General features: G+C 64.1%; 109 protein-coding genes, 2 tRNA genes and 2 pseudogenes (1 of these 113 running past the window's edge). 57 read left to right on the forward strand and 56 right to left on the reverse strand.

The window, feature by feature from the left end; translation table 11 throughout:
• From recQ to carB, 6 genes are all read right to left on the reverse strand, one after another.
• Positions 1 to 187, reverse strand: the 5' portion of a protein-coding gene (gene recQ, locus JJT62_RS10190) for a DNA helicase RecQ (RefSeq protein ID WP_202072647.1). It extends 1,613 nt beyond the left edge of the window; 187 of the gene's 1,800 nt are visible here — the first part of the coding sequence; the start codon lies at positions 185 to 187; its stop codon lies beyond the left edge, outside the window.
• A 619-nt stretch (positions 188 to 806) separates the two neighbouring features.
• The gene (locus JJT62_RS10195; RefSeq protein WP_202072648.1) at positions 807 to 1,046 is read right to left on the reverse strand and encodes a CDGSH iron-sulfur domain-containing protein; all 240 of its coding nucleotides are present in this window, start codon (positions 1,044 to 1,046) and stop codon (positions 807 to 809) included.
• Positions 1,047 to 1,062: 16 nt separating this feature from the next.
• Positions 1,063 to 2,028: a thioredoxin-disulfide reductase gene (trxB, locus tag JJT62_RS10200; RefSeq protein WP_202072649.1), complete on the reverse strand. Its 966-nt coding sequence runs from the start codon at positions 2,026 to 2,028 to the stop codon at positions 1,063 to 1,065.
• 65 nt (positions 2,029 to 2,093) lie between these two features.
• Complete coding sequence (locus tag JJT62_RS10205) at positions 2,094 to 3,110, reverse strand: mitochondrial fission ELM1 family protein (RefSeq protein WP_202072650.1); 1,017 nt, start codon at positions 3,108 to 3,110, stop codon at positions 2,094 to 2,096.
• 29 nt (positions 3,111 to 3,139) lie between these two features.
• Positions 3,140 to 3,619 carry a transcription elongation factor GreA gene (greA, locus tag JJT62_RS10210; RefSeq protein WP_202072651.1) on the reverse strand — a complete coding sequence of 160 codons (480 nt, stop codon included), beginning with the start codon at positions 3,617 to 3,619 and terminating at the stop codon, positions 3,140 to 3,142.
• 217 nt (positions 3,620 to 3,836) lie between these two features.
• Entirely contained in the window at positions 3,837 to 7,172 is a 3,336-nt protein-coding gene (carB, locus tag JJT62_RS10215; RefSeq protein WP_202072652.1) for a carbamoyl-phosphate synthase large subunit, read from the reverse strand.
• Positions 7,173 to 7,751: 579 nt separating this feature from the next.
• Here carB and JJT62_RS10220 point away from each other — a divergent pair.
• On the forward strand, positions 7,752 to 8,054 hold the full coding sequence (locus JJT62_RS10220; protein WP_202072653.1) for a cytochrome c: 303 nt from the start codon (positions 7,752 to 7,754) through the stop codon (positions 8,052 to 8,054).
• A complete protein-coding gene (locus JJT62_RS10225) occupies positions 8,054 to 8,428 on the forward strand; it encodes a GtrA family protein (protein ID WP_202072654.1) in 375 nt (124 codons plus the stop codon). The genes JJT62_RS10220 and JJT62_RS10225 overlap by 1 nt, the downstream gene beginning before the upstream one ends.
• Before the next feature lie 98 nt (positions 8,429 to 8,526).
• Here JJT62_RS10225 and hemF read toward each other — a convergent pair whose 3' ends face one another.
• From hemF to JJT62_RS10240, 3 genes are all read right to left on the reverse strand, one after another.
• On the reverse strand, positions 8,527 to 9,438 hold the full coding sequence (gene hemF, locus JJT62_RS10230; RefSeq protein ID WP_202072655.1) for an oxygen-dependent coproporphyrinogen oxidase: 912 nt from the start codon (positions 9,436 to 9,438) through the stop codon (positions 8,527 to 8,529).
• Positions 9,439 to 9,497: 59 nt separating this feature from the next.
• Positions 9,498 to 10,190 (reverse strand): hypothetical protein, encoded by a 693-nt coding sequence (locus tag JJT62_RS10235; RefSeq protein WP_202072656.1) that lies wholly within the window; start codon positions 10,188 to 10,190, stop codon positions 9,498 to 9,500.
• A 105-nt stretch (positions 10,191 to 10,295) separates the two neighbouring features.
• The gene (locus JJT62_RS10240) at positions 10,296 to 10,781 is read right to left on the reverse strand and encodes a tRNA (cytidine(34)-2'-O)-methyltransferase (RefSeq protein WP_202072657.1); all 486 of its coding nucleotides are present in this window, start codon (positions 10,779 to 10,781) and stop codon (positions 10,296 to 10,298) included.
• 280 nt (positions 10,782 to 11,061) lie between these two features.
• Here JJT62_RS10240 and petA point away from each other — a divergent pair, with 280 nt between their 5' ends.
• The 3 genes from petA to JJT62_RS10255 all read left to right on the forward strand — a co-directional run bounded on the left by petA (position 11,062) and on the right by JJT62_RS10255 (position 13,783).
• Positions 11,062 to 11,595, forward strand: a complete 534-nt coding sequence (petA, locus tag JJT62_RS10245; protein WP_202072658.1) for a ubiquinol-cytochrome c reductase iron-sulfur subunit — start codon at positions 11,062 to 11,064, stop codon at positions 11,593 to 11,595.
• A 63-nt stretch (positions 11,596 to 11,658) separates the two neighbouring features.
• Positions 11,659 to 12,897: a cytochrome b N-terminal domain-containing protein gene (locus tag JJT62_RS10250; protein ID WP_202072659.1), complete on the forward strand. Its 1,239-nt coding sequence runs from the start codon at positions 11,659 to 11,661 to the stop codon at positions 12,895 to 12,897.
• Positions 12,890 to 13,783, forward strand: a complete 894-nt coding sequence (locus tag JJT62_RS10255) for a cytochrome c1 (protein ID WP_246744818.1) — start codon at positions 12,890 to 12,892, stop codon at positions 13,781 to 13,783. Before JJT62_RS10250 ends, JJT62_RS10255 begins: the two co-directional genes overlap by 8 nt.
• A 117-nt stretch (positions 13,784 to 13,900) precedes the next feature.
• Here JJT62_RS10255 and JJT62_RS10260 read toward each other — a convergent pair whose 3' ends face one another.
• The gene (locus JJT62_RS10260) at positions 13,901 to 14,533 is read right to left on the reverse strand and encodes a MarC family protein (protein ID WP_202072660.1); all 633 of its coding nucleotides are present in this window, start codon (positions 14,531 to 14,533) and stop codon (positions 13,901 to 13,903) included.
• 154 nt (positions 14,534 to 14,687) lie between these two features.
• Here JJT62_RS10260 and JJT62_RS10265 point away from each other — a divergent pair, with 154 nt between their 5' ends.
• Both JJT62_RS10265 and JJT62_RS10270 read left to right on the forward strand, forming a co-directional pair.
• Entirely contained in the window at positions 14,688 to 15,986 is a 1,299-nt protein-coding gene (locus JJT62_RS10265; RefSeq protein ID WP_202072661.1) for a homoserine dehydrogenase, read from the forward strand.
• A gap of 20 nt (positions 15,987 to 16,006) precedes the next feature.
• Positions 16,007 to 16,999, forward strand: a complete 993-nt coding sequence (locus JJT62_RS10270; protein ID WP_202072662.1) for a fructose-bisphosphatase class II family protein — start codon at positions 16,007 to 16,009, stop codon at positions 16,997 to 16,999.
• Here the strand turns inward: JJT62_RS10270 and JJT62_RS10275 are convergent.
• Positions 16,996 to 17,157, reverse strand: a complete 162-nt coding sequence (locus JJT62_RS10275) for a hypothetical protein (protein ID WP_202072663.1) — start codon at positions 17,155 to 17,157, stop codon at positions 16,996 to 16,998. The two genes, JJT62_RS10270 and JJT62_RS10275, sit on opposite strands and share 4 nt — an antisense overlap.
• Positions 17,158 to 17,351: 194 nt before the next feature.
• On the opposite strand from JJT62_RS10275, the gene JJT62_RS10280 reads away from it, so the two are divergent.
• The 4 genes and pseudogenes from JJT62_RS10280 (at position 17,352) to JJT62_RS10295 (ending at position 22,425) form a co-directional block, all read left to right on the forward strand.
• Positions 17,352 to 18,641, forward strand: coding sequence for an RsmB/NOP family class I SAM-dependent RNA methyltransferase (locus JJT62_RS10280; RefSeq protein WP_202072664.1), 1,290 nt, complete (start codon positions 17,352 to 17,354; stop codon positions 18,639 to 18,641).
• 139 nt (positions 18,642 to 18,780) lie between these two features.
• A complete protein-coding gene (locus JJT62_RS10285; protein WP_202072665.1) occupies positions 18,781 to 19,206 on the forward strand; it encodes an endonuclease domain-containing protein in 426 nt (141 codons plus the stop codon).
• Between the two features lie 65 nt (positions 19,207 to 19,271).
• The gene (guaA, locus tag JJT62_RS10290) at positions 19,272 to 20,876 is read left to right on the forward strand and encodes a glutamine-hydrolyzing GMP synthase (protein ID WP_202072666.1); all 1,605 of its coding nucleotides are present in this window, start codon (positions 19,272 to 19,274) and stop codon (positions 20,874 to 20,876) included.
• Between the two features lie 290 nt (positions 20,877 to 21,166).
• Positions 21,167 to 22,425, forward strand: a pseudogene (locus JJT62_RS10295) (tyrosine-type recombinase/integrase).
• Here the strand turns inward: JJT62_RS10295 and JJT62_RS10300 are convergent.
• The 23 genes and pseudogenes from JJT62_RS10300 to tsaB all read right to left on the reverse strand — a co-directional run bounded on the left by JJT62_RS10300 (position 22,391) and on the right by tsaB (position 42,977).
• The gene (locus JJT62_RS10300) at positions 22,391 to 22,675 is read right to left on the reverse strand and encodes an AlpA family transcriptional regulator (RefSeq protein ID WP_202072667.1); all 285 of its coding nucleotides are present in this window, start codon (positions 22,673 to 22,675) and stop codon (positions 22,391 to 22,393) included. The pseudogene JJT62_RS10295 and the gene JJT62_RS10300 sit on opposite strands and share 35 nt — an antisense overlap.
• Positions 22,676 to 22,808: 133 nt before the next feature.
• Positions 22,809 to 23,018, reverse strand: a complete 210-nt coding sequence (locus JJT62_RS10305; protein ID WP_202072668.1) for a DUF2274 domain-containing protein — start codon at positions 23,016 to 23,018, stop codon at positions 22,809 to 22,811.
• Positions 23,015 to 24,229 (reverse strand): TrbI/VirB10 family protein, encoded by a 1,215-nt coding sequence (locus JJT62_RS10310; RefSeq protein ID WP_202072669.1) that lies wholly within the window; start codon positions 24,227 to 24,229, stop codon positions 23,015 to 23,017. Before JJT62_RS10310 ends, JJT62_RS10305 begins: the two co-directional genes overlap by 4 nt.
• Positions 24,226 to 25,220: pseudogene (trbG, locus tag JJT62_RS10315) on the reverse strand (P-type conjugative transfer protein TrbG). Before trbG ends, JJT62_RS10310 begins: the two are co-directional and overlap by 4 nt.
• A 131-nt stretch (positions 25,221 to 25,351) precedes the next feature.
• Positions 25,352 to 26,845 carry a bifunctional UDP-sugar hydrolase/5'-nucleotidase gene (locus tag JJT62_RS10325; RefSeq protein ID WP_246744819.1) on the reverse strand — a complete coding sequence of 498 codons (1,494 nt, stop codon included), beginning with the start codon at positions 26,843 to 26,845 and terminating at the stop codon, positions 25,352 to 25,354.
• 340 nt (positions 26,846 to 27,185) lie between these two features.
• Positions 27,186 to 28,658, reverse strand: coding sequence for an ammonium transporter (locus JJT62_RS10330; RefSeq protein WP_202072671.1), 1,473 nt, complete (start codon positions 28,656 to 28,658; stop codon positions 27,186 to 27,188).
• A gap of 34 nt (positions 28,659 to 28,692) precedes the next feature.
• A complete protein-coding gene (locus JJT62_RS10335; protein WP_202072672.1) occupies positions 28,693 to 29,031 on the reverse strand; it encodes a P-II family nitrogen regulator in 339 nt (112 codons plus the stop codon).
• A gap of 306 nt (positions 29,032 to 29,337) precedes the next feature.
• Positions 29,338 to 30,201, reverse strand: coding sequence for an acyl-CoA thioesterase II (locus tag JJT62_RS10340; RefSeq protein ID WP_202072673.1), 864 nt, complete (start codon positions 30,199 to 30,201; stop codon positions 29,338 to 29,340).
• A 15-nt stretch (positions 30,202 to 30,216) separates the two neighbouring features.
• Positions 30,217 to 30,444 carry a Trm112 family protein gene (locus tag JJT62_RS10345; RefSeq protein WP_202072674.1) on the reverse strand — a complete coding sequence of 76 codons (228 nt, stop codon included), beginning with the start codon at positions 30,442 to 30,444 and terminating at the stop codon, positions 30,217 to 30,219.
• A 31-nt stretch (positions 30,445 to 30,475) separates the two neighbouring features.
• The gene (locus tag JJT62_RS10350) at positions 30,476 to 31,144 is read right to left on the reverse strand and encodes an LON peptidase substrate-binding domain-containing protein (RefSeq protein WP_202072675.1); all 669 of its coding nucleotides are present in this window, start codon (positions 31,142 to 31,144) and stop codon (positions 30,476 to 30,478) included.
• Positions 31,145 to 31,183: 39 nt separating this feature from the next.
• Positions 31,184 to 32,077: a thioredoxin gene (trxA, locus tag JJT62_RS10355; protein WP_202072676.1), complete on the reverse strand. Its 894-nt coding sequence runs from the start codon at positions 32,075 to 32,077 to the stop codon at positions 31,184 to 31,186.
• A 23-nt stretch (positions 32,078 to 32,100) separates the two neighbouring features.
• A complete protein-coding gene (gene trmB / locus JJT62_RS10360) occupies positions 32,101 to 32,775 on the reverse strand; it encodes a tRNA (guanosine(46)-N7)-methyltransferase TrmB (protein ID WP_202072677.1) in 675 nt (224 codons plus the stop codon).
• A 102-nt stretch (positions 32,776 to 32,877) separates the two neighbouring features.
• Complete coding sequence (locus JJT62_RS10365; protein ID WP_202072844.1) at positions 32,878 to 33,120, reverse strand: hypothetical protein; 243 nt, start codon at positions 33,118 to 33,120, stop codon at positions 32,878 to 32,880.
• 91 nt (positions 33,121 to 33,211) lie between these two features.
• The gene (gene metK, locus JJT62_RS10370) at positions 33,212 to 34,402 is read right to left on the reverse strand and encodes a methionine adenosyltransferase (protein WP_202072678.1); all 1,191 of its coding nucleotides are present in this window, start codon (positions 34,400 to 34,402) and stop codon (positions 33,212 to 33,214) included.
• Between the two features lie 142 nt (positions 34,403 to 34,544).
• Positions 34,545 to 34,961 (reverse strand): helix-turn-helix domain-containing protein, encoded by a 417-nt coding sequence (locus JJT62_RS10375; protein ID WP_202072679.1) that lies wholly within the window; start codon positions 34,959 to 34,961, stop codon positions 34,545 to 34,547.
• A gap of 200 nt (positions 34,962 to 35,161) precedes the next feature.
• Entirely contained in the window at positions 35,162 to 36,796 is a 1,635-nt protein-coding gene (lnt, locus tag JJT62_RS10380) for an apolipoprotein N-acyltransferase (RefSeq protein WP_202072680.1), read from the reverse strand.
• Between the two features lie 383 nt (positions 36,797 to 37,179).
• A complete protein-coding gene (locus JJT62_RS10385; RefSeq protein WP_202072681.1) occupies positions 37,180 to 38,109 on the reverse strand; it encodes a hemolysin family protein in 930 nt (309 codons plus the stop codon).
• Positions 38,093 to 38,620 carry an rRNA maturation RNase YbeY gene (ybeY, locus tag JJT62_RS10390; protein ID WP_202072682.1) on the reverse strand — a complete coding sequence of 176 codons (528 nt, stop codon included), beginning with the start codon at positions 38,618 to 38,620 and terminating at the stop codon, positions 38,093 to 38,095. Before ybeY ends, JJT62_RS10385 begins: the two co-directional genes overlap by 17 nt.
• Positions 38,617 to 39,651, reverse strand: coding sequence for a PhoH family protein (locus JJT62_RS10395; protein ID WP_202072683.1), 1,035 nt, complete (start codon positions 39,649 to 39,651; stop codon positions 38,617 to 38,619). Before JJT62_RS10395 ends, ybeY begins: the two co-directional genes overlap by 4 nt.
• Positions 39,648 to 41,123, reverse strand: a complete 1,476-nt coding sequence (miaB, locus tag JJT62_RS10400) for a tRNA (N6-isopentenyl adenosine(37)-C2)-methylthiotransferase MiaB (RefSeq protein WP_202072684.1) — start codon at positions 41,121 to 41,123, stop codon at positions 39,648 to 39,650. The genes JJT62_RS10395 and miaB overlap by 4 nt, the downstream gene beginning before the upstream one ends.
• 62 nt (positions 41,124 to 41,185) lie before the next feature.
• Positions 41,186 to 41,431 (reverse strand): type II toxin-antitoxin system Phd/YefM family antitoxin, encoded by a 246-nt coding sequence (locus JJT62_RS10405; RefSeq protein ID WP_202072685.1) that lies wholly within the window; start codon positions 41,429 to 41,431, stop codon positions 41,186 to 41,188.
• A 232-nt stretch (positions 41,432 to 41,663) separates the two neighbouring features.
• A complete protein-coding gene (locus JJT62_RS10410) occupies positions 41,664 to 42,152 on the reverse strand; it encodes a GNAT family N-acetyltransferase (RefSeq protein ID WP_202072686.1) in 489 nt (162 codons plus the stop codon).
• Between the two features lie 9 nt (positions 42,153 to 42,161).
• The gene (tsaB, locus tag JJT62_RS10415; RefSeq protein WP_246744820.1) at positions 42,162 to 42,977 is read right to left on the reverse strand and encodes a tRNA (adenosine(37)-N6)-threonylcarbamoyltransferase complex dimerization subunit type 1 TsaB; all 816 of its coding nucleotides are present in this window, start codon (positions 42,975 to 42,977) and stop codon (positions 42,162 to 42,164) included.
• A gap of 127 nt (positions 42,978 to 43,104) precedes the next feature.
• On the opposite strand from tsaB, the gene JJT62_RS10420 reads away from it, so the two are divergent.
• Entirely contained in the window at positions 43,105 to 43,527 is a 423-nt protein-coding gene (locus tag JJT62_RS10420; RefSeq protein WP_202072687.1) for a putative toxin-antitoxin system toxin component, PIN family, read from the forward strand.
• Complete coding sequence (locus JJT62_RS10425) at positions 43,524 to 43,805, forward strand: YlcI/YnfO family protein (protein ID WP_202072688.1); 282 nt, start codon at positions 43,524 to 43,526, stop codon at positions 43,803 to 43,805. Before JJT62_RS10420 ends, JJT62_RS10425 begins: the two co-directional genes overlap by 4 nt.
• Here JJT62_RS10425 and JJT62_RS10430 read toward each other — a convergent pair.
• On the reverse strand, positions 43,802 to 44,362 hold the full coding sequence (locus tag JJT62_RS10430; protein WP_202072689.1) for a NifU family protein: 561 nt from the start codon (positions 44,360 to 44,362) through the stop codon (positions 43,802 to 43,804). The two genes, JJT62_RS10425 and JJT62_RS10430, sit on opposite strands and share 4 nt — an antisense overlap.
• Positions 44,363 to 44,458: 96 nt before the next feature.
• Positions 44,459 to 44,692, reverse strand: coding sequence for a hypothetical protein (locus JJT62_RS10435; protein ID WP_202072690.1), 234 nt, complete (start codon positions 44,690 to 44,692; stop codon positions 44,459 to 44,461).
• A gap of 79 nt (positions 44,693 to 44,771) precedes the next feature.
• Between JJT62_RS10435 and JJT62_RS10440 the strand changes: the two genes are divergently transcribed.
• On the forward strand, positions 44,772 to 45,170 hold the full coding sequence (locus JJT62_RS10440) for a nuclear transport factor 2 family protein (RefSeq protein WP_202072691.1): 399 nt from the start codon (positions 44,772 to 44,774) through the stop codon (positions 45,168 to 45,170).
• 144 nt (positions 45,171 to 45,314) lie between these two features.
• Here the strand turns inward: JJT62_RS10440 and JJT62_RS10445 are convergent, their stop codons facing one another.
• Both JJT62_RS10445 and JJT62_RS10450 read right to left on the reverse strand, forming a co-directional pair.
• Positions 45,315 to 46,154 (reverse strand): RNA methyltransferase, encoded by an 840-nt coding sequence (locus JJT62_RS10445; RefSeq protein WP_202072692.1) that lies wholly within the window; start codon positions 46,152 to 46,154, stop codon positions 45,315 to 45,317.
• Positions 46,155 to 46,249: 95 nt separating this feature from the next.
• Complete coding sequence (locus JJT62_RS10450; protein ID WP_202072693.1) at positions 46,250 to 47,581, reverse strand: pilus assembly protein TadG-related protein; 1,332 nt, start codon at positions 47,579 to 47,581, stop codon at positions 46,250 to 46,252.
• A gap of 283 nt (positions 47,582 to 47,864) precedes the next feature.
• On the opposite strand from JJT62_RS10450, the gene JJT62_RS10455 reads away from it, so the two are divergent.
• Positions 47,865 to 49,076 carry an NADP-dependent isocitrate dehydrogenase gene (locus JJT62_RS10455; protein WP_202072694.1) on the forward strand — a complete coding sequence of 404 codons (1,212 nt, stop codon included), beginning with the start codon at positions 47,865 to 47,867 and terminating at the stop codon, positions 49,074 to 49,076.
• Between the two features lie 125 nt (positions 49,077 to 49,201).
• Complete coding sequence (dksA, locus tag JJT62_RS10460) at positions 49,202 to 49,618, forward strand: RNA polymerase-binding protein DksA (protein ID WP_202072695.1); 417 nt, start codon at positions 49,202 to 49,204, stop codon at positions 49,616 to 49,618.
• 208 nt (positions 49,619 to 49,826) lie between these two features.
• Here the strand turns inward: dksA and JJT62_RS10465 are convergent, their stop codons facing one another.
• Positions 49,827 to 50,702: a hypothetical protein gene (locus JJT62_RS10465; RefSeq protein ID WP_202072696.1), complete on the reverse strand. Its 876-nt coding sequence runs from the start codon at positions 50,700 to 50,702 to the stop codon at positions 49,827 to 49,829.
• Between the two features lie 297 nt (positions 50,703 to 50,999).
• Between JJT62_RS10465 and cckA the strand changes: the two genes are divergently transcribed.
• On the forward strand, positions 51,000 to 53,519 hold the full coding sequence (gene cckA, locus JJT62_RS10470; protein WP_202072697.1) for a cell cycle histidine kinase CckA: 2,520 nt from the start codon (positions 51,000 to 51,002) through the stop codon (positions 53,517 to 53,519).
• A 119-nt stretch (positions 53,520 to 53,638) separates the two neighbouring features.
• Positions 53,639 to 54,256 carry a GyrI-like domain-containing protein gene (locus JJT62_RS10475; RefSeq protein ID WP_202072698.1) on the forward strand — a complete coding sequence of 206 codons (618 nt, stop codon included), beginning with the start codon at positions 53,639 to 53,641 and terminating at the stop codon, positions 54,254 to 54,256.
• 252 nt (positions 54,257 to 54,508) lie between these two features.
• Here the strand turns inward: JJT62_RS10475 and JJT62_RS10480 are convergent, their stop codons facing one another.
• Complete coding sequence (locus tag JJT62_RS10480; protein WP_202072699.1) at positions 54,509 to 55,636, reverse strand: DUF2865 domain-containing protein; 1,128 nt, start codon at positions 55,634 to 55,636, stop codon at positions 54,509 to 54,511.
• 348 nt (positions 55,637 to 55,984) lie between these two features.
• Between JJT62_RS10480 and JJT62_RS10485 the strand changes: the two genes are divergently transcribed.
• Positions 55,985 to 56,518 carry a CreA family protein gene (locus JJT62_RS10485; protein ID WP_202072700.1) on the forward strand — a complete coding sequence of 178 codons (534 nt, stop codon included), beginning with the start codon at positions 55,985 to 55,987 and terminating at the stop codon, positions 56,516 to 56,518.
• 3 nt (positions 56,519 to 56,521) lie between these two features.
• On the opposite strand, the gene JJT62_RS10490 is transcribed toward JJT62_RS10485, so the two are convergent.
• Entirely contained in the window at positions 56,522 to 56,845 is a 324-nt protein-coding gene (locus JJT62_RS10490; RefSeq protein ID WP_202072701.1) for a hypothetical protein, read from the reverse strand.
• A 341-nt stretch (positions 56,846 to 57,186) separates the two neighbouring features.
• On the opposite strand from JJT62_RS10490, the gene cysS reads away from it, so the two are divergent.
• The 5 genes from cysS (at position 57,187) to cimA (ending at position 61,706) form a co-directional block, all read left to right on the forward strand.
• The gene (gene cysS / locus JJT62_RS10495) at positions 57,187 to 58,623 is read left to right on the forward strand and encodes a cysteine--tRNA ligase (protein ID WP_202072702.1); all 1,437 of its coding nucleotides are present in this window, start codon (positions 57,187 to 57,189) and stop codon (positions 58,621 to 58,623) included.
• Between the two features lie 221 nt (positions 58,624 to 58,844).
• Positions 58,845 to 59,198, forward strand: coding sequence for an endonuclease domain-containing protein (locus JJT62_RS10500; protein WP_202072703.1), 354 nt, complete (start codon positions 58,845 to 58,847; stop codon positions 59,196 to 59,198).
• A 281-nt stretch (positions 59,199 to 59,479) separates the two neighbouring features.
• Positions 59,480 to 59,614: a hypothetical protein gene (locus JJT62_RS19375; RefSeq protein ID WP_255537244.1), complete on the forward strand. Its 135-nt coding sequence runs from the start codon at positions 59,480 to 59,482 to the stop codon at positions 59,612 to 59,614.
• Entirely contained in the window at positions 59,614 to 60,114 is a 501-nt protein-coding gene (locus JJT62_RS10505; RefSeq protein WP_202072704.1) for a GNAT family N-acetyltransferase, read from the forward strand. The genes JJT62_RS19375 and JJT62_RS10505 overlap by 1 nt, the downstream gene beginning before the upstream one ends.
• Complete coding sequence (gene cimA / locus JJT62_RS10510; protein WP_202072705.1) at positions 60,114 to 61,706, forward strand: citramalate synthase; 1,593 nt, start codon at positions 60,114 to 60,116, stop codon at positions 61,704 to 61,706. Before JJT62_RS10505 ends, cimA begins: the two co-directional genes overlap by 1 nt.
• Positions 61,707 to 61,779: 73 nt before the next feature.
• Here cimA and JJT62_RS10515 read toward each other — a convergent pair whose 3' ends face one another.
• Positions 61,780 to 61,959, reverse strand: coding sequence for a YdcH family protein (locus JJT62_RS10515; protein WP_202072706.1), 180 nt, complete (start codon positions 61,957 to 61,959; stop codon positions 61,780 to 61,782).
• A gap of 286 nt (positions 61,960 to 62,245) precedes the next feature.
• Here JJT62_RS10515 and JJT62_RS10520 point away from each other — a divergent pair.
• Positions 62,246 to 62,320: transfer RNA gene (locus JJT62_RS10520), tRNA-Val, on the forward strand.
• A 71-nt stretch (positions 62,321 to 62,391) separates the two neighbouring features.
• On the opposite strand, the gene JJT62_RS10525 is transcribed toward JJT62_RS10520, so the two are convergent.
• Positions 62,392 to 62,883 (reverse strand): copper chaperone PCu(A)C, encoded by a 492-nt coding sequence (locus tag JJT62_RS10525; RefSeq protein ID WP_202072707.1) that lies wholly within the window; start codon positions 62,881 to 62,883, stop codon positions 62,392 to 62,394.
• Between the two features lie 445 nt (positions 62,884 to 63,328).
• On the opposite strand from JJT62_RS10525, the gene JJT62_RS10530 reads away from it, so the two are divergent.
• The 17 genes from JJT62_RS10530 to JJT62_RS10610 all read left to right on the forward strand — a co-directional run bounded on the left by JJT62_RS10530 (position 63,329) and on the right by JJT62_RS10610 (position 84,102).
• The gene (locus tag JJT62_RS10530) at positions 63,329 to 64,702 is read left to right on the forward strand and encodes an SCO family protein (RefSeq protein WP_202072708.1); all 1,374 of its coding nucleotides are present in this window, start codon (positions 63,329 to 63,331) and stop codon (positions 64,700 to 64,702) included.
• A gap of 47 nt (positions 64,703 to 64,749) precedes the next feature.
• The gene (locus tag JJT62_RS10535; protein ID WP_202072709.1) at positions 64,750 to 65,130 is read left to right on the forward strand and encodes a hypothetical protein; all 381 of its coding nucleotides are present in this window, start codon (positions 64,750 to 64,752) and stop codon (positions 65,128 to 65,130) included.
• 117 nt (positions 65,131 to 65,247) lie between these two features.
• The gene (locus JJT62_RS10540) at positions 65,248 to 65,805 is read left to right on the forward strand and encodes a DUF1097 domain-containing protein (protein ID WP_202072710.1); all 558 of its coding nucleotides are present in this window, start codon (positions 65,248 to 65,250) and stop codon (positions 65,803 to 65,805) included.
• 129 nt (positions 65,806 to 65,934) lie between these two features.
• Entirely contained in the window at positions 65,935 to 68,046 is a 2,112-nt protein-coding gene (locus JJT62_RS10545; RefSeq protein WP_246744821.1) for a sigma-54-dependent Fis family transcriptional regulator, read from the forward strand.
• 4 nt (positions 68,047 to 68,050) lie between these two features.
• Positions 68,051 to 68,386, forward strand: coding sequence for a hypothetical protein (locus JJT62_RS10550; RefSeq protein WP_202072712.1), 336 nt, complete (start codon positions 68,051 to 68,053; stop codon positions 68,384 to 68,386).
• Between the two features lie 48 nt (positions 68,387 to 68,434).
• Positions 68,435 to 70,117 (forward strand): molecular chaperone GroEL, encoded by a 1,683-nt coding sequence (locus JJT62_RS10555; RefSeq protein WP_202072713.1) that lies wholly within the window; start codon positions 68,435 to 68,437, stop codon positions 70,115 to 70,117.
• A gap of 489 nt (positions 70,118 to 70,606) precedes the next feature.
• Positions 70,607 to 72,190: an aromatic/alkene monooxygenase hydroxylase subunit alpha gene (gene mmoX / locus JJT62_RS10560; RefSeq protein ID WP_202072714.1), complete on the forward strand. Its 1,584-nt coding sequence runs from the start codon at positions 70,607 to 70,609 to the stop codon at positions 72,188 to 72,190.
• 133 nt (positions 72,191 to 72,323) lie between these two features.
• Positions 72,324 to 73,511, forward strand: coding sequence for an aromatic/alkene monooxygenase hydroxylase subunit beta (gene mmoY / locus JJT62_RS10565; RefSeq protein WP_202072715.1), 1,188 nt, complete (start codon positions 72,324 to 72,326; stop codon positions 73,509 to 73,511).
• Between the two features lie 13 nt (positions 73,512 to 73,524).
• Positions 73,525 to 73,941, forward strand: a complete 417-nt coding sequence (mmoB, locus tag JJT62_RS10570; RefSeq protein WP_202072716.1) for a methane monooxygenase regulator MmoB — start codon at positions 73,525 to 73,527, stop codon at positions 73,939 to 73,941.
• A 26-nt stretch (positions 73,942 to 73,967) separates the two neighbouring features.
• Positions 73,968 to 74,477 (forward strand): aromatic/alkene monooxygenase hydroxylase subunit gamma, encoded by a 510-nt coding sequence (gene mmoZ, locus JJT62_RS10575; protein ID WP_202072717.1) that lies wholly within the window; start codon positions 73,968 to 73,970, stop codon positions 74,475 to 74,477.
• Positions 74,478 to 74,556: 79 nt separating this feature from the next.
• On the forward strand, positions 74,557 to 74,892 hold the full coding sequence (mmoD, locus tag JJT62_RS10580; protein WP_202072718.1) for a soluble methane monooxygenase-binding protein MmoD: 336 nt from the start codon (positions 74,557 to 74,559) through the stop codon (positions 74,890 to 74,892).
• Positions 74,893 to 74,909: 17 nt separating this feature from the next.
• Positions 74,910 to 75,941, forward strand: coding sequence for an aromatic/alkene monooxygenase hydroxylase FAD-binding subunit MmoC (gene mmoC, locus JJT62_RS10585; protein WP_202072719.1), 1,032 nt, complete (start codon positions 74,910 to 74,912; stop codon positions 75,939 to 75,941).
• A 421-nt stretch (positions 75,942 to 76,362) separates the two neighbouring features.
• Positions 76,363 to 76,728: an STAS domain-containing protein gene (locus JJT62_RS10590; protein ID WP_246744822.1), complete on the forward strand. Its 366-nt coding sequence runs from the start codon at positions 76,363 to 76,365 to the stop codon at positions 76,726 to 76,728.
• A gap of 10 nt (positions 76,729 to 76,738) precedes the next feature.
• Complete coding sequence (locus JJT62_RS10595) at positions 76,739 to 77,164, forward strand: ATP-binding protein (protein WP_202072720.1); 426 nt, start codon at positions 76,739 to 76,741, stop codon at positions 77,162 to 77,164.
• Between the two features lie 42 nt (positions 77,165 to 77,206).
• A complete protein-coding gene (locus JJT62_RS10600; RefSeq protein ID WP_202072721.1) occupies positions 77,207 to 80,494 on the forward strand; it encodes an NAD-glutamate dehydrogenase domain-containing protein in 3,288 nt (1,095 codons plus the stop codon).
• Between the two features lie 18 nt (positions 80,495 to 80,512).
• Complete coding sequence (locus tag JJT62_RS10605) at positions 80,513 to 83,095, forward strand: PAS domain S-box protein (RefSeq protein ID WP_202072722.1); 2,583 nt, start codon at positions 80,513 to 80,515, stop codon at positions 83,093 to 83,095.
• 56 nt (positions 83,096 to 83,151) lie between these two features.
• Entirely contained in the window at positions 83,152 to 84,102 is a 951-nt protein-coding gene (locus JJT62_RS10610) for a patatin-like phospholipase family protein (protein WP_202072723.1), read from the forward strand.
• Between the two features lie 4 nt (positions 84,103 to 84,106).
• On the opposite strand, the gene JJT62_RS10615 is transcribed toward JJT62_RS10610, so the two are convergent.
• The 7 genes from JJT62_RS10615 to JJT62_RS10645 all read right to left on the reverse strand — a co-directional run bounded on the left by JJT62_RS10615 (position 84,107) and on the right by JJT62_RS10645 (position 87,756).
• Positions 84,107 to 84,412, reverse strand: a complete 306-nt coding sequence (locus JJT62_RS10615) for a hypothetical protein (protein WP_202072724.1) — start codon at positions 84,410 to 84,412, stop codon at positions 84,107 to 84,109.
• A 215-nt stretch (positions 84,413 to 84,627) separates the two neighbouring features.
• Positions 84,628 to 84,846, reverse strand: coding sequence for a hypothetical protein (locus JJT62_RS10620; RefSeq protein ID WP_202072725.1), 219 nt, complete (start codon positions 84,844 to 84,846; stop codon positions 84,628 to 84,630).
• Positions 84,847 to 85,034: 188 nt separating this feature from the next.
• Positions 85,035 to 85,727, reverse strand: a complete 693-nt coding sequence (locus JJT62_RS10625) for a Fic family protein (protein ID WP_202072726.1) — start codon at positions 85,725 to 85,727, stop codon at positions 85,035 to 85,037.
• Positions 85,711 to 85,899: a hypothetical protein gene (locus JJT62_RS10630; protein ID WP_202072727.1), complete on the reverse strand. Its 189-nt coding sequence runs from the start codon at positions 85,897 to 85,899 to the stop codon at positions 85,711 to 85,713. The genes JJT62_RS10625 and JJT62_RS10630 overlap by 17 nt, the downstream gene beginning before the upstream one ends.
• Before the next feature lie 327 nt (positions 85,900 to 86,226).
• Positions 86,227 to 86,302, reverse strand: a tRNA-Asn gene (locus JJT62_RS10635).
• Between the two features lie 75 nt (positions 86,303 to 86,377).
• On the reverse strand, positions 86,378 to 87,289 hold the full coding sequence (locus JJT62_RS10640; protein ID WP_202072728.1) for a sugar kinase: 912 nt from the start codon (positions 87,287 to 87,289) through the stop codon (positions 86,378 to 86,380).
• Between the two features lie 125 nt (positions 87,290 to 87,414).
• On the reverse strand, positions 87,415 to 87,756 hold the full coding sequence (locus JJT62_RS10645) for an iron-sulfur cluster assembly accessory protein (protein ID WP_202072729.1): 342 nt from the start codon (positions 87,754 to 87,756) through the stop codon (positions 87,415 to 87,417).
• A gap of 25 nt (positions 87,757 to 87,781) precedes the next feature.
• Here JJT62_RS10645 and JJT62_RS10650 point away from each other — a divergent pair, with 25 nt between their 5' ends.
• The 5 genes from JJT62_RS10650 to nagZ all read left to right on the forward strand — a co-directional run bounded on the left by JJT62_RS10650 (position 87,782) and on the right by nagZ (position 95,828).
• Positions 87,782 to 89,020 (forward strand): deoxyguanosinetriphosphate triphosphohydrolase, encoded by a 1,239-nt coding sequence (locus tag JJT62_RS10650; RefSeq protein WP_202072730.1) that lies wholly within the window; start codon positions 87,782 to 87,784, stop codon positions 89,018 to 89,020.
• 144 nt (positions 89,021 to 89,164) lie between these two features.
• On the forward strand, positions 89,165 to 91,402 hold the full coding sequence (locus tag JJT62_RS10655) for a multicopper oxidase family protein (protein WP_202072731.1): 2,238 nt from the start codon (positions 89,165 to 89,167) through the stop codon (positions 91,400 to 91,402).
• A gap of 85 nt (positions 91,403 to 91,487) precedes the next feature.
• On the forward strand, positions 91,488 to 93,269 hold the full coding sequence (gene argS / locus JJT62_RS10660; protein WP_202072732.1) for an arginine--tRNA ligase: 1,782 nt from the start codon (positions 91,488 to 91,490) through the stop codon (positions 93,267 to 93,269).
• Positions 93,270 to 93,344: 75 nt separating this feature from the next.
• Entirely contained in the window at positions 93,345 to 94,709 is a 1,365-nt protein-coding gene (locus JJT62_RS10665; RefSeq protein ID WP_202072733.1) for an SPOR domain-containing protein, read from the forward strand.
• 108 nt (positions 94,710 to 94,817) lie between these two features.
• Positions 94,818 to 95,828: a beta-N-acetylhexosaminidase gene (nagZ, locus tag JJT62_RS10670; protein ID WP_202072734.1), complete on the forward strand. Its 1,011-nt coding sequence runs from the start codon at positions 94,818 to 94,820 to the stop codon at positions 95,826 to 95,828.
• 105 nt (positions 95,829 to 95,933) lie between these two features.
• On the opposite strand, the gene JJT62_RS10675 is transcribed toward nagZ, so the two are convergent.
• The gene (locus JJT62_RS10675; RefSeq protein ID WP_202072735.1) at positions 95,934 to 96,176 is read right to left on the reverse strand and encodes a hypothetical protein; all 243 of its coding nucleotides are present in this window, start codon (positions 96,174 to 96,176) and stop codon (positions 95,934 to 95,936) included.
• Between the two features lie 469 nt (positions 96,177 to 96,645).
• Here JJT62_RS10675 and JJT62_RS10680 point away from each other — a divergent pair, with 469 nt between their 5' ends.
• Positions 96,646 to 97,173 carry a Uma2 family endonuclease gene (locus JJT62_RS10680; protein WP_246744823.1) on the forward strand — a complete coding sequence of 176 codons (528 nt, stop codon included), beginning with the start codon at positions 96,646 to 96,648 and terminating at the stop codon, positions 97,171 to 97,173.
• Positions 97,174 to 97,262: 89 nt separating this feature from the next.
• On the opposite strand, the gene JJT62_RS10685 is transcribed toward JJT62_RS10680, so the two are convergent.
• Positions 97,263 to 98,894 carry an alkaline phosphatase PhoX gene (locus JJT62_RS10685; RefSeq protein ID WP_202072737.1) on the reverse strand — a complete coding sequence of 544 codons (1,632 nt, stop codon included), beginning with the start codon at positions 98,892 to 98,894 and terminating at the stop codon, positions 97,263 to 97,265.
• Between the two features lie 244 nt (positions 98,895 to 99,138).
• On the opposite strand from JJT62_RS10685, the gene JJT62_RS10690 reads away from it, so the two are divergent.
• The 6 genes from JJT62_RS10690 to serS all read left to right on the forward strand — a co-directional run bounded on the left by JJT62_RS10690 (position 99,139) and on the right by serS (position 104,142).
• Positions 99,139 to 99,954, forward strand: coding sequence for a ScpA family protein (locus tag JJT62_RS10690; RefSeq protein ID WP_202072738.1), 816 nt, complete (start codon positions 99,139 to 99,141; stop codon positions 99,952 to 99,954).
• A 72-nt stretch (positions 99,955 to 100,026) separates the two neighbouring features.
• Positions 100,027 to 100,776, forward strand: coding sequence for an SMC-Scp complex subunit ScpB (gene scpB, locus JJT62_RS10695; RefSeq protein ID WP_202072739.1), 750 nt, complete (start codon positions 100,027 to 100,029; stop codon positions 100,774 to 100,776).
• A 147-nt stretch (positions 100,777 to 100,923) separates the two neighbouring features.
• Positions 100,924 to 101,154 carry a twin-arginine translocase TatA/TatE family subunit gene (locus JJT62_RS10700; RefSeq protein WP_202072740.1) on the forward strand — a complete coding sequence of 77 codons (231 nt, stop codon included), beginning with the start codon at positions 100,924 to 100,926 and terminating at the stop codon, positions 101,152 to 101,154.
• A gap of 162 nt (positions 101,155 to 101,316) precedes the next feature.
• A complete protein-coding gene (locus JJT62_RS10705) occupies positions 101,317 to 101,730 on the forward strand; it encodes a preprotein translocase subunit TatA (protein WP_246744824.1) in 414 nt (137 codons plus the stop codon).
• Complete coding sequence (gene tatC / locus JJT62_RS10710) at positions 101,727 to 102,515, forward strand: twin-arginine translocase subunit TatC (protein WP_202072741.1); 789 nt, start codon at positions 101,727 to 101,729, stop codon at positions 102,513 to 102,515. The genes JJT62_RS10705 and tatC overlap by 4 nt, the downstream gene beginning before the upstream one ends.
• A 211-nt stretch (positions 102,516 to 102,726) precedes the next feature.
• Positions 102,727 to 104,142, forward strand: a complete 1,416-nt coding sequence (serS, locus tag JJT62_RS10715; protein WP_202072742.1) for a serine--tRNA ligase — start codon at positions 102,727 to 102,729, stop codon at positions 104,140 to 104,142.
• Between the two features lie 174 nt (positions 104,143 to 104,316).
• Here the strand turns inward: serS and JJT62_RS10720 are convergent, their stop codons facing one another.
• Together JJT62_RS10720 and JJT62_RS10725 are read right to left on the reverse strand one after the other, a co-directional pair.
• Positions 104,317 to 104,694: a hypothetical protein gene (locus JJT62_RS10720; RefSeq protein WP_202072743.1), complete on the reverse strand. Its 378-nt coding sequence runs from the start codon at positions 104,692 to 104,694 to the stop codon at positions 104,317 to 104,319.
• Between the two features lie 177 nt (positions 104,695 to 104,871).
• Positions 104,872 to 105,282, reverse strand: a complete 411-nt coding sequence (locus JJT62_RS10725; RefSeq protein ID WP_202072744.1) for an SH3 domain-containing protein — start codon at positions 105,280 to 105,282, stop codon at positions 104,872 to 104,874.
• 113 nt (positions 105,283 to 105,395) lie between these two features.
• Here JJT62_RS10725 and surE point away from each other — a divergent pair, with 113 nt between their 5' ends.
• The 3 genes from surE (at position 105,396) to JJT62_RS10740 (ending at position 108,613) form a co-directional block, all read left to right on the forward strand.
• A complete protein-coding gene (gene surE / locus JJT62_RS10730) occupies positions 105,396 to 106,181 on the forward strand; it encodes a 5'/3'-nucleotidase SurE (protein ID WP_202072745.1) in 786 nt (261 codons plus the stop codon).
• Positions 106,178 to 106,855, forward strand: a complete 678-nt coding sequence (locus JJT62_RS10735) for a protein-L-isoaspartate O-methyltransferase (RefSeq protein WP_202072746.1) — start codon at positions 106,178 to 106,180, stop codon at positions 106,853 to 106,855. The genes surE and JJT62_RS10735 overlap by 4 nt, the downstream gene beginning before the upstream one ends.
• A 126-nt stretch (positions 106,856 to 106,981) precedes the next feature.
• Entirely contained in the window at positions 106,982 to 108,613 is a 1,632-nt protein-coding gene (locus JJT62_RS10740) for a peptidoglycan DD-metalloendopeptidase family protein (protein ID WP_246744825.1), read from the forward strand.
• A gap of 95 nt (positions 108,614 to 108,708) precedes the next feature.
• Here the strand turns inward: JJT62_RS10740 and JJT62_RS10745 are convergent, their stop codons facing one another.
• A complete protein-coding gene (locus JJT62_RS10745) occupies positions 108,709 to 109,020 on the reverse strand; it encodes a YkgJ family cysteine cluster protein (RefSeq protein WP_202072747.1) in 312 nt (103 codons plus the stop codon).
• A 191-nt stretch (positions 109,021 to 109,211) separates the two neighbouring features.
• Positions 109,212 to 111,005: a bifunctional diguanylate cyclase/phosphodiesterase gene (locus JJT62_RS10750; protein WP_202072748.1), complete on the reverse strand. Its 1,794-nt coding sequence runs from the start codon at positions 111,003 to 111,005 to the stop codon at positions 109,212 to 109,214.
• Positions 111,006 to 111,270: the final 265 nt, after the last annotated feature.

The following is a 111,270-nucleotide window of genomic DNA, read 5'->3' on the forward strand; positions in this document are numbered from 1 at the left end:
TGAGCGCCTCCTCCATGATCGCCGGGAGCTGATAGCACATGGACTTCCCGCTGCCGGTCGGCATGACCGCGAGCACCGGAGCGCCGTCGAGCACAGCCGCAATGATCTCCGCCTGACCGGGACGGAAATCGTCATAGCCAAAGACGGATTTGAGCAGCGCGCGGGCTTGCGGGGGGAGGGAAGGCATGCCGAGGGCATAGCATGGGCGAGGCGGCCGGGGCTAATGGGGCGGGTTCGACAGCATTGTCGACCGCGATTTCGAAGCGGGAGGTTTCGATGACGCAGCGGCGCCGCCGGACGCGATCTCCAGCGTTTACTCCCGATCAAGCTATCATACGAGATCCGCTTGATTGGGTCGGCGTCATTCCCGACGCTCGCGCCGTTTGGACACAGAGGGACTCACCGCGTCATTGCGAGGAGGCGGAGCCGACGAAGCAATCCAGGGCCGCATCGCCGCGCTGGATTGCTTCGCTTCGCTCGCAATGACCGGCACTGAGCAGAACCAGCGCTTTTGTGGCTCTGGACTCCCGGTCGGGCTTTCAGCCCGCCGGGAATGACAAGGCCCAACGCGAGCTGTTCAAACCGAAATGTAATCAAACGGCTGAGCAAAATCAGCGCATCATGTGCCGTAGCGCTTCATAGAAAGCGACGTCCGCGGCAACCAGCATGAGACCGATCACCGCCGCCTGTGCGATATATTTGAAGTCGCGCCCGATCCGCATATCGCGCTCCCGCCGGTTGCGGCCGGAGGTAGCGGACGAATGGATGACGGCAAGCCGGTTTGGGCTCGCGTGCGCGATTTATGCTTACAACTCTTTATGTGTTCCGTCGCAAAGCGGTTCTTTCTTCGTGGCCTTGCAGCCGCAGAAGAAAGCCTTGCCGGTCGCTTCGGCCTTGTAGGCGAGGGGTTCGATCCCCGTGCCCTTATGAGCGCCGTCGCAGAACGGCTGCTTGGCGCTCCGTCCGCAGGCGCACCAATAATAGGTCTTGCCGGCCTCGACCTCGACCGGCATGGCTTTCTTCTGGAAGACGACGCGTTCGGTCATGTCTCTCTCTTGATCTCTACACGGCTTCGGTCGTGAGCGCGGGAGCGTCGAGCAGGAATTTCTCCGTCTCCAGCGCCGCCATGCAGCCGAGCCCCGCGGCGGTCACCGCCTGCCGATAGACTTCATCGGCCACGTCGCCAGCCGCGAAGACCCCGGGGATATTCGTGCGGGTGGAGCCCGGCTCGACGGCGATATAGCCGGACGACTTCAATTCGAGCTGGCCCTTGAAGAGCTCCGAGGCGGGCGCATGGCCGATGGCGATGAAGACGCCGTCGGCGTCGATTAGCTGCGTCTCGCCGGTTTTGGAGTGTTTCACGCGCGCGCCGGTGACGGAAAGCGGGCCTTCCGTGCCGACCACCTCGTCGATCACATGATCGAAGAGCACGGTGACATTCGCCTGCCTGTGGAGCCGCTCCTGCAGCACGCGCTCGGAGCGCAGCGTGTCGCGCCGATGCACGAGGGTCACATGCGAGGCGAGGTTGGAGAGGTAAAGCGCCTCTTCGACGGCCGTATTGCCGCCGCCGACGACGATCACCTTCTTGCCGCGGAAGAAAAAGCCATCGCAGGTCGCGCAGGCCGAGACGCCGAAGCCCTTGAATTTCTCTTCGCTGGGGATGCCCAGCCATTTCGCCTTGGCGCCCGTCGAAATGATCAGCGCGTCGCAGGTGTAGGTCGCGCCGCTGTCGCCGACGAGCGTGAAGGGCCGCTTGTCGAGGCGGGCTTCGACGATATGGTCGGAGACGAGCTTCGTTCCGACATGCTCGGCCTGCAGGCGCATCTGCTCCATCAGCCAGGGGCCCTGGATGGGCTCGGCGAAGCCGGGGTAGTTCTCGACCTCCGTCGTGATCATGAGCTGGCCGCCCTGCTCGAAACCGGCGATGAGCATGGGCTCCAACATGGCGCGCGCCGTGTAGATCGCCGCCGTATAGCCGGCCGGCCCTGAGCCGATGATGATGACGCGCGCATGGTTGGGGGCGGACATGGGGGACTCTCGGGTTGCGATGCAATTCACTCTTTCCGCCAGCGGAAAGAGGGGAGGGCGGCAATCTAGCGATTATGCGACGCGCCGCAACTGCGCTGCTTCGCGAGGAAAGCGGCGTAGTCTTTCTCGATCCGCCGCGCGACCATCGGCGTCGAATTGATTGGCTTATATGTCCAATCCTCGAAAGGCCCCCGCCAGATACGGATGGCGCCAGCGCCTTCGAGCGCGGCGAGATAGGCCTTGATTTTTCGCCGGATCACGAAGGGTTCGAGGACATGGACCGGAACGCCTGTCGCCGCCGCCTCTCCAACCATATTGACGCTGTCGCCCGTCACGACGATCCGGTCGGCGTTCGCCAGCATGGAAAAATAGGGATTGGCGCCTTCGCGGTCCCAGAACCAGCCCCCCGGCGCGGAGAGAGCCTGGCGTAGCGCGGCGGCGATTTCTGGCGGCGTGCGCCGGGAAGCGGTCGCCATCACGCCGTAACCGGCGTCGAGAAGCGTGCTTGCGATGAAATCGAGATCGTAAAGAAGCCCCTCGGCGCTGCCGACGAGCATGGCGACGCGCGGGCGGGGCAAAGCGGCGATACGCGGGTCGGGCGCCGCGCGCGCCGCGGCGAGCCGCTCGGGGGTGATACGGTTCGGCGGCGTGATCGGCGCAATGACTTTCGGACCTGTGAGCCTATCGTGGCGCGGGGCGACGATGAGGTCCGCGGTCTTCAGGCCAGTGGCCGGGGCATTGAGATAGACGGTGAAGGTCCGCCCGCCCGAGCAGCGCTTGAGGCGCCGCAGAGCGGGAATGGTCCGCCGGCCGGCGGCGATGGCGATGTCGGGGTAGGGCGGCGCGAAGGCTTGCGCGTCCAAAGGATCGGGCGGCCCAAAAGGCGCAACAAGCTCATAGAGCCGGCGGAGAGCGACGCGGCGGATGTCGGGCGTCAGGCCGAGCGCTTCGGCGACGCCGAGCGTCTGCGCTTCATGACCGGCGCGGCCGTCCGAGAGGATGCGGAGCGTCGGCTGCGCCGACGCTGCTTCGAGTTTTCCGATTGCGGCGAGAGGGTGTGGGCGAGAGCCGGAGCCGGCCACGAATTCTCCTGGTCCCGCCACTATGCCCTTTACGAAACGAAAGCGACCTTCAAAATCTCATAGCTCTTGCCGCCGCCGGGGGTCTTCACTTCCACGGTGTCGCCGACGGTCTTGCCGATCAGCGCGCGGGCGATCGGGCTCGAGATGGAGACGCGGCCGCTCTTCACGTCGGCTTCGGTTTCGCCGACGATCTGATAGGCTTTCTCCTCTTCGGTGTCCTCGTCGACCACCGTGACGGTCGCGCCGAATTTGATCGTCGTGGAGCCCGTGAGCTTGGAGATGTCGATGACCTCGGCGCGGGAAAGCTTATCCTCGAGCTCCGCGATGCGGCCTTCGTTCAGCGACTGCGACTCTTTGGCCGCATGATATTCCGCGTTCTCCGACAAATCACCGTGGGCGCGGGCCTCGGCGATCTGCTGGATGATGCGCGGGCGGTCTTCCTGCTGACGACGGCGCAATTCCTCTCCGAGCGCCGCATAGCCAGCGGCTGTCATGGGCACCTTCTCCATTGGTCTCGCTCTTCGCCTTTCCGATCAATTGTCGGGGAATGTCGTCCTCGCCCCCGCGGGCCAAATGCGCCGGCGCGGGAAACCCCGAATCATATGTCCGATAGTCTTGCCGCGAAAGCGGCGCAGCGCCATGCCTTCCGAGCGCTTTTGGCGCGATATTCCGCCGCGCCAACGCCCGAAGGCGGCTTGGGAAGCGCGCCTTCTCTCTTCCTTATCTTCAGCCGGCTGCGGGCCGGAAATAATCCTGCAGCGCCCGCGCCTCTAGATCTCCCGACACATAAGCCCTTACGCCCTGCGCCGCCGCGACCGCGCCCGCGAGAGTCGTATAATAGGGAACCTTATGCAGAAGCGCCGCGCGGCGCAAGGAACGCGAGTCGGCGAGCGCCTGCGCGCCTTCCGTCGTGTTGAAGACAAGCTGGATCGCGCCGTTCTTGATCGCGTCGACGATATGCGGCCGGCCTTCCGAGACCTTGTTGATCTTCTGCGCGGCGATGCCCTGCTCCTGCAGGTAGCGGGCGGTGCCGCCGGTCGCGACCACGCTGAAGCCGATGTCCGTCAACAGACGGATGGCCGGCAGGATGCGCGGCTTGTCGGCGTCGCGCACCGAGACGAACAGCACGCCGCCGCGCGGCGCCTTGGTGCCGCCGCCAAGCTGGCTCTTCACAAAGGCCGCGTCGAAGGAGACGTCGAGGCCGATGACTTCGCCGGTCGAGCGCATCTCCGGGCCGAGCACCGTGTCGACGCCGGGGAAGCGCGCGAAGGGGAAGACCGCTTCCTTCACGCCGATATGGTTCGGCGGGGCGGAGGGCAGGGTGAAGGTCGACAGCTTCTCGCCCGCCATCACGCGGGCGGCGATCTTGGCGAAGGGCGCGCCGACGACCTTGGCGACGAAGGGCACGGTGCGCGAGGCGCGCGGGTTGACTTCGAGGACGTAAATCTCGCCGTCCTTGAGCGCATATTGCACATTCATGAGCCCCACGACGCCCAGCGCCATGGCGAGGCTCTTGGTCTGCTCCTCCAGCGCGGCGATGGTCTCCGGCGTGAGCGAGCGCGGCGGCAGCGAGCAGGCTGAATCGCCCGAGTGAATGCCGGCTTCCTCGATATGCTCCATGACGCCCGCGATAGCCGCTTGCGCGCCGTCGGCAATGCAATCCACGTCGACTTCGATCGCGTCGGTCAGATAGCGGTCGAAGAGCAGCGGGTTTTTGCCGAGCACCATATTGATCTGCCCGGTCTTGTCATTGGGGTAACGCGTCTTGATCTCGGAGGGCACGAGGCTCGGCAGAGTCCCGAGCAGATAATCATCCAGCGCGCCGCTGTCGCGGATGATGGCCATGGCGCGGCCGCCGAGCACATAGGAAGGACGCACGACGAGCGGCAGGCCGAGCTCGCCCGCGACGATGCGCGACTGCTCGACCGAATAGGCGATGCCGTTCTTGGGCTGCTTGAGGCCGAGCTTGTCGAGCAGGCGCTTGAAGCGGTCGCGGTCCTCGGCGAGATCAATCGAATCGACGGGCGTGCCAAGGATGGGCGCGCCGGTTTTTTCGAGCCCGTGCGCGAGCTTCAACGGCGTCTGGCCGCCATATTGGACGATGATGCCGGTCAGGGTTCCGTTCGACTTCTCGACGTCGAGAATCTCCGACACGTCCTCATTGGTCAGCGGCTCGAAATAGAGGCGGTCCGAGGTGTCGTAGTCGGTCGAGACCGTCTCGGGATTGCAGTTGATCATGATCGTTTCGAAGCCGGCGTCGGCCAGCGCGAAACAGGCGTGACAGCAGCAATAGTCGAACTCGATGCCCTGGCCGATGCGGTTCGGCCCGCCGCCGAGAATGACGATCTTCTTGCGATCGGAGGGATTGGCCTCATTCGCCGGGACGCCGGCGAAGGGCGTCTCATAGGTCGAATACATATAGGCGGTAGGCGAGGCGAATTCGGCCGCGCAAGTGTCGATGCGCTTGTAGACGGGCCGCACGTCGAGCGCATGGCGCGCCGCGCGCACGGCTGATTCTTCGAGCCCCGTGAGCGTCGCAAGGCGCGTATCCGAGAAGCCGGCGAATTTCAGCTTGCGCAGATTCTCGGCGTCCGTCGGCAGGCCGAATTTCTTCACCTTCTCTTCGAGCGCCACAATCTCTGCAACGCGCGCGATGAACCAGGGGTCGATCTTGCTCGCCTCATGCACTTCGAGCTGGCTCATGCCGAGACGCAGCGCCTGGCCGACGACGAGCAGGCGATCCGGCGTCGGCGTGCCGAGCGCGCCGCGCAGGACGTTCATATCGTCGCCCTTGCCAAGCCCCTCGACCTCGATTTCATCGAGACCGGAAAGACCCGTCTCCAGCGAGCGCAGCGCCTTTTGCAGCGACTCGGCGAAATTGCGGCCGATCGCCATGGCTTCGCCCACCGATTTCATGGCGGTTGTCAGGACTGGCTCGGAGCCGGGGAATTTCTCGAAGGCGAAACGGGGAATCTTGGTGACGACGTAATCGATCGTCGGCTCGAAGGAGGCGGGTGTCGCGCCGCCGGTGATGTCATTGGCGATTTCGTCGAGCGTATAGCCGACGGCGAGCCGCGCGGCGACCTTGGCGATGGGGAAGCCCGTCGCTTTCGAGGCCAGCGCCGAGGAGCGCGACACGCGCGGATTCATCTCGATGACGATCATGCGGCCGGTGCGCGGATCGACCGCGAATTGCACGTTCGAGCCGCCGGTCTCGACGCCGATCTCGCGCAGCACGGCGAGCGAGGCGTCGCGCATGATCTGATATTCTTTGTCGGTGAGCGTCAGCGCCGGGGCGACGGTGATGGAGTCGCCGGTATGCACGCCCATCGGATCGATATTTTCGATCGAGCAGACGATGATGCAATTGTCCGCTTTGTCGCGGACGACTTCCATCTCGTACTCTTTCCAACCGAGGACGCTTTCCTCGATCAGCACTTCATTGGTGGGCGAAGCGTCGATGCCGCGCTCGACGATCTCGATGAATTCCGCCTTGTTATAGGCGATGCCGCCGCCGGTGCCGCCGAGCGTGAAGGACGGGCGAATGATGGCGGGCAGGCCGATGTCGTCCAGCGCCTCGAGCGCCGCGGCGAGCGTCTTGATGTGGTGCGAGCGCGGCGTGTCGAGGCCGATCTTGGTCATGGCCTCGCGGAAGAGCTCGCGGTCCTCGGCCTTGTCGATGGCGTGCGCCGTGGCGCCGATCATCTCGACGTCGAATTTTTCGAGCACGCCCATCTTCTCGAGGGAGAGGGCGCAATTGAGGGCCGTCTGGCCGCCCATGGTCGGGAGCAGGGCGAAGCCGCCCGGAATGGCGTAGCGCTCCTTCTCGATGATCTTCGCGACAAATTCCGGCGTGATCGGCTCGACATAGGTGCGATCGGCCAGATCGGGGTCGGTCATGATCGTCGCCGGATTGGAATTGACCAGGACGATCCGATAGCCCTCGGCTTTCAGCGCCTTGCAAGCCTGCGTGCCGGAATAGTCGAATTCGCAGGCCTGGCCGATAACGATGGGCCCGGCGCCGATGATCAGGATAGTCGATATGTCGGTTCTTTTCGGCATGTCGCTTCTTTGTTTCGCGCGGATAACGCGCTCGAGCCCCGCCCTCATCTCCGAGGAGCCTGCGACGCAGGCGTCTCGAAGCATGTGGACGGGGAGGGAATCGTCCTTGCGGCTTCCTCCGCTTCGGGACGGCCCCTGAAGGGGCCTCCTTGAGGCTGAGGGAGCCTTCGCCCGTCGGCGCGCCATGAGATGGGCGCGCATAAAAAAAGGCCGCGTTCCCGGCCTTTTGGACCAGCACGCGTCCCGAATGCCTGTCTTGCAGGCGGCGAGCGGGCGCGCCCGGCTCGAAAGTCGAGGTCTGTCTAGACGAGAATGACGCCAGTGTGAAGGGGCAGGCAAGGCACGGCGCCGGGAGGGCGGCCGTCATTGCGGGCGAAGCGACGCAACCCAGAGCGTCATCTCGGCTCTGGATTGCTTCGTCGCTTCGCTCCTCGCAATGACGGGTCTTTCAGCGTGAAGCCTGTGGAAAAGCCCCTGGTCCTCTGGCTCAAGTCCACCAGACGCCGCGACTCTGCCGGTCTTGCGCGGGCGCGCGCCTCCGGCTCATAAGCGGCGCAGAGCCCTTCGGAGAAAATTTTCATGAGGTCCATCGCCGCCTGCGCCGCGCTTCTCTGTCTTCTCGCCGCTCCTGCGCGCGCCGAGCCGAAATACGACCTCGCCAAGGTCGTCGCCGAATGCGCCGCCTGCCATGGGCCGGACGGCATCGGCAATGACGTGGAGATCCCCAATCTCGCAGGGCAGCACGACCGCTATCTTTACCTGCAGCTTCAGCACTTCAAGTCGGGGCGGCGCCCGCACAAGGAGATGCGCTACGAAAGCCGCCATCTGACGGACGAGGAAATGCAGGACCTCGCCCGCTACTATTCCCAGCTTCCGCGCTGATGGTCCGCCAGCTCGCGACCTATGCGTCGGTCGGCGTCGGCGCGACGCTCGTTCATTACGCGATCCTTATCGCGCTGGTGGAGGCGGGCGGCTGGGCGCCGGTGCCGGCGGCGCTGTGCGGCTATGTGGCGGGCGGGGTCGTGGCCTATATCCTCAACCGCCGCCACACTTTCGCGAGCGACCGCCCCCATGCCGAGGCCGGCTGGCGCTTTGGGCTGGTCGCCTTTGTCGGGTTTTGCGTGACTTACCTGCTCATGAGCCTCTTCGTAGAGCGGCTCGGCGCGCCCTATCTGCCGGCGCAGGCCGTGACGACGGTGCTGGCGATGTTCGTGACCTATGCGCTCAACCGGGCGTGGACGTTTCGCGCCGAGTGACCGCTGCCGTCATTGCGAGGAGCGCAGCGACGAAGCAATCCAGAGCCGCGCCGCTGCCCTGGATTGCTTCGCTTCGCTCGCAATGACGGTCTGGGGCGTCACGGCCACTTCACGCTCGGCGGCATGGAGGACAGGATCGACTCGACATTGCCGCCCGTCTTCAGCCCGAAAATCGTGCCCCGGTCATAGAGCAGATTGTATTCCACATAGCGGCCGCGCCGGATGAGCTGCTCTTCGCGCTGCTCGGGCGTCCAGGGCAGGGCGAAGTTGCGCCGCACCAGCTCAGGATAGATCGCCAGGAAGCTCTCGCCGACGTCCCGGGTGAAGGCGAAGTCCTTGTCCCAGCCGTTATTGGCCGGATCGCCCGCGCTATTGAGATAATCGTAGAAAATGCCGCCGATCCCGCGCGGCTCCTTGCGATGGGCGAGGTAGAAATACTCGTCGCACCACTCCTTGAAGCGCTTGTAGTCGGCGATGGGGTGGCGCTCGCAGGCGCCGCGCATGGCGGCGTGGAAGTCGACCGAATCCGGGTCTTCCTGCGTGCGGCGGGCGTCGAGGACGGGCGTTAGATCTGCCCCGCCGCCGAACCAGGCTTTGCTCGTCACGACAAAGCGCGTGTTCATATGCACGGCGGGGACGTTCGGGTTCCAGGGATGGGCGATGAGCGAAATGCCGGTCGCATAGAAGCGCGGGTCTTCGGCGGCGCCTGGAATCTGCTTGGCGAATTCCGGCTGGAATGTCCCGAAGACCGTCGAGCAATGGACTCCGGCCTTCTCGAACACCCGCCCATGGATCATGCCCATGCGCCCGCCGCCGCCTGGAGCCCCGTCGTGATTCTGCCGCTCCCAGGGGCTGAGCTGGAAGCGCCCCGGCGCGGTCGTCTCGGCGAAGGGGCCCGTCGCCTCATCTTCCAGCGCCTCGAAAGCGGCGCAGATGCGCAATTGCAGCGCCTCGAACCACTCGCGCGCGGCGTTTTTGCGGGCTTCGAGCTGGTCTTGCGCGGCGTTCATGAGCGTCTCCTTTTCGAGCGCTCAGAAACGCCGCGCGCCGCGCCTTGTCAAATCGTCGGTCAGTCGGTCGCGACCGTCAAATTCCTCCCTCGGCCGGGAGTTTGTGTCGGCGAGGCGGCGGTCGTCAGCCCAATGGTCAGATATTCGACGATCGCGGTGCGAATGTTCCAGCCGCGGCCGGTCAGCGTCGCCCGATAGCAGGAACGCGGCGCGCCGATCGTCCATTCCTTCTTTTCCGCCTTGGCCGTCGCCATGTCGCGCAGGACGGCGGCCTTGTCCTCAGGAGAAGCGGAGAGCGTCACGAAAGCCATGCGCTCCAATTGCTTGTCGATGAAACGCGACTCCTGCATCTCGTCGGTCGCGCGCTCGAAATCGCAAAGCTTGGTTTGGGCGCCCACGTTGAGCAGGCGCGGGAACCATTCGGGCCGCAACTCGCGCAAATCCAGTTTCAGCGTCGCCGCCTTTTCCCGATCGTCTTTTTCGAGCGTCTTGTAGATCGCTAAAGAGCCCAGCACGTCCGGCGCGCCGAAGACGACCTTCAGATTGACGAATTCGACGGACTGTACCTGATTGATGCGCCCGAGAAGGTCGTTGAAGCTCGACTTCAGCGTCGGGAATTCGACGATGAGGAACACGACGCCCGCGCCGAAAAGGAGCGTCACGAGGACGCCGTTGAGAAATTTCAGCAGGCGTTCGCAAATATCCAGGGTCGACTGAACTTTTGGAGTCTGCTCTTTCCCGGCTTCAATCACTCTTTCCTCCCTAATCGCTCACGACTTGAAATCGGCGGTCGACGGCAATCCAGCACGGCAGGCCCCCGCCCGATATGCGGCGGCGCGCAGGGAGGTAACGCTTGTTCACTCGGTTTGGTTGCCGCCGATCTGCCGCAACGCCTCGCCGACGACCATGGCCGCGGAAACCGCCACATTGAGAGAGCGCGCCTGGGGTCTCATGGGGATCGTCACGGCGAGGTCCGCCGCCGCGAAGACGTCGTCTGGCACGCCGGCCGATTCGCGGCCGACCATGAGAATGTCGCCGGACTCATATTTGCAGGCCGTGTAGGGCGCCTCGGCGCGGGTGGAGAGCAGAATGAGCCGCCGGCGCCGGCCTGCGGCGGTTTGTGCAGCGCGCCAAGCCTGGAAGGCGTCGAAGGAGGCGTGCCGGAGAATTGTCACGAGATCGAGATAATCCATGCCGGCCCGCCGGAAGGCGGCGTCGGTCACGGGAAAGCCGGCGGGGCCGATGATCGCGGCCTCGACGCCCAGACAGGCGCACATGCGCAGCATGGTTCCGGCGTTTTGGGGGATATCCGGTTGATAAAGGGCGAGCGCGAGCGGCGGCATGAATCTCGATCCTGCGGAAAGTCAAAGCTTTGCGGCAAATCGCCGCGATTGTGCGCTGCGAAGGGAAAGAGCGAAAAATCCCGGCCTGCGCTTGTGGACATGATGGCGGAATGGCGCCACATAAGCCGCGCGCGGACGGGGTTCAACCGTTGCGCGCCGCATCGGCGCCGCCGCCACGGGCTAGCGCAAGCTGCGAAAAAGTGGAACGATTGTTTCGAGTGGAGCTTGCGCTTGCCAGCCGAGCGCTCTTTATTCGCAGCGATTGGGAAGAGGTCAGGGCGTGAGCAGCAACAACGTCACAGAACATACGCCGGCCGAGCCGAGCCGTCGAGACATTCTCTATATCGCGACGGGCGCGGCCGCGACGGTCGCCGCCGGCGGCATGGTCTGGCCGCTGATCTCGCAGATGAACCCCGACGCTTCAACCCTGGCGCTGGCCTCCACGGAAGTGGATTTGTCCTCCGTCGCCGTCGGCCAGATCGTGACCGTCAAATGGCGCGGCAAGCCGGTCTTCGTGCGTCACCGCACCCCGGAGGAGATCAAGACCTCCGAGGACACGCCGCTCGCCGAGCTTCCCGATCCACAGCCCGATTCCGCGCGCGTCCAGAAGCCCGAATGGCTCGTGGTCATCGGCGTCTGCACCCATCTCGGCTGCATTCCGACCGGCAAGGCCGGCGAATATGACGGCTGGTTCTGCCCGTGCCACGGCTCGACCTATGACGTCTCCGGCCGTATCCGCAGCGGCCCGGCGCCCTCCAATCTCGAGGTGCCGCCCTACGCTTTCGTCAGCGACAAGAAAATCAAGATCGGATAGGCCACACGCCTTTCCGCATTTCTCGCGTCCTTCGTCGCCATCGATCCATTCGAGAAAGTTCCAATGAGCGGACATTCCCAATACACGCCCAAAAGCGGCTTCGCCCGTTGGCTGGAGCGCCGGCTGCCGATCATCAGCTTCATGTACGACTCCTTCGTCGCCTATCCGACGCCGAAGAATCTGAACTACATGTGGACCTTTGGCGCCATCCTGTCCTTCATGCTGGTGGCGCAGATCGTCACGGGCGTGGTGCTCGCCATGCACTACACCGGCGAGACGACGCTCGCTTTCGACTCCGTCGAAAAGATCATGCGCGACGTGAATTGGGGCTGGGCGCTGCGTTATGCGCACGCCAATGGCGCCTCTATGTTCTTCCTCGCCGTCTATCTCCACATCTTCCGCGGCATGTATTACGGCTCCTACAAGGAGCCGCGCGAGGTGCTGTGGATCCTCGGCGTCCTCATCTTCATGGTGATGATGGCGACGGGCTTTCTCGGCTATGTCCTGCCCTGGGGCCAAATGTCCTTCTGGGCCGCGACGGTCATCACCAACCTCTTCTCGGCGATCCCGGTCGTCGGAACCTCGATCACCACCTGGCTGCTGGGCGGCTACTCGGTCGATAATCCGACGCTGAACCGCTTCTTCGCCCTGCATTATCTCTTGCCCTTCATCATCGTCGCGATCGTCGCGCTGCATGTCTGGGCGCTGCATGTGACGGGGCAGAACAATCCGACCGGCGTCGAGGTGAAGGACGTCGAGAAGGACACCGTGCCCTTCACGCCCTATGCGACGCTGAAGGATGGCTTCGCCATCGGCGCCTTCCTCGTGCTCTATGCCTGGATGATGTTCTTCGTACCGAATTATCTCGGCCATCCGGACAATTACATCGAGGCCAATCCGCTGGTGACGCCGCCGCATATCGTGCCGGAGTGGTATTTCCTGCCCTTCTACGCGATCCTGCGCGCCATCCCGAACAAGCTGCTCGGCGTCATCGCGCTGTTCCTGTCGATCCTCATCACCATGGCGCTGCCCTGGCTCGACACATCGAAGGTGAAATCGGGCAGCTTCCGGCCGCTGTTCCGCAAGTTCTACTGGGTCTTCGTCGCGGTGTGCGTCGGGCTCGGCTATCTCGGCGCGCAGCCGGCGGAAGGCGTCTATCTGTGGCTCGCCCGCATCTTCTCCTTCTACTACTTCCTGCATTTCATCGTGATCCTGCCCTGGCTCGGCAAGGTCGAAAAGACCGAGCCTGTGCCGGAGTCGATCGACGCCGCCGTCGCCACGGGGAAGACCGCCCATGCGTGACGCGCGATCCTTCTTTGCCCTCAAGGACTCCCCGATGAAGCGCAGTTTCCTGTCCCTCCTTTCGGGCGCGGCCCTGCTCGCCGGCGCGCTGGCGGGTTCGCCGGCCTTGGCCGAGTCCGGGCATCACGAGAAGAAGCCGGAGGTCCATAGCTGGAGCTTCGCGGGCGCGCTGGGCAGCTACGACAAGGCGCAGCTCCGCCGCGGCTTCAAGGTCTATAAGGAAGTCTGCTCGACCTGCCATTCGATCAAAATGCTGGCCTTCCGCAATCTGAGCCAGCCGGGCGGGCCGGAGTTTTCCGAGAAGGAAGTCGCCGACCTCGCCGCGACCTACAAGGTCAAGGACGGTCCGAACGATACGGGCGATTATTTCGATCGCCCCGCGCGGCCGAGCGACCATTTCCCGCCGCCCTTCGCCAATGAGCAGGCGGCGCGCGCGGCGATGTCGGGCGCCTATCCGCCGGATATGTCGGTGCTCGCCAAGGCGCGCGGCTATGGGCGCGGCTTCCCGACCTTCCTCTTCGACGCGCTGCCGGGCTTCTCCTATCAGGAGCATGGCGTCGACTATATCGCCTCGCTGCTCAAGGGCTATGGCGAGCCGCCGCATGGGGTGCAAATCCCTGAAGGCCAATTCTACAACGCCTATATGCCCGGCAACCGCATCGGCATGCCGCCGCCTCTGTCGGACGGCGCCGTGACCTATGACGACGGCGCGCCGCAGACTGTCGACCAATACGCCAAGGACGTCACCGCCTTCATGATGTGGGTCGCCGAGCCGCATCTCGACGCCCGCAAGCGCATCGGACAGGCCGTGCTCGCCTTCCTGTTCGTCTTCGCCGTGCTTCTCTATTTCACCAAGCGCAAGATCTGGTCGAACGTGGCGCATTGAGCGCGTAAGGCTTAAGCCCCGCATCCGTCATTGCGAGGAGCGAAGCGACGAAGCAATCCAGGGCCGGGATGACGCCCTGGATTGCTTCGCTTCGCTCGCAATGACGGCGCGCGCCAGTCACGACAACAGGCTTCGCGCGCCGTCGACGACATATTGCACCGCCAGCGACGCGAGAAGCACGCCGATCAGCTTTTCCACGACGACGCTCACCGAGGCGCCGACCAGGCGCTCCACGCTCGTCGCCAGCCGGCAGACCGCCCAGCAGAGCGCCAGCACCGTAAAGATCGCGCCGATGAGCGCTGCGAGTCCGAGCGGATCGCCATGCGCTTCTCCGGCGATGAGCAGCGTCGCCGTAATGGCGCCGGGACCGGCCATCAGCGGGATGGCGAGCGGGAAAGCGGCGATGTGGCGCGCGCGCTCGTCGATCGCCTGAGCGGCCGTCGCGGCGTCGCGCCCGATCCGGACGCCCAGCACCATTTCCGAAGCGATGGAAAAGAGCAGCAAGCCCCCGGCGATGCGGAAGGCAGGCAGGGTGACGCCCAGCGCGCGCAACAGCGCCTCGCCGCCAAAGGCCGCGCCCGTGAGGATCAGAAAGGCGTAGAGACAGGCCCGCAGAGCGATTTGCGCGCGCGCCGCTTTGGTTTCCCGGGCGGTCGCGGCGAGGAAGATCGGCGCGAGGCCGGCGGGCTCCACGACGACCGCAAGCGTCACTAAAGCCGCTAGAAAGTTGCTCCAATAGATGGCGGCCATCCATCCTCGTCCCGCTTGCTGGCTTCTCTTTAAGCTAGGGCGCTCGCGCGCCCTTTTTGCGGCGCTTCCTTGATCGCCTCTTCGGAATCGTGCACAACGCTTGGCTTCTAGCCCGGTCTTTCCGGGCGGCTCAGCTACTCCCGGAAGGGTCGAAATGTCGGAGATTTTGCGCGTCGGCATCGCGGGGCTCGGAACCGTCGGCGCGGCGGTTGCGCGGCTTCTCCAGCGGCAGGAGCAGGCGCTGACGGCCCGCACCGGCCGCCGCATCATTGTCACGGGCGTCTCGGCGCGCGACGCCGGCAAGAAGCGCGACGCCGATTTCTCCGGGGCGGAATTTTTCCACGATCCCGTCAAGCTCGCAACCTCGGAGACGATCGACCTTTTCGTCGAGCTGATCGGTGGCTCGGAAGGCCCGGCGCGGGCCAGCGTCGAGAGCGGGCTCGCCCATGGCAAGCCGGTTGTCACCGCCAATAAGGCGCTGCTCGCAGCCCATGGCCTGCATCTGACCCAGCTCGCCGAGGAGAAACGCGTCGCGCTCTCCTTCGAGGCCTCGGTCGCCGGCGGCATTCCGATCGTCAAGACGCTGCGCGAGGGGCTCGCCGGCAATTCGATCGAGCGCGTCTATGGCATTCTCAACGGCACCTGCAATTACATATTATCGCGCATGGAGCGCGAGCAGCTTTCCTTCGAGGCGTGCCTGAGCGAGGCGCAAAGGCTCGGTTACGCCGAGGCGGACCCGACTTTCGACATCGGCGGCTTCGACACCGCGCATAAGCTCGCCATCCTCACCTCGCTCGCCTTCGGGACGCGCATTTCGGCGCAGTCGATCGACATCGAGGGTATCGAGCGCGTCACGCTCGCCGACATAGAGGCGGCGGATGAGCTCGGCTTCCGCATCAAGCTTCTGGGCGTCGCCCAGCGCACGGCGGAGGGCATCGAGCAGCGCGTGCATCCGACCATGGTGAGCAAGAACAGCGCGATCGCCCAGGTGATGGGCGTGCTCAACGCCGTCACCATCGACGCCGACGCCGTGCATGAGCTGACCCTTGTCGGCCCCGGCGCCGGCGGCGACGCCACGGCGTCAGCCGTCGTGGCCGACATCGCCGACATCGCCAAGGGCGTGCGCTCGGCGCCCTTTGGCCTGCCGTCGAGTCAGCTCACCGAGCTGAAACGCACGCCGATGCGCCGGCACGAGGGCGGCTACTATATCCGCATGTCGGTGAAGGACGTCGCCGGCGCCTTCGCCAAGATCGCGACGCGCATGGCCGAACGGCAGATTTCGCTCGACAGCATCATGCAGCGCGGCAGCCGCGGCGCGCCCGGCGCCTGCGTCGATGTCATCCTCATCACCCATGCGACGAGCGAGCATCTGGTGCGCGAGGCGCTGGACCTGATCTTCCAGGACGGGACCATCGTGTCGCGCGCTCAAGTCATCCGCATCGAGCGGGAATAGCTAAGGCGCGGAGAGCGCAAATGTCGCAATCCTCCAGATTGGACCCCGCGTCGGTGGAGCGTCTGCTGACCATCGAGCTGGCGCGCGCCACTGAACGCGCCGCCGTCGCGGCTGCGCGCTGGCGTGGCCGTGGCGATGAAATGGCCGCCGACCGCGCTGCCGCCGCGGCAATGCGCGAGGAGCTGGCCCGCCTGCCAGTGCGGGGCCGCGTCGTTATCGGCGAAGAGGAAAGCGGCGATTCCGCCGGGCTCCATGTCGGTCTGGAGATCGGCGCCGCCGCAGGCATGCGCGTGGAGCTCGCCGTGGCGCCCCTCGAAGGGGCGACCCTCTGCGCCAAGGATCAAGCGGGCGCGATTTCGATCGCCGCCGCTGCGTCCTCCGGCGCGCTGCTGCATGCGCCCGACTGCTATATGGACAAGATCGCCATCGGCCCCGGCTACGCGGAAGGCGTCGTCGATCTCGACCGCGACCCGGCGGAGAATGTCCGCGCCTTAGCCGAGGCCAAGGGCGTGACCACGGGCGAGATCACCGTCTGCGTGCTCGATCGGCCGCGCCACGCCCAGATCGTGTCTAAGTGCCGCAAAGCCGGCGCCTGCGTGCGGCTGATCACCGACGGCGACGTGGCGGGGGTCATTTTCGTCACCAACCCGGAAGAGACGGGCGTCGACATGTATCTCGGCTCCGGCGGCGCGCCGCAGGGCGTGCTGGCGGCGGCGGCGCTGCGTTGCGCCGGCGGCCAGATGCAGGGACGCTTGGTGCTCGAGACAGCGGAGCAACGCGCCTGCGCGCTACGCCACGGGCTCGCGGACCTGCGCAAGAAATATGGGGTGGCGGATATGGTGACCGGCGACGTCGTGGTCTGCGTCACCGGCGTCACGGATGGTCGGTTGGTCCGCGGGGTCGTTTTAGACAAAAGCGGAATTGAGACTGAGACGCTCGTGTACCGCTCGGCGACCGGCACCGTCCGGCGGATCGGGGCCCGGCGGCGGCCGGGCGCCCTTTTGAACCTTTAATAGGTCCGGCCCGTTTCGAGCTGCGTCTTGGCGTCGAGCTTGCGCTTGGGCGGCGGCGGAATATCCGGCGGCGGGGGCGGCTGCGTGGCGCAGGCGGCGAGCGACAAAGCAAGAAGCGAAGCCAGAAGCGGCAAGGCGCGGTTCAGTTGCGATTTCATGATTGCAAACCCGATGACAGGCGCATGTTGCGCCGCAGCGAAATCAACTTGGCCATAACGTCCGAATTGTGACGCTCGCGTCTTGCCGCATTGCAATCGGCCGCCGTGCGTGGGAGGACGGGCGCCCATGGCGAGTAAGCCCTATCTCGAAAGCGCCGCCATTTTCTTCATCCCCGGGAAGCCGAACCTCCACCATGACCCCAGCCGCCCATGTTTCCGCCGCGATCGAGATTCTCGATGAGCTCGCGCAGCGCCGCCGCCCCGCCGCCGAGGCGTTGAAGGATTGGGGCGCGTCGCACCGCTTCGCCGGCTCGAAGGATCGCGCGGCGATTGCGAGCCTCGTCTTCGACGCGCTCCGCAGAGCCGCCTCCGCCGCCTGGATCATGGGCGCCGAAACGCCCCGCGCGCGCATGCTCGGCGCGATGCGTGAGGCGCGCGGCATGGACGCCGCGGCGATCGCGGCGCTCTGCACGGGCGAACGCCACGCGCCGCCCCCGCTTACCGACGACGAGCGCGCGCGGCTGGAGACGGCGACTCTCGACGGCGCGCCCGACCATGTGCGCGGGGATTACCCCGAATGGCTCGCCGAGCGCTTCGCCGCCGCCTTCGGCGACCGGGCGGCTGAAGAGGGCGCGGCGCTCGCCGCCCGCGCGCCGGTCGACCTGCGCGTCAATATTCTCAAGGGCTCGCGTGAGCAGGCGCTGGCGAAGCTCTCCCATTTGAGTCCGCAGCCCACGCCACTGTCGCCCATCGGCCTGCGCATCGACGCGGGGCAGGGCAGGGGGCCGGCGCTTTCCGCCGAGACCGCTTATGTGAAGGGTTTCGTCGAGCCGCAGGACGAAGCCTCGCAGCTCGCCTCGCTCCTTTGCGCGGCGGCGCCGGGCGAGCAGGTTCTCGACCTTTGCGCCGGCGGCGGCGGCAAGGCGCTGGCGCTCGCCGGGCAGATGCACAACAAGGGGCAGCTCTACGCCTATGACGCAGACGGCCGCCGGCTCATGCCGATCCACGAGCGGCTGGAGCGGGCGGGGGCGCGCAACATCCAGGTGCGCCAGCCGAAGGGGCAGGCCGACGTGCTCGCCGATCTCGAGGGGCGCTGCGACCTCGTGCTGATCGACGCGCCCTGCACGGGGACCGGCACCTGGCGACGCCACCCCGACGCCAAATGGCGCCTCGCCCCCGGCGCGCTGGAGCTGCGGCTGAAGGAGCAGGCGGCGCTGCTGGAGCAGGCCGTGCGTTTTGTGAAGCTCGGGGGGCGGCTCGCTTATGTGACCTGCTCGCTGCTGCGGGACGAGAATGAGGAGCAGGTGGCGGCGTTTTTGGCGGGGCATTCCGAGTTTGCGGCGCTTTCAGGGGCGACTGCGGCTGAAGCGGCAGGGCTGCCAGAGCTTGCCCGCTTTGCTTCGCCTCACGGGGCGGGATTGCGCTTCTCGCCGGCGACGAGCGGGAACGATGGGTTTTATGTCTGTGTGATGCGGCGGGGTTAGCGGTTTACCCCCTCCCCAGCCCTCCCCCGCTTCGCGGGAGAGGGAGCTAGGCTGTCGCTGCTCTAGGATTAGGCTAACGCCCAAGCTGGTCGTGAGCGTCCCCTCTCCCACGGAGCGGGGGAGGGACAGGGAGGGGGCCGTGCGGAAACCGAGAACCCCGAAAATCGCCTTCGCCCGCAAACTCCGCCGCGAGATGACTGACGCCGAACGCAAGCTCTGGCGCGCCTTGCGCGGCCATCGCTTCCAGGGCTTGCACTTCCGCCGCCAAGTCCCTTGCGGCCCCTATATCGCGGACTTCCTCTGTCACGCCGCGAAACTCGTCATAGAGATCGACGGCGCCACCCATTCCACCGACGCCGAGCTTCGCCGCGACAGCCTCCGCGACGTCTGGTTTGCGAATAACGGCTTTTCTGTCTTGCGCGTGACCAATGCGGAGGTTTACGCAGAGTTCGAGGGCGTGCTGGAGACGATCTACCGGCGCGCTGAGGAGAATTTGCCCCCTCCCCAACCCTCCCCCGCTTGCGCGGGAGAGGGAGCAGATACTGGCCTTCATCACGACGGCTGATCGTGAACGTCCCCTCTCCCACGAAGTGGGGGAGGGACAGGGAGGGGGCCTTGGTAAGAGAACCCATGACCACCGCCACCGAGACCTTCCACCACGATATCGCCGACCGCCACGACAAGGTGCTCATTGTCGACTTCGGCTCGCAGGTCACGCAGCTCATTGCGCGGCGCGTGCGCGAGGCGGGGGTCTATTGCGAGATCGCGCCCTTCCAGAACGCCGAGCGCGCCTTCGCCGACATCCGCCCCAAGGCGGTGATCCTCTCCGGCGGCCCCTGCTCGGTGACGGACGACGGCTCGCCACGCGCCCCGCAGGCGATCTTCGACTCGGGCGTTCCCGTGCTCGGCATTTGCTATGGCGAGCAGGCGATGGCCGTGCAGCTCGGCGGCCACGTCGAAGGCGGCCATCATCGCGAATTCGGCCGCGCTGAAATCACCGCTTTGGCGCAGAGCGCGCTTCTCGACGGCGTCTGGGAGAAGGGCGCCTCCGCCACCGTTTGGATGAGCCATGGCGACCGCGTGACCAGGCTGCCCGAGGGCTTCAGCGTCATCGCCGCTTCCGAGAACGCTCCCATGGCGGCGATCGCCAATGAGGCGCGCCGCTATTACGGCCTGCAGTTCCACCCGGAGGTCGTGCATACGCCGGACGGCGCGAAGCTTCTTGCCAATTTCGTGCATAAGGTCGCGGGGCTTCGGTCCGATTGGACCATGGCCGCCTTCCGCGGCGAGGCCATCGCCGCAATCCGCAAGCAGGTCGGCGACGGCCGCGTGCTCTGCGGCCTTTCCGGCGGCGTCGACAGCGCCGTGGCGGCGGTGCTCATTCACGAGGCGATCGGCGACCGGCTCACCTGCGTCTTCGTCGACCACGGCCTTCTGCGGCTCGGCGAGGCGGAGGAGGTCGTCAGCCTCTTCCGCGACCATTACAACATCCCGCTGCACCATGTTGAGGCCGAGGAACTGTTCCTGGGCGCGCTGGAAGGCGTCGACGACCCGGAAGTGAAGCGCAAGACCATCGGCCGGCTGTTCATCGAGACCTTCGAGGCGGAGGCCAAGAAGATCGCGCAGGACGGCCGCGGCGCGCCGCAATTCCTGGCGCAGGGCACGCTCTACCCGGATGTGATCGAGAGCGTCTCCTTCACCGGCGGCCCGTCGGTGACGATCAAATCCCACCACAATGTCGGCGGTCTGCCGGAGCGCATGAATATGGCGCTGGTCGAGCCGCTGCGCGAGCTCTTCAAGGATGAGGTGCGCGCGCTCGGCCGCGAGCTTGGCCTGCCGGAAGCTTTCGTGGGCCGCCACCCCTTCCCCGGTCCGGGCCTCGCGATCCGCTGCCCCGGTCTCATCACGCGCGAGAAGCTCGATATTCTACGCAAGGCCGACGCCGTCTATCTCGACGAAATCCGCAAGGCGGGTTTGTACGATCAGATTTGGCAGGCCTTCGCGGCGCTGCTCCCCGTGCGCAGCGTCGGCGTGATGGGCGACGGCCGCACTTATGACTACGTGCTGGCGCTACGCGCCGTGACGTCGAGCGACGGCATGACGGCGGATTTCTTCCCCTTCGACATGGCGTTTTTGGGCCGCGCCGCGACGCGAATCATCAATGAGGTGAAGGGGGTGAATAGGGTGGTTTACGATGTGACGTCGAAGCCGCCGGGGACGATCGAGTGGGAATAATTTTTGCCCATCCGAGGGTATCCGAAACTACGCCAAAGTGCGACATAACCACCTGAAAAAATAAATAATCATCCCGATACCTTTCGGGAGCTATCGGTGGGCATGGATTGCGTCTGGCGGCCCCGCTGACGGACCTCGCCCCCATTGATCAACCGGAAAATCGAAAGTACCGTCACGGCGAATGCGGCTCGTGACGGTACTTTTTTCTGCATAATATGCTGAAAAGAAAGCATCTTTTACGCCAAGGGCCTGCCAAAACCGCGTGACGGTACTTTTCGCGAGGGCTCAGGATGTTGACGGATGCAGCACTCAAGGCTCTGAAACCTAGAGAGAAAATGTACAAGGTGACGGATCGCGACGGCATGTAGGTGCGCGTCGCGCCGTCGGGTGCCATCTCCTTCAGGCTCGACTACCGGCTGAACGGAAGGCGGGAGACCGTCTATCTCGGCAAGTACGCCCGAGACGGGATCTCGCTCGCCCGGGCTCGCGAACTATGCCTAGACGCGCGCCGGGCGATCGCCGAGGGGCGGTCCCCCGCCATCGAGAAGCAGCGGGAAAAGCGCCGGATCAAGGAAGCCAAGAGCTTCGGCGAGTTCGGCGAGAAGTGGCTGGTCAACGCGCCGATGGCCGACAGCACGCGCGCGATGCGCCGCTCGATCTTCGAGCGTGAGTTGATGCCGGTCTGGCGGAACCGTTTGCTCACCGAGATTACGCCCGATGACCTGCGCGCCCACTGCGCCAAGATCGTGGAACGAGGAGCACCGGCGACGGCGATTCATGTGCGCGATATCCTGAAGCAGATCTACGGCTTCGCCATTCTCCACGGCGAGAAGGTCGCAAACCCGGCCGACGACGTCGGTCCGGCCTCGATCGCCACCTTCACGCCCAAGGACCGCGCGCTCTCGCCGACCGAGATCCGCATCATGCTCAAGCAGCTCGAGCACGTGGCGACGTTGCCAACAATCCGCCTCGGCATAAAGAGCTCTACCTGCTGACCATGGTTCGGAAGAGCGAGCTGCAGGATGCGGTGTGGGACGAGGTGGATTTTGACAACGCCGTCTGGACGATCCCGAAGGAGCGCATGAAGCGATCGAAGCCGCACAACGTCTACCTGTGCCGGCAGACGCTGGACATCATGATCGCGCTCAAGACCTGCGCCGGCAACTCACGGTACCTGCTGCCCTCCCGGTACGATGCGGACGCGCCCATGTCGCGCGCTACCTTTAACCGTGTCACCTACGCTGTCGTCGAACAGGCCAAGAAGGAGGGGCTGCCGCTGGAGCCGTTCACGGTCCACGATTTGCGGCGCACGGGGTCGACGCTACTCAACGAGCTGGGCTTCAACCGCGACTGGATCGAAAAGTGCCTAGCGCACGAGGACGGGCGCTCATCGCGCGGCGTCTACAACAAGGCCGAGTACGAGGTTCAGTGTCGGCACATGATGCAGGAATGGGCTGATATCGTGGATGCCTGGGTGGAGGGCCGGAAACACGTTCCGACGCTCCTGCCTCCCTCTATGCCCCTTGTTGCGCTCGATCCCGCGCTTTGACAGGCCGGGATTTGCGCTTGGAGACGTCGGGATGCTGCGCTCGACGGATCGGAGTTGCGCGCCGCGCCAACAACCAAGCGTGAACCTCGGCGAGATCCCAGACGATACAGCGCGGCGACAGCGCGAAGCGCCGAGGAAACTCTCCTCGCTGCTCCATCTCATAAATCGTACTGTCTGCCAGCGGGACCATCTCACGTAGTTCGCGCCGTCGGATGGTCTTCCTGATCTCCAAAGTCTCGATCCGGCTCATGCTCGATCTCCTTCTTAGCTGCTGCCCGCGATTGAGAACGATAGGAGTCGATGCCGGAAGTCCCTTCGAAATGGCGTGCGGCAATTTCGGGCTCTGGCGTAGAAATCGGCGGGGCGAGATCTGGATCCACCTGTTATCGGCGAGCCTTCTTGAAGGCTCGATCACTCGACATGAATTTCTCCAGCATTGGCGTGATGAGCTTTTCCGGTTCGATCGCTTTACCTGACTCACGCGCGAGGATTTCGGCATAGGCGACCAAATTCCGATGCAGCGCCGCCGACAGCATGACGGTGATCTTGACGGGTTTCTCGTCTTCGACAGCTGAGAGTTTCAACTTGGTCATCGATCGCCTCCCGTCGCGAGGATGTCGCCGGGCGCCTGATAAGGCGCGAGGACGAGATCGCGGGTGACGATCACCCTCACCGGAAACCCTGGCCGAATGGTCAGCGTCGGCTGGATGTTGAGATTGCGCCCGACGATCTGCTGGCCGGTCTGATTGAGGCTTTGCGCGCCGCCGCGGCGCAGCGCCTGGATAAGGGCGTTTTCGGTCCCTGTTGTCCCGAGCTGCGTCCCGACGCCGAGGATCGTCGAGAGCGCGGCGGCGCCGGCGAGGCGGAGCCAATGATAATCGACGCCGTCTTCGAGGCCCGAATAGCCGGCGGCGTCGGCGCCGGGTTGGCGTTCGAGGACGATGGAGCGCCCGTCGGGGTGAATGAGACGGCTCCAGACGAGCAACACGCGGGATTGCCCGAAGGCGATCTGGGAGTCGTAGACGCCGATGAGTTTCGAGCCTTGCGGGATGACGAGAGAGCGCCCGGTGGGGCTGTCATAGACGTTTTCAGTGACTTGCGCCGTGATCTCTCCGGGAAGGTCGGAGCGGATGCCGGTGAGGAGCGCGGCGGGAATGACGGCGCCCGCCTGCAGGACATAGAGCGAAGCGGGCGCGGCGAGGCGATCGGGGCTGACCGTGCGGCGATCGGCAGGCGCGTTGACGAAAGCGAGCTTGCGATCCTGCATGTTCTGGACGTCGCCGGGATCGATCGGCGCGGGCTCGGTTCGCTGCGTCGATGTTTCGACGATCGGACCGCCCGTTATTCTTTGAGCCCCCTCGGCATTGCTCGACGGCCGTTCTCGCACGTTCGTCGTCGCAAAGAGCTTCGCGGTCCGCGCCGCCTCGCGCTCCTGACCGATGCGCTGTTGCTCGGGATCGGCGCCGGTCGGCGGCAATTGCCCTTGGGCGGCGAGGATCGGTCGGCCGAGATCGCCCGGGAGCGGCGGGCCCAGCTTCGGGACGTTCTTCGGGAGGCCCGCATAGTCGCGCGGCAAGGACGCAAGGCCGTCGGGCGTCGTCTTCGCGTCCGTGTTGATGAGCTCCGGCGCAGGGCCGGAGCGCGAGCGTCCCTGCAAGGCCCAGATGGTCATGCCGAGAAGGGCAACGGAAGAGACGCCCGCGAGCGCGATCAAAACGCGGCGCGAAAGGCGGGTCACCGGCGGTCGCTCCGGGTGAAGGCGCAGCTCCTCTGCAAGCTTCTTCTCGTGCTCCGGCGCGCTCATATGGCGGACTTTCCTTCGCTGCGCACGATGCGGACGATCTTCTGGTCGTCGGAGCCGAAGCGCAGTTCGGCGGCGGCGAAGAGGCGATCGACGATCATGTGATTGCCGCGCACCCGGTAATTGACGAGCTGGCTGTCGCCCGAGGCGCCGGTGACGAAGAGCGGGGGCATCTCGCCCTGAGAGACGCCGCGCGGGAATTCGATGTAGACTTTGCGGCCGTCGTCGAAGGCGCGCAGCGGCCGCCAGGGTGCAGCGTCGCCCTCGATCGCGTAGCGGAAATTGAGCCGTGCGAGATCGAGGCCGACGTCGACCGGCGCGGCGGCCTCCGCGGCGGCGTTCTGACGGCGCAGCGCGATGAGTTCGTCCTGCGGATATTGCCATGAAACTGAGGCCATATAGGTCTTCTCGGTCGAGCGCAGCTCCAGATGATAGGTGCGCCTGTCGGTGTTGATGACGAGATTGGTCATCAGGTCGGCGCGCGTCGGCTTCACCATGATGTGGGTCTTGCGGGCGGCGCCCGCGCCGCTCTCCGCGTCACCGATGATCCAGCGCACCGTGTCGCCGGCGGCGACGGGGCCGGAGCCGACGAGCTGCTCGCCGTCCTGCAAAGCGATGTCGGTGATCTCACCGGGGGCGGCGTAGACCTGATAGAGCGCGCCCTCGGTGAAGGGATAGATCTGGACGGCGTGATATAGCCGGCGCGGCGCGGCTCCACGCGCGCGGCGGCGTTGGCCTGTTCGATCCGCGCTTTCGGGTCGATCGGCTCGGGTCGCTCGCCCTTGCCCCGCGGGAGGGATTTGAGCTGTCCGGGGAGGGGCAGAACTTTCGGGACTTCGACGATCTTCACCGGGCCGGGCGGATCGCTCTGCAAGTTCGCCGGAATCGGCAGATCGTCATAGGCGATCTCCGGCGGCTTGAAGCTCGAACAGGCAGCAAGCAGAGACCACGAGAGAAGCAAGCTCGTGAAAGCCAGAAGCGGCAATTGAGTCATTGGCCAAGCTCCTTCGACCAATTGATGGCGTGAATGAAAAGGCCGAGCGGGTTCTTGCGCAGGTGCTCGGTCGGGCTTTCAGCCCGCCGGGAATGACAAGCCCCCATGCGAGCGGTCAAACGGCAATAATATTACTTGATGATCAGACGCCCATCCACCACAGGCGCAATCGTCCCCGCCTTCTCGATCGCCTCCATCACCACCGTCGACAGCAGCGGCGCCTCGTCTTCGGTGACGAGCGGCTTGCCGCGCGTAAAGGCCTCATAGCCGTCCTTGCCGGCGGCGAGATAGTTGTTGGTCGCGACCTTATAGAGGCGCGCGTCGTCGAGCGGCGCGCCGCCGATGTCGACCGTGGCAATGCGCGATCCGGGGACAGCGTCGCGCCGCGCGACGATGCGGGCGCCCGACAGTTGCGGGAAGCGGCCCGCGTCCTTGCCGAGCTTCCAGAGGCCGCTTTCGAGCGCCGCGCGCAGATCGGCGCCGCGCAGTTCCAGCGTGATGAGCTTATTGTTGAAGGGAAGCGCCGCCACGACCATTTTGCGCGCGAGCTTCGTTCCGGGCGAAACGACCGTATCGCTGCGAATGCCGCCGCCATTGATCAGCGCGACGTCCGCGCCGGTCCTGGCGCGCATGGCGTCGGCGATGAAGTCGCCGATCGCCGTCTCCTGGCTGCGCACGGACGATTTCCGCGCATCGAGCTCGGTCTGCGTGGCGCCGATGATCTGATCGAGATCTTTGTCCATGCTCGCGCGATATTCGGCGACGCGGGCGGCGACGGCCGGGTCCGGCGTGGCGTCGGCGGTGTCGATGATGCGGAACTTCGGCGTCCAGCGCACCTTGCGAGCGCCGGCGTCGGACGCCGAGATCGTCAGATCGACCGCGACGATTTGCGCGCCATCCGCCTGCGTTTCGGCAATCGCCGCGCGGCCGTCATAAGCGACAAAGAGATTATGGTCGTGGCCGGAGAGCACAATGTCGATCGCGCCCGTCTTGGCGAGGCGCAAATCGTCCCGCCACTCAGAATGAGTGACGGCGACGACAAGATCGGCGCCTTGATCGCGCAGCCGCTGCGCCTGTTGCTGCGCGGCGTCTATGGCCGGCGAGATTTGCAGCGACCCGGTGTTGGAGCGCTTGGCGGATTCATCCTCGGTCAGGCCGAAGACGCCGATTTTCATGCCGTCGATGTCGAAGATTCTGCTATCCGCAAAGCCGGGCAGGGGCTTGCCGGCGGCGTCGCGCAGATTGGCGGCGAGGCGCACGGCCTGCAATTCCGACATGCGCTTGCGAAACACGTCCTCGCCGAAATCGAACTCGTGATTGCCCGGCGTGAAGACGTCGATCTTCGTGCGATTGATGAGGTCGATGATATGCGCGCCCTTGTCGAGGCTCGACATCAGCGAGGGCGAGATGGTGTCGCCCGCAAGCGCGACGAGGACGTTCTTGGTCTTCGCGCGCTCGGCGCTAACAACGCCGGCGACGCGCGCAAAGCCGCCGCGCCCGTTCGTCTCCGCCATTTCGTAAATGTCGCTGAAAACGAGGAGCGTGGCGTTGATCGTGCGTTCGGCGGCTTGCGCCGGACAGGCGGCGAGGAAAAGGGCAAAGGGGAGAGCGTGACGAATCTTCATGCCCCGCATGTTTGCGCGCTTCCAATGACACGGGCAATACGCGCCTGATACCATTTCCGTTTGATAGCTCGCGGAAGGCTCGATCGGGAATCCAGCGCCGCTAGAGCGCTGGTTTTGCTCAGAGCCGTCATTGCGAGCGAAGCGAAGCAATCCAGGGCAGCGATGCGACGCTGGATTGCTGCGTCGGCTCCGCCTCCTCGCAATGACGGCGTTAAATCCGATCGCACGATCGTCGGGATCAACACCGAACCAATCAAGCGGAACCCGTGTGAGAGCGATAAAAAGAAACGGCGCCCGTGGGCGCCGCTCCAACTTTTGCTTGGGGACAGATCAGCAATCGTCAGTAATTGTAAGCGCGTTCGCCGTGATCCGTGATGTCCAGGCCCTCGCGCTCCTGATCGGGCGCCGGACGCAGTCCGACCACGAGGTCGACGACCTTGTAGAGGATCGCGGAGCCGATGCCCGAGAAGAGCAGCGTCGCGACGACCGCCGTGCCCTGCGCCTTCATCTGGGCCACCATGTCATACGTGCCGGCGTAGCTCTCGAGATTGGTGTAGTCGGTGATGCCGACGCCGCCGAAGTCGGGGTTGACCAGCAGGCCAGTCGCCAGAGCGCCGGTGATGCCGCCGATGCAGTGGACGCCGAAGACGTCGAGCGCGTCGTCATAGCCGACCTTCTTCTTGATTACATCGACGAAGAAGAGGCAGATCGGGGAGACGGCGAGGCCGAGGACGATCGAGCCCATCGGGCCGGCGAAGCCGGAGGCCGGCGTCACCGCGACGAGGCCGGCGACCGCGCCGGTGATGAGGCCGAGCAGCGAGGGCTTGCCCTTGATCAGCCACTCCACGATCATCCACGACAGCGCCGCGGCGGCGGTCGCAACCATGGTGTTGACGAAGGCGAGAGCCGTCGTGCCATTGGCTTCGAGGTTGGAGCCGGCGTTGAAGCCGAACCAACCGACCCACAGCAGCGAGGCGCCGACCATCGACAGCGTCAGCGAATGCGGCGCGAGCGCCTCCTTGCCATAGCCGATGCGCTTGCCCACGATGATGGCGCCGACAAGGCCCGCGATGCCCGCGTTGATGTGGACGACCGTGCCGCCCGCAAAGTCCAGCGCGCCCTTGCCGGCGAGCCAGCCCACATTGCCGGCGATCTCGTCGATCTTCGCCTGAGCGGCCGCCTTGGCGGCTTCGTCGGGCGCGGCGGCGAGCTGCGTCGCGGCGTCGACCAGAGCGTTCGGATCGGCGACGCCCCACACCCAATGCGCGACCGGGAAGTAGATGAAGGTGACCCACAGCGCCGTGAAGAGCAGCACCGCCGAGAACTTCATGCGCTCGGCGAAGGCGCCGATGATGAGGGCCGGGGTGATCATGGCGAAGGTCATCTGGAAGACGAAGAAGGCGAATTCCGGAATGACATGGCCGGGGGTGAAGGTCGGCGCATTGGCGGCGCCGGTCACGCCCTTCAGGAAGAGCTTGTTGAAGCCGCCGACATAATGGTTGAGCGAGCCGCCGTCGCCGAAGGCGAAGGAATAGCCATAGACCGCCCAGATCACGCCGACGAGCGACACGATCGCGAAGGTCTGCGAGAGCACGGCCGCCATGTTCTTCGTGCGCACGAGGCCGCCGTAGAACAAAGCGAGGCCCGGGATCGACATCATCAGCACGAGCAGCGAGGAGGTCAGCATCCAGGCGGTGTCGCCGGGGTTGGGCGTGGGATCATTGCCAGCGAAGGCCGATCCCGCCGTCGCAACGAGCGCCGCTCCCGCGAGGGTCGAAGCCGCGAACGCGCTCCGAGACGAAGGAAGTTTCATGTAGAAAAGCTCCTGGTTTTCGGGAGGATGGCGATCAGAGCGCGTCGGCGTCGGACTCGCCGGTGCGGATGCGGATGGCGCGTTCGAGCGGGCTGACGAAGATTTTGCCGTCGCCGATCTGGCCGGTGCGCGCCGTGGAGGTGATCGCGTCGACGACCTTTTCGACGAGGTTTGCGGGGACGGCGACCTCGACCTTGAGCTTCGGCAAGAAACTGATGGCGTATTCGGCCCCGCGATAGATTTCCGTGTGCCCCTTCTGCCGTCCATAGCCCTTGACTTCCGTCACGGTGAGGCCGTGCACGCCGATATTCGTCAGCGCGTCCCGGACCTCATCGAGCTTGAACGGCTTGATGATCGCTGTCACGATTTTCATCTGCCAATCCTGTTTGTTATCGACCCCTTGGACGGGCGCCGCTCACTCTAAGCGGAACGCCGCAGCGGCGCGGTCGTTTGGAGAGAGCGCTGGCGCGCCCGCCGCCATTGCTATCAAAAGCCGTGCCAGCGAGCGCTATCCTTGAAATCACGGGGTTTTGTATGAAATAGGCGCGACTCTCGCCTGGGCCGCGACGCCGGCCTCGATCGCTTGCGCCAACGGAAAAGCTTGGAGTTTGCGGGAACTGCGGGCGAAGAGCCGGATAGAAGGGCAAATGCGACAGGCGCCTGAGAAATAAGCAGGCGCCTAAATATTGGTGCGCAGGCGGATGAGGCCTTCCTGTGCCGCGGATGCGAGCAGCCGGCCGTCGCGCGCATAAATGCGGCCGAAGGTCAGGCCGCGCGCATGCGAGGCCGCAGGGCTCTCCTGGACATAGAGCAGCCAGTCGTCGACGCGCGGCGGCTCGTGAAACCACAGCGCATGATCGAGGCTCGCGACCTGGATCTTCGGATCGAAAATATTGCGGCCATGCACGACGAGCGCCGTGTTGAGCAGCGTCATATCGGAGAGATAGGCGAGGACCGCCGTGTGGATCGCCTCGTCGTCGGGAAGCGGGCTTTGCACCCGGAACCAGATCTTTTGGCCGGCGGCGTTGGGCGCAACGAGCGTTTCCGGAGCGACGATGCGCATGTCGAGCGCACAGGCGCGCGCCATCCAATTCGCCGCCGGTTGCGGCAGAAAGGCGCGGAATCGGTCGACGAGATCGTGAATGGGCTCCAGGCTCTCGGGGGCCGGCGTCTGCGGCATGGCGAGCGCGTGCGAAAACCCTTCCTCGCGGCGCTGATAGGAGGCGGCGAGCGAAAAAATCGGCCGCCCGCGCTGCGTCGCGACGCAGCGGCGCGTGGCGAAGCTCTTGCCGTCGCGGATGCGGTCGACGGCAAAGTCGATGGGAATCTGCGGATCGCCCGCCAGGATGAAATAGGCGTGCAGCGAATGCACCGGGCGGTCAGGCTCGACGGTTCGCGTCGCGGCGACGAGCGACTGCGCCACGACCTGTCCGCCATAGAGGTGTCTGCCCGCGGAGGCCGGACTATGCCCCCGAAAGCGGTCTTCTCCCAGCGTCTCCAGATCGAGGAGCGTGACGATTTCGCGGGCGGGCGCGTCATCCATCGCGGATGCGCCGCCTCAGTCGATCGGCCGCGCCTCCTCAGGGAGCATGATCGGTATGCCGTCGCGGATCGGATAGGCGAGTCGCGCCGAGCGGGAAATCAGCTCCTGGCGCGTGCGGTCATATTCGAGCGTCGTCTTCGTCAGCGGGCAGACGAGAATCTCCAAAAGGCGCGGATCGACTTTCGTCGCCTCGGGCGCGCTGGTTTCCTGGCTCTCGGCGCCGGCCTCGATGTTCTCGCTCATCTCGCGTTTTCCCGTGTTCGAGCGACTGCGCTCAGTGCCATTGTTGTCCTTCGCCGTCGCCAAGCGCCATGTCGAGCTTCGCGAGGGTGACGAGCGTTTCCGCCCGGGTCTTGAGGTCGATGGCCTCGATGAGCGCCTGTTTCTCATTGGCGCCGAACGGGGACATCATCGCCAGCGCGTTGACCAGCGTTTCGGTGGGCGCGGCGTCTATGCTCGCCCAGTCGATCTCGAGTTTCGAATAATCGGCGAAATTACGCAACATCCCCACCATGGCCTCGCGATCCACGGCGCTTTCGCCGGCCCCGGGCAGAAGATCGGCCTCGAAGCCGTCATAGCTCACGTGGAATTGGCGGTAGGGGGTCGTGGACGGCAGCTCGTCGCCGAGACGAAAGCGCGAGATGCCGGAGAGGGTGACGAGATAGCGCCCATCCCCCGTCTCGGAGAAACGGGTCAGACGTCCGGCGCAGCCAACCTGGAAAAGGCGCGGCGTCACGGTGGCGCCGTCGCCTCCCGGGAGAGGCTGGATCATGCCGATCAGACGATTGCTCGCGATCGCCGCGTCCACCATGGCCACATAACGCGGCTCGAAAATATTGAGCGGCAGCTCTCCACGCGGCAGCAACACAGCGCCCGTCAACGGAAAAACAGGAAGGCTTCCCGGTAGTTGGGCGATGTCCGAATAGGGGCTGTTGATGCTCATGGCGGATGCGCGGCGGATTTGGGTTACCGCCTCTCCTATTTAAGAATAAAGCAGGGTCGAGAGTCGGCGGCGCGCGGCGACGGCCGCTTTGTCCATCGGTCCCCAGGCTTCGAAGAACTGGACGAGCTGCTTCCTGGCCCCATCGTCGTTCCAACTACGGTCGCGCCGGATGATTTCAAGAAGCGCATTGGCCGCTTCTTCACGCCGGTCTTTGGCGTTGAGCGCGAGAGCGAGGTCGAAATAGGCCTGAAGATCGTTGGGATCGAAGTTGATGCGGCTCTTGAGGTCGTCAGTCTCGCCCAGATCCTGCGCGGCGATCGCGTTTTCGATCGCGGCGGCGGCGGCGGCGACGTCCGAATCCTTGCGGGCGGATTCCGGCAAACGCTCCAGCACCGCGCGCGCCTCGTCCAACTGCCCGGCCGCAACATAAAGCCGCGATAGCAAAGCGAAGGCCTTCGGATTGACAGGCTCCTGGCTGGTGAGCTCGGAGAGCAGCGCGTGGGCCGAGGCGACGTCGCCCGCCTCGATCAGCTCCTGAACGGCTTCCATCGCGTCCGCCGCGTCCTCGATCGGCCCGACCAGCCGCTCGAGGAACCCCTTGATCTGGCTTTCAGGCAGGGCGCCGGCGAAGCCGTCCACCGGGCGACCGCGCTGGAAGGCGACGACGGCGGGGATCGACTTGATGCCGAGCTGATCGGCGATTTCGGGTTCGGCGTCGATGTTCATTTTGACGAGCTGGACCTTGCCGCCCGTCGCGGCGACGAGCCGCTCGAGGACGGGCGCGAGCTGCTTGCAAGGGCCGCACCAGGGCGCCCAAAAGTCCACGAGAACGACCTTGCGCAAGGAAGCTTCGAGGACGTCCATGCGAAAACGCGCTACCGTCGTCTCGATCGGCCCCGTCGCTTCCGCCGCCTTGTTTGCGAACTCCACCATGCGCCGCTCCCCTCTCGCTCTTCTTATTCCGCCTGTCTGACGAAGGTCAGATAGACCGGACGGCGTCCCGCCGCCATCGCTTTCGCCTCATATTTGGTTTGCGTCCAGCCCTCCCAAGGCGCCCGCCAATCCTGCGCCGTTTCCGCCTGCCAGCGGAAAGCGTCGCAGACGCGCAGACGCGCCAGCGTCCAGGCCGCGTAATCGTCGATGTCGGTCGCAAAGCGCAGCTCGGCCCCCGGTTGCATGACGCGGGCCAGCCGGGCGAGATTCTCGGGCGAGACGAAGCGGCGCTTGCGATGGCGGCGTTTCGGCCAGGGGTCGGGATAGAAGAGATAGACGCGGGAAAGGCTCGCGTCGGGCAACCGGTCGAGCACCTCGGCGGCGTCGCCCCGATAGAGGCGGACATTGGTCAAGCCGCGCGCCTCTATGCCGGCGAGCAGCTTCGCCATGCCGTTGATGAAAGGCTCGCAGCCGAAGAAATCCACCTCGGGTTCGCGCGCGGCGGCCTCGATGAGATGCTCGCCGCCGCCGAAGCCGATTTCGAGCCGGGTGTCGCGGCCGGGCCGCAGGGGGAGGGCGGCGGAGAGGTCGAGCGCGAGCTTTGGCAGGAGATCAGCGATGAGCTCCGATTGATGCTGGCGCAGGGCCTTGCCCTTGGAGCGGCCGTAGAGGCGACGGTGTGGCGGGTGCTCGTTCATGGCGCCGAGATAGCCGCGACAGGCGCGGAAGGGAAGAGCCCGGAAGAAGGCGCGAGAGCTGGGGACGCTAGGATCTATCGAAAAAAAGCGGCGGAGCCGCGTCTATTTTGCGAACTTCATCGCGGCGAAAAGGAACCCTGCGAGCGCGATCTGCGTGACGATGAGCCATCTGACGATGTCGACCTTGAGATCGGCGATCGCTTCTTTGAGATCGCTTTTTGTCACGAGCTGAGAAGCGTCTATCTCGCGTAACGCTTCGACCACGCCTGTGGCTTGCTCCTCGGTGAAGCCGCGTTTTCGCAAAAGCTGTGCGACAGCCAGAGTGTCGATCGTGAAAGCGCTCATAGACAAAGAATAGGTCCAAGGTTCAAAGCAAGCAATTCTTCTCCGATGGAGAAAGGGCCTCTCGCCGATGCGAAAGGCCCCTCGTTTCCGGTCAGGCGAAATGCGACTTCAACGCATCCACGAGGTCCGTTTTCTCCCAGGAGAAGCCGCCGTCGGTCTCCGGCGCGCGGCCGAAATGGCCGTAGGAGGAGGTGCGGGCGTAGATCGGACGGTTGAGCTGGAGATGCTCGCGAATGCCGCGCGGGGTCAGGCGCATGATCTGCGGCAGAACCGCCTCCAGCTTGTCCTCCGCGACATTGCCCGTGCCATGCAGGTCGACATAGATCGACAGCGGCTCGGCGACGCCGATGGCGTAGGCGAGCTGCAGCGTGCAGCGGTCGGCAAGGCCGGCGGCGACGATGTTCTTGGCGAGATAGCGCGCCGCGTAAGCAGCCGAACGGTCGACCTTCGTCGGATCCTTGCCCGAGAAGGCGCCGCCGCCATGCGGGGCCGCGCCGCCGTAAGTGTCCACGATGATCTTGCGGCCGGTGAGGCCGGCGTCGCCATCCGGGCCGCCGATGAAGAACTTGCCGGTCGGATTGACGTGCCAGACGGTGTTGTCGGTGATCCAGCCCTGAGGCAGCGCCTCGCGGATATACGGCTCGGCCAAAGCGCGAACGTCGGCGGGCGAGAGGCTCTCGTCGACATGCTGATGCGAGAGCACGATCTGCGTCGCCTCGACCGGCTTGCCGTCGACATAGCGCACGGTCACCTGGCTCTTGGCGTCGGGGCCGAGGCCCTTCTCCTTGCCGCTGTGACGCGCATGCGCCAGCTTCTCGAGGATCTTGTGCGAATAATAGAGCGGCGCCGGCATCAGATCGGGCGTCTCGCGCACGGCGTAGCCGAACATGATGCCCTGGTCGCCCGCGCCTTCGTCCTTATTGCCGCTGGCGTCGACGCCCTGGGCGATGTCGACGGATTGCTCGTGCAGCAGGACTTCGACCTTCGCGGTGTTCCAATGAAAACCGTGCTGTTCGTAGCCGATCGTGCGGATGGCGTTGCGGGCGATTTCGATGATCCGATCGAAGGGAATATGCGGGCCGCGCACTTCGCCGGCGATCACGACGCGGTTCGTGGTGGCGAGCGTCTCGGCGGCGACGCGAATGGCGTAAGGGTCGATGCCCGCCTTGGGGCCTTCCCGAAAAAATTCATCGACGATTTCGTCGGAGATGCGGTCGCAGACTTTGTCCGGGTGGCCTTCGGAAACGGACTCGCTGGTGAAAAGATAATTCTTCCGGGTCACTTCAGAATCTCCCAATGGCCGCCAGCGCCCGATCCCTCGACGCGAAATGATCCGACGGTCTGGCCTTGGTCTGCCAGTCTGCGTTCGTTAGGTCAAGCCAAGTAAGCGGAAATCGTTCGATATAGAGAACTCGCCGGAGCGCTCAGCCTTCGTCCGCGCTGTTGCTATCGGCGAGCGTCGCCACAAGATCGAGCACCCGCTTGCGGATTTTGGGATCCTTGATTCGGGCGAAAGCCCGATTGAGGTGCAGCCCCTCGGCGGTGGACAGGAAGTCGACGACATATTGGGAGGAGGATTCGGCGAAACCGCCATTCCCCTCGGCTGCCCCGAGTGTGGGCGCGCCTTCGAAAAAAAACGAGGGGGGAACATTGAGGGTTTTGGAAATTTGTTGTAACCGGCTTGCGCCGATACGATTTAATCCCTTCTCGTATTTTTGGACCTGCTGAAAGGTTAGGCCCAAGGCTTCGCCCAGCTTTTCCTGACTCATCTTCATCAGGATCCGTTGCATGCGCACCCGGCTGCCGACGTGACGGTCGATGGGATCTGGCGTCTTCTTCACTTCAACGACCTCCTGCCGCGTTTTAGCCGAACGGCGATCAATTGCAAACAGGCGATCGATTGGGTGCCGAATCCGAACAAATAATTCATTTTCTGACGCGTTTTCGTCAGTCCTTCCCGCGCGCCAAGTGCAACATCCGGGCGGACGAATATTTGTAAGCAAACTATTCTAAATGACAACAGGGGAGCAAAAACGCCCTTTTAACGCCGCCAGCGTCCGGTCATAGCGGCGGCCAGCACGAGCGCCCATAGTAACGGGAAGACGATCGTCCCATGCCGCGCAAACAACGGCTCGGCTATCGCCTTCGGCAGACCTCCGTCAATCAGCCCTTCTTCGCCCAGCGGGAGCGAATCGACGGTCCGGCCGTACGGGTCGACGATCGCCGAAATGCCGGTGTTGGCGACGCGAACCAGAGGAAGCCCTTCCTCTATGGCGCGCAGGCGGGCTTGGGCGAAATGTTGATAAGGCCCGGGCGTCTTGCCGAACCAGCCGTCATTGGTGACGTTGAGAAGCAATTGCGGGCGTTTGCCCTCCTTGTCTCTGGCCGTCGCCTCGCCTGGGAAGACCGCCTCGTAGCAGACAAGCGGCGCCATCGGCGGCAGGCCAGGCGCCGCGAGCGTGCGCGGGCCCTGTCCCTGGTCCCATGTGCCTGGAACCAGATGCGAGACGCCGAGCGGCCGCAGCAATGCTTCGAGCGGCAAATATTCGCCAAAGGGGACCAGATGCATCTTGTCGTAGAAAGCGAGTATCCGGCCGCCCTGCAAGACTTCGATGGAATTGAAAATCTTCCCGCGTTTGCCGCCGCCGTCGCTCTCGATGCGCGCCGCGCCCGTGATCAGCACCTTGCCCTGCAGGGCGTGGGCGATGGCTGCGAGCGCCTGCGGCTCGCGCGACAGAATGTAGGGGAAGGCCGACTCCGGCCAGATGAGATGGGTGACGTCGGAAACGCCCGTGCGCTCGGGGCCGGTCGCGCGGTCGGAAAGCCCGAGATAATGTCTCAGGATGTCCTGTCCGTTCTCGGGGCGGAATTTGGCGTCCTGCGGCAGATTGGGCTGCATGAGCCGCAGCTTGACCCCCTCGACATATTCCGTCTCGCTTCTTGCGAGCCTTAACGCGCCATAGGCCGAGAGCGCGAACAGCAGGAGAGCGGCCGACCAGGCGGCGGCGTTGGAGAGAAAGCGTTCGCCGGGGCGCCGATCGACGATGGTGGCCGGCGCCGCGAAGATCACAATCGCGAAGAGGTCGAGGCCGTTGAGCCCGACGAGCGCGGCCGCCTGTCCGATCGGTCCGGCCTGCGCGAGCGCCATGCCGACGTCGTTCCAGGGAAAGCCCGTCAGAATATGCCCGCGCAGCCACTCGGATGCGCCCAGCCCTGCGGCGAGCGCGAAAATCCTCAGGCTTCCCGACGACCATAAGAGACGCGACAGCGCGAAGCCGAAAGCCGGGAAGAAGGCGAGCGCCGCCGGCAAGCCGATGACGGCAAGCGGGATCGCCCAGGCGAATTGGTCGGCCTCGACCAGCATGGCCGCGCCGAGCCACCAGAGGCTCGCGAGGAAATAGCCGAAGCCGAGCCACCATCCCGCCGCCGCGGCGGTCCGGATCGGCGCGAAGCCGAAGCGCCCGCCTTGCGCGGCGGCGCCGTCGATCAGCCACACGGCGGTCGTCAGCGGAATCGCCATGGCGGGCGCGAAATCGAAGGGCGGCAGAGCCAGCGCGCCGGCGGCGCCCGCGACGAAGGCGATCGCGCGGCGGGTCCAGCCGTCGGCGAGAATGATGCGCTGCGGGAGAGACGACAACCCAGCCCGAGCGCTCATCAAATCAGCAATTTGCGCCATCGGTTTGGAGTCTCCCGCGAATCGTCGGTTCGACTCTAGCGGCTTTCGAGGCAAGGCAAAGGCCGAGACGCCGGGCGATTGATTTTATTGGCTGACGCCAGAAACGGACCGCTCGCCTTCAGGCGCGCACTGGCGCCATTTCCGTTTAAACAGCCCGCATTGCCATTTGTCATTCCCCCCGGGCTGAAAGCCCGACCGGAATCCAGAGCAGTAAAGGCGCTGGTTTGCCCAGAGCCCGTCGTTGCGCGCGAGCGAAGCAATCCAGGGCAGCGATGCGGCCCTGGATTGCTTCGTCGGCTCCGCCTCCTCGCAATGACGGCGTGAACCAATCAAGCGGATCTCGTATGATACTGCGCGCCTGAAGGCGCGCGGTCCATCTGTTCTTATGGATGGCGCGCGCGCACCCGGAGCTTTCCGACTCTGCGCGGGTAAGCCTCCACAATCTCGAATTCGTGAGTTTCGACGGGCGTCGCGATGACCTCGCCGCGCATGGGCACGCGCCCCGCGAGCCAGGCGACAAGTCCGCCGATGGTCGTCACTTCCGCAGGCGTATCCTCCAGGCGGAAATCGACTCCGAGGCGATCGGTGACCTCGTCGAGATCGGCGCGGGCGTCGACGAGGAAATCGCCATTGTCGAGCTCCTCGATCTCCGGGGGCTCGGCGACGTCGTGCTCGTCCTCGATGTCGCCGACGATCATTTCCATAATGTCTTCGATGGTGACGAGACCGTCCGTCCCGCCATATTCGTCGATGACCAAAGCGAGATGGGTGTGCGAGGCCTGCATGCGAACGAGCAGATCGAGCGCTGGCATGGAGCGGGGCACGAACAGCACGGGCTTGAGCAGATTGGCCCGAGACAGCGGCGTGTCGAAGTCGACCTTGGGCGTCGCCGCGCCATCGGCGCTTGCGTGTTTCTCGGCGCAAACCGCAAAGTAATTCACGAAGTCGCGGATGTGGATCATGCCGCGTGGATCGTCGAGCGTCTCGATATAAACAGGCAGGCGCGAATGGCCCGCGTCGCGGAAAATATGCAGCGCCTCACGCAGCGTCGAATCCTGCGAGAGGGCGACAATGTCGGCGCGCGGGATCATGGCGTCCTCGACGCGCAGATCGTGCAGGCCCAGCACATTTTTCAGCAGCGCGCGCTCGTGCGGCGTGACGTCGCCGGCGGTCTCCTCCAGCGCGTCCTCGATGTCCTCGCGGACGGAGGCTGGCGAAAGGCCCAGCAATCCGCGCAGGCGGTCCAAGAGCGTCAGCCGCGTCTCGTGCCTGCGACTTAAAGGCTCTTCGCCATTTTCAGATCGTATCGACATGACCTTCGTTCAGTTCGCCCGCTTCATCCTCTTCGCCGGCCGCCTCGCCGGCGTAGGGGTCGCGCAAGCCCAACCGCGACGCGATCCGTCTTTCGAGGCTCTCCATTTCGTCGGCCTCGGCGGCAGTCTCGTGATCATAACCGATCAGATGCAGAAATCCATGGATGACCATATGGGCCGTATGTTCACGCAATGTTTTTTCCTGCTCCTCGGCCTCCCGCGCCACGGTTTCGAAGGCGATCACAATGTCGCCGAGGAGCGGACGTGCGGAGAGGGGCCCCGGCGTCGGGAAGGAGAGCACGTTGGTCGGCTTGTCCTTGCCGCGCCACTCGGCGTTGAGCTCGTGGATCTCAGCATCGTCGCAAAATGTGACGCTGATTTCACAGCCCTCGACCAGTCGCGCGCCGCTCTCGGAGAGGCTCGCCCCGACGCAGTCGCGGGTGAGCGTATCGAGACCGTCGAAGCCCTCCCATGCGTCGGCGGAGACGTTGACGTCGATCTCTATATTCATATGTCTCGCGGCTTGTTTTTGGCGCGGGCGGCGCGGTCATAGGCGCCCACGATCTGGCGCACGAGATCGTGGCGCACCACGTCGCCTTCGGAGAAGCGCACGCGGCCGACGCTGTCGATATCAGAGAGCAGAGAAATCGCCTCCGACAATCCGGAGACTTGGCCGGGCGGCAGGTCGGTCTGCGACGGATCGCCCGTGACGATCATGCGCGAGCCCTCGCCGAGGCGGGTGAGGAACATTTTCATCTGCATGGAGGTCGCGTTCTGCGCCTCGTCGAGGAGGATGCAGGCGCGCGCCAGCGTGCGGCCGCGCATGAAGGCGAGCGGCGCCACCTCGATGATGCCGGTCTGCATGCCGCGCTCGACCATGCGCGAATCCATGAAGTCGTGCAGCGCGTCGTAGATCGGGCGCAGATAAGGATCGACCTTCTCGCGCATGTCGCCGGGGAGGAACCCCAGCCGCTCGCCGGCTTCGACCGCCGGTCGCGAGAGGATGAGCCGCTCGACCGCGCCTTGCTCCATGAGCTGCACGGCGTGGCCGACCGCGAGCCAGGTTTTGCCGGTGCCCGCCGGGCCTTCGCCGAAGACCAGCTCGTAGCGCTTCATGGCGCGCAAATATTGGTCCTGCGCCGCGTTGCGGGCGCGCACCAGACCGCGTTTGCGGGTGATGAGCTGCTCGAAAGCGCCGCGCGCCGGCTCCGCGTCAGGGAAGAGGTTGCGCTGACGCGCCGTTTCTTCGATCGCGCCGTCGACGTCGCCGAGCGCAATGGTCTGTCCCTTGGCGATGCGCTCGTAGAGCGCCTCGAGGACGCGTCGCGCATGTTCGCAGGCTTCCGCCTTGCCCTTGAGCGTGACGTGATTGCCGTTGGCGAAAGAGGCAATTTTCAGCCGGCGCTCGATCTTGGCGAGATTCTGGTCGTAATGGCCAAAGACGAGGGAGGCATATTTATTGTTTTCGAAGGCCAGCGTGATTTCCGCATCGGGCTCGGCCGGTTCGTCCCGGCGAAGCCGCACATCGCCAATCGTTGTCAAGCCTTCGCCTCCTCGCCCGCGCTCACAAGTCTGCCCGCCAGCGAATTTGAGCCCGCCGCGACGATTGCGACTCGGCCCACTTCGCCGATCATGTCAGCGGGGCCGCTGACATGCACAGCTTGCATATAGGGACTTTTGCCACCGATTTGACCCTCGTGGCGGCCCGGTTTTTCGAACAGCACGTCGATCGTTTTGCCGACCGTCGCTGCGTTGAACGCCTGACGCTGTTCTTCGAGCAGCGCCTGAAGCGCGGCGAGACGCGCGCGCTTGACCTCTTCATCGATTTGGTCCGCGCGTTCCGCGCCGGGCGTGCCGGGGCGGGGGGAGTATTTGAAGGAGAAGCTCGATGCGAAGCCGGCTTCCCGCACGAGCGCCATAGTGGCTTCGAAATCTTCGTCCGTCTCGCCCGGGAAGCCGACGATGAAATCGGACGACATTGCCACATCCGGCCGCGCCCTGCGCAGACGGGCGATGATGTCGAGATAGTCGGCAACCGTATGCTTGCGGTTCATGGCTTTGAGCACGCGGTCCGAGCCCGACTGCACGGGCAGATGGACAAAGGGCATAAGCTTTGGAATCGCCTCATGCGCGTCAATCAAATCCTGCGCCATGTCGACAGGATGACTGGTGGTGTAGCGCAGGCGCTTTATCCCCTGCATTTCTGCAAGGCGCCCCAGCAGGCTGGCGAGGCTCCACTCGACGCCCTTTTCATCCACGCCGCAATAGGCGTTGACGTTCTGCCCGATGAGCGTGATCTCGCGCACCCCGGCGTCGACGAGGCGTCTGGTCTCGGCGACGATGTCGGCCACGGGCCGGGAGACTTCCGCGCCGCGCGTGTAGGGAACCACGCAGAAGGAACAGAATTTATCGCAACCCTCCTGCACCGTGACGAAGGCGGAGACGCCGCGGGCGCGGATTTGCGCGCGGCTCGGCTGGGGCAGGGCGTCGAATTTATCTTCGACGGCGAATTCGGTGTCGGTGAGGCGTTGGCCGCCCTTTGCCTGTTTCAACAGATCGGGCAGGCGGTGGTAGCTCTGCGGGCCGACGACAAGATCGACCGCGCGCTGGCGCCTCAAGACCTCCTCGCCCTCGGCCTGCGCCACGCAGCCGGCGACGACGATCTTCATCTCGCGTCCGGAGGCCTCGCGTTCGCGCTTTTCGAGGGCGAGCTTGCCGAGCTCGGAGTAGATTTTCTCGGCCGCTTTCTCGCGGATATGGCAGGTATTGAGGATGACGAGATCGGCTTCGGCTTCGTCCGCGGTCTCGGCGTAGCCCTCGCGGCCAAGCAAATCCGCCATGCGCGTCGCGTCATAGACGTTCATCTGGCAGCCGTAGGACTTGACCAGAACCTTGCCGCCCTCCGAAGGCGCCGACTCGGGCGCGGGCGACGGCAGCTCGGACGCGTTCTGAACCCGGGTGGAAATCTTGTCTGCTCCTTGGAGAGAGATCGTGCGACTCTCGGCTAGCCCCATTATAGGCGTTTTTCCAGGGCGCGCCGACTCGAATTATTTGGTCCGGCTCGAGAGGCGACGTCTCACTCTTCGCCTGCAAACATGCCCTCGATCTCCGAGGCGCCCATAGTATCGAAGTCGTCGGGGACTGAAATTCTCCCGGCGAGAAAACCAAGCCGCCGATCCTTTTTCTTCTCGGGCGCGCCGAGCGCGGTCACTTTGACCATCGGCTTTCCGGCCTTGGCGATGACGAAGGGCTCTCCTTTCGCGGCTTCCGCGACAAGGCGCGAAAGCTGTTTTTTGGCCTCTTGGATGTCGACAATACGCATGGGGGTCGAGCCTAGCCGGCTTGGTTGAGTTAGACTACGTCGGGCAATCAAGGTGAGCCATCTGGCGTTATTAGCCCCCATACCTCCCCTTTACGGGGAGGTCGGCGGCCGAAGGCCGCCGGGTGGGGTCCGCGCCGCTACGACAGCGTTGGGGCTTTACCCCACCCGACCCCGCTTTCGCGGGGCCAGCCTCCCCGTAAAGGGGAGGGATAAGCTCACCCCCGGCGCCCTCTCACATCTCCAGTCTCAAATTCACCGCCGCGCGTTTCGTCCCGTCGGCGCGCTGGTAATAGTTCTGCCGGCGGCCGATCTCTTTGAAGCCAAAGCGATAATAGAGTTTCAGCGCCGCCTCGTTGTCGTCGGCGACCTCGAGAAACACCAGCCGGGCCCCGCCGCGCTCCAGATTTTCAAGATGCCGATCCAGAATCATGCGGCCGAGCCCGACGCCGCGCCGCGCCGGGTCGACGGCGAAGGTCAGCACTTCGGCGTCCGGCGGCAGCAGGCGCGACAGGATGAAGCCGCCGAGCCTGCTTCTGAGGCCCTCGGTCACGGCGCCGTCGGCGATGATATTGGGGTCGGTGAGATAGCTCTCGAAGTCGATCTTGGACCAGCCGAAGGCGAAAGAGGCGCCGTGGAGGGCCTCGCATTCTTCCGCGCGTTCGGCGCCGATGGGCCGAACGACAAAGGTCGGCTTGGCGAAAAAAGAAGCGATCAGGCTCATGGGTGGATTCTAGGCCTGCGCGGGCGCGGAGGCGAGCTTTTCGGAGGGAGTGATTGTTTGTGCGCTGCTTTCGGGCGCGGTCTCGGCGAGAGCGGTGGGCGGCGCGGCGTCGGCCTCGGCCGGCGCAGGTGGAGCCTCGGGCGCCGGCGCGGCCTCCGGCGGCTTGCCGGCGATCGTTACGTCCGGCTCCTTGAGGTAGAGCGGCTTGGCGGGCGCCGTCTCCGGCTTGGCGGCGAGGCCCAGCCGAGCGACGAATTCGATGTCGGGCGCGGCCTGTTCGCTCACGATCTTCACCGCCATGCCGCACGAGCGGGCTTCCTTGGCGAGAAGCTCCGCTCCGGAGCCGATCAGAAGCAGGGGCCCGTCGCCCAGCGCCCGAAGCGCCTCATGCGCGCCGGCGCGGCGCGGCGTCAGCAAGGGGCGGCCGTCCGGGCCGAAGGCGGCGACAAAGACCTTGCCGTGACGCGCGTCGATCGCCGCCGCGACCACGCTGTCGGCGGCGTCCAGAATCAGCGGGGCCGCCAGCGCCGCCAGCGTCGAGACGCCGACCACCTCGGCCTTGCAGGCGAGCGCAATCGCCTGTCCGGCGGCAAGGCCGATCCGAATGCCGGTGAAGGAGCCGGGCCCCACGGCGACGGCGACGCGGTCGATGGTCGAGAAGCCGCCGTCAACCTTGCTCATGACCCGCTCGATGAGCGGCATGATCGCCTCCGCATGACCGCGCTCCATGGCGATGGTCTCGGAAGCGAGGGGCTGCTCCGCGTCGTGGTCGAGCACGCAGGCCGAAACGGCGGGCAGGGCGGTGTCGATCGCAAGGATTCGCATGCGGGGAGCATATGACCCTTTGGGGCGCTCGATCAACAAAGGGCGAAGCTCCAATATCACAGATTTTGAGAGGCGGCGGCTCGCCAAGCTGGAGACGACATCATATGTGATATGATAGTTGGACGCCATGCGTCTTGTGCTCGACACCAATGTCGTGGTCGCTGCGCTGAGAAGCCCTCGCGGCGCCTCGGCGGAGCTGCTCCGCCTGGCGCGGGCGGGAGAGATTCGGTTGCTGGCGTCCGTTGCGCTGGTCGTCGAATATGAATCTGTCTGTCAGCGGAGCGAGCACCGAAAGGCGGCGCAGCTCTCCACACGGGAGGTCCGCCAGTTTTTGAACGCAGTCGTCGAGTTGGTCGAGCCCGTCGAAATCTGGTTCTTATGGCGGCCGCAGTTACGGGATCCAGGCGACGAGCTGGTTCTCGAGGCCGCCGTCAACGGTCGCGCCGCAGGGATCGCGACATTCAATAAGAAGGACTTCTCGCCCGCGTTTGATCGGTTCTGCGTCGGCGTATTGACGCCGGGTGAATGGCTTGTGAGGCTAAGGCCATGAAGACAAAAGTGTCCGCCTATGCGCTCCGGCTTCCCGCTTCTTTGAAGGCGGAGGCCGAGAGGCTCGCAGCCGAAGACGGGGCGAGCCTCAATCAGTTCGTTTCCACAGCAGTGGCCGAAAAGGTTTCGGCCTTGCGGACCGCGCGATACTTCGCGGACCGCAAAGGCCGGGCGGATTGGGCCGCATTCGATAGACTCATGTCGCGCGATACGGGAGAACCGCCTCGCGCTGGAGATGAGATCCCCGAGGAATACGCACGCTCGAAAAAGAAGCCTTAAGCCGGCTCCACCGCCTTCACCTGCGGCACGAAATGGCGCAGCAGATTTTCGATGCCGTTTCGCAGCGTCGCGGTCGAGGAGGGGCAGCCTGAGCAGGCGCCTTTCATGCCGAGATAGACGACGCCGTCTCGAAAGCCGCGGAAGACGATGTCGCCGCCATCACCGGCCACCGCCGGGCGCACGCGGGTCTCGATCAGCTCCTTGATAGTCGCCACCGTCTCGGCGTCGGCCGGGTCGTAGAACTCGCCGCCATGGTCGGCCACAGTCGAGCCGCCGTCGGTGAAGAGCGGCGCGCCGGAAGCGAAATGCTCCATGATCGTGCCGAGGATCGCGGGCTTGAGATGCGCCCAGTCGGTCTCGTTCTTTGTGACGGAGACGAAGTCGCCGCCGTACATCACCGCCTCGACGCCGTCGATGGCGAGCAGCGCCTGGGCCAGCGGGGCGTTGGCGGCGGCCTCGCGCGAGCGAAACTCCATCGCGCCCTGGCCGAGGACATTCTGGCCGGGGAGGAACTTCAGCGTGGCGGGGTTGGGGGTGGCTTCGGTCTGGATGAACATTGAGGGCCTCCTGCGCCCGGTTCAAGGCCGGGGCTTTGGCGTGGGCTTTAGCACAGTTCGGGCTTGGCGCGATACGGTCGGCTTTTACGTGGGGTTTCAGTCCTCTGGCTGGGAGTCCTCGCGCCGGGCGCGCCAGCGATCGAGGGCGACGACCGACCACACGCCCTCGACGAGGCCGAACGGCCAGGCGCCCTGCAGAAAGCCATAAATCGAGCCGAGCGCGCAGGAGGCGGAAAAGCCCAGCACGAACCAGTGACTGCGCTCTTCCAGCGCGTAAGTGAGCAGCATGGCGCTCACCGCGAAAAGGCCGAACAGGCTCAAAGCGTCCATAGGCCTCCCTGGGTCCTGCGTCGCTCGCGCTTTGGCCAAGCATATTGCGTCCGGTCCATAAATCCACCACTCTGCAAGCATGGACGAAGACGCCCTTCTCGCCGCGAACGCCGCCTATTACCGCGCCTTTGCCGCCCGCGACCTTCCCGCCATGGAGGCGATCTGGGCGGAGGAGGGGGTGAGCTGCGTGCACCCCGGCTGGCCGGCCCTGATCGGCCGGACGCCGGTCATCGCCTCCTATCGCGATATTTTCAAGAATCCCACACAGGACGCCGTGGCCGCGCGCGATGAGAAGGTCTTGATCGAGGGCGTCGACGGCAGGGTGTTCTGCATCGAGGAAGTCGGGGGCGGATTATTGCTGGCGACCAACTGGTTCCGGGCGGTCGAGGGAAAATGGCGGCTCCTGCATCATCAGGCGAGCCCGCTCGCCGTGGCGCCGACCGCGCCGTCGCGAGGGCCGAAGCCCTCGTTTCACTGATACCATTTTCGGTTGAACAGCCCAGATCGGGGCCGCCTCGCCGTCATTGCGAGGAGCAAAGCGACGAAGCAATCCAGAGCCACGCGATGGACTTGGATTGCTTCGCTTCGCTCGCAATGACGGCGAGGCGGGGCCGGGGGCGGATCAGGTCTTTTCCCCCTCTGTCTCTTCGAGCTTTTTGCGCCGCCACACCTTCTTGGGGTCGCGCCGCGGGCCTTCGACTAGCCGCACCACCAAGCCCCAAAGCGTGCGCACGTCCTGCTGCGTGAGCCCCATGCGGTGGAACATATTGCGCAGATTTCGCGACATCACCGGCTTCTTGTCCAGGGGCCGGAAGAAGCCGCGCTTGTCGAGCTCCTCTTCGAGGAAGTCGAAAAAGGCCAGGGTCATCTCGCGCGTCGCCGGCGGCGAGCGCTCCTCCTGCTCATAGGGCAAAGCGTCGCCATGGGCGGCGCGGAACCATTCGTAGCCGACCAGCAGCACCGATTGCGCGAGATTGAGCGAGGCATAGGCGGGATTGACCGGGAAGGTCAGTATGGCGTCGGCAAGCGCCACATCGTCATTGTCGAGGCCGGTGCGCTCGGGGCCGAAGAGCACGCCATGTTTCTCTCCGCCCGCGACGCGCGCGGCTGTGTCGGCGAGCGCCTTGGCGGGCGGGAGCACTGGCTTCATCTGCCCGCGCCCGCGCGCGGTGGCGGCATAGACGAAATTGAGGTCGGCGATCGCCTCGCGCGTCGAATCGTAGAGCTTGGCGCTTTCGAGCAGATGGGTGGCGCCGGCGGCGGCGGCGTAGGCGCCCTTGCGATAGGCGCCGGTGCGCGGCCAGCCCTCGCGGGGCGACACCAGGCGCAGATCCGAGAGGCCGAAATTGGCCATGGCGCGGGCGCACATGCCAATATTCACGGCAAGCTGCGGGCGCACCAATATGATGGCTGGCCCGCCCGTGAGCGCCTGCTTGGTGTGATCCGTTCCCGCTCCGACCAACTTTTAGCTTCCTCTTGCAGAGAGATCGCTAATTAGGCTGAAGCGGCGCGCGGGGGAAGGGGGCCGCGGCTTTTCCGCAAACCAGGTCGCTTCCGCTAATGCGTCAGCCGCAGCTTGGACGCCGCCAGCGCCTTGTTGAAGAGCTGCTGCATGCCCTTCTGGATGTCGCCGGGAGTGGACGCCGTGAAGAAATAGTCGGGCGTCGCGCATTCCTGGAGATTGGGCGCAATATCGCTCGCGAAGGGGCCGATGAGCTTGTCATATTGCTCGGTGCCGACGAAAGGCACATAGGTCGTATAGACCACGGCGACGATGGCGTTCTTCTGTTTCAGCGCAGTGCAAGCGCCGCGCGGAAAGGCGCCGGTGTTCGCCTTGGTCATGTATTTTGGCCACCAGGAGAGCGGCTTTCCATATGGCGCGGACATTCCCTGCCAACCCGTATAAATGCCGTCGTCCACGCCATCGGTCACGATGAAGATAATCTCCTGGGGCGTTGTCGCCTTTTGTCCGTTCCCATTTCCGGAAACTTTGGTGTTGATCCATTTGATGGCGTCGCTTGTCTGCGTGCCGTCGTCGGTCGTCGGCAAATCGAGCGCCTTGACGGCCGAGGCGACTTTGTTGAGGTCCGTCGTCAAATCGACGAGCGTTGTGACCTGATGGTTGAAGGCGTGAGCGGCCATCTGGATATGGGTGCGGGCGTTGGACGCGGTCACCGTCTTGGCCGTGGCGATCAGAGCCGTGGTCGCGTCCCGCAATTCGTCTATGCGGAAGCGAATGCCCTGCGCCTTGGGCTTGTCGTAATAGGTCGAAGACGAGCCATTTGTGTGACAGCCGAAAGCGCAGCCTGTCAGGTCCTCCATTCGGGAAATGTCGTCCGCAGTGGCGCCGATGCCCATCGACATCGAGCGGTCGAGCAGAAGGCGAATGTTGAGATAGATCTGGCTTCCCAGCGAAATATTCGAGGTGACGGTTCGGCCCACAGGGATCGACGAGAAGCCGATGAGCCCGGTCATGGCGGCGGGCGATTGCGCCGAATAGGTCACTGTCGCCGACCAGGAGCCGTCATTATTGGTCAGCGCGACGCTGCTGGACTGACTGGAGCGCGCGAAGGCCGTATCCGCGGCAAGGAAGTTGAGGCCGGCGCCCTCGCCGAGCTTCTTGATGTTGTCCGGCGTGCAAGGGCCGGTCGTGGAGCTTTTTGCGAGGCAATCGGCTTCCTGGAGCGCCGCCGCCCTCACGGCTGCGAGCGCGGCCGTATCCGCGAGCCGGGTAAAGCGCGTCCGCATCGTCGCGGCGCGGGTGTAGTCGATCGTCGCGCCAACGATCATGACGAGGGGAATCAGAGACAGGGCGAAGAGAATGGCGATCGAGCCGCGCTCGTCCGCCTGAAATCCGGCGCTCGTCCAAGGGAAACCTTTGTTTTTCACGCCTTCCAACTCCGCCGCATAAAAACTACGGGCAAAGTGAAAGGGAGACGTTGAGCTTTCCTTTACAGAATAGGCGTGTGGCGCAGTTGATGCTTGTCGGATGTCGTGCAAAGTCGGCGAAAAGAGAAGGATTTTCAAGGTATTGGAGGCAGGAGGCGCCTCGGCGCGTCTCTTTCGGCCATAGTTTACAGCCTATTCCTGAAAATCCACACATCCCAGGCGCCGCTTTCCCTGGCGTCGAGCCGGGGATATAAGGCGCGCGCAGCTTGAGGATCGATCAAACATGCAGAAGATCAAGGTGGCCAATCCTGTCGTCGAGCTCGACGGCGACGAAATGACTCGCATTATTTGGGCCTTTATCAAGGACAAGCTGATCCGGCCCTATCTCGACATCGACCTTCTCTATTACGATCTCTCGATCCAAAGTCGCGACGCCACCAACGATCAGATCACGATCGACGCCGCCAACGCCATCAAGCAGCATGGCGTCGGCGTGAAATGCGCGACAATCACGCCCGACGAAGCGCGCGTGAAGGAATTCGGCCTGAAGGAAATGTGGAAATCGCCGAACGGCACGATCCGCAATATCCTCGGCGGCGTCATTTTCCGCGAGCCCATCATCTGCAACAACGTGCCGCGCCTCGTGCCGCATTGGACGCAGCCGATCGTCGTCGGTCGCCATGCCTTCGGCGATCAATATCGCGCCACGGATTTCAAAGTGCCGGGCAAGGGCCGTCTCACCATCAAATTCGAGGGCGAGGACGGGCAGGTCATCGAGAAGGAAGTCTTCAAATACCCGGGCGCCGGCGTCGCCTTGTCGATGTACAATCTCGACGAGTCGATCCTCGAATTCGCCCGCGCGACCTTCAACTACGGCCTCCAGCGCAAATTCCCGGTCTATCTCTCGACCAAGAACACGATCCTCAAGGCCTATGACGGCCGCTTCAAGGACATTTTCCAGGACGTCTATGAGAGCGAGTTCAAGTCGCAATTCGAGACGCTGGGGCTTTGGTACGAGCATCGTCTGATCGACGACATGGTGGCTTCGGCGCTCAAATGGGCGGGCGGCTATATTTGGGCCTGCAAGAACTACGATGGCGACGTGCAATCCGACATTGTCGCGCAGGGTTTCGGCTCGCTCGGCCTCATGACCAGCGTGCTGATGTCGCCCGACGGCAAGACGGTCGAGGCCGAAGCCGCTCATGGTACGGTGACGCGCCATTATCGCGAGCACCAGAAGGGCCACGAGACCTCGACAAATTCGATCGCCTCGATTTTCGCCTGGACGCGCGGCCTCGCTCATCGCGCCAAGCTCGACGGCAATGAGGAGCTTGCGCGCTTTTCGCAAACGCTCGAGGACGTTTGCGTGAAGACGGTCGAAGCCGGCTTCATGACGAAGGATCTGGCGCTCCTCGTCGGCCATCATCAAAGCTGGCTGTCGACGACGGGATTCCTCGACAAGGTGGACGAAAATCTCCGCAAGGCGATGGAATAACTTCTCATCGTCGCCGCGGCGCGTCTCGCGGCAATCCGGCGACGCATGAATATAAGTGAGATTGTAAGTGTCACGCGCCGCGTCTATATAGGCGCGCCAATGGTCCAACGAGGGGATTCTCGGCCATGTCGGTGGAGCTGGACGAAGCCTATAAACCTTCCGACGACGAGCCTTTCATGTGCGATCGGCAGCGCGAATATTTTCGTCGCAAGCTGCTGGCGTGGAAAGAAGACATTCTCCAGGAAAGCCGCGAGACATTGGCGGCGCTTCAAAACGAGAATGAAAACCATCCCGACCTCGCCGATCGCGCCTCATCCGAGACCGATCGCGCGATCGAGCTGCGCGCCCGCGACCGGCAGAGAAAGCTGATCGCCAAAATCGACGCGGCGCTCGGGCGTCTCGACGACGGCACATATGGCTATTGCGAGGAGACGGGCGATCCGATCTCCTTGAAGCGGCTCGATGCGCGGCCGATCGCGACGCTCTCCATCGAGGCGCAGGAGCGCCACGAGAGACGCGAGAAGGTCTATCGCGACGACTGATACCCCAATTGCCGTTTGAACAGCTCGCATTGGGGCTGTCATTCCCGGCGGGCTGAAAAGCCCCACCGGGAATCCAGAGCCAAAACGGCGGTGGCGGCTCTGGATTCCCGATCACTCGCTGCGCGAGCGTCGGGAATGACACTGAACCAATCGAGCGAATCACCAACAATTAGAAAGGGCGTCGCCGGTTTGGCGACGCCCTTCTTTTTTATTCCTTCTCGGGCCGGCCGAGCAGGCGGGCCATTTCGGCTTCCAGCGACTCCAGCGGATCGACCTCTGCGGGCGCCGGCGGGGCTGGCGGGGGCGCCGATGGTCGCGCCGGGCCCGGCGGCGGCGCTGGCGGAGGAGCCGGAGGCCGGGCCTGGGCCGGCGCCGGCGGGGCGGCTGGCGGCTCGGCGACTGGAGCCGGCGCAGCAGGGGGCTGCGGAGGCGCCGGCGGCGCGGCGGGTTTCGGGGCGGGTGGCGGAGCCTCGGTTTTCGGCTGGATCAGCCGCTGGGTGCGCGCCAGGAAGGGCGGCGTCGCAGGTCGCGACGGGGCGCCTGGGCGTGGCGGCGGCGCCGGCGGCGGCGCAGCAGGACGGGGCGGCGGCGGGGCGGCCGTCGGTCCGGCGGGCGGCGGCGCGGGAGCGGGCTCCGGCGCTGTGGGCTTCGAGGGGGCGGGCGCGAACAGGTCCGGCGGCAGATTGAGCGGCCCCGGAACGGCAGGTTTGGGAACGGGCCCGGGCGCGGGCTCGGCCGGAGGGCCGGGCGGCCAGGCGGTCGCCGGCGCCGCGCCGCGCGCCTCGGCAGGCGCACGAACGGGCGCTTCGGCGCGTGCGAACGATCCCTCGACCAGGAGGTCGTTCGGCCCGCCGATCAGCAGCAAATGTTCGATGTTGTCGCGACGGACGATGACGAGCTGACGCTCACGATCGAGGTCGAAGACGTCGACAACATCGAGGCGACGCGGTCCTTTTTTCGCTGCATCCGAGCGAATCTTTCGCCCAAACAGTAGACGGAAGATATAAAGAACCAGAAGCGCGGCGATGAGGAACGCCACGATTGCTCCGAGAACCGGTAGCAGTTGTGAGAATCTGTCTTGCATGAACCGCAGGTCTCTCTTCGAACGCGCTGAACCTTGCCAAATTATCAGCTTTTCTGGCAAGCGGGCCCAAAAGGTTAATCAATGGTTAACGCTTATGGGGCGGAAACCGAAATTGCCCGGCGCGCGGTTGCTATCTTGCGCGTGCGCGGCCATTCTTGCACACGAATCTGAAAGAGTTCTCAAACTTAGCAATTTTGCCGGCGTCGTTTCGATGCGCGGCTCATTAACCATATTCTGGCATGCAGACCGAATCGTCCGCGAGCAGGCTTCGCGGGCGCGATGGGCGGGGCGTAGGGGATGAGCGAGAGGGCAGCGTCGTCTGCATTTGATCGAAGCGAGCGACCGGGAAGCGCCGGGCTCGTGCTGACGTTCGCCATCGCGATTCTGACGGTTTCGGTCGGCTATTTTCTGGCGCCGACCGCCATGGCGCCGCGGCTCGTCATGCTGGCCCTCGCGCTCTTCGGCGTCGCCGGCGTGTTTTCGCTTTTCGCCTATGCCGTCGGGCTCATACAGTTTTCGTCCCGCGTTCCACGCAACGACGTCACAAAGCTCATCGCCGACACGACGACCGAAGGCCTGGTCGTCACCAAGGGCGATATGCAGATCGTCTACGCCAATGAAGCTTACATGGAGCTCTGCGGCGCGCGCGACCCCTCCGGCCTGCAAGCCGTCGAACGGCTCTTTTCGGGCCCGCCGGAAGTCTCCGAAGCAATCTATCGGCTGGCGCAGGCTGCGCGCTCGGGAAGAGCGCATGTCGAGGATCTGCGCTTGTCGCCGCCGCTGACCGGCGCCGGCGCGGTCGGCTGGTATCGCATCAAGGTGCGGCCCTTGCCGGAGGGCGGCCAGCGCGCGACGCTGTGGGGCGTCGCCGACGTCACGAGCGAGCGGCAGCGGCAGGAGGGCGTGTTCCAGGAGCTGCAGCACGCCATCGACTTTCTCGACCACGCGCCGGCAGGCTTTTTCTCGTCCACGCCCGACGGCGGCGTCTCTTATATGAATAAGACGCTCGCGGGCTGGCTCGGCTACGATCTCACCCAGGTGGGCTCGGGGGGCGCAAGTCTCGCCGCCATCGTCGCCAACAATGGCGCGGCATTGCTGGCCGCCGTCTCCGGCTCGCCGGGAGAGGTCCGCACCGAGCAGATCGATCTCGATCTGCGGTGCCGGAACGGTCGCTCCTTGCCGGTGCGGCTCCTCCACCAGGTGGCTTTCGGCCAGGACGGCGTCGCCGGCGCCTCGCGAACGCTCGTCCTCAACCGCACGGCCGGCGAAAAGCCGGAGGAAGGGCTGCGCGCCGCCGAGGTGCGTTTTGCGCGCTTCTTCAATTCAACGCCCATGGCCATCGCGACGCTCGACGCGCAGGGCCGCGTGCTCGATTCGAATGCCGCCTTCGCCAAGCTCCTCCCCAAGGCGGCGCTTCACGGCAAGGAAGGCTGGTCGCTGCTCGCCGGCCTCTCCGAGAGCGATGCGCAGGCTTTGCGCAAGGCGATCGAGGAGGCGGTCGAAGGCAAGAGCGACGTCAAGCCGGTCAATGTGTCCTTTGAGGAAGGGGCGGGACCGCGCTCGGCCCGCTTCTTCGCGTCTGCAGCGGAAGATTCCGGCCAGAAGGGCGCAACCCTCTATGCGCTCGACACCACCGAGCAGCGCAAGCTGCAGGAGGAATTCGCCCAGTCGCAGAAGATGAACGCCGTCGGCCAGCTCGCCGGCGGCATCGCCCATGACTTCAACAATATGTTGACGGCGATTATCGGCTATTCCGATCTCCTGCTCTCGAACCACCGGCCGACTGATCCGGCTTTCCGCGATATCCGCCAGATCAAGGAGACCGCGAATCGCGCCGCCGGCCTGACCCGCCAGCTACTCGCCTTCTCGCGCCGGCAGACGCTGCGGCCGCAAGTCCTTCAGCTCGGCGACGCTCTGTCCGAGCTGCAAAATCTGCTGCGCCGGATCGTCGGCGAGAAGAACGAGCTCGATCTGCGGCAAGGGCGCGATCTGTGGTTCGTGAAGGCCGACCTCACGCAATTCGAGCAGGTCATCATCAATCTCGTCGTCAACGCCCGCGACGCCATGGCGGACACAGGCGGCCGCGTGCAGATCCGCACGCGCAACGTCACCAAGGACGAATGCGCCGGCTTCAACGAGATTCATCTCGTTCCAGCGGATTATGTGCTGGTCGAGGTCGAGGACTCGGGCAGCGGCATTCCGCCCGAGGTGATGGAGAAGATTTTCGAGCCCTTCTTCACCACCAAGGAGGTCGGCAAGGGCACGGGCCTCGGGCTCTCGACCGTCTTCGGCATCGTCAAGCAGTCGGGCGGCTTCATCTTCGCGCAGAGCGAAGTGGGCAAGGGCACTGTTTTCCGCATCTTCATGCCGCGCTTCATCCCCGAAGAAAAGGAAGCGCCGAAGCCGGAGGCCGAGGCGCCGAAAGCCGCGGCCGATTATACGGGGCAGGGCGTCATCCTCCTCGTCGAGGACGAGGACGCGGTGCGCTCCATCGGCGCGCGCTCGCTCAAGTCGCGCGGTTTCACGGTGCTGGAGGCTTCCACCGGCCTCGAAGCGCTGGAGGTTGTCGAGGAGGTCGGCGGCAAGATCGACCTCATCGTCTCGGACGTGGTCATGCCCGAGATGGACGGGCCGGCCATGTTCGCCGAATTGCGCAAGCGCGGCGTCACCGCCAAGGTGATTTTCGTGTCGGGCTACGCCGAGGAGGCCTTTGCGAAGAATTTGCCCGAAGGCGATTTCGGTTTCCTGCCCAAGCCATTCTCGATCAAGCAGCTCATCGAGACGGTGAAATCGCATATGGCGGCGCAGAGCGGGTAGCCACCGCCGTCATTGCGAGGAGCAAAGCGACGAAGCAATCCAGAGCCGCGTCACGGCCCTGGATTGCTTCGCTTCGCTCGCAATGACGGCGCTTACATTCATTTTATTGGCCTGTAGTCATGACAAAGATCGATTTTAAAAAAGCTTCTCCAGCGCTTTATCGCGCCCCGACAAATCGCTTCGCGCTCGTCGACGTTCCAGCGATGCGTTTCGTGATGGTCGACGGCGCCGGCGATCCCAATACCGCGCCGGCCTACAAGCAGGCGGTCGAATGGCTCTTCTCTGTGAGCTACGCGATGAAATTCTCCGCGAAGGCGTCGCTCGGCAAAGACTATGTCGTGCTGCCGCTCGAAGGCTTGTGGGAGGCGGATGATCCGGCTGATTTCGTTGCGCGTCGCAAGGACCGCTGGCGCTGGACGATGATGATCCGAGCGCCCGATTTCCTGGACGACGCCATGTTTCTCGCAGCCGTTGAAAAGTCAAAAAAGAAGCTCGGCGCGCCCCCTGACAGCCTGCGTATGGAAATCTACGACGAAGGTCCGTCGCTCCAAATATTGCACATCGGCGCCTATGACGACGAAGGACCGACGCTCGCGCGGCTTCATCACGAGGAAATGCCGTCGCGGGGGTATGTCTTCGCTGGCAGGCATCACGAGATTTATCTGAGCGATCCACGCAAGACCGAGCCCGCGAAGTTGAAGACGATTCTTAGGCAGCCTGTCAGGCGCGGCGCATAGGGGCGCCGGAACGCGAGCCTTCAGGCTCGCCTGAAGGCTCGCGCAGGGTGCTGACAAAGTGGCGATGACGCCCCTCGTGCTTCGAGACGCCTGCTACGCAGGCTCCTCAGCATGAGGAGCTTCTGAAACCTCATCAAACACTTAGGCCTCACCCTGAGGAGCGAGCGAAGATCGCGTCTCGAAGGGCGAGGCCGCCTCGGAGGTTTGTCAACAATCTGAGCGAGCCTGAAGGCTCGCGGTCCAAGGGGCTTGCTACAATGTCGGCGCCACCACGCGGACCCGGCGCTTCACGCCATCGGGACCGACCACGTCGCGGAAAACCTCCGGCCCGCCGGTCGTCACGCTTCCCTCAGCGCCGCGCAGGCCGGCGTTGGCCGCGGCGGGCGTGGGCGGTAGGGAAAGCGCCGGCTTCTTCGCGCGCGGATCGCCGGGCAGAATCGGGCGCGACAATTGCTCCGCCTGTTCGGCCGTGACCATCTGGTCTTTCTTGTTGCGCTCGGCGAGGATGCGTTCGGCCTCGGCCAGCGCTTCAGTCCAGCTTTGACCTTTAGGCTTGCAGCCGCAGGAGGCGTCGTAGCTCTTCTCGTACTTGTGCGCGTTCGGGAGATCGCCATAGGCCTCGCCGTCGATCGAAATCGCCGATTCGAGCCCCTTCGATTGCGATTGCGTGTAGAGCTTGGCCTCCGTTCCCGGACACATGGCCTTGCAGAGCGTGTTGAGATCGTCGAGCTGCCCGCTTCTGGCCGAATAGGTGATCGGGAAAAAGCCGCCGTCGCACGTCCGCACGCAGATCGCCATGGGGCCACCCTGCGGGCGTCCATCGACGAATTGACCATCTCCATCGTAGTCTGGGTCGAGCGTCTGATAGCCTGGATCGTCGGGGGCCTCTCGATAACCGGGCGCCGACTCTGGCTGCCGGACCCCGAAAAGCTCCTCGAAGAAGCTCTTGGGCTCGGGCTCGCGCGCCGACGCGCGCTGATTGCGGCAATCGACTTCATAGCGCGCCATGAGCGCCTGTCTTTGGCTGTCGTCGGCGGCGCCCTGCTCATAAGCGGCGATGCTGCCCTGCAAGGAGCTGAGCCGCGCGCTGATCGGCGCGCATTGCGGCGGCGGCGGGTTGCCGAAGAACAGGAACTGCTCGCGGTCGCAGCCCATGGCCCGGCCTTTGGCGGCTAGGCGGCCATATTCAACCCTCTGCTTGGCGGCGGCGGCGCGGTAGCGCGCGGCCATGCCCTCGGCGCCCGCCTTGGCGATCTGGCCGCGTAGATCCGTGCAATAGGCGTTTTCGGCCCGTGCGCTCCCGCCAGGAAGGAAGAGGAGGGCGCCGAGCGCCAATGCAAGAAGGATGCGGGTATTCGTCGGCCCCAAGGTCGGCCTCATCTCGTGCTCCGGCTGCCGGCCCGGCGCGACTATGGTCGTCAAACGCCCAAGCTCAAGAATCGCGGGCGGCTCGAGCATATCCGCTTTTTCGCGCCGCCGATCAATCTTACGGGGCGTTCCCCCGTTGGTCGAAGGATCTTTCGTCCTTCGCGCCGCCGCCTGTGGCGGCTCTTTCAGGATGCGTGCGTCCGACATCCGATCGCCTTGGATTCTCTCCTGCATCATGTCGGCAGCAAGGCGATTACGAGGCCCGCGCCGCGCCATTTTTTTGCACGGGCGCAGCCTCCGGCACTTCCCATGCGCCAAGTCCTCGCCCATATCCGGCGCGACGGCATTGGAGACCGGCTTATGAAGACGAACCGTTTTGGCGCGATATTCTCGATTGCTTTCGCAGCCGCGCTCGGCGCGAGCGCCGCCTGCGCGCAGGAAGGGCCGGACCTGATCTTCCGCAAGTCGACCGACTTCAAGCTGCTGACGCCCAATGACAAGCTCGCGACCTATGTTGTCGACGATCCGCTCATCGACGGCGTCGCCTGCGCTTTTACGGCGCATGAAAAGGGCGGCGTCGCCGGCATGTTCGGCGTGGCTGAGCAGACCTCGGAGGTTTCGCTCGCCTGCAGCCAATTCGGGCCGATCAAGCTGCGCGCCGGCAAGGAGAACGAGAAATTCACGCAAGGCGATCTCGCCATCAGCGAGCGACGGTCGCTCTTCTTCAAGCAGATGCACATTGCGCGCGGCTGCGACACGCGGCGCAACATGCTCGTCTACATGGTTTATTCGGACAAGCTGGTCGAGGGCTCGCCGGAGAATTCGACGTCGACCGTGGCGATCCAGCCCTGGGGCGGGGGCGAGCCCGCCAAATGCGCGAATTGGGTGAGATAGGGTTTATTCCGAGCAGGAGACCACCGCCGCGCCCGGCTTGACCGGCTCGCGCGGCGCGTCGGCTCCGATGGAGGCGGTGATGTCCTCGGCGCGGCCAAAGGCCTTCGCCGGACCGTGGCCGTGAGATTCACACCAGGCGTCGGCCACGATTTTTCCGCACTCGGATTTCTGGGTGAGGCAATCCAGCACGCCATAGCCGTCGTCATCGACGACAATATAGGAGGCCGGAGCCGCCTGGGCGCTGGAGAAATAAGCCGCCGAGACGAGAAGCCCCGCGACGAGGCGCGGCAGAAAAGACTTTTCGTATTTCGACGAGAGTTTGAACATGCCGGCGCCCGCTCCATGGCCGCCAAAGACATCGGGCGGCGTATGGTTAAAACTATCGGAACGCGGTTAATCATGCGTTAAGGCGCCACGATCCTGCCGCAAATGCAGCGGGAGCGCGGCAGGGGTTTTGCGCGAGCCCGGAGCGGCGTGACGCGCTGCGAAAGCGCGCTTGACGCGGCGGCGGTTTCGGGCGCATGGTCGCCGCCATGACGCTTCCCATGCCGCTCTCCTGCCGAATTTGTGGCCGGACCATTATCAGCTAGCAACCCAGGCTGGCCGGAGCCGTCACGTCCTCGAACTGACATGAAACGCGCCGGCTCAAGCTGGCGACAGAGGTTTTCATGTCGACGCCCGCGCTCAAAATCTACACTACGCTGACGCGAACGAAGGAGGCTTTCGAGCCCATCGATCGCAACAATGTGCGCATGTATGTCTGCGGGCCGACGGTCTATGATTACGCCCATATCGGCAATGCAAGGCCGCTGATCGTCTTCGACGTGCTCTACCGCCTGCTGCGGCATCTTTACGGCGAGAGCCATGTCAAATACGTCCGCAACATCACCGACGTCGACGACAAGATCAACGCGCGCGCCGCTCAGCGCGGGATAACGATCCGCGAGCTGACCGAAGAGACCAACAAGGTCTTTCAGGAAGACGTGCGGGCGTTGGGCTGCCTCGAGCCCGACGTGCAACCGCGCGCGACGGAACATATCGCGCAGATGATCGCGATTATCGAGCGGCTGATCGAGGCCGGCCACGCCTATGCGGCCGACGGCCATGTGCTGTTCGACGTGCCGTCGATGCCGGCCTATGGGCGTCTGTCACGCCGTTCGCTCGATGAAATGCTCGCCGGCGCGCGCGTCGATGTTGCGCCCTATAAGCGTGGCGACATGGATTTCGTGCTGTGGAAGCCCTCGAAAGAGGGCGAGCCGGGCTGGGAGTCGCCATGGGGCAGGGGGCGCCCGGGCTGGCATATCGAGTGCTCGGCGATGTCCTGGAAACATCTCGGCGAGACCTTCGACATCCACGGCGGCGGCATCGATCTCGTCTTCCCGCATCACGAGAATGAGATTGCGCAGTCATGCTGCGCTTTTGGGCGTGACGTGATGGCGAATTACTGGATGCATAATGGATTCCTGCAGGTCGAGGGCGAGAAGATGTCCAAGAGCCTGGGGAATTTCGTGACGATCCATGAGTTGCTGCATACGGAGAAGTTCGGCGGGCGGAAGTGGCCGGGCGAAGTGCTGCGGCTTGCGATGTTGCGGACGCATTACCGGCAGCCGATCGATTGGACGGTGAAGGCGCTGGAGGAGGCGGAGAAGACGCTGGATCGATGGTATTCAGCCCTTCCGGACTCAGCCTTTGAGCAGGTTGAAGCGCCTGACGAGGCGTTCGTCTCAGATCTTTGCGATGATCTAAATACGCATCAAGCTGTGACAGTTCTTCATGAGTTAATTACTGACTACGCTTTGCAAGCTTTCGAGGCGACGGCCGGAAAGACGGCTGATTTTTACTACGATGAATCCAAGGGTATTGCGCTCGCCTCTGCGCGATTGTTGGGACTCTTGACACACACAAAGGTTGATTGGTTTGCGCGAAAGCAGGCGGTAGGCGGGGACGTTCGGGAGAATATTGAAACCCTCATCTCCGCCCGCCTCGCCGCCCGCGCCGCTAAGAACTGGGCCGAGTCCGATCGCATCCGCGACGAGCTCGCGGCGATGGGCATTGCGCTCAAGGACAATAAGGACGGTACGACGAGTTGGGAGGTGAAGCGGTGAGCGGACTCCCCCCCACCCGGCCCGCTTCGCGCGCCACCCTCCCCGCAAGGGGGAGGGATTGGAGCCCCGAGTCTTGGGTTCCTTCTGAAGCGCTGATGCAGTCGCAAGCCAGCGTCGCTATTGGCGGCGCCGATGCAGTCCCATCCCTCCCCTTTACGGGGAGGGTGGCGCGCGAAGCGCGACGGGTGGGGCCCGACCCCGACGGCCGGGTTGGCTGAACCATGTCCGTCGCCCGCGCCCGCGCTCTGCGCAAGACCATGACGCCGCAGGAGGTGAAGCTCTGGGTGCAGCTACGCAAGCTGCGGCCCGAGGGCTTCCACTTCCGCCGTCAGGCGCCGCTCGACGGCTATGTGCTCGACTTCGTCTGCTTCAAATACAAGATGATCATCGAAGTGGACGGCTCTCAGCATGGCGAGGACGTGGGGTTGCGTAACGATACAAGGCGTGACGCGCATTTTGCCTCGCAGGGCTTTCGCACGCTGCGATTTTGGAATCCGGAGGTGGATTCCAATCTGCATGGGGTCGTCGAGACGATTCTCGCGCGGGCGCGTGAGCCTATGCCGGAGGCGTCGTGATCCTCCCCCCCACCCGGCGCGCTTCGCGCGCCACCCTCCCCGCGAGGGGGAGGGATTGGAGCCCTACGATTTGCGCTCTTTCTGAAGCGTCGGGCGGCATGAGCGGCGCTGCCGCCGAAATCCCATCCCTCCCCTTTACGGGGAGGGTGGCCCGCGCAGCGGGCCGGGTGGGGTCCGAGGGCGCCCCTCCCACCGAAACGCCAACGCAATGTCTGGCGCGTAGCGTGATCCACGGCCGGGCTACAATGCGCCGTCCCGCGCGAGGCAACAGGAGCAACGCCATGTCCAACAAAGACTGGAAAAACACGCTGCCGTTCAAGCGCCATTGGGCGGTTTACCTCCTCTTCAAAATTCTCGTTCTCGCCGGCGCCGCCTTCGCCGCCTGGCAGATCTTGCGCAGCTTCGAGGTCGTGTAATGGCGCAGCCCGGTCTTCGGCCATATCTTGCGAGCGACGCGGCGGCGCTCGCCGCGCTTTTTCGCGCGAGCATTGAGGCGCTCGCGGCCGAGGATTACGACGCGGACCAGCGCGAGGCCTGGGCCTCGGCGGCGGATGACGAAGCCGCTTTCGCTGCCCGACTCGCCGGCGCCCTCACCATTGTCGCGCTGGCCGACGGCGAGATCGCGGGCTTCGCTTCTCTTAAAGACAACAAACTCTTCGACATGCTGTATGTGCGCCCGGACTATGCGGGGCAGGGCGTGGGCGCCGCGCTTGCAGACGCAATCGAGAAGCTCGCCGGCGCGCGCGGAACCAAGACGCTCACCGTCGAAGCCTCCGACACGGCGCGCGATTTCTTCGCTGCGCGCGGCTATGTCGCGCAGAGCCGCAATACTGTGACGATCGCCGGCGAATGGCTCGGCAACACCACCATGACCAAGCAACTGGCGGCCCCGCCGGCCGCTGGGGGAACGCATTGATGACCAGGGAACGCGTGACGCTTTACGACACCACGCTGCGCGACGGCGCGCAGACGACGGGGGTCGATTTCTCGCTCGACGACAAGCGGCAGATCGCCGCCATGCTCGACGATCTCGGGATCGACTATGTCGAAGGCGGTTATCCGGGCGCCAATCCGCTCGACACGGAATTCTTCGCGCAGCGGCCGAAGCTGCGGGCGCGTTTTTGCGCCTTCGGCATGACGCGCCGGCAAGGCCGTTCGGTGGAGAATGATCCCGGCGTCGCGGCGCTCTTGGGCAGCTCGGCGGATGCGGTGACCTTCGTCGCCAAAAGCTGGGACTATCAGGTCAAGGTCGCCTTACGTTCCACGGAAGAGGACAATCTCGCCGCGATTACGCAATCCGTAAAAGCGGCTGTCGCGCGGGAGAAGGAAGCGGCGGTCGATTGCGAGCATTTCTTCGACGGCTTCAAGGATAATCCGCACTATGCGCTCGCCTGCGCCGTAGCGGCTTACGAGGCCGGCGCGCGCTGGGTGGTGCTGTGCGACACCAATGGCGGCACGCTGCCGCATGAGGTCGAGCGCATCGTCGCGGAGGTCGCCAAGGTCATTCCGGGCGATCATATCGGCGTGCATTGCCACGACGACACGGGGCAAGCGGTGGCGAACTCATTGGCCGCCCTGCGCGCCGGCGCGCGCCAGATTCAGGGCACGCTCAACGGGCTCGGCGAGCGCTGTGGCAACGCCAATCTCACGACCATCATCCCGACGTTGCTGCTCAAGGATGAATTCGCCGCGCGCTTCGAGATAAGCGTCACGCGCGAGAAACTGGCGCATCTCACGCGCATCAGCCATGCGCTCGACGAGCTGCTCAATCGCGCGCCGAATCGCCACGCGCCATATGTGGGCGCCAGCGCCTTTGCGACCAAGGCCGGCATTCACGCTTCCGCCGTGCTGACCGATCCGCGCACCTATGAGCATGTGGCGCCGGAAACGGTGGGCAATCAGCGCCGCGTGCTGGTCTCCGACCAGGCCGGGCGGTCCAATATTATTTCCGAGCTGACGCGCCTCGGCGTGACGCTGGACAAGGATGATCCGCGCCTGACGCGTCTGCTCGACGAGGTGAAGGAAAAGGAATCGCAGGGCTACGCCTATGAGGGCGCCGACGCCTCCTTCTTCCTGCTCGCCAAGCGCGTGCTCGGCGAAGCCCCGCATTATTTCGACATCGAGCGCTACAGCGTGGCCGTGGATCGGCGCTTCGCGCGCAATGGCTTCGAGGACAAGGGCGCCGAGGCGATCGTCAAGATCAATGTTCATGGCGAGACGCGCATTTCGGCGGCCGAAGGCAATGGTCCGGTCAACGCGCTCGACGTCGCGCTGCGCAAGGATCTCGGCGCCTATCAGAAATTTGTCGACGACGTTCGGCTTGTCGATTACCGCGTGCGCGTCTTCCAGGGCGGCACGGACGCGGTGACGCGCGTGCTGGTGGAATGCGCGGACGGGGAGGGGAATCGTTGGTCGACGGTGGGCGTCTCGGCCAATGTGATAGACGCCTCTTTCGAAGCGATTGTCGACGCGATCAACTACAAGCTGCTGGTGTCGGGCGCGCGGTGACGCGCTGGCGCGCCATGGGCCGAGAGTGGGGCGGACAGGGCGGAAAAAGCTTTCCGCCCCGTTCGAGCGTGCGTCAGTGGCGTGTTTCGCTGATCGCCAATTTGGCGAGTTCGTCCTTGATTTGCAGCTTCTTGCGTTTCAGCTCGATGATTTTGGCTTTGTCGGCATTGCGGTGAAGCTGCTCTCTCTCGATTTCCTTCTTGAGCGCCTCGTGGCGACGTTGGAGTTCGACGATATGGCCTTGTAAGGACATGCGAAACCTCCTTTGTGACTTTCCCCTCGCGAGGGGCGCACGGCCAAGCATGCCACATTGGGCGAGGCCCGCAAGATAAGAATTGTCGCGGCGTCATAAATCTTTCGTCCGCGCGACATCTGGCCTCAATAAATTGTTAACGACCATTCCCGCCAAGCCGCCGCCGGGCGGAATTTGCGCTGTCGCGGGACCATGAAATTTTTCTGCACAAAGGCGCTTGCGCGCCGCCGCGTCCGCCACTATACACACGCCACCCGAGCCGCCGCCAAGGCGGAACCCCGGAAGGGGGCGCGTAGCTCAGCGGGAGAGCACTACGTTGACATCGTAGGGGTCACAGGTTCAATCCCTGTCGCGCCCACCATTCAAATCCAAGCAATACTGCAATGCCGCTGAACGGGCGGGGACTCTCGAATTCACGGCGAAGCGGCCCTGCTACAGCCGCCGCGTCTCCACATGAAACTCGATCTTCATCGCGCCGCCGCTTTCGAAGCGAAGCGAGCCGTCGATCGTCTGCCCGAGCTTCAATGACGATTTCAGATCGAGCAGCATGAGATGGTAACCGCGCGTTTGAAAGTCGATCGACGTTCCGGCGGGAATTTCCACGCCCTCAGAGACAGGGCGCATTTTCATGATCCCGTCTGCAACGCCCGTTTCATGCAACTCCGTATGGTCCGATACGGCAATATCCACGCCGACGATTCTGACCGTCTCCGTCCCCCGATTGCGAACCGTCATATAGCAGGCGCCCGTGGTGACGCCCTTTGGAGACGCCGCACACCACGGATGCTCGATCTCGATGTCGAGAGGGACGGTCGCGCCCGCGGCGGCCCCGAGCGCGCCGAGACCGCAACAAAGAAGGCCTCCTGCAACAGGCGCAACGATGGAGTAGCGTCGTCTCGTGGGGCCATAGCTCGTCGTGTTCATGGCCGACCGCTGGGCAACATCGGCGCCAAAACGCGCGCCAGCCGCGCCGCGGTCGGAACCGGCGATATTTGTTGGGATCGCGGGTCGTTCGCAGAGTGCATGCAGTAAAATGCGGGTCGCGGCTATGAATAGCGTTGATACATATGCGGCCGCCTCAGTCCAATTCACGAACAGTGAACTATTTGTCAGGCGCGTCGGCATCTTTCTGCAGCGAAAGCGCCGACTCCAAAGCGGAGAGAAACTGTTCATTTATTGAACGCGACGTCCTGTCGCAGGATTATTTGCGCAACGACGATTGACGCAACAGCTCCACGATTCCTATCGTCAAGCTGGTTTTTCCGTTCGCGGTTCTCGGTATCGATGTAGGCGCTTCGACGCTTTGCCGTCGCGCCTTCTTCCGTATGTTCCGAGCGCGGGCTTTCGACCCATTTCAACGCATTGGTGAATGTTCGTGCTTATTCGACCGCGCTCGACCGTCCTGATCGATCCGGCAACGGACGCCAGCGAGATTCTCGCCGAAGCGTCGACAAGACGGCGTGAGATGAGAAGGACGGCCTGCAAGCGCGTTCTGGCGCTCGCGCTCGCTTACGCCGCGTTCGAGAGCCTGTCCGCTACCCTCGCCATCAGGCCGGATGCGAAGATCATCGGCGTTTTTTCCATACTCGGCCTCTCCTGGGCCTGCTCGTCGCTGTTTGCGAAGCGGCGCTTCACGGAGCGGGTGACCATCGAGCGGAACATCGTCTGCGTCTCGCACTATGTCGACGATGAACTCGTCGGTCGGCGCAGAGTGAAGGCGATCGGAGTCGTTCGGCACATCGACGACGCCGGCGACTGCCGGCGCGTCGAGGTCGAAGGCGTCGCGCGACAACTCGAAATCGCGCGCGATGTCTTGCCGGCCGAACGCGAAGCGATCGTCGAGCGGCTGGCGGCTGCGCTGCGCGAGGCGGGCGTCGAGGCGCCGGTGCGAACCGTCCGCAAAACGCCGTCCTGCGCGGCGTCCGCCGCGCCATCGGGGCGCGCAGCCGAAGACACGCCGGCGAAACGAACACAGAGCCCCTGGATCGCCTGCGCCGCCGCATCGGCGTTGATGGTTCTTCCAATGCTGCAGGCGGCGCCGCGGCCCCGCGACGCGATCGCGGCGCCGGGCAAGACCGCGCCGGCGTTTCGTCTGACGTCCTCCAAAGGCGAAACAGTCGATGATCGTTCGATGCTCGGACGCCCCTACGCCATATTCTTCGGCTTCACGAAATGTCCTGAAGCCTGCCCTACGACGCTGCTCGAGCTGACGACGGTCGTGAAAGAGTCGGGGGCGGATACGTCCGATTTCGAAATTCTCTTCGTCAGTCTCGACGCCGAACGAGACACGCCCGACGTCCTCTCGGATTTTGTCGGGTCTTTTGGAGAGCGCGTTACTGGATTGAGGGGATCGACGGACGAACTTGCGCGAGCGGCGCAGGCGTTTCGAGTCTACCACCGCAAGGTTCCTCTCAAAGACGGCGGCTATACCATCGACCACACGACGCTCGTCTATCTTGTCGACCATCGCGGCCAGCTCGTCGATACGCTCTCCTTCATGGAGCAAGCCGATATCGCCTCCAAGAGGTTGAAAGCCTTCCTCCTCGAGGCGGCCGCGCATGGCGCCGGTCGAAGCGGGCGACGCAGGTCGCGCATACACGCCCGGGCAGGCGCGGCGGTGAAGCCAGCGCGCCGCTCTCGCTGGACGCCAGCGCGACAACCTGCCGCATTGCATGCGACAAGCGGTCGCTGGACCCTGTATCGCTGCTATAGCGCGTCTCGATCCGACACGCGGGGTGAGTGATCTTGAAAGCGTCAGGCCGGTCATATCGGAGCGTCGAACGAACGGCCATGGCCCGTGCGGTCGTCGCCCGCGCGGCCGTGAGCGCGGCGGTCGCGATACTCTTGCTGTTGCAAGCGGCGTCGATCGGCTTCGCCGCTGGCGCGGCCGCCAATGGCGCCGCCGGCCTGCTGTTCGGAACAATCTGCCAAAACGCCGACGCGGCGAATAGGGACTCCTCCGGGCCGATCGAGCAGCAGCATGTCGGTCCCTGCTGCGTTCTGCATTGCAGCTCTTTCATAGAGGCCGACGCGGGCCGCGCTCCCGTCGAAATCCTGCCTCTGGAAACCGTTTCCGCTTCTCCGGCATGCGACCACCAGATCGACGCCGTTATCGTCGCGCCAGAGCTGCGCGCCCTCTGTCCTCGCGCGCCCCCGCCGCGCGGCGTCTGATCCCCTCAACAGTCATCTTCAACTGACGGGCGGCTTTGTTCGATTGAACAGGCAACCCAAGGGATTCATTCGCACGCGCCGATCGTCGATCGTGCGCGGGACAAGAGGAATTTGATCATGAGCATCTCGACCTATCGCGCCGTGAGCATTGGCGCGCTCGGCGGCGTCGCCGCTTTTCTCGCGGAGGGACCTGCCGCCCACTATGGCGCGCAGCTCTTTCCGATCCTGATCGGCTGGGCCGGCTACTACCATTTCGGTGGAAAGATCGAGGGCGTAAAGAAAGCGCTTCTTCATCTTCTGGCGGGCGTCGTTCTCGCGGGCGTCGCCCTGGCTCTTATCGCGCGCCTCCCCTATGGCGCGACGCTGGGCGTTCCGGCGTGGACAGCGATCGCCGTGGCGATCACGCTGGCCATCCTCGTCTTCGCGTCGCGACTGTCGGCGCTGAGCGATTTCGCCGTCGCCATCCTCGGCTATGCGACGCTTTTCGCGCTCGTGGGCGTCTCGGAGCGCGGCGAGCGCATCATCGCGCTGTCGCAGGACAATCCGCTCGCCATCGCTGTTCTGTCGCTCCTGGCGGGCGTGATATTCGCGCTTTTGTCGGACTATCTGACGGACGCGCTGCAAAGATATGTCCCGCTTCGCGGACGTCGGCCGCAATCGGCCACGAGCGCCTGATCCACGGACCGACGCCTCTCACTCGACCAGAAGCGCTCGCCATTTCTGAAAGAAATGGCGAGCGAAAGCCGTCACCGCGCGGCATGCCCCCGCGCGCCACGACGACATTCATCATCGGGAGGATCGCCGTTGAGCGACTTCATAGTGAGACAGCCCTGCCTCGAACGCGAGGGGGCTTTCGCCGGCGCGCTCTGTTCCGCCGAAGCGACAGGCCTCTATGGGGTAGACCGCCCGGGCGTCGCCTGGGATTGGATGAAGCAGACGGGACAAGCCCCTTGCGGCGTCGATTGGGTGCGGCCGCTGGTGGCGGACGCCTGGATGCGCTGCGTCGAAGACCACGCGCTGCCGACCGGCTTGGATTTTCCGCCGCGCCAACGCCAAAGCGACGGCTTCGTCCCCGAGATCGACGCGACGTCCCGCGCCGCGAGCGGCGCCGTTGCGTCGCATCTCTCGGCGATGATCTACGACCTCGGCGCGCTGCTCGACGACGCGGACGTCACGCTCCTGCTGGCAGACGCGGCCGGCCGCGTGATCCATCTGCTCGACTCCGGTCGCCGGATATGGGCGGGCGGCATGCAGATGGCGCGCATCGGCGCGGATTGGCGCGAAGCGAGTCTCGGCGCCAATGGCGTGGGGACGGCGGCGCTGCTGCGCGAGCCTGTCGCTTTTGCCGGCAAGGAGCATTTCAACGCCGCGCTGCATCGCTGCGCGACGGCCGGCTGTCCCATTTCCGGGCCGGACGGCGGAATCGTCGCGATCGTCGGCGTGATCTGTGATCGCCCCGACGCCGCCAGATTGCTGCTCGGGTTCTTGAAGGTCGCGCGCCGCCTCCTCGAAGCTTCACTTTTCGAACGCATGTCTTGCGACGGCTTTTTGCTGCGGCTGCGTTGCGGCGACGAGGCCGGCGGCGGCCCGTTGAGCGCCGGGCGTTTGTTCATCGCCCAAAACGGCCGCGTGTGCGGCGCCGATCGAGACGCGCTGGACATTCTCGGCGCGGGCGACGCGGCGGCGATACTGGGAAAAGATGCGGCGACGACGATCGGCGTCGATCTGCCGGCGCTGAACGCCGCCAGCGACGCTGCGGACATCGTTACGCTCGTCGCGCGCGGCGCCGGCGGTCGCGTTGTCGCGGCGGAAGTCCATCGCACGGCGAAACGCAGGAGCGCCCCGACGTTTTCGTCGGGCGCCTCGCCCGCCGGCGAGGGCGCGCCCCGCCATCCCGCGAACGCCTTCGACGGCGCGTGGAGCGACAGCGTGCTCGACTCGGCGCTGCGCAAAGCGACAGGACTGCAGGAGCGCAATATTTCCATCCTGATCACGGGGGAATCTGGCGTCGGAAAGGATCATCTCGTACGTCGGCTGCACGCATCCGGACCTCGCAAGGATCGCCCGCTCGTCGCGATCAACTGCGCGGCTATCCCCCGCGAGCTCATCGAAAGCGAGTTGTTCGGCTATGAGGGCGGCAGCTTCACTGGCGCGCGCGCGAAGGGCAAAGCGGGGAAATTCGTCGAAGCGGACAAGGGCATTCTGTTCCTCGATGAAATCGGCGACATGGCGCTCGATCTGCAAGCGACGCTGCTGCGCGTGCTCGATTCGAGCGAGGTCACGCCGATCGGCTCGAGCAAGCCCATTCGCGTCGATGTGCGCGTCGTCGCTGCGACCAATCGCAGCCTTCAGGAGATGGTGCAAAAAGGCGCGTTCCGCCGTGACCTCTATTACCGATTGAACGGCGTGCAGCTTCGATTGCCGTCGCTGCGCGAGCGTCCCGATCGTTTGCGACTGCTCGCGCATCTGTTCCGGCTGGAGCAGGAGGCGCTCGGCGTCACCGAGACGATGTGCTTCGAAGACGATGTGTGGCGCGTTTTCGACCGGCACCCCTGGCCCGGAAACATCCGCGAGGCGCGCAACGTGCTGAGATCGTCGATCGCCGTCGCGAGAGGAAAGCTCATCGCGATCGATGATCTCCCCGCCGATTTCCTGCAGGAGCTGAACGCCGATTGCCCCGGCGCCGCCGAGGCGTGCCAGAGCGCCTCACGAGACGCGCAATGTGCGCAACAGGGCGATGAAACCTCCTTCGATCTCGCGGACTGGGAGGCGAGGGCGGTGCGCTTCGCGCTCGCGTCGAGCAACGGCAACATCGCCAAGGCGGCCCGCAACCTCGGCATCACCCGTGCGACGCTCTACCACAAAATGGCCCGCTTCGGCCTGCGCAGCGACAAGCGGATCATTTCGAAGAGGTGATGCGATGGACCCCGACGACCGCGCGTTTCTGGAAGAGATGGCGCGCACCCTCGACGCGTCGATGCGTGAACTCGAGCAAGAGGCAGAACGACTGACGGAGGTCATCGGCGAGGAGCGCGTCGTCGAGCTCGCGGCTTATCTGCGCAAGGAGTTCGAGCCCGTCGATCTGGAAGAAATGCGCCGCGGTCTCGATTATGACGACCGACGTCTGCTGTCGATCTGGATACGCCTGGAACGAAATCGCAGCCATCGCGTCGCGGCTGGACGTCGCACGATGATCCTCGACGCCGGACGCGAGGACATCGACATCACATCCTTCGACAAGTCGAAAAACAAATGAGGAACCGTCGCTCCGTCACTTCCGGCGCGCGACAAGTGGAGAAAAATCGTGGCGAGACATATTGGTTTTGGCGATCCCGTGCGCATGAAATTGCTCGACGGCGTGAATACGCTTGCGGACGCAGTGGGCGTCACGCTCGGCCCGCGCGGCCGTAACGTCGTCATCGAGCATCGAGCCGCGGGCCTGCCGCCGGTCGCGACGAAGGACGGCGTGACCGTCGCGCAGGCGATCGAATTGTCGGGCAGGACGGAGAGCGTCGGCGTGTCGCTCGTGCGGCAGATGGCGACGACGGTGGCGAAAGAGGCCGGCGACGGGACGACCACCTCCGTCGTGCTGACGCGGCGCATCGCCGTCGAGACGCGAAAGGCGCTCGCCGCCGGATTCAATCCGCGTGATCTCGCGATCGGCATGGAGCGCGCCGCGCGCGCCGTCGACTCAGAGCTCACGCGACGCGCGCGGCCCTGCGCCGACGTGCGGTCGCTCGCACATGTCGCGACGCTCGCGGCGGCGGGCGACGAATCGATCGGCGCCATTGTCGCCGAAGCGCTCGGGCAGGCCGGCGAGGGCGGAATCGTGGATGTTGAGTTGGGGAGCGCGCTCCAAGACGAGATCGAGGCGGTCGAAGGCATGCGATGGGCGCAGGGCTATCGCTCGCCCTATTTCATGACCGACAGCACGCGCAAGCTCGCCGAGCTCGAAGACGCTTACGTGCTCGTCTATGATCGCGTGATAAACGACTTCGCCGAACTCCTGCCTGCGCTCGAGTTGGTGCGCCGGCGCAAAGGCTCCCTGCTCGTCGTCGCCGAAAACATCGCCGAAGAGGCGCTGCCGGGCCTGCTGCTCAATCATATTCGCAAGAACCTCTGCTCCATCGCGGTCAAAGGTCCGGGCTACGGCGACAATCGTTACGAATATCTACTCGATCTTGCCGCTTTGACGGGCGGGCGAGCGATCATGGAGGCGTTCGGCGAAGAACTCTCCAGCGTTACGATGGAGCATCTGGGCCGCGCGCGGCGTGTCGTTGTCAGCGAGGACGAAACAGTCGTGATCGGCGCCGGAGGAGACCCGGCTTTGATTGCCGACCGTCTCGCCTCCGCGCGACGGCAAGCGGACCGGATTACCGGCGGCGACGCATCCAAAGGCTCGCCTAGCGGGAAGCGACACGACCTCGAGAATTTACACGCCAGGATCCAGGCGCTCACCGGCAAGGTCGTCACGATCAAAGCCGGCGGCTTCTCTGACATTCTCATCAAGGAGCGGATGCAGCGCATCGAGAATGCGTTGAACTCGGCGCGCGCGGCGCGCGACGAAGGCGTCGTCGCCGGGGGTGGCGTCGCGCTGTATCGCGCGCGCGCGGCGCTCGCCAATCTTCAAGGCGACACTCTCGATGAGAGCCACGGCATCGCCATCATACGCGAAGCGCTCGACGAGCCCATACGCCGTATCGCCGGCAACGCCGGCATCGACGTCAATGAATTGCTGTTCGAGCTCAAACGAACCGATGACGACTTCTGGGGAATGGACATGCGCAGCGGCGCCTATGGCGACCTTTATGCTGCGGGGGTGATCGATCCTGCGCGCGTCTCACGTCTCGCGCTCCGCAACGCCATCGCAACGGCGTCATCCTTGATGACAGTCGAATGCGCGGTCACGCATGTCTCCCCAAGTGATCCGACGTTCGGCTTCGATCCGCATCTCGCCGCGCAGACGCGAGAAGATCCGCGGTCCTGACATCCACAGTCGCAAAAGCGCAGGTTTTGCTTTTGGATCCGATCCAATCGAGCGGATCCTCGTGTCTCAGGTAAGCGGCGCGCCTGGCTACTCCGCAATGTTTGTTGCGGGGCTGCAGCCATGCGCGCCGCATTTTTTTCCTTTTGTTTGACGACGATGGAGCCTCGACGAAATGCGTCCGCAGATCGTGCGTATGGTTCCTTTACACATGTATCGCTGACCATCTTCCTGCATCGACGCCATCGCTCATGAAACATTTCGACCTCATCTCGAATCCTTTGCAATAGCTTCGATTCATGAATCTCGCGACGAGTGGCATGCGCCTTGCCAAACAAGTCAGGTCGCCGCTTGCAGAAGAAACGCAGCGGTGACGTCGAAGGTTTCCTTATTCGAAATTTGTAAGCGAGGCGCCCGAGCCGAAACTGCGGGGCGTCACGAAAAGCAAAGCCCACGAAGTTGGAAACGATAAGTCAGGTAGGAGGAACAAGCATGGCGATCAGTCTCGCAACCAAGGCGGCGACCGACGCTCTGAAGGTCAACCGCGCTCCGGTCGGCGTCGAGCCGCAGGAGGTGCACAAGTGGCTGCAGAGCTTCAATTGGGACTTCAAAGAAAACCGCACCAAATACGCCACCAAATATCATATGGCGAACCAGACCAAGGAGCAGTTCAAGGTCATCGCCAAGGAATACGCCCGCATGGAGGCGGCCAAGGACGAGCGCCAGTTCGGCACTCTGCTTGACGGCCTTACGCGTCTCGGCGCCGGCAACAAAGTGCATCCGCGCTGGGGCGAGACCATGAAAGTGATCTCGAACTTCCTCGAGGTCGGCGAGTATAACGCCATCGCCGCTTCGGCCATGCTGTGGGACTCCGCCACCGCCGCCGAGCAGAAGAACGGCTATCTCGCTCAGGTGCTCGACGAAATTCGTCACACGCATCAGTGCGCTTTCATCAATCACTATTATTCCAAGCATTATCACGATCCGGCCGGCCACAATGACGCCCGTCGCACCCGTGCGATCGGCCCGTTGTGGAAGGGCATGAAGCGCGTCTTCGCCGATGGCTTCATCTCCGGCGACGCCGTGGAATGCTCGGTCAATCTGCAGTTGGTCGGCGAAGCCTGCTTCACCAATCCGCTGATCGTCGCTGTCACCGAATGGGCTTCGGCCAATGGCGACGAGATCACGCCGACGGTGTTCCTGTCGGTGGAGACCGACGAGCTGCGCCATATGGCGAATGGCTATCAGACGGTGGTGTCGATCGCCAATGATCCGGCGGCGGCGAAGTTCCTCAACACCGATCTGAACAACGCCTTCTGGACGCAGCAGAAGTATTTCACGCCGGCCCTCGGCTATCTGTTCGAATACGGCTCCAAGTTCAAGGTCGAGCCGTGGGTGAAGACCTGGAACCGCTGGGTCTACGAGGATTGGGGTGGAATCTGGATCGGTCGTCTCGGCAAATATGGCGTGGAGAGCCCCCGCTCGCTGCGCGACGCCAAGACGGACGCCTATTGGGCCCATCACGATCTCGCCCTCGCGGCCTATGCGCTGTGGCCGCTCGGCTTCGCGCGTCTGGCTCTGCCGGACGAGGAGGACCAGGAGTGGTTCGAGGCGAACTATCCGGGTTGGGCCGATCATTACGGCAAGATCTACAACGAGTGGAAGAAGCTCGGCTACGAGGATCCCAAGAGCGGATTCATCCCCTACGCCTGGCTGCTGCAGAACGGTCACGACGTTTACATCGACCGCGTCTCGCAGGTGCCGTTCATCCCGTCTCTCGCCAAGGGCTCCGGCTCGCTGCGCGTGCACGAGTTCAACGGCAAGAAGCATTCGCTCACGGATGAGTGGGGTGAGCGCATGTGGCTGTCGGAGCCGGAGCGCTACGAGTGCCACAACCTCTTCGAGCAATATGAGGGACGCGAATTGTCCGAGGTGATCGCCGAGGGCCATGGCGTTCGCTCCGACGGCAAGACGCTGATCGCCCAGCCTCACGTGCGCGGCGACAACCTCTGGACGCTCGAGGACATCAAGCGCGCGGGCTGCGTCTTCCCCGATCCGCTCGCGAAATTCAACTGATCTCCGGTCGGCGGCGCAGGCTGTCGAAAGAACAAGAATTCCCGGCGCGTCTGGCACGCGCCGGGATCTTGGCGGGCGATGTGCGCCCGCCCACTGTGAAGCACGAACAAATCCCTAGTGGAGGACATCTAAAATGTCACAGCCTCAAAGCTCTCAGGTTACGAAGCGAGGTCTCACTGATCCGGAACGCGCAGCGATTATCGCCGCGGCTGTTCCGGATCACGCGCTGGATACGCAGCGCAAATATCATTATTTCATCCAGCCGCGCTGGAAGCGCCTGTCGGAATATGAGCAACTGTCCTGCTACGCGCAGCCCAACCCCGACTGGATCGCCGGCGGCCTCGATTGGGGCGATTGGACTCAGAAATTCCACGGCGGCCGTCCGTCCTGGGGCAATGAGAGCACCGAGCTGCGCACGACCGACTGGTATCGCCATCGCGATCCGGCCCGTCGCTGGCACGCGCCTTATGTGAAGGACAAATCGGAAGAGGCGCGCTACACGCAGCGCTTCCTCGCCGCCTATTCTTCCGAGGGCTCGATCCGCACCATCGACGCCTATTGGCGCGATGAAATCCTCAACAAATATTACGGCGCGCTGCTGTACAACGAATATGGCCTGTTCAACGCCCATTCGTCGGTCGGCCGCGACTGTCTGTCGGACACGATCCGTCAGTCGGCGACCTTCGCCGGTCTCGACAAGGTCGACAATGCGCAGATGATCCAGATGGAACGTCTGTTCATCGCCAAGCTCGTGCCGGGCTTCGACGCGTCGACAGACGTTCCGAAGAAGATCTGGACCACCGATCCGATCTACGCCGGCGCGCGCGGCGCGGTGGAAGAGATCTGGCAGGGCATTCAGGATTGGAACGAGATCCTCTGGGCGGGTCACGCCGTCTATGACGCGACCTTCGGCCAGTTCGCCCGCCGCGAGTTCTTCCAGCGTCTGGCGACGGTCTATGGCGACACGCTCACGCCCTTCTTCACGGCGCAATCGCAGACCTATTTCCAGACCACGCGCGGCGCGATCGAAGATCTCTTCGTCTACTGCCTCGCCAATGACCCCGAATTCGGCGCGCACAACCGCACCTTCCTCAACGCCTGGACCGAGCATTATCTCGCGCGTTCGGTCAATGCGCTGAAGGATTTCGTCGGCATCTACGCCAAGGTCGAGAAAGTCGCGGGCGCGACCGATCGCGCGGGCGTCTCGGAAGCGCTCCAGCGCGTTTTCGGCGATTGGAAGGTCGATTACGCCGACAAGATCGGGTTCAAGATCGACGTCGACCAGAAGGTCGACGCCGTTCTCTCCGGCTACAAGAATTGAGAAGGACGCTCATATGTCTAGCGCACATAACGCTTATAACGCCGGCATCATGCAGAAGACTGGCAAGGCCTTCGCGGACGAGTTTTTCGCCGAGGAGAACCAGGTCGTCCACGAGTCCAACGCGGTCGTTCTCGTTCTGATGAAGAGCGACGAAATCGACGCGATTATCGAGGACATCGTGCTCAAGGGCGGCAAAGCGAAGAATCCGTCGATTGTCGTCGAGGACAAGGCGGGCTTCTGGTGGATCAAGGCCGATGGCGCGATCGAGATCGACGCCGCCGAAGCCTCCGACCTGCTCGGCAAGCCGTTCTCGGTCTACGACCTTCTCGTGAATGTGTCGTCGACCGTCGGTCGCGCCTATACGCTCGGCACGAAATTCACCATCACCTCGGAACTCATGGGCCTCGATCGCGCCCTGACCGACATCTGATCGGTCCGATGACAAGGAATGCCACAATGGCGAAAAGAGAACCGATCCACGACAATTCCACTCGCGCAGAGTGGGAAGGCAAGATCAAAAAGCTGAACAGCGTAGACCAGGCGACGAAGTTCATTCAGGACTTCCGCGTCAGTTACAGCTCGCCGTTCCGCAAGAGCTACGACCTCGATGTCGATTATCAATATATCGAACGCAAGATCGAGGAGCGTTTGTCGGTGCTCAAGACCGAGAAGCTCCCTGTGGCGGATCTCATCACCAAGGCGACGACCGGAGAGGACGCCGCCGCGGTGGAGGCCGCATGGATCGCCAAGATGCAAGCGGCCAAGAGCAAATATGAGGCGGAGCGCATTCACATCGAGTTCCGTCAGCTCTACAAGCCGCCGGTTCTGCCGGTGAATGTGTTCCTGCGCACCGATGCGGCGCTCGGCACCATTCTGATGGAGCTGCGCAACACGGATTATTACGCGACGCCGCTCGAGGGCTTGCGCAAGGAGCGCGGCGTCAAGGTCCTGCATCTGCAGGCGTGACGACTTTATCCGCTTCGTAAAGATAGAGCGTTCGGGCGGCCGTCCGCCCGAACGCCCCCTCTAGAGAGGAGGAAACGCCATGACGCTTTCGGCGGAACATGCGACGGTCGAGCAAGGGATTCTGATTCACGCGGATTCACGCTACGCCGCCTATACGATGGACCTCGATTATATGTGGCGCTGGGAAATCCTGCGCGATGGCGAGTTTATCCAGGAAGGATGCTCGCTGTCGCAGGATTCGGCGCGCGAGGCGGTCGCTCATGTGTTGAGCTACTTCCGACGGCAGGACGATGCCGCCGCGACGCCCGGCGACAATAGCCTGGAGATCAAGCGGCTATTGCGCGCAATCGGCACGCCGGAGCCCATCAACGACAAGAACGACAAGACGAAAAACGAACTGGCGCAGCCAGAGTAGCATAGGGCGGGAGACGTATGTATCAGATCGTCATTGAGACAGAGGATGGAGAAACCTGTTCATTCGAATGCGGACCGAGCGAGGACGTCATCTCTGCGGGCCTTCGTCAGAGCGTGATTCTTCTCGCGTCCTGCCGGGCCGGCGGCTGCGCGACCTGCAAGGCCGATTGCGCGGACGGCGATTATGAGCTCATCGACGTCAAGGTCCAGGCGCTGCCGCCGGACGAGGAGGAAGATGGGAAGGTTCTGCTGTGCCGCACCTTTCCGCGCAGCGATCTCCACATCGTTGTGCCTTACACCTATGATCGCATCTCCTTCCAGGCGATCCAGACGAATTGGCTTGCCGAGATCGCCGAGTGCGACAGGGTGTCGTCGAATGTCGTGCGGCTGGTTCTACAGCCGTTGACGGCCGATGGCGCGGCGCCGATTTCGCTGAACTTCCTGCCGGGACAATTCGTCGACATCGAAATTCCCGGCACACATACGCGCCGCTCTTATTCGATGGCCTCGGTCGCCGAGGACGGCCGGCTGGAGTTTTTCATTCGTCTGCTGCCGGATGGCGCCTTCTCCAACTATCTGCGCACGCAGGCGCACGTCGGCCAACGCGTCGCGCTGCGGGGGCCGGCGGGCTCCTTCTCGCTGCACAAGAGCGAGCGGCCGCGCTTTTTCGTCGCCGGCGGAACCGGATTATCGCCGGTCCTGTCGATGATCCGGCAGTTGCACAAGGAGAGCGATCCACAGCCCGCGACTTTGTTCTTCGGCGTCACCAATTATGAAGAGCTTTTCTATGTCGATGAGCTCAAGGCGCTGCAGCATTCGATGCCGAGCCTCGACGTGCAGATTGCTGTCGTGAATGTTTCCGAGGGCAATGGCGTCGCCAAGGGCACGGTAATCGATTTGCTGCAAGACGAGCTCGGCAGGCGCGCGGAGAAACCGGACATCTATCTCTGCGGCCCGCCGGGAATGATCGATGCGGCGTTCGCGGCCGCTTCTTCGGCCGGCGTCCCCAAGGAGCAAGTGTATCTCGAGAAATTCCTGGCGAGCGGCTGATCGGCTCTCTCGCAAAGAATTCCTGTCCGGCTGGCGCTTGCCGGGCAGGGCTCCCCAACTACTGCCCGGGCTACGTCCTGGGCAGGCTTTTTATTCTGAGCTTCCACGTTCCTTTCTCGCCGCCAACCCATTTATAGCCGACGGACGGGCGTCACGCTTGGACGCAACGCCTTCGGCGGGCATCTTTGATTTCCCTTCCGGCCATATTCCCCGCTACAGCCTTGCACGTAAGCCGTGTCTTTGGCTGTGTCGCTATCTGCCTAGCTAGCCAATCCATCTCGTGCGGCGGCAGGCGAAGGCGTCATTTAGCTTCCCCGTTCATCGGCACGGCTTCAAGCTGAGCCACTTCGGCAGGCTTATCCGTTGACAACGCTAGAGGCCGACCTAGCTAGCCATCTCACCGCTATGGCGGCCTTTGTCGATGTCCGGATCGACCTCGAACATGCAGCTCGAAACGCAGACCCAGAATGACCGAGCCGTCCTCATCGTGAAGGAGGAGCGTCTGGACGCGCACAATTCGAGCGAGCTCAAGGAACGCATTTTAAGGACTCTCGAAGAAGGCGGGCGCCGCCTGGTGGTCGATCTGGCGGACGTGAAATTCATCGACAGCTCCGGACTTGGCGCATTGCTGTCCGGCTACAAAAACGCAAGTCAGCGCTCTGGGACATTCGTGCTCTCTGGCCTACAGCCCCGCGTGCGCTCGATGTTCGAGCTGACGCGGCTCAACCGCGTCTTTGAAATCTACCCGCGCCTGCAAGAGGCGATCAGCAGCCAAGGCGTCAGCTAGCGATGCAGGCATGTCCAAGACAAGCATGAGCGTCGACATCGTCGTGCCGAACCAGACCCGCTATCTGCGTGTGATCGGCAATATCGCCGAGCAGATCGCAAAGGAGCTCGAGACGGATGCGGTCGACCAGGACATGCTCGCCTATCACCTCAATCTCGTTCTCACCGAAGCCGTCGCCAATGCGATGGAATATGCCGACGAGAGGCGCGCGGATCATACCGTGAAAATCTGTCTTTCGATCGAGGAGAACGATCTGCGTATCCGGGTTTACGACCATGGTCAGGGTTTCGATATCAGCGCCGTGCCGATGCCGGACATCGATGAACTCCAGGAACGGGGGCGGGGCATATTCCTCATTCGTAATCTGATGGACTCGGTCACCTATCAGAAGAGCGAAAGCGGCAATGTTCTCGAAATGCACAAGAGCTTGAAGTAACGCGCGCCGGCGGCAGCGAGAGAGAAAGAGAAAGCGCTCGCCATGGACGGGGACATTCACCTCCGCAACAATGTGGACGGAGCGGCGCAGACATCACGCCGCGCGGTGAACGGCGCCGCCGCGGAGTTTCCCGCAGATTATCGCGATCTCGTCGCGCCCCGGCAGCGCATGCGCGATCTGTTGAAGCTCGGCGAGGTCTTCGCCCCGAGCCGCCACGCCATCGATCTTCGCCGGCTTCGCGACGGGCGTGAGTATGATCTGCGAATCTACGGCGCACAGCCGCGCCCGCTCGACGATCTCATTCCGATCTTGCACAATCTCGGCCTTTCCGCCGTCGATCAGATTCTGTTTCCCGTGACGCTTTCGGGAGACAGGCGCTTCATTCGCAGTTTCCGCGTGAGGCCGGTGGACGCCGCGAAGGTTCAGCAATCACGGGCGCAGCTTCTTGCGGCGTTGAACGCATTGCTATCAGGGGAGGCGGAGGACGATCCCCTCAACAAGCTTGTCCTGCTCGCGGGGTTGAGCGCGAAGGAGATTGGCGTCCTTCGCGCCTACTGCTGCTATTATCTGCAACTTGGCGTGCGTGTGGACCGCTCGCGCTTGTATGAGGCGCTCATCGGTGGCGTCGAGGTCACGCGCCTGCTTTTCTCCTATTTCGAGACCAGGTTTTGTCCCGATCATGCAGGCCAAGGCTCGCTCGACGCGCTCGCCGAGATCAGGCAGCGTCTGATCGCCGCCTTCGACGAAATCTCCAATCTCACGGACGATCGCATTTTTCGCGATCTCTTCAACCTCATCGATGCGACGCTGCGCACGAATTTCTATCTGAACGACGAAAGCCAATCGAAGGCGCTGGCGCTCAAGATCAACAGTCTCGGCGTGATCGGCGCGCCGCCTCCCAAGCCGATGTTCGAAATCTTCGTCCATGCGCGCGCGATGACGGGCATACATCTGCGCGGCGCCAAGGTCGCGCGCGGCGGCATACGCTGGTCGGATCGCGCGCACGATTTGCGAACTGAAATTCTCGATCTCATGCAGACGCAGATGATCAAGAACGCCTTGATCGTTCCGCAGGGCGCCAAGGGCGGTTTCGCTTTGAAAACCCCGAGTTCCGACCCGTCCGGACGCGAAGCGGCGGGGAAGTCCGCCTATCGCGCATTTATCGGCGCGCTGCTGGAATTGACGGATAATCTCGATCCCGAGAAGCCTGGGCCAGCAGAGCGCATCTGCTACGATGAACCCGATCCCTATCTTGTCGTCGCGGCCGACAAGGGCACAGGCGCTTGGTCGGATATTGCCAATGAGATGTCACAGGCGCGCGGATTCTGGCTCGACGACGCCTTCGCCACCGGCGGATCGAACGGCTACAGCCACAAGCGCCTCGGCATAACCTCGCGGGGCGCCTGGGTCTGCGTGCGGCGTCATTTTCGCGAGATCGGTCGAAACATCGACGACCAGGGATTTTCCGTCGTCGGCGTCGGTTCGATGGATGGCGACGTCTTCGGAAACGGGATGTTGGAGGCGCACACCATCAGGCTGTTGGGGGCGTTCAGCGGCGAACATATCTTCATCGACCCCAACCCCGATCCGCTGATCTCTTACGATGAACGCCGGCGGCTTTTCGAGAAGCCGCGATCCTCCTGGGCGGATTACGACCCGGCCAAGATTTCGCGCGGCGGCGGCGTCTATCGCCGCGATGCGAAGGACATCGAGCTGAGCCCCGAGGCGCGGTCGTGGCTGCAAGCCAGAAACCGCTTGGTCGACGGCGAGGGGCTGATCCGTCTCCTGCTGGCGGCGCCTGTGGATTTGCTTTGGATGGGCGGCGTCGGCTCCTATGTGAAGGCAAGCGCGGAGACGGACGAGAGCGTTGGCGATCGGGCCAATGACGGCGCGCGGATCGACGCCAATCAGCTCCGCGCCAAAGTCGTCGGCGAAGGCGCGAATCTTGGTTTCACCCAAAGAGCGCGCGTCGAATATGCTTTGAATGGCGGCCGGATCAATACGGACGCCGTCGACAACTCGGCGGGCGTCGATCTGTCGGATCACGAGGTGAATCTCAAGATTTTGTTGCGCGGCCCGCATGGGGCGCAATTCGCTGCATCGAGCGAAATTCATCGTCTTCTGGAGAGCTTGACCGACGAAGTCTGCGCCGCGGTCCTGGACGACAATTATCATCAGAGCCTGTGCATCTCTCTCGAGCGGGAACGCGCCCTCGCCGATCTCGAACCATATATGGACGTCGCCGATCGGCTCGAGGCGGCGGCGCAGCTCGATCGTGAAAATAACGCTTTTCCAAATCGGCGGGAGCTTTTGGCGCGCGCGGAAGGGGGGCTGACGCGGCCGGAGCTGAGCATCCTCATGGCCGAGTCGAAATTGGCGTTGAAGCGGGCGCTTCTCGACGCGCCGGGATTTCTCGATTCCAAATGGAGCGAGGCGTTTCTCGCCGCCTATTTCCCGTCATCGCTGCGATCGGAAGACGCTTCCAGGATCGACGCGCATCCGCTTGCGCGCGAGATTGCTGCGACGGTCATCTGCAACAGGATCATCGATCAGGCCGGCGCGAGATTTCTTCTTTTCGGAGACCCGCTCGCGCCGACTCTGCTGACCGACGCCGTCGGCCTCTATCTTGCCTTCGACGAGATACTCGGAGGCGAGCGTTGGCGTAGCGCGGTCCGGAGCCTGGACGGCAGAATGAGCGCCGGGCGGCAATATGAATATCTGCTGCAACTCGAAGACGCTTTGGCCTATTTGTGCCGCTGGGCGCTGCAGGGCGGCCGCCGGCTCCAGCCGCAGACGCGCGAGGTCGCCGAATGGCGCGCCTATCTCGAAAAATATCTCGCCTATTTTTCGCAAAGCGCGGAAGCGTCGATCCTCGACGCCAATGCGCCGGAGGCGTCCCGCGAGATGTTCCTCAACAGGCTGAGGGATTTTCCATTTCTCGTAGCGCTTGCCGAGCAGGGCGGCAAGGACGTCGCGGTGGCGGCGCGGTTTTTCGACGAGGTTGGAGGAAGCCTCGGCGTGCGCCAGATCGCTGCATTGGCCGGCGAGCTTACGGCGCGGGACGCGTGGGAGGGGAAGCTGCAGACGGCGGTCGGGGAACGACTGCGCGCCGCGACCGCGCGCATTGCGGGTGTCGCCTTGAGGGCTGGCGTCGAGGAGCCGGCCGCCATTTTCCGGCTCGCCGACCTCGCGCCGAAGCTGACGGAACTGCGCAAGCTACGCGCCGAGATCGTCGAAAGCGCGCCGAAAACCGTTGCGCCCTTTGCGCTCTTTGCCTCCGAGCTCGACGCCTTGGTCGAAGCCTGTAATTCCGCCCGGCGCGCGGCGTGATGCGAGGAGGACGAGCCCGTGGAAGAAGAGCCGCTCACGCATCTGCTTCTTGAAGCCAGCAACGAGGCTGCGTGTTTGCTGGACTCGTCCGGTCTCGTGCTGGCGTTGAACAGCCGCGCCCGGCAACTCATCGGATACAAGGAAAGCGAGCTGGTCGGACGCCCATTCCCGGGCAGGCCGAAGATTGCGATGGCGGGGGCCAAAGACGGGCCGCTTTCATGGTTGATGGCGCCCGCCCGGCAGTGGATCGACGTGCGGATCAAGCGGAAGGACGAAAAGGAGATCGACGCGAGTTGCGAGGTTTATCGGCTCGGAACGAAAGGTCTCGCTGGGCTACTACTGAAACTGAAGGCCGAAGAAACCTCGACGGCGGCGCTCGAGGATATGAAAATCAAGCTCGATGCGATCTTCGGGGGAATGGCCGACGGTCTGGTCGTCATCGACGAGTTCGGAAAGATCCTGTTCTTCAGTGCAGGCGCCGAGAAGCTCTTTGGCTATCGCGCCGAAGAAGTGATGGGCGCAAATGTGAAATTGCTGATGCCGTCACCCTACAAGGAGGAGCACGACAGTTATCTTGCGGCCTATCGCGACACCGGAATACGCAAGATCATCGGAATCGGACGCGATGTTTCGGGACGGCGCAGGGACGGCGCGATTTTCCCGATGTATCTTTCCATCGGCGAAATATGGCTCGAGGGTCGTCGCTACTTCGTCGGCGTCACCCACGATCTGACGAAGACGAAACGCGCCGAAAGCCGCCTGTGGATGCTGACGGCGGCCATCGAGCAAAGTCCTGTCGCGGTGATGATCTCCGATAGAAACGGCCTCATCGAATATGTGAACGACTATTTCACGAAGCTCACAGGATACAGCGAAGCGGAGGTCATCGGACAAAACCCTCGAATCCTTCATTCCCCGCACACGCCGAGAGACCAGCATCTGCGCTTGTGGCGCACGATCGAAAGCGGCGCGGAGTGGCGCGGAGAAATTCAGGACCGGCGAAAAGACGGCGCGCTTTATTGGGCCTATGAGATCATCGCGCCCTTGCGCGACGAGGATGGGCAGGTCAGGCACTATCTCGCCATTCAGCAGGACGTCACCGAGCAAAGGCGCGACAAAGAGGCGCTGGCGGAAAGCGAGGAGCGCTTTCGCAAGGTCGCGGAGATGGTCGGCGAGTGGCTTTGGGAGCAGGACGCAGAGGGCCGCTACACTTATAGCAGCGACGCCGTAAGGGAAATTCTCGGGCTCGAGCCTTCCGATCTATTGGGTAAGAGTTATCTCAGCATTCTCCAGCCCGAAGGCGACGGTTCGCCGCTTGCTGGTAAACTGCCGACTCCTACACCATTCCATCGCATCGTCAATTGCTACTTGCGCGGCGATGGGCGGCGGGTTTTCACCGAGTCCAGCGGCGCCCCGATATTCGACGAGAACGGACGTTTGGCGAAGTGGCGCGGCGTCGATCGTGATATTACCGAGCGAAAGGAATATGAGGACGCCTTGCGCGTGCGTAATCGCGCGATGGAGGCGGTGCATGTCGGCATTGTGATCTGCGACGCGCGCGCGCGCGGAAATCCGAATATCTACGTCAATCCCGCGCTCGCCGATATGACCGGCTATTCGCAGGAGGAGCTGCTACGGGGCGGCATGCATATCCTGCAGGGGCCGGGGACCGATCCGGCGGCTGTCGCCAAGATTCGGCATGCCCTGCAAACGGGCGAGGGCTGCGAAGTCACCTTGCAAAACTACCGCAAGAATGGCGAGGCCTTCTGGAACGAATTGCTTATTTCTCCCGTCCCTGACGAGACCGGGGCGATCACGCATTACATCGGCATTCAGACCGACGTCACCGAAAAGCGGCGCGCCGAGGAAAGCCGCCGTGACCTCGAAATCGCCAAGCAGATTCAGTTGTCACTCCTGCCCGACAAGCCGTTACGCTTGCCGCATGCCGAGATCGCGGGCGTGTGTTTGCCGGCGACCCATGTCGGCGGGGATTATTTCGATTATTTCGAGAATGGCCAGAATCTGGATTTCGTCGTCGCCGACGTGTCGGGTCATAGCGTCGGCGCCGCGCTGATCATGACGGAAGTCAGAAGCATGGTCCGCGCTCAATCCCGGCCAGCGGCGGCCGCCCATCCCGCTCACATGCTGCGCGAGCTCAACGATCTGCTCTACGAGGATCTCGACCGGTCGGAACTGTTCATCACCATGTTTTTCTGCCGATATGAATCCGCCACTGGACGGCTGAAATATGCGAATGCAGGCCATAATCCCGGGCTGCTGTTGCGATCGGGACGCCAAGACTGCATGGAGCTCGATAGCGACGGGCTCGTGCTGGGCGCCATGCGCGTGGTCGATTTCCAGGAACGCAGCGTGCTTTTATCGCAGGGCGACAAGCTTCTCTTTTACACCGACGGCGTCGTCGAGGCCCAGGACGCCTCCGGCGCATTCTTCGGGCTGGAGCGCCTGTGCCGGCGCTTTGCCGCCAATCGAGAATTTGCGCCCGAGGTCATCGTGCGGAAACTTTTGCGCGAGGTGCGGGATTTTTGCGCGCCGGCGATGATGGGCGACGATGCGGCTTTGGTTGTTTTGGAAGTGAGCTAGCGCGGGGAAGGCGACGGGCCTCTCGCTCCATCTCTCTTTCTTGGAGAAAAGCCTGAATGGCCGCGGCGATCGGCAACCCCTTCGGGCGACGCAAGATCGGCCTTGCGCTGAGCAGCGGCGTCGCGAGGGGATGGGCGCATATCGGCGCAATCAACGCGCTGACGAAGCTCGGCGTTCCGTTCGACATCGTCGCTGGATCATCCGCAGGCGCATTGGTCGGGGCCTGCTATCTCGCCAAGGAATTAGATGAGCTGGAGCGGTGGGCTTTGTCGCTCACCAAGCGACGGATTCTCGGCTACATCGACTTGCATTTCGGGCGCGGAAGCCTGCTCAGCGGCAATCGGATCATCGACGAGGTAAGCCGGCTGCTGGGCGCGCGCAGGGTCGAAGATTTGCAAAACTCGTTCGTCGCCGTCGCGACGGATCTGACGACCGGCCACGAGATTTGGCTTCAACATGGGGGGCTCGTCGACGCCGTCCGGGCTTCCATAGCGCTTCCCGGCCTTCTGCCGCCGATCGAATCGGGCAATCGCGTTCTGGCGGACGGCGCGCTCGTCGACCCTTTGCCGGTCGCGCCCTGCCGCGCCTTGGGAGCGGACCTTGTGATCGCGATCAATCTCAACACTGACGTCATCGGGAAGATGCGGCGTAGCGAAACGTCGCCGCGGACCTCGATCGGCTTCGATCCGCTGGTGCTCGGCGTCCATGACGTTGCGTCGGCGCGCCAGGCGAGCGCGACCCGCGCCTTCGTCCAGCAGGGAGGCGATCTCCCGAGCCTCTTCGGCGTGTTGACCACTTCGCTCGGCATTATGCAGGACCGGCTGACGCGGTCCCGCCTCGCCGGCGATCCGCCCGACGTGCACATCACGCCGCGCGTGGGACACATCGGATTGCTCGAGTTCGAGCGCGCCAAGGAGGCGATCTGGGAGGGCGAGCAATCGGTCGAGCGCAAGCGCGGGGAGGTGATAGATTTGCTGCGCGCAGCCGGAATCGATTTCCCCGTTTGAGGTTTTAGCGGTTCTGCCCCTCGCGCTTCATTTGTCCGACTCGCGTTGCAATATCCACAAACGAGAGGCTCGGCTCCTCGGACGTCGCATGAATGGCTTGCCGTAGGAAGCGCGCCGGGAAACAGATCGCTTCGACGTTGGAGCCGCGCATGTCTTCCGACCGGTTCGGATCCTCGCTCAACGCGGCCTCGACTTTGGCGAGCAGCCCGTCGATTTCCTCTCGCTTGAAAACGCCTTTCTCGCACAATGCGCCGAGGAGGGCGGCGAGGATGACATAAATGCCTTCGAGTTGGAGATTGGCGGTATTCATGGCGCACCTCTGCCTGGAAACATCGGCCCCTACGCCTGGTTGCGTCTGGCGCGCGTCATAAAGCCTGCGCGTTTCGAGCCCTCTGCGGCGTAGGCGCCGAAGGGTCATGTAGGGCGGCGCCGGGTCAGAACCGAGTGGGCTAAGGTAGCGCGGGAACTCTGAGCAAGAGGCCCGGCCGCCGATCGGGCGGCGGGGCGCTTTGTTGAGGTCTCTGCTCAGCACACCCATTTCCAAAGGAGCTCGGAGTCGCTCCACTGCCAACAGACGCCGGGATTGAGAGGACGCCCTGGCGCGCTCCAATCGCGGTGCTGGTAGCGCCAGTGGCCGCCGTAAGCCTGGATGTTGCCGTCAGAAGGAAAGGGTCCGGCGCTCTGCGCATGGGCCGAGCCGCCGGCCGTCAGAAGCGCGGCGATCGTCAAAAGCGTGAGTTTCATTGCTGCCTCCCGCAGTGAGGGAGGAACATTTAGGGCGCTTCGTCGGCGTCTCAACTCTTCAAAGGAACCACCGCGGTGGCAGGAGTGCGCCTGGTCGCCAGTCCACTTTAGGTTCGGTTGGGCGTCATGGCTGCTGCGAGGAACCGATTCCCGGCCAGCCAGGAACATGGTTTGTCATTTGCTGCGGGTCACAACTCCACCGAGCCGCCGGTGTTGAGAGGAGGAACCCCGCCCACTTCTTCGTAATATGCGAGAAGCTGCTTCGCGAGCATTCCGCTCAGCAAGCCCTCCATATTGCTCAGGTCGATCCGTCCCTCTTTGTAAGCGTCATCTGCAGCATCAAGCGCCGCAAAGTAGCCGCTCCGGTCAGCTTGGATCTGGTCGGGAATCGTCGGCTTGCCAGGCAGAACAGCGCCCGATTTGGCAAGCAGGACCAGATAAGAGGCTATGCGAGATGTTCTCCCATTGCCATCGGCAAAAGGGTGAATCCAGTTTAGGCGCCACATGACGTAGGCCGCCAAGTGAAGCGCGCTTGCCGTGTTCCAAGCGCCATTCACGTAGTCGCATAGATCTTCCACTAACTCCGGGACTAAATGAGCGTCCGGCGGAACGTGTCGGCTTTTTCTGATTTCGACTGGACCGGGGCGGAAGTTTCCTGCGTACATGCTGATATTGCGCAGCGCCTCGCGGTGTAACGCGAGAATTGTGGAGGGTCGAAGCCGAAACGCACAGCGGTCTATTGCTTCTTGAGCAAGGGCAATGCCAGCGTCGTACTGGCGGAAGCCGTTCCTAACTTCCGCTTCTGCCCTTTCCTTTGGGTCTTTAATTAGCTCCGGGTCTTGCGCGAGGCTATCCCGGCGAGCATCAGCCTCGTTGGTCATGGCGCTCCTGAGCGACGACCACTGCTTGCTGCTCGACCATCTCGCGAGTGATAAGCTCGTTCTCAAAAGCGGTGTTGCCGTAAACGAACGACTTGCGCTGTTCCTCGCGGTGTTCTGGGGAGGGCGCCGCCCGTTTTGCAGCCTCTATCAGAATCTCTAGATCGCGCGGCATAGCTTCTCTCCTCTGGCCCTGGGAGCCTTATTTGTTATCTTTGAAGCTGGTTTACAGCTGGTGCGCGTCGAGTGGCAATCATCGTGCCTATCGCTGACCTTTTTATGCCCCCCAAATATGGCTCAGGAAAAGCGAACAACAAAGCTTCAATCTCTGCGTCATCTCGACCATTCGGCCGCCCGGCAAAGCGGTCACAGCATCGGCGCACGGGATGCTGAGGCGAGGGGCTAGTGCGGGGGCGGAAGCAGCCGTGTTAGGAATGGCGTTATGAGGGCGCACGACCATGCGAGCGAACGCTCGCTAAATCAGTTGGTTCAGCAGTGCGATTGGCTCCCCGAGTAGGACTCGAACCTACGACCTAGCGATTAACAGTCGCGTGCTCTACCAGCTGAGCTATCGGGGAACGACGTGGTGGAGGGCGTATACAAGGCCCCGTCGGGTTTGCCAAGCCCTTTCGCGCAGCCTGTTGATAACTCCCTCAGACCTGGGCTTCCGCAGCCGCGGTCTCGCTGAATTCGGCGAGCGCTTTCGCAACGTCCTCGCGGGCGGGCAGGCCGGCTTCATTGCCGAGGTGCTGGACCTTATGCGCCGAAGCCGCGCGCGCGAATTCGAAATGCGCGCGCCAGCCCGCCTCGGGCCGTTCGAGAAAAGAGGCGCAATAGGCGCCGTGAAAGACGTCGCCGGCGCCGGAGGTGTCGATGACCCGCTCGGAGGGCACGTGCAGCGAGGGCAAATGCTGCTGCACGCCGTCCTCGCCACACCAGAAGGTGCCTTTCTCGCCCACCGTGACGGCGGCGATTCGGCAGCCCTTGGATTTCAGCCAGGCGAGCATCTCCGATTCGGAGAAGGACATCTGCTTGCAGAGCTGTTTCGAGACCACGGCGACGTCGACAAAGTCGATCAGCTCCTCGAGGCGGGGACGCATCGCGCCGCCGTCGAGGGAGACCAGCACGCCGCGCTCGCGCGCCGCCTTGGCGTAATGGATGGCGGCGTCGGCCATATGGCCGTCGAGATGCAGCACGCGCGCGCTCGAAATATCGAGGCGTAGGAAGGGCTGCAGATAGTGATCGTCGCGCGCGCGCAGAATGGCGCGCTTGCCGTCGTTGGGCAGCACGAAGGAGAGCGAGGAGCGCGCCACCTTGCGCGGATGCAGGCGGATTCCATAAGCGTCGGCCATTTCCGCAAACATATGGCCGAGCCAGTCGCGCGCCTGCGTCGTCAGCATATGCACGTCGTGACCAAGCTTGGCGCAGGCGAAGCCGGCGGTGACGGCGTTGCCGCCGAAGCTCACGGCGTAATCGCGGGCGACCATCTTCTCGTCGCCGGCCGGCATTTCGTCAGTGAGCATGGTGACGTCGATATAGGCGTGGCCGAGGAAAAGCGCTTCCAAGAATCAGGCTCCGCAATGGTGGGGCGGCTTGTCACCGTCGCCGGTTTCGATGGCGCCCGAGTGTCACTGGACCGCGAGCCTTCAGGCTCGCACTTTTCTAAGCGAGCCTGAAGGCTCGCGGTCCTTTAAAGCGCGAAGCTCGTGCCGCAACCGCAGGAAGAGACGGCGTTCGGGTTCTCGATTCGGAAGGACTGTCCCATCAGATCGTCCACGAAGTCGACCTTCGCCCCCGTAAGGAAGCCCAGCGACGCGGGATCGATCGCCACTCGGGCGCCGTCCTGCTCCAAAAGCGCGTCGTCGGCGGCGGGCGCGGGGTCCACGACGAATTTATATTGGAAGCCGGAGCAGCCGCCGCCCTCGACGGCGACGCGGAAGACCGCGCCCGGGGCTTCATTGGCGAGAATCGCCGCAATACGCTTCGCCGCCTGTTCTGTGAGCGCCACGTCGCGCGACAGGGTCGCTGTCATGCCTCTCCCCTTTGGATTCTTGCTTATGCCGTCGATTGCGGGCTATGGCGGCAACATAGGTCCGAACTTCCGGCCTTTCAATGACTGGAGCCCGACCGTGGCGCTGCGCCAGCCCCTCGCGCCTTATGCCTGCGACGCCACAAATTCGCGCGGGCGCCTCTACGCCGTCGCGCCGTCGCCGACTCGCAGCGAATTTCAGCGCGACCGCGACCGCATCATCCATTCCACGGCCTTCCGGCGCCTCGCGCATAAGACGCAGGTCTTCGTGCCGCTCGACGGCGACCATTTCCGCACGCGGCTGACCCATACGATCGAAGTCGGGCAGATCGCCCGCGCAATCGCCCGGGCGCTGAGGGTCGACGAGGACCTCGCGGAGGCGGTGGCGCTGGCGCATGATCTCGGCCACACGCCTTTCGGCCATGCCGGGGAGGAGGCGCTGGAAGCCTGCATGAAGCCCTATGGCGGTTTCGACCACAATTCCCAGGCGCTACGCGTCGTGACGTTGCTGGAGCGTCGTTACGCCGATTACGACGGGCTCGACCTCACATGGGAGGCGCTCGAAGGCATTGTGAAGCACAATGGGCCGCTCGCGGGGCCGAAAGCATTAAGACCCCCATCGCGTTATATTTGCGAATTCGACGCCGGCTATCCGCTGGAGCTCTCCTCCTTCGCGGGCGTGGAGGCGCAGGCGGCGGCGCTCGCCGACGACATCGCCTATATCGGCCACGACATGGATGACGGCCTGCGCGCCAATCTCTTCACGCTGGAGGACATTGCAGGAGCCGTGTCCTTCGTCGCCGGATTGCTGGAGGAAATCGCGCGCAAGCATCCCGGCCTCGAACGCGGCCGCGTCATCCATGAGCTGGTGCGCCGGGTGATCACGCGCTTCGTCGAGGATGCGATCGGGACGGCGCAGGCGCGTCTCGAGCAGCATTCTCCTCGCTCGGCCGAAGAGGTCCGCGGGGCAGGGGAGGCGATGGTCGCGCTCTCCGACGCGATGCGCGCGGCCGAGCGCGACATCAAGCGCTTCCTCTTCGCCAATATGTATCGGCACGAGCGGGTGATGGGCGTCTGGACCCGCGCCGAGGACGCGATCTCGCGCCTTTTCCCGGCGTTTTTCGAGCAGCCGTCGCTCATGCCGGCCGAATGGGCGACGCTGGCGGCGGCGCGCGACGGCGCCGCGAGAGCGGTGGTGGTGGCGGATTACATCGCCGGGATGACCGACAGATATGCGCTGCGCGAGGTGAAACGGCTTTTCGGGTAAACTATTGCAGGGGAAATACGCTTGCGCTACGCAGGGTTAGCGCTCGAAGGCAATTGGCTGAAGAGGGCGTGCGTGGCCGCACATTTCATTGCGGCGACGTCGCACATGCTTTTCGAGGGCTGATTTTTCAGGAGGGACTTAGTGATGGCTTTGAGCTTCGAAAACCATTTGCCGCTTGGTGCGCTCGACATCGTTACGACGGGGCAGACGAGCGTATGGGGCTGCCTCACATTCACCGTCGAAGCGCGTAACGTGAAGTTCATCGACGCGGTCGATCCCAACAACCCGCCCGACCCGAAGAATCCGAACGCGTGGTGCTATATTCGGAGCGGCTCGCCGCAGGAGCGGGCGGCGACGCTGGAAAATTATCTTGGGCCCGTGATCAACGTCCAGCGCGGCCAGCCGCTGAAGACGGTCTGGATCAATAAGCTGCCCTCCATGGGCGCGGCGAAAGCAGGCGAAGCGCGCCCGCTCGCCATGCCGCCGATCAATCCTGCCGATATGGAGATGGGCAAGGACATTCCCCAGTTCCGCTCCATGAATTACGCGCTCGGCGTCGTCACCCATCTGCATGGCGGCAAAGTATTGCCGACCTCGGACGGCTGGCCGCTGCATCCGGCGAGCTACGAAGGCAATCCCTTCCACATGCCCTCGCATCGGACCTATTTCTACCCGAATGATCAGCGGGCCACGATGCTGTGGTTCCACGACCATTCGATGGACAATACCGCGCAGCAGGTGCACGCGGGCCTGGCCGGCCTTTATTTCATCCGCGACCATTCCGACGCCGAGATTTTTCATCTGATCGGCGGCGAAGCGCAGGAAATCCCGCTCGTCATCCAGGACCGCTGCTTCGCGTCGAAGGGCCAGGATGGCCTCGAGGTGGATTACACACGCATCGACTATAAGAAGGGCGTGCCCCTCCTTAAGACCTTGGACCGCACCGCCCGGCCGGAGTTTCTCGGCGACACGATTTTCGTCAATGGGCGTCCGTGGCCGCATGTTCACGCCGATCGAAAGATTTATCGGCTGCGCGTGCTCAACGGCTCGAACGCCCGCACTTATGCGCTCACATTGGCCGATCCCACTGGAACGGACAATGGCAAGGTTTGGTACGGGGATCGGCTGACGGCGATCGGCAATGAAGCGGGCTTGCTCGGCAAGAGCGTCACGCTGCAGGACAAGCATTATTTGCTGCTGGCGCCGGGCGAACGTCTGGACCTTTTGGTCGACTTCACGGGGGTGAAGCCGGAGGTCAACGCGCTCATCCTCGTCAATTTGGCGCTTGCGGGGTACAAGCCCGGAGCCCCGGACGACGAACCAATTTTCCAGTTTGACGGAAATTCGGTGATGCCGCCGGACAGCAACAAGGCGCTCGCCGCCATTGGCGCCGCCAATCAACCTAATCCGGACCCCTATCTTCCGCTCGCCAATTTGCTCCAGTTTAGATTTGCTGCGGCCGGGCACGTCCATCATGGCATGAGCGACAGCGCGGCTTCGGCGCTCGACACCTGCACGCTGGATAAAATTCTGCGCCGCCACGCTGACGACGAGAGCTTCCATTGGGTCCCTGGCACATCGCCTGAGCTCGCGCCGAGCCCGGCAAATGCGCCGATCGCTCACAATCGTTTCATCGTCTTGATGAACGATACGCGCAAGCTGGCGCAAAATGGCGAAAACGCGCCTTACACCGGCGACACGCCGTGGCGCGATACGCAAATCTGGGAGCTTCGTCCGGCGACCGCGCCGTCAGGCGATCCGACCGTTTTCCCTGTGCCTTTCGACGCGAAGCTCAACGATCCGACGCAACAAGGCGCGCCGGCTGCGGCCGTGTCCTATCAGGTGGCGCGGGCCTTCTTCTTCGAGCCAGAGGAGCCAATGCCGCCGCACGCGGCCACCCATAAGGATCAGCTCTGGGGGCTTGCGACGCAGAACAGCAATCCGGCGGGATTTCCGCCGATCTACCGCTACCCCCACCTCTATCGGATCAATCCGTCGCAGGGCCGTCAGGTGATCCAGCCGGTGGAGGGGACCTATGAGCGGTGGTACGTCGCGAATATCGGCAATGACCCGACGAACCTCGCCGGGGGCGCGCCGGATATGCACCCCTTCCACCTGCATCTGGTGAATTTCGTGGTCACCCGGCGTTGGGCGCTGAACAGCGCGAACCAATTCGTGGAGACGACGGGAAACCGCCCGCTCGATTTCGACAAGGTCGCGCGCCATGACACCGTGCGCATCCAGTCGAATGAGCTTGTGGAGCTGCTGGTGCATTTCCCGAAGGGTTATACCGGCCGCTACCCCTATCACTGCCACCTCGTCGAGCACGAGGACATGGGGATGATGCTGCATTTCGACGTCCAGGCCCGGCAAGGCGCCTGAGGGGCCTGACGGGCCGGTCGCCGGAGATGCATTCGCGCGCGGGGTCTGCTAGACCCGCGCGCGAAATCCCTTGATCCGGACCGCCATGAACATTTTCGACATCTTCCACGCCCGCATCGCTTCGATCCTCGACCAGCTCCAGGCAGACGGCCGCCTACCGGCGCTCGATCACGCGCGCTTCGTCGTCGAGCCGCCGAAGGATGCGGCGCTGGGCGATCTCGCCTGCAACGCCGCCATGGTCTTCGCCAAGGAGGCCAAGCCCTCTTTCGCCAATCCGCGCGAGCTGGCCGTGGCGATCTGCTACGCTTTGGCCGAATCCGAGGGCGTGGCGACGGCCGAGGTGGCCGGCCCGGGCTTCATCAACATCCGTCTGAAGCCTGAAATCTTTTCGCAGGTGCTGCGCGCCGCTCTAAACGATCCCGAAAACTTCGGCCGAGTCGAGAAGGGCCGGGCAGGGGCGCTGCAGGGCAAGGTCAACGTCGAATATGTCTCCGCCAACCCCACTGGCCCGATGCATGTCGGCCATGGACGTGGCGCGGTCTTCGGCGACGCGCTCGCTAATCTCCTGGCCTTCTCCGGCTGCGAGGTGACGCGCGAATATTACATCAACGACGCGGGCGCCCAGGTCGATGTGCTCGCCCGCTCCGCCTTCATGCGCTACCGCGAGGCGCTGGGCGAAACCATCACCATTCCGGAGGGGCTTTATCCCGGCGATTATCTCGTGCCGGTGGGCCAGGCGCTCGCCGAGGCGCATGGCAAGGCGCTTTTGGACAAGTCCGAGAGTGAATGGCTGCCGGTCGTCAAGAATGCGGCCATCGACGCCATGATGGACATGATCCGCGACGATCTCGCCGCGCTCAATATCCGCCATGAGGTCTTCTTCTCCGAGCGCACGCTGCACGACAGCTCGAACGGCCCGTCGAAGATCGATGCAGCGATCGAGTGGCTGCGCGAGAAGGGGCTTGTGTACGAGGGCCGCCTGCCACCGCCCAAGGGCCAGCTTCCCGACGATTGGGAGGATCGCGAGCAGACGCTCTTCCGCTCGACCGACTTCGGCGACGATGTGGATCGCGCGCTGAAAAAATCGGACGGCTCGCCGACCTATTTCGCCGCCGACATCGCCTATCACAAGGACAAGATCGACCGGGGCTTCGATACGCTGGTCGACGTCTGGGGCGCCGATCACGGCGGCTATGTGAAGCGGATGGGCGCCGCCGTCGCGGCGCTCTCCGACAGGAAGGTCACGCTCGACGTGAAGCTTTGCCAGCTCGTCAAGCTGATGCGCAATGGCGAGCCGGTGAAGATGTCGAAGCGCGCCGGCGATTTCGTCACGCTGCGCGAAGTGGTCGATGAAGTCGGCTTGGACGCCGTGCGCTTCATGATGCTCTATCGCAAGAATGACGCGCCGCTCGATTTCGACCTCGCCAAGGTCATCGAGCAATCGAAGGACAACGCCGTCTTCTATGTGCAATACGCCCATGCGCGGGCCAAATCGGCGGTGCGTCAGGCGCTCGCGGCCTTTCCCGACCTCGACGTTTCCTTGCCGGCGCTGGCGGGCGCAAAGCTCGAGCTGCTTACGGATGAAGGTGAATTGCAGCTTGCCCGCGTGATCGCCCAATATCCGCGCGCCATAGAGGCGGCCGCCGCCGCCCATGAGCCGCATCGGGTCGCGTTTTACCTCTATGAGATCGCAAGCGTGTTCCATGCCCACTGGAACCGCGGCAAAGATCAGCCACAATTACGCTTTGTTAATGCCAAGGAGAGAGATTTAACGAGCGCCCGGGTCGCGTTGGTTTTATCCTTAACAATCGTCCTGGGGTCGGGCTTGAGGCTTCTCGGCGTGAGCGCCCCCGACGAAATGCGTTGACGCGCGACCTTCGGCCTTAGCCCGCGCGACGCCTGACGATAAGCTCCGCGAGTGGGAAGAGGATCGAGGTAGATCATGCGTGAATCGTCCGTTAGAGGCCCAGCGATCGACCTCTCGGAATTCGAGCGGCGCATGCGGGCGGCGGAGACGCCGCAGGTCGCCCCGCCGAAGACCAACCCTCTGAGCGAGCTCGCCCGGCTGATGCAGGGCGAGAGCGCGCCAGCCGATCCCCTCAACAAAATCCTGCCCGATCCGCGCGCGGCGCGCGCGGCTCCCCCGCCGCCGCCGCAACAGCCGCAGTGGGACGCGCCTTTGCGCGGCTCCCTGGACGCCGCGCCGCCGGTGCAGCCCGAGCCGCGCCATTACGAAGAGGCGCATCCGCATTACGCGCAGCATCAGGGCCATGAACATCAGGGCCATGATCAGGGCTACGAGCAGCATCAGGGCTATGACGCGCACGCCTACGCCCATGGCCAGCAGCCCGACCAGCATTATGACGCGGCCTATCACGGCGGGGCCGAGGGCGGCTGGCCGGATGACGCGGAATATCTCGACTATGGCGCCGAGGAGTCTCCCGAGACGGCGCGCGGCGGCGTCGGCAAATATCTGCGTCCCTGGCATGCGGTCGCGGCGATCTCCGTCATCGCCGTCGCCAGCATCGGCTGGGGCTTTCTGCATCGCGGCGGCGCAGGCGGCTCCAAGGAGATCGCCGTCATCAACGCGCCGGAAGGCCCGGTGAAGGTGAAGCCCTCGGCCGAGACGGAGCAGGAGACCGCGAGCGACAACGGGGCGGCTGTGCTCGACCGCAAGGATTCGACGCCCGTCAAGCAGGTGGTGACGCATCAGGAGCAGGCGATCGATCCGACGGTGGCGCCGAAGGCGGTGACGCTAGGCAATGGTCCCGTCGACGCGCCGCATGAGCCGGCGCTCGGCTCGCAGCCCCATAAGGTGAAGACCGTCACCGTGCGCCCCGACGGCAGCCGTGTCGATGAGGCCAGCGTGCCGCCGGCTGTCGCCAAGAGCGCCAATCCCGTCGTCGTGCCGTTGGATCCGTTCCAGACCAAGGGCGCGACGCCGAAGCCCGAGACCAAGACCGCGACGACGCCGGCTCCGAAGCCCAAGCCGGCCCCCAAGCCGGCCCCCAAGGTCGCCGCTGAGGAGCCCCCGGCCGACGCCGGGGAGACCGCCGCCGCCGCGCCCGCGACGACGAGCGGCGGCTACGCCGTGCAGTTCGGCGCCGCCAATACGGAGGAGGAGGCCCGCACGCTTCTCAAGACCGTTTCGGCCAAGTATGGCGTGCGGCCGACGTTCAAACCCGCCAAGGTCGGCGACAAGACGGTCTATCGCGTCCGCGTCGCCGGCGTGAGCAAGGAGTCCGCCAACGCCATCTGCAACAAGGTCAAGGCGTCGGGCGGCAACTGCTTCGTCGCGGGGAACTGACAAACCGTCATGGCCGGGCTTGTCCCGGCCATCCACGCCTTGCCGAATCGCGTGGATGCCCGCGACAAGCGCGAGCATGACGTGCGGTTGTGATTCCGGAACTTTCCCATGCGCGCTTTCATCTGCGGCCTCAAAGGCCTCTCCCTCGACGCCGATGAGCGCGCCTTTCTGCGCGAGGCCAGCCCCTGGGGCGTCATCCTCTTTCGCCGCAACGTCGAGAGCCGCGAGCAGGTCGCGCGCCTGACGGCGGAACTGCGTGACGCGCTCGGCCGTCACGCGCCGGTGCTGGTCGATCAGGAAGGCGGCCGGGTGCAACGGCTCAATACGCCCCATTGGCGCGCCTATCCGAGCGCCGCACGCTTCGAGCAGGCCGGCGCCGACGCCCTGCAGGCCGAGCGGCTTGCCTGGCTAGGGGCGCGGCTGATGGCGCATGATTTGCGCGAAGTCGGCATCGACGTCGACTGTTTGCCGGTGCTGGACGTTCCAGCCGAAAGCTCTCACGCCATCATCAGCGATCGCGCCTACAGCCGTGACCCTGCGCGCGCCGCGAAGCTCGGCCGCGCCGCCGCCGAGGGGCTGATGGCGGGCGGCGTCGCGCCGGTGATGAAACATATCCCCGGCCACGGCCGCGCCCAGGCCGACAGCCATCTGGAGCTGCCGGCGGTCGAGGCGAGCCGCGCCGAGCTGGAGGCGGTGGACTTCGAGCCCTTCAAGGCCAACGCCGACCTGCCCATGGCGATGAGCGCCCATGTGGTCTACACGGCGATCGACCCGAACGCGCCGGGCACGCAATCGAAGACGATTGTGCAGGACATCATCCGCGGCGTGATCGGCTTCGACGGCCTGCTGATGACCGACGATCTTTCCATGAAGGCGCTGACCGGGAATTTCCGCGAACGCGCCGAGCGCGCCATCGCCGCGGGGTGCGACATGGTTCTGCATTGCAATGGCGACCTCGCCGAGGCTCTCCCGGTGGCCGAAGGCGCGCCGGCGTTGGCGGGCAAGGCGCTGGAGCGGGCGGAGAAGGCGCTTGCGTGCGTGCGTGCGGTCGAGGCCTTCGACCTCGCCGCTGGCGTTGCGGCGTTCGAGGCGGCGATAGGGGCGGGGGCGCGAGTTTGAAGGTCGCTTCAGGCCCGCTGCCTATTCAGTCGCCTACACAAACAAACGCCCCGACCGTCGATGTCACGGTCGGGGCGTTTTTGTCTCAGGCCTAATCTCGCAAGCTTAGTGACACTTGCCAGTCCAGTGGCGGATGCCTTTGGTGACTTCTGCCGGGGAATAGGAAACGAAGCAGTCGGGCCGAGCATTCGTCTGGGGCGCGTCGGCCAAGAGATCGTCGCCGGTCTCCGTAGCGCGCGCATAGAAATCCTGAGGATGCGCGCGTTTGTGCTTCTCGGCCGCGAGCGCTCCCGAGGCCAGGCTGGTTCCCACTAAAAGCAGGGTCAAAAAAAGCCGATTACGGATCATGGATATTTCCCCCTTAAGTCGATGCATTCTTGCATCTTGTGCCTATTAACAAGGCAAATAATCGTCCATATATTAGGCAATATGACGATTATCTAGTCATATAGACTACATTTCAATCATCTGTTCACAAAGAGCCACGCGGGACGATTTTCGTTGGTCCACTCCCGGTGGAAGGGAGGAAGGAAAGCCGGTGAAAGCGTGTTTTCTTTTGATAAGTTATTGAGTATATTGATAAATGTCTATGTTCTCGATTGGCCTGCTCGAGAAGCTGCGCGCGTGGCTTAGGCCTTTAGAGCGTCACACAGGGAGCGATGGGCGGCAGCGCGGGCGTCTTCGCTCGCACCTGATTCGCGGGGCTCACGCTCGTTCGGCGAGACGACCTGGGCGTGGTCCGATTCGACGAGTGGCGCGGGCGGCCCGGCCGCGCTATCCTCGCTTCATGTCCGCCGCCGCCGTTCCGAAAGAGCGCATGAGCGCCGAAGAATTCATCGCCTGGTCGCAGACTCAGGCGGGGCGCTACGAACTCGCCGGCGGCGAGGTTTTCGCCCAGGCGTCGGAGCGCGTCGCGCATGCGAAGATCAAAGGCCGGGTCTATATGGCCCTGCACAACGCCCTCCGCGCCAAGGGCCTGCCTTGCCATTCTTTGCCCGACGGCATGGCCATTCGTATTGCCGCTGATACGGTCTTCGAGCCCGATGCGCAGGTCTATTGCGGGCCGGAGCTGCCGCCCGATACGATCGTCGTCGAAAACCCCATCATCGTGGTCGAGGTTCTGTCGCCGTCGACCGGGAAGAACGATTCTCTTGGCAAGCTCGCGGCCTATTTCCGGCTGCCGAGCGTCGCGCATTACTTGATTGTCTCGCCGGATGCGCGGCTCATCTTCCACCACGCGCGCGGGGAGGGGGAGACGATCCTGACGCGGATCATCCGCGAGGGCTCTGTCACGCTCGACCCGCCGGGGCTGGAAATCGCGCTTACGGACATCTACGGGGAGTAGCGCCTGTTTGCGCCCCGTCTAGTCGTCACGGAACTTCGCTGGCGTCGCTGCGAAAGAGCCGGCGGCGCGTGCGCCGCCGGCGGCCGGGATCAGCGGCCGATCTTGTAGAACTCGTAGACCTGGTTCAAGCCGTGCTGCTGGGTAAAGAAGCCGCGCGCGTGCTCGAGGCTTCCTTCCATGCCGACCATCTCGCCCTTGGCGGGGCTGCCGTTGGAAATGACGACGCCGGTCGGTTCATTGTCATCCTTGCCGACGGGCGCGGCCAGCGTGTCGGCGCCCAAAGCGACGAAGCGCGCCGCCCGGCCGTTGCGCACATTATACGCCCAGATCGAGTCGTATTTTTGCAGTTGGTCATGCAGCTTGTCGCCCCGGTCTTCGGCCGCGAGAAGCTGCTCGCGGTTGGCGAAGAAGATATTATCGAAGGCGGCATGATCCTGGTCGCCGAGAACGAAGACAGAGACGCTGCCATCTCCGCTGGCGCGAGCGCCGTGATGCTCCTCGTGCTCTTCGTGCTCCTCGTACTCTTCGTTCTCGCGGAGGTCGACACGGATGATGGCGCCCCAGGCGCCACGGGCCGCAAGCTGCGGCACCTGGCCCGTCGGGGCGTCGGTGTCGCCGGTCGCGGTGAAGTAGAAAGTGCGGAAATGCGAGTCGGGCAGCCAGGTCATGTTTTCCGGACGCTTGAACGGCGTCGCGCCCGCGGCTTTCGCCGCTTCGGTGGCGCTGAACGGCGTCGTGTCATCCTTGTGCGACTCGTGGATGGTCACCCACTTGAACGGCAAACGCAGGCCCGGCGTGTAGAGCTGCTTTTGCGCCGGCGAGATGATGTCGCCGATCACGTCGTTCGCATGGAAGGTGACCGGCGCGCCATCGACATAAACCTGGAGCGACTGCAGTTTGCCGCCGTCCTGCAGGCGCTTCGGGTTGTTCGGCACGAAGCGGTAGACGAAGGAGTTGGGCTGACGCGCCGACTTCAGCGGCACATTCGCCACCCCGTCGACAGTGGCGGTCGTGCCGGAAGGCGCGGTTTTTCCGCCGATGTCCTCAACCAGATAGATGTTGCCCTTGCCGTCGGGATGAATACCCTCGAAGCCGCCCGTGCCGATGAACGCCTCGAGAGAGACGCGCTGCGCCGGCCAGTCGAGACTGACCTCGTGGACATTGCCCGTGCCGTTGAGCGTGGCGGAATTGTCGTTCTCTTCCGCAAAGAGCAGCTTCTGGGTGAAGGGGTTGTAGCTTGAGCCGTCGATGCGGTTGAGGCCCGTTTTGCCGCTCGCCGAATCGACGGGCGTCAGCAGGGTGATGCGGTGCGCCGGGTCGGCGACGTCGAGATTGATGCGGGTGATATAGGCCATATCCCCGCCGTTCTCATGGCCCTGATAAAGGAAGCGGCGGCCGTAGTCATAGCCCGGCGTCGGACCGCCGGGATTTCTGGGCAGCACGAGATAGGTGTGGATGTCCGGCACCGTATCGGCGCCCGTCGCCAGCTTGCCGAAGGTGACGATGTCTCCGCTCGGATTTTCCAACAGGTCGGGCGTCGACGCGAGCAGACGCAGGCTGAAATTGTCGCTCACCAGTGTCGCCTGCGGATTGCCGGTCGGAGACACGGCGTTGGGAACGCTGAAGGTGATCGGCCCGACGCCCTTCGGGGAATCGGCCAGCGCCGTTGTCGCCGCGGCGAGCGCCGCGAGGGCGACCGTGTATTTGAGCTTGAGATACATCGACTAATTTCCCCATCCGTTGAAACGCTTGCGCGGAACCAAGCTCGGCTGCGCAATCGGCGGGACATATCGCAGCGCCGCTTGAAACATTTGAGACAGGAATGTGTCGGGCCGCTCCCGCCGGGCGGGCGGTCATTTCATGTGGATGGCGTTCCCGGACCGCGCGCCGCGCTTGCGGGCGCGCCGTGAAGTTGCCAATCTCCGGCCTGAAAGTCGCGTAATTGTCGCATAGCTGGAAAGTCGATTGGCCCAGGACCTCTCATTCGATCTGTCCGATGAACCGCGCGCGGAAGGCGAGGCCTTTCTCGTCGACGTCGACGGATTCGAGGGGCCGCTCGATCTGTTGCTGGAGCTTGCCCGGCGCCAGAAAGTGGACCTGTCCCGCATCTCCATTCTGGCGCTCGCCGAGCAATATCTCGCCTTCATCGAGGCGGCGCGGCGGGTGCGGCTGGAGCTGGCGGCAGATTATCTGGTCATGGCCGCCTGGCTCGCCTTTTTGAAGTCGCGCCTGCTGCTTCCCGAGCCCCCCAAGAACAGCGACGAGCCCTCGGCGGCGGAGCTTGCCGCCGCGCTCGCCGAACGCCTCAAGCGGCTGGAGCTGATCCGGCTCGCCGCCGACAAGCTGACCCAGCGGGGGCGGCTCGGACGCGACATGTTCCTGCGCGGCGGGCCGGAGGGATTGGAGACCATCTCGCAGCCGAATTATCAGGCGAGCCTCTTCGATCTCCTCTCCGCCTATTCCCGCCAGCGCCAGAAGACCGCCGCCGTCCATGTGGTGCTGAAACAGCGCACGGTCTGGTCGCTCGCCGAGGCGCGCGAGGCGCTGGAGCGGCTCGCCGGCGTCTCCGCGGAATGGACCGTGCTGGACGATTATCTGCTGCAATATTGCGCCGACCTGCAGACGGCGCGCACCGTCCGCGCCTCGTCCTTTTCGGCGTCGCTCGAAATGGTGCGCGAAGGCCTGTTCGACATCCGGCAGGACCGGCCCTTCGCGCCGCTCTGGCTGCGCCGCCGCGCGCCGCAGCCATTATTGGACCGCGAGCCTTTGGGCTCGCTCTAGTCCTGCGAGCCCGAAAGCTCGCTTTGATTCTGCGAGCCTGAAGGCTCGCGGTCCAGCATTTGGAGGAGCGCATTGGCGCAGCCCGCGGAAAAAATCGAACTCTTCGACGTCAACAGCGACGAGGCGCTGGCCCGCCACGAGGTCGCCTTGCGCGAGGCGGAGCGCGTCGTCGAAGCGATGCTCTTCGCCTCTGCCGAGCCGCTCGATGAAGCCGAAATGGCCCGGCGCGTCGATGACAAGGTCGAGCTCGCCCAGGTGCTGGAGCGGCTGCGCAACCATTACGCCAATCGCGGCGTGAACCTCACCCGCGTCGGCAAGAGGTGGTTCTTCCGCACGGCAGGGGATCTCAACTGGATTCTCGCCCGCGAGCAGGTGGAGGAAAAGAAGCTCTCCCGCGCCGCGCTGGAGACGCTCGCCATCATCGCCTATCACCAGCCGGCGACCCGCGCCGAGATCGAGGAGATTCGCGGCGTCGCCATTTCCAAAGGCACGCTCGACACGCTGATGGAAACCGGCTGGGTCCGCCTGCGCGGCCGCCGCAAGGCCCCCGGGCGCCCAATCACCTATGGCACGACCGACGCTTTCCTGATGCATTTCGGCCTGGAGCAGATCAGCGATCTGCCCGGCCTCGACGAGCTCAAGGCGGCGGGCCTCTTCGACGGCCGTCTCCCAAAGGGCTTCGGCGTGCCGCAGCCCTCCGACGACTCGGCGCTGCGCGATGACGAGGAGCCGCTGGAGGACGACGCCCCGCAGGCGCTGGAGATGGACTTTCCCGAGGAGCCGGAGCCGATCGACGCGCCGGACGCGCTCAACGACGATTGACGCCGTTCTCCCCTCATTGCGAGCTAAGCGCCCGTTAAAAACCTATCATTTCGCTAGCCTGTCGCCTTGTTTTTGAGCCGCGGGCCGCATAGGTTCCCGTGAGTTTGGTCGGCGATCCCGGCCTGTTTCCCACTGGAGGTTTCCGCCATGGGCGGTTTCTCGATCTGGCACTGGATCATCGTCGGCGGCGTGGCGTTCATTTTGTTCGGCGGAAAATTCAAAATTTCCGACGTGATGGGCGACGTCGCCAAGGGCATTAAAGCCTTCAAGAAGGGCATGGCCGAGGATGAGACCGCCGAGGCGGCGAAGCCGGTGGGAGAACGCGTCGAGCCACGGGCCATCGAGGCGAATAAATCGGCGAGCGGCGACAAGGTCTAACGGAGTAGGGGCGGTAAGCCCCCTCCCCAACCCTCCCCCGCTTCGCGGGAGAGGGGGCAGACTGCGGCTTGAATCAGCGACGCTGATCGCGAGCGTCCCCTCTCCCGCGGAGCGGGGGAGGGACAGGGAGGGGGCGCCTCCCATCATCTTCTCGGACTGGAAATGTTCGATCTCGACCCCGGAAAGCTCCTCGTCATCGGCATTGTCGCGCTCATCGCGATTCCGTCGAAGGATTTGCCGCGCGTGCTGCGCACTTTGGGCCAGGCAACGGGCCGCATGCGACGCATGGCCAATGAATTCCAGGACCAGTTCATGGCGGCCATGCGCGAGGCCGAGCTCGACGATCTGAAAAAGCAGATCGAGGAGACGAACAGCGCCATCATGGCCGGCGCGAGTCTCAACGGCGCCTTCGATCCGATGGCGGAGGCCCGCAAGCAGATCGTCAGCGCGATCGAGGACGGCGACAAAAAATCCCCGCAGGAACGCCTGACTGAGGAGCCGCAAAGCGGCGTCTCGACGGAGGGGCAGCCTGCCACGGACGCAGCTCCTCAGGACGCGCAAAAGGCGGATAAATGACCGAGGCCGACGAAGCCGAAATCGAAGCCTCCAAGGCGCCGCTGATCGAACATCTGATGGAATTGCGCGAGCGGCTCATCAAGGCGCTGCTCGCCTTTCTGGCGACGTTCATCCTGGCCTTCTTTTTCGCCAAGGACATCTACAACATTCTCGTCATCCCCTACACGCAAGTGGCGGGGCCCGAGGCGCGGCTGATCTACACCGCGCCGCAGGAATATTTCTTTACCCAGATCAAGGTCGCGCTCTTTATGGCGGCCTTCCTGTCCTGCCCGATCGTGCTCTCGCAGCTTTACGCCTTCGTCGCGCCCGGACTCTACCGGAACGAGCGCGCGGCCTTCCGGCCCTATCTTTTCGCGACGCCGGTCTTCTTCGCCGTCGGCGCGCTGGTTGTTTACTTCCTCGTGATGCCCAATCTGCTGCGCTTCTTCATCGGCATGCAGCAGGCGAACGAGCCGGGGAAGGCGCAGATCGAACTGCTGCCGCGCGTCTCGGAATATCTCTCGCTCATCATGACGCTGGTGCTCGCTTTCGGCGTCGTCTTCCAGATGCCGGTGATTCTCACGCTTCTGGGGCAGGTGGGCATCGTCTCTTCCGATTTCCTGAAAGAGAAGCGCCGCTACGCCATCGTCATCGTCTTCGTGATCGCCGCGGTCCTGACGCCGCCGGACGTTTTCTCTCAGCTCGCGCTCGCGGTGCCGGGGATGCTGCTTTACGAGGCGTCGATTTATTCGGTGCGGATGGTCGAGAAGAAGCGCGCCGAGCAGGAAGCGGCGGCGCAGGAATAGCGGCAGCGCGCCGCTTGACCGCATTACGCGCCTGCGGGAGAAGGCCCTAAGTTTTTCCAGCGTCATGGCCGGGCTTGTCCCGGCCATCCACGCCGAGACGTCGCGGCCTTGCTGGGAGCACTGCCGCAGCGGCGCGGCGTGGATGCCCGGCACAAGGCCGGGCATGACGCGGTTACATTCTCATCTGACACCAAACGCCCGGTAGCCCGACATGTATGACATCAAATGGATTCGCGAGAACGCGGAAGTCTTCGACAAAGGCCGCGAACGGCGCGGGCTTGCGCCCATGTCGGCGGAACTCTTCGCGCTCGACGATGCGCGTCGCGCGGCCATCGCCGAATTGCAGAAGGCGCAGGAGCGTCGCAACGCCGCCTCGAAGGAAATCGGCGCGGCGATGAAGGCGGGCGACAGCGCCAAGGCGGAAGCGCTCAAGGCGGAAGTCGCGCAGATCAAGGACAATTGGCCGGCGCTGGAGCAGGCGGAGCGCGACGCGATCGCGGCGCTCGATACGGCGCTGTCGAGCATCCCCAACACGCCGCTCGATTCCGTGCCGGAGGGCAAGGACGAGAATGAGAATGTCGAGGTCTTCCGTTGGGGAACGCCGCGCACTTTCGACTTCACGGCCAAGGAGCATTTCGAGATCGGCGAGGGTCTCGGCTTCATGGATTTCGAAACCGCCGCCAAGCTCTCCGGCGCGCGTTTCGTTGTAAACAAAGGCCCGCTGGCGCGGCTGGAGCGCGCGCTCGCGCAATTCATGCTCGATCTGCACACGGGCGAGCATGGCTATATGGAAGTCAACCCGCCGCTGCTTGTGCGGGATGAAGCGATGTTCGGAACGGCGCAATTGCCGAAGTTCAGCGAGGATCAGTTCGCGGTCTACGCCGGACCAGCGGGCAATAATGGGTTTCTTAGAATAGTCCAACAAGAGTACGCGAAGAAGTTGGAGGATGCGAAGGCATCTGGTGATGAGGAGACTGTAAATAGCCTCCTGAACACGTCCGATGAAGTGATAGCCAACCCTTTCTGGCTCATCCCCACCGCCGAAGTGCCGCTGACAAACCTCGTCCGCGAATCCATCCTCGACGAGGCGCAGCTCCCCATCCGCATGACCGCCGGCACCTATTGCTTCCGCGCCGAGGCGGGCGCCGCGGGCAAGGATACGCGCGGCATGATCCGCCAGCATCAGTTCTACAAGGTGGAGCTTGTCTCCATCACCGCGCCCGAGCAGTCGCTGGAAGAGCACGAGCGCATGACCGGCTGCGCCGAGAAAGTGCTGCAGGCTTTGGAATTGCCCTATCGCAAGGTCGTGCTCTGCACCGGCGACATGGGCTTTGCGTCGCAGAAGACCTACGACCTCGAGGTCTGGCTGCCGGGGCAGGGGAAATATCGCGAGATTTCCTCCTGCTCGGTCTGCGGCGATTTCCAGGCGCGGCGCATGAACGCGCGCTCGCGCGGGCCGGACGGCAAGCCGCGCTTCGTGCATACGCTCAACGGCTCGGGCGTCGCGGTCGGGCGCGCCATGGTGGCGGTGCTGGAGAATTATCAGGAGGCCGACGGCTCGGTGACGGTGCCTGCCGCGCTGCAACCCTATATGGGCGGCCTCACGCGCATTGCGCGGAGGGTGTAGGCAACATCGACGGCGCCAATACCTCCCCTTTACGGGGAGGTCGGCGGCCAAAGGCCGCCGGGTGGGGCTCGCGCCGTTACGACTCGGGTTGGGGCGGACCCCACCCGACCCCGCTTGCGCGGGGCCACCCTCCCCGTAAAGGGGAGGGATTTGCTCACGATCAGCGCTTTGGTGTCAGCGCAGAACGCTGACGCCGGCGTCGACGATTTGCCCGGCGGCCATCACCGGCGCGGAGACGATGGCGACGCCCAGCTCTGCCGGGCCGCCATCCTGATAGCCGGCGACGCCGCCGCGCGGGCCGTATACCGTCCCGTCGAGGACACGCGGCATGTAGATGAAGCCGGCGTGCGGGCCGTGACTCACGGCGCACCAGCTATGGTTGCACTGGTCGATGTTGACGACGTCGCCGGCGGCGAGCGTCATCAGATGCGGGCCATTGGGGTGCGCGTGAAGCATGAAGTTTCCGCCGAGCATGGCCTCGAAGGCGGAAGCGCTCGAAACCGAGCCGACGAGAGCGACAGCAGCGATCAGTGAATAGCAAAGCGTACGCATGATTGCCTCCCCACTTAAGATGCAGGCACGCAAAAATATGGCGCGCCGGAGCGGGAGGCCTATGCCCGAGGCCGTGTTTTTCTCGGGCTTCCCTAAAAACGGGTCAAAAGTCTGCGAAGGATTCGACGAAGCCATCCGGGGGAGAAAAAGCTCCTCCGGATTGCTTCGCTCACTGCTTCAATAGCCCGCGACGACCGGCGGTTGCATCGGCGCCGCCTGCCCATATACGTCCGCCCCGCCCGCGCCGAAGATGTCGCCAGCGGCTTCGAACGGGGCGCCCAACAAGCCGAACGGGCCGGCGTCGGCATAGCCGGCCGAACCGTAGTAGCCGGGCGCGCCCGCGCTGGCGGTCAGAAGCGGCGATGGGACGAAGCCCACGGCCGGGCCATATTGAACGCGGCACCAGGCGCGGCAGGGGCCGGCCTGGACCGCCGCTCCGGCGGGTATAGTGGCGACGATGGCGCTGCGCATGCCGGGGCGGGCGCGTAAGGCGGTGTCCGCCGACACAATGGCGGGGACGGCGGCCGCCGAGGCCACCGAAGCGGCGAGCCCCATGGCGACAAACAGAGGCGTAAGTTTCGAACGCATGGCGCACTCCCTGCGCTTTACCCAGACCCCCGAACCATGTAGGGCGTGCGTGGGCGCGAGCCGTGAAATTTGCGCTCAAAACATCCCCACTTCCTCACGGTCACGCCCGAGCGATGCGAATTCTCATCACCAATGACGATGGCGTTCACGCGCCCGGCCTCGAAGTCGCCGAAAAGATCGCACGGGCGATCTCCGACGACATTTTTATCGTTGCGCCGGAGACCGAGCAGTCGGGCGTCGCTCATTCGCTTTCGCTCAATGATCCGCTGCGGCTACGCGAAATCTCGCCGCGCCATTTCGCGCTGAAGGGCACGCCGACCGATTGCGTCATCATGGCCGTTCGCAAGCTGATGCTCGATAACCCGCCCGATCTCGTGATCTCCGGCGTCAACAGCGGACAGAATCTCGCCGAGGATGTGACGTACTCGGGCACGATCGCGGGCGCCATGGAGGCGACGATTCTCGGGATTCCGGCGATCGCGCTTTCGCAGTGCTATGATTTCTTCGCCGGCCGGCGCAAGATCCATTGGGAATGCGCCGAGGCCCACGGCGCGGCGATCGTGCGCAAGCTGCTGGCGACGGGCATCCCGGGCAATGTGCTGATGAACGTCAACTTCCCGGCTTGCGCCCCCGGCGCGGTCGCGGGCGTCGCCGTCACCATGCAGGGCCGGCGCAGCAACGATCTCATGCGCATCGAGGACCGTCAGGACGGGCGCGGCAATCCCTATCATTGGATTTCCTTCCAGCGCGGCAGCTTCACGCCGGGGCAGGGAACCGATCTGCTGGCGGTCGACGAAAACAAAATTTCCGTGACGCCGCTTCAGCTCGATCTCACCGACCATCCGACAGTGACGCGACTCGCGCGCGCTTTCGAGGAAGGCCCGAAGGCGACCATATGAGCGATCCCGCCGCCAAGGCTGCCGTCGAGGAGCGCGCGGCCTTGCTCCTCGCCGTGCGTCGGGCGGGGGTGCGGGATATTTCGGTCATGCGCGCCATCGAGACCGTCCCGCGCGAGGCTTTCGCGCCTTACAAGTTCCGCGATCTCGCCAACCGCAATCTGGCGCTGCCGCTCGGCTGCGGGCAGACCATGTCGCGCCCCGCCGATGTCGGCCGGCGCATAGAGGCGCTACGCATCGGCAAGGGACATCGCGTGCTGGAGGTTGGGACCGGCTCCGGTTACGGGACGGCGATCCTCGCGCGCCTCGCCTGGGAGGTGGTGTCGCTGGAGCGTTTCGAGACGCTCGCCATCGAAGCCGCGCCGCGGCTCGCCGCCTTGGAGATCGCGAACGCTGCTGTGCTGCATGCGGACGGCCTCGCGCCGGAGGCGACGCTCGGCGAATTCGACCGCATCCTCGTCGAGGCCGCGCTCGACTCGCCGCCCACCGCGCTGATCTCCATGCTGTCGCCGGGCGGGACGCTCGTGTACGCCCGCCGTGAGCCGCAAACGGGCGAGAAGCGCGCCCGTCAACGATTGATTAAGGTTGATCGCACGGAAAGCGGCGAGCCGCACGAGACCGATCTCGGGCCCCACAGCCTCGGCCCGGCGGCGAGCGGCGTTGCAAAAGCCTTGTGAATCGAGACTTTGCTTATGATGAAGATTTTCATGAACCCGCTCATCGGAGATTCATCTTAAACGCCTCCTTAACCGACACGCGCATACAACTAACACGTTGTTGGTGCGTGCGAGTGGGTCGGCGTCATGGCTAAAGAGCGTCAAATTTCCAATTCGCGGGCCGCGCTGCGGCTCATGATGGCCGTCGGGGCGGCCGCTCTGATGTCGGGTTGCTCCGACGCCACGCGTTTTTCCGACCCCTTCTCCGATCCTTTCAGCGGCTCGGGAGCCGCCGCCCAGCGAAGCGCGTCCGTTCGCGGCGTCGACCGGGCGCCGACGGGCGCGATCGCCAATCCGGCGCCCGCCCGTGTCGAATCGCGCCCGCTGGCGCCGCCGACCGCCGCTCCAGCTCCCAGCGCCGCCGCCGCTGCGCCCCGCACGCCTGTCGCCGCCGCTGCGCCAACTTCGGCGGGGCCCGCCGCGGCCCATTGGACCGCAGATGGCGGCACGCCCGTCACTGTCGCGCCGGGCGAGAGCGCGGCCATGCTGGCCACCCGCTACGGCGTCCCGCCGGATGCGCTGCTGCATGCCAATGGCTATAGCAGCGCCGCGCAGGTGCAGCCGGGCTCTCGTCTGATCATCCCGGTCTATCGCGCCGGCGCGGTCGCCCGTTCTGCGGCGCCCGCCGCGGCTCCTGCGCCGGCCCCTGCGCCCGCAAAGGTCGCCGCCGCCGAGCCGAAACCCGATCCGAAGGCCGAAGCCGCCGCCGCCCGCGCGGAGCAGCGCAAGGCGGAGGCCGCCGCCAAGGCCGCCCGTGAGGAGCAGGCGAGAGCCGAGCGCGCCGCCAAGGTCGCCCGCGAGGAAGAGGCCAAGGCCAGAAAGGCTGAAGCCGCCGCCCACGAGCAGGACGCCAAGCGTCTGAAGAAGGCCGAGGCCGATAAGGCTGCGGAGACGGCGCGCCTCGCCAAGATCGAGGCACAGAAAGCGGCCGCCGATAAGGCGGCCGAGGCCAAGAAGCTCGCCGAGGCGAAGAAGCTCGAAGCCAAGAAGCTGGCGGAGGCCAAGGCCGCCGACGCCAAAGTCGCGGCTGAGAAGGCCAAGCTCGCCAAGGCTGAGGCTTTGAAGTCCAAGACCGACGCCTCGAAGTCCAAGGCCGACGCCCTGGCCAAGGCTGAAGCCGCGAAGGCGGCGGCGGAGGCGAAGCTCGCCAAGGCCGAGGCCGACAAGGCGGCCAAGGCGGAGCGTCTCGCGAAAGTCGCCGCCGAACGCGAGCAGGCTGCTGAAAAGCAGGCCAAGGTCGCCAGCGCCGAGACGACTCCCGCCGCCAGGCAAGTCGATCGGGGAACGCCGACCGCTTCCATCCCGGCCGCCGAGGAGACCACGACCAAGGTCTCGGCGACGGAAAGCGATCGTCCTGAGTTTCGCTGGCCGGCGCGCGGCCGCATCATTCAGGGCTTCTCGTCCGGCGGCAATGACGGCATCAACATCGCCGTGCCCGAGGGCACGCCGGTGAAGGCCGCCGAAGGCGGGCAGGTGGCCTATGCCGGCAGCGAGCTGAAGGGCTATGGCAATCTGGTGCTGATCCGTCACCCCAACGGCTTCGTGACCGCCTACGCCCACAATGGCGAGCTCGACGTCAAGCGCGGCGACACGGTGAAGCGCGGCCAGACCATCGCCCGCTCCGGGCAGTCCGGCAATGTCGGCTCGCCGCAGCTCCACTTCGAGCTGCGCAAGGGCTCGACGCCGGTCGATCCGACGAATTACCTCGCGGGTCTCTGACAAGCGGGAAAGAATTCTCCGGCGTCCGCGAGACACTGGCGGCGGAGATAGCGAGGCGGCGGGTCCCAAGAAAGGCCCGCCGCCTGATTTCGTTTCTATATCGATAATTCAGCCAGCCCATAAGCCGCCCGCGCCTGTCGGCATTTATCGTCCCCGGGCTCGACTGATCTGCAAGGGGAAGGGCGCGCGTCATAGACGGCGCAGCGCGTCTCCCGGCCGATCTCGCCGCTCAGCGCCGCGCAGCGCGGATGTCGGCAATTCGTCCCGATCATATGCGCCATGGTCGCGTTGAGCGGCGCGTAGAGCGCCTCCGGCAACCCGCGCTCGGGCGCCTCCGCCCAATAGAAGGACACCCGAAAATTGGCGCAGCAGGCGCCGCAGGCTGTGCAGGGATTGGTTTGTTCCATGAGCCGTAGGCCGAGCAGGGAGCAGTCCTTTTGTTGGACGAATCTTAAGAACCGCAAGGCCCCCTCCCTGTCCCTCCCCCGCTTTGCGGGAGAGGGGACGCTCGCGATCAACATTTTGGATGAAGGCCACGCTCTGCCCCCTCTCCCGCGAAGCGGGGGAGGGTTGGGGAGGGGGTAAATGCTGGGCTTCGTCAGGCGGCGCTTGCGGCTTTCTCGGATCGAATCTCTCGCGCTTCAAGCGCAACGTCCTCGCGCGCGGCGAGCCATCGTTCAAATTCATGCGCCGGCATCGGCCGCGCGAAGAGAAACCCCTGCATCATGTCGCAACCGGCGAGGCGCAGGAAGGCGGCCTGTTCGTCGGTCTCTATGCCTTCGGCGATCGTCGCGTGGCCCAGCGCATGCGCCATATTGATCGTCGCGCGAACGATCGCCTGCGCTTTGGGATCGACGCTCACCGCCTCGGTGAGCGAGCGGTCGATTTTCAGGAAATTGACCGGAAGTTTCGCGAGCTGGGAGAGGTTCGAAAAACCGACGCCGAAATCGTCGACGGAAATCCTCAAGCCGGCATCGCGCAGGGCGGCGACGCGCGCGGCGGCGGCGTCGAAATCGGTCATCACCATGGTCTCGGTGATTTCGACCTCGATCAGACTGGGATCGACGCCGTGCTGTGTCAGCAGCGCGATGAGATTTGGCGCGAAAAGCGGGTCGTCGAATTGCGCCGGAGAGACATTGACCGCGATTGGAATTTGCTTCCCTTGATCCACCCATGCCCGGCATTGCCGCAGCGCCAGAGTCAGAACGGCGGCGCCGAGCTCCGGCATCAGTCCGGCGTGCTCGGCGATGGGGATGAATTTGCCGGGCGGCACCATGCCACGAATTGGATGGCTCCAGCGCAGCAGGGCCTCGACGCCCGAAAGCGATAGGCCCGCCGACTCGACTTTCGGCTGGAAATGCAGGGACAAGGCGTCCGAGTGAATGGCTTTGCGAAGCTCGTATTCGAGCTCGTTTCGCTCGACCGCCGTCGCGCGCAGCCCCGGCTCGAAAAGAACGAAATTATTCTTGCCCCTTTGCTTTGCGGCGTACATCGCAATATCGGCGAGGCGGAGCAGCTCATGCGGGTTCGTCGCATCCTGCGGCGCCCGGGCGACGCCAACACTGGCCCCGACCTGAATCCTCTGTCCCTTGATCTCGAAAGGCTCCTCGAGCGAGGCCACGATCGCCCGCGCGATCTCCTCGACCTGTGACGGGTCGTTCACCTCTGGAACGAGCGCCACAAATTCGTCTCCGGCGAAACGCGCAAAAACGATGTCCTGGGGGCAGGCGTCGCAAAGCTCTCCAAAGGCCGTCGTGCAGGTGGCGAGCTCCTCGAAGCGCCGTTGGAACGCGTTGCTGGCGACGCGCCGGCTGACCGCCTTCAAAAGCGCGTCGCCAATCTGATGGCCGAAGGCGTCATTGATCGACTTGAAGCCGTCGAGGTCGATGAAGAACAGGGCGCCAAAGCAGTCGCCCGGCGCGTCGCTCCGCTTCGCCCCGAGGGACAAGACGTGGTTGATGGCGGCGCGGTTGGGCAAGCCGGTGACGGCGTCGCTATGCGCCAGCGCATTCATCCGCCGGATATTGGCGTTGAGGCGCTCGACCATTTTGTGGAAGCTTTTGGCCAGGCCGCCCACCTCGCAGGCGCATTCGACGTCTATCGGGCTGTTGACGTCGCCGGCCGCGATAGCGTCGGCGCTCTTGCGAAGCGCGACAATGGATCCGGCCAGCCGATGCGCCGCCGCATAGGTGACCATCGCGGGCAAAGCGGCGGTGAAAAGAACGGCCAAGCCTATGATCCGCCAATCCGGCCCCCCCTCCATGGCGTAGAGCAGGAGATAGGTCAGGCCCAAGGCGCAGGCGCCCGAGAGGGTCATGCTCATCAGACAGAAACGGACCGGAATGCTGTTCAACCCCCGTCCGAAGGCGGCGTCTCTGTCCTGGTCGATCATGCGGCTTTCGGTTGTTACGCGCCCGGCTGAGGGCGCTCGAGGTTGCGTTTGCAGCTTCGACGCCTTGCGTATCACCTAAGTTAAACTGGGAGTTGTGTTTTTAGAAAAGCTTTGTGGAGGGTATGCGCTTTATTGAGCGCGGCCTCGGGCGTTAACCTTCGCTGAAGCACGTTTCGGTTTCTGGCAAAGCGCGCTCGAGCGCATTCCGCAAAAGTTGGACTTTTCCGAAAAGAATGCGCTCCAGCTTTTTAAAGCTGCGCGCTTT

Origin of the sequence: Methylocystis sp. Sn-Cys (genome assembly GCF_016745395.1) — a bacterium.
Classification (GTDB): Bacteria; Pseudomonadota; Alphaproteobacteria; order Rhizobiales; family Beijerinckiaceae; genus Methylocystis; species Methylocystis iwaonis.

Bases quoted from the DNA above. Each gene is read 5' to 3' on its own strand.
- JJT62_RS10195 (WP_202072648.1), bottom strand. From the start codon at position 1,046: ATGACCGAACGCGTCGTCTTCCAGAAGAAAGCCATGCCGGTCGAGGTC.
- trxB (WP_202072649.1), bottom strand. From the start codon at position 2,028: ATGTCCGCCCCCAACCATGCGCGCGTCATCATCATCGGCTCAGGGCCG.
- greA (WP_202072651.1), bottom strand. From the start codon at position 3,619: ATGGAGAAGGTGCCCATGACAGCCGCTGGCTATGCGGCGCTCGGAGAG.
- carB (WP_202072652.1), bottom strand. From the start codon at position 7,172: ATGCCGAAAAGAACCGACATATCGACTATCCTGATCATCGGCGCCGGG.
- JJT62_RS10220 (WP_202072653.1), top strand. From the start codon at position 7,752: ATGAGGTCCATCGCCGCCTGCGCCGCGCTTCTCTGTCTTCTCGCCGCT.
- JJT62_RS10225 (WP_202072654.1), top strand. From the start codon at position 8,054: ATGGTCCGCCAGCTCGCGACCTATGCGTCGGTCGGCGTCGGCGCGACG.
- hemF (WP_202072655.1), bottom strand. From the start codon at position 9,438: ATGAACGCCGCGCAAGACCAGCTCGAAGCCCGCAAAAACGCCGCGCGC.
- JJT62_RS10240 (WP_202072657.1), bottom strand. From the start codon at position 10,781: ATGCCGCCGCTCGCGCTCGCCCTTTATCAACCGGATATCCCCCAAAAC.
- JJT62_RS10250 (WP_202072659.1), top strand. From the start codon at position 11,659: ATGAGCGGACATTCCCAATACACGCCCAAAAGCGGCTTCGCCCGTTGG.
- JJT62_RS10255 (WP_246744818.1), top strand. From the start codon at position 12,890: ATGCGTGACGCGCGATCCTTCTTTGCCCTCAAGGACTCCCCGATGAAG.
- JJT62_RS10260 (WP_202072660.1), bottom strand. From the start codon at position 14,533: ATGGCCGCCATCTATTGGAGCAACTTTCTAGCGGCTTTAGTGACGCTT.
- JJT62_RS10265 (WP_202072661.1), top strand. From the start codon at position 14,688: ATGTCGGAGATTTTGCGCGTCGGCATCGCGGGGCTCGGAACCGTCGGC.
- JJT62_RS10270 (WP_202072662.1), top strand. From the start codon at position 16,007: ATGTCGCAATCCTCCAGATTGGACCCCGCGTCGGTGGAGCGTCTGCTG.
- JJT62_RS10275 (WP_202072663.1), bottom strand. From the start codon at position 17,157: ATGAAATCGCAACTGAACCGCGCCTTGCCGCTTCTGGCTTCGCTTCTT.
- JJT62_RS10280 (WP_202072664.1), top strand. From the start codon at position 17,352: ATGACCCCAGCCGCCCATGTTTCCGCCGCGATCGAGATTCTCGATGAG.
- guaA (WP_202072666.1), top strand. From the start codon at position 19,272: ATGACCACCGCCACCGAGACCTTCCACCACGATATCGCCGACCGCCAC.
- JJT62_RS10300 (WP_202072667.1), bottom strand. From the start codon at position 22,675: ATGAGCCGGATCGAGACTTTGGAGATCAGGAAGACCATCCGACGGCGC.
- JJT62_RS10305 (WP_202072668.1), bottom strand. From the start codon at position 23,018: ATGACCAAGTTGAAACTCTCAGCTGTCGAAGACGAGAAACCCGTCAAG.
- JJT62_RS10310 (WP_202072669.1), bottom strand. From the start codon at position 24,229: ATGAGCGCGCCGGAGCACGAGAAGAAGCTTGCAGAGGAGCTGCGCCTT.
- JJT62_RS10325 (WP_246744819.1), bottom strand. From the start codon at position 26,845: ATGAAGATTCGTCACGCTCTCCCCTTTGCCCTTTTCCTCGCCGCCTGT.
- JJT62_RS10330 (WP_202072671.1), bottom strand. From the start codon at position 28,658: ATGAAACTTCCTTCGTCTCGGAGCGCGTTCGCGGCTTCGACCCTCGCG.
- JJT62_RS10335 (WP_202072672.1), bottom strand. From the start codon at position 29,031: ATGAAAATCGTGACAGCGATCATCAAGCCGTTCAAGCTCGATGAGGTC.
- JJT62_RS10340 (WP_202072673.1), bottom strand. From the start codon at position 30,201: ATGGATGACGCGCCCGCCCGCGAAATCGTCACGCTCCTCGATCTGGAG.
- JJT62_RS10345 (WP_202072674.1), bottom strand. From the start codon at position 30,444: ATGAGCGAGAACATCGAGGCCGGCGCCGAGAGCCAGGAAACCAGCGCG.
- JJT62_RS10350 (WP_202072675.1), bottom strand. From the start codon at position 31,144: ATGAGCATCAACAGCCCCTATTCGGACATCGCCCAACTACCGGGAAGC.
- trxA (WP_202072676.1), bottom strand. From the start codon at position 32,077: ATGGTGGAGTTCGCAAACAAGGCGGCGGAAGCGACGGGGCCGATCGAG.
- trmB (WP_202072677.1), bottom strand. From the start codon at position 32,775: ATGAACGAGCACCCGCCACACCGTCGCCTCTACGGCCGCTCCAAGGGC.
- JJT62_RS10365 (WP_202072844.1), bottom strand. From the start codon at position 33,120: ATGAGCGCTTTCACGATCGACACTCTGGCTGTCGCACAGCTTTTGCGA.
- lnt (WP_202072680.1), bottom strand. From the start codon at position 36,796: ATGGCGCAAATTGCTGATTTGATGAGCGCTCGGGCTGGGTTGTCGTCT.
- JJT62_RS10385 (WP_202072681.1), bottom strand. From the start codon at position 38,109: ATGTCGATACGATCTGAAAATGGCGAAGAGCCTTTAAGTCGCAGGCAC.
- ybeY (WP_202072682.1), bottom strand. From the start codon at position 38,620: ATGAATATAGAGATCGACGTCAACGTCTCCGCCGACGCATGGGAGGGC.
- miaB (WP_202072684.1), bottom strand. From the start codon at position 41,123: ATGGGGCTAGCCGAGAGTCGCACGATCTCTCTCCAAGGAGCAGACAAG.
- JJT62_RS10405 (WP_202072685.1), bottom strand. From the start codon at position 41,431: ATGCGTATTGTCGACATCCAAGAGGCCAAAAAACAGCTTTCGCGCCTT.
- JJT62_RS10410 (WP_202072686.1), bottom strand. From the start codon at position 42,152: ATGAGCCTGATCGCTTCTTTTTTCGCCAAGCCGACCTTTGTCGTTCGG.
- tsaB (WP_246744820.1), bottom strand. From the start codon at position 42,977: ATGCGAATCCTTGCGATCGACACCGCCCTGCCCGCCGTTTCGGCCTGC.
- JJT62_RS10420 (WP_202072687.1), top strand. From the start codon at position 43,105: ATGCGTCTTGTGCTCGACACCAATGTCGTGGTCGCTGCGCTGAGAAGC.
- JJT62_RS10425 (WP_202072688.1), top strand. From the start codon at position 43,524: ATGAAGACAAAAGTGTCCGCCTATGCGCTCCGGCTTCCCGCTTCTTTG.
- JJT62_RS10430 (WP_202072689.1), bottom strand. From the start codon at position 44,362: ATGTTCATCCAGACCGAAGCCACCCCCAACCCCGCCACGCTGAAGTTC.
- JJT62_RS10435 (WP_202072690.1), bottom strand. From the start codon at position 44,692: ATGGACGCTTTGAGCCTGTTCGGCCTTTTCGCGGTGAGCGCCATGCTG.
- JJT62_RS10440 (WP_202072691.1), top strand. From the start codon at position 44,772: ATGGACGAAGACGCCCTTCTCGCCGCGAACGCCGCCTATTACCGCGCC.
- JJT62_RS10455 (WP_202072694.1), top strand. From the start codon at position 47,865: ATGCAGAAGATCAAGGTGGCCAATCCTGTCGTCGAGCTCGACGGCGAC.
- dksA (WP_202072695.1), top strand. From the start codon at position 49,202: ATGTCGGTGGAGCTGGACGAAGCCTATAAACCTTCCGACGACGAGCCT.
- JJT62_RS10465 (WP_202072696.1), bottom strand. From the start codon at position 50,702: ATGCAAGACAGATTCTCACAACTGCTACCGGTTCTCGGAGCAATCGTG.
- cckA (WP_202072697.1), top strand. From the start codon at position 51,000: ATGAGCGAGAGGGCAGCGTCGTCTGCATTTGATCGAAGCGAGCGACCG.
- JJT62_RS10475 (WP_202072698.1), top strand. From the start codon at position 53,639: ATGACAAAGATCGATTTTAAAAAAGCTTCTCCAGCGCTTTATCGCGCC.
- JJT62_RS10480 (WP_202072699.1), bottom strand. From the start codon at position 55,636: ATGAGGCCGACCTTGGGGCCGACGAATACCCGCATCCTTCTTGCATTG.
- JJT62_RS10485 (WP_202072700.1), top strand. From the start codon at position 55,985: ATGAAGACGAACCGTTTTGGCGCGATATTCTCGATTGCTTTCGCAGCC.
- JJT62_RS10490 (WP_202072701.1), bottom strand. From the start codon at position 56,845: ATGTTCAAACTCTCGTCGAAATACGAAAAGTCTTTTCTGCCGCGCCTC.
- cysS (WP_202072702.1), top strand. From the start codon at position 57,187: ATGTCGACGCCCGCGCTCAAAATCTACACTACGCTGACGCGAACGAAG.
- JJT62_RS10500 (WP_202072703.1), top strand. From the start codon at position 58,845: ATGTCCGTCGCCCGCGCCCGCGCTCTGCGCAAGACCATGACGCCGCAG.
- JJT62_RS19375 (WP_255537244.1), top strand. From the start codon at position 59,480: ATGTCCAACAAAGACTGGAAAAACACGCTGCCGTTCAAGCGCCATTGG.
- JJT62_RS10505 (WP_202072704.1), top strand. From the start codon at position 59,614: ATGGCGCAGCCCGGTCTTCGGCCATATCTTGCGAGCGACGCGGCGGCG.
- cimA (WP_202072705.1), top strand. From the start codon at position 60,114: ATGACCAGGGAACGCGTGACGCTTTACGACACCACGCTGCGCGACGGC.
- JJT62_RS10515 (WP_202072706.1), bottom strand. From the start codon at position 61,959: ATGTCCTTACAAGGCCATATCGTCGAACTCCAACGTCGCCACGAGGCG.
- JJT62_RS10525 (WP_202072707.1), bottom strand. From the start codon at position 62,883: ATGAACACGACGAGCTATGGCCCCACGAGACGACGCTACTCCATCGTT.
- JJT62_RS10530 (WP_202072708.1), top strand. From the start codon at position 63,329: ATGTTCGTGCTTATTCGACCGCGCTCGACCGTCCTGATCGATCCGGCA.
- JJT62_RS10535 (WP_202072709.1), top strand. From the start codon at position 64,750: ATGGCCCGTGCGGTCGTCGCCCGCGCGGCCGTGAGCGCGGCGGTCGCG.
- JJT62_RS10540 (WP_202072710.1), top strand. From the start codon at position 65,248: ATGAGCATCTCGACCTATCGCGCCGTGAGCATTGGCGCGCTCGGCGGC.
- JJT62_RS10550 (WP_202072712.1), top strand. From the start codon at position 68,051: ATGGACCCCGACGACCGCGCGTTTCTGGAAGAGATGGCGCGCACCCTC.
- mmoX (WP_202072714.1), top strand. From the start codon at position 70,607: ATGGCGATCAGTCTCGCAACCAAGGCGGCGACCGACGCTCTGAAGGTC.
- mmoY (WP_202072715.1), top strand. From the start codon at position 72,324: ATGTCACAGCCTCAAAGCTCTCAGGTTACGAAGCGAGGTCTCACTGAT.
- mmoB (WP_202072716.1), top strand. From the start codon at position 73,525: ATGTCTAGCGCACATAACGCTTATAACGCCGGCATCATGCAGAAGACT.
- mmoZ (WP_202072717.1), top strand. From the start codon at position 73,968: ATGGCGAAAAGAGAACCGATCCACGACAATTCCACTCGCGCAGAGTGG.
- mmoD (WP_202072718.1), top strand. From the start codon at position 74,557: ATGACGCTTTCGGCGGAACATGCGACGGTCGAGCAAGGGATTCTGATT.
- mmoC (WP_202072719.1), top strand. From the start codon at position 74,910: ATGTATCAGATCGTCATTGAGACAGAGGATGGAGAAACCTGTTCATTC.
- JJT62_RS10590 (WP_246744822.1), top strand. From the start codon at position 76,363: ATGTCCGGATCGACCTCGAACATGCAGCTCGAAACGCAGACCCAGAAT.
- JJT62_RS10595 (WP_202072720.1), top strand. From the start codon at position 76,739: ATGTCCAAGACAAGCATGAGCGTCGACATCGTCGTGCCGAACCAGACC.
- JJT62_RS10600 (WP_202072721.1), top strand. From the start codon at position 77,207: ATGGACGGGGACATTCACCTCCGCAACAATGTGGACGGAGCGGCGCAG.
- JJT62_RS10610 (WP_202072723.1), top strand. From the start codon at position 83,152: ATGGCCGCGGCGATCGGCAACCCCTTCGGGCGACGCAAGATCGGCCTT.
- JJT62_RS10615 (WP_202072724.1), bottom strand. From the start codon at position 84,412: ATGAATACCGCCAATCTCCAACTCGAAGGCATTTATGTCATCCTCGCC.
- JJT62_RS10620 (WP_202072725.1), bottom strand. From the start codon at position 84,846: ATGAAACTCACGCTTTTGACGATCGCCGCGCTTCTGACGGCCGGCGGC.
- JJT62_RS10625 (WP_202072726.1), bottom strand. From the start codon at position 85,727: ATGACCAACGAGGCTGATGCTCGCCGGGATAGCCTCGCGCAAGACCCG.
- JJT62_RS10630 (WP_202072727.1), bottom strand. From the start codon at position 85,899: ATGCCGCGCGATCTAGAGATTCTGATAGAGGCTGCAAAACGGGCGGCG.
- JJT62_RS10645 (WP_202072729.1), bottom strand. From the start codon at position 87,756: ATGACAGCGACCCTGTCGCGCGACGTGGCGCTCACAGAACAGGCGGCG.
- JJT62_RS10650 (WP_202072730.1), top strand. From the start codon at position 87,782: ATGCCGTCGATTGCGGGCTATGGCGGCAACATAGGTCCGAACTTCCGG.
- JJT62_RS10655 (WP_202072731.1), top strand. From the start codon at position 89,165: ATGGCTTTGAGCTTCGAAAACCATTTGCCGCTTGGTGCGCTCGACATC.
- argS (WP_202072732.1), top strand. From the start codon at position 91,488: ATGAACATTTTCGACATCTTCCACGCCCGCATCGCTTCGATCCTCGAC.
- JJT62_RS10665 (WP_202072733.1), top strand. From the start codon at position 93,345: ATGCGTGAATCGTCCGTTAGAGGCCCAGCGATCGACCTCTCGGAATTC.
- nagZ (WP_202072734.1), top strand. From the start codon at position 94,818: ATGCGCGCTTTCATCTGCGGCCTCAAAGGCCTCTCCCTCGACGCCGAT.
- JJT62_RS10675 (WP_202072735.1), bottom strand. From the start codon at position 96,176: ATGATCCGTAATCGGCTTTTTTTGACCCTGCTTTTAGTGGGAACCAGC.
- JJT62_RS10680 (WP_246744823.1), top strand. From the start codon at position 96,646: ATGAGCGCCGAAGAATTCATCGCCTGGTCGCAGACTCAGGCGGGGCGC.
- JJT62_RS10685 (WP_202072737.1), bottom strand. From the start codon at position 98,894: ATGTATCTCAAGCTCAAATACACGGTCGCCCTCGCGGCGCTCGCCGCG.
- JJT62_RS10700 (WP_202072740.1), top strand. From the start codon at position 100,924: ATGGGCGGTTTCTCGATCTGGCACTGGATCATCGTCGGCGGCGTGGCG.
- JJT62_RS10705 (WP_246744824.1), top strand. From the start codon at position 101,317: ATGTTCGATCTCGACCCCGGAAAGCTCCTCGTCATCGGCATTGTCGCG.
- tatC (WP_202072741.1), top strand. From the start codon at position 101,727: ATGACCGAGGCCGACGAAGCCGAAATCGAAGCCTCCAAGGCGCCGCTG.
- serS (WP_202072742.1), top strand. From the start codon at position 102,727: ATGTATGACATCAAATGGATTCGCGAGAACGCGGAAGTCTTCGACAAA.
- JJT62_RS10720 (WP_202072743.1), bottom strand. From the start codon at position 104,694: ATGCGTACGCTTTGCTATTCACTGATCGCTGCTGTCGCTCTCGTCGGC.
- JJT62_RS10725 (WP_202072744.1), bottom strand. From the start codon at position 105,282: ATGCGTTCGAAACTTACGCCTCTGTTTGTCGCCATGGGGCTCGCCGCT.
- surE (WP_202072745.1), top strand. From the start codon at position 105,396: ATGCGAATTCTCATCACCAATGACGATGGCGTTCACGCGCCCGGCCTC.
- JJT62_RS10735 (WP_202072746.1), top strand. From the start codon at position 106,178: ATGAGCGATCCCGCCGCCAAGGCTGCCGTCGAGGAGCGCGCGGCCTTG.
- JJT62_RS10740 (WP_246744825.1), top strand. From the start codon at position 106,982: ATGGCTAAAGAGCGTCAAATTTCCAATTCGCGGGCCGCGCTGCGGCTC.
- JJT62_RS10745 (WP_202072747.1), bottom strand. From the start codon at position 109,020: ATGGAACAAACCAATCCCTGCACAGCCTGCGGCGCCTGCTGCGCCAAT.
- JJT62_RS10750 (WP_202072748.1), bottom strand. From the start codon at position 111,005: ATGATCGACCAGGACAGAGACGCCGCCTTCGGACGGGGGTTGAACAGC.